The sequence below is a fragment of the Nocardia crassostreae genome (genome assembly GCF_001613405.1).
In the GTDB taxonomy this organism is placed as follows: domain Bacteria; phylum Actinomycetota; class Actinomycetes; order Mycobacteriales; family Mycobacteriaceae; genus Nocardia; species Nocardia crassostreae.
This window is the reverse complement of record NZ_BDCH01000017.1, coordinates 1-115343: the sequence shown is the minus strand read 5'-3', so window position 1 is coordinate 115343 and position 115343 is coordinate 1. Positions and strand designations below refer to the sequence as shown.

The 115343-nt window shown below is 68.3% G+C and carries 92 protein-coding genes, 3 tRNA genes and 7 pseudogenes (1 of these 102 running past the window's edge); 51 read left to right on the top strand and 51 right to left on the bottom strand.

The annotated features are described in order from the left end of the window. The 7 genes in view from NC4_RS17035 to NC4_RS39110 are tightly spaced (at most 56 nt apart) and all read left to right on the top strand, a layout consistent with a single transcriptional unit that may run on beyond the window. Positions 1-528 carry the 3' portion of a branched-chain amino acid ABC transporter permease gene (locus NC4_RS17035; protein ID WP_067539059.1) on the top strand. 375 nt of this gene lie to the left of the window's left edge, so only the last 528 of its 903 coding nucleotides appear in the window; its start codon lies off the left edge, out of view; its stop codon occupies positions 526-528. After that, entirely contained in the window at positions 521-1411 is an 891-nt protein-coding gene (locus NC4_RS17030; RefSeq protein ID WP_067539057.1) for a branched-chain amino acid ABC transporter permease, read from the top strand. Before NC4_RS17035 ends, NC4_RS17030 begins: the two co-directional genes overlap by 8 nt. Further along, positions 1404-2210 carry an ABC transporter ATP-binding protein gene (locus NC4_RS17025; protein WP_067539056.1) on the top strand — a complete coding sequence of 269 codons (807 nt, stop codon included), beginning with the start codon at positions 1404-1406 and terminating at the stop codon, positions 2208-2210. The genes NC4_RS17030 and NC4_RS17025 overlap by 8 nt, the downstream gene beginning before the upstream one ends. Beyond that, positions 2207-2953, top strand: a complete 747-nt coding sequence (locus NC4_RS17020; RefSeq protein ID WP_067539055.1) for an ABC transporter ATP-binding protein — start codon at positions 2207-2209, stop codon at positions 2951-2953. The genes NC4_RS17025 and NC4_RS17020 overlap by 4 nt, the downstream gene beginning before the upstream one ends. A 16-nt stretch (positions 2954-2969) precedes the next feature. Next, positions 2970-3272, top strand: coding sequence for an ArsR/SmtB family transcription factor (locus tag NC4_RS17015; RefSeq protein ID WP_067539050.1), 303 nt, complete (start codon positions 2970-2972; stop codon positions 3270-3272). Then, positions 3262-3750 (top strand): YbaK/EbsC family protein, encoded by a 489-nt coding sequence (locus NC4_RS17010; RefSeq protein WP_067539048.1) that lies wholly within the window; start codon positions 3262-3264, stop codon positions 3748-3750. The genes NC4_RS17015 and NC4_RS17010 overlap by 11 nt, the downstream gene beginning before the upstream one ends. 56 nt (positions 3751-3806) lie before the next feature. Beyond that, a complete protein-coding gene (locus tag NC4_RS39110) occupies positions 3807-3932 on the top strand; it encodes a zinc-binding dehydrogenase (protein ID WP_281186315.1) in 126 nt (41 codons plus the stop codon). A 194-nt stretch (positions 3933-4126) separates the two neighbouring features. Here the strand turns inward: NC4_RS39110 and NC4_RS17005 are convergent, their stop codons facing one another. Beyond that, complete coding sequence (locus NC4_RS17005) at positions 4127-4771, bottom strand: NADPH-dependent F420 reductase (RefSeq protein ID WP_067539045.1); 645 nt, start codon at positions 4769-4771, stop codon at positions 4127-4129. 47 nt (positions 4772-4818) lie between these two features. Continuing rightward, the gene (locus NC4_RS17000) at positions 4819-5631 is read right to left on the bottom strand and encodes an inositol monophosphatase family protein (RefSeq protein WP_067539042.1); all 813 of its coding nucleotides are present in this window, start codon (positions 5629-5631) and stop codon (positions 4819-4821) included. A 115-nt stretch (positions 5632-5746) separates the two neighbouring features. On the opposite strand from NC4_RS17000, the gene NC4_RS16995 reads away from it, so the two are divergent. The 3 genes from NC4_RS16995 (at position 5747) to NC4_RS16990 (ending at position 8100) form a co-directional block, all read left to right on the top strand. Further along, positions 5747-6661 carry a LysR family transcriptional regulator gene (locus NC4_RS16995; RefSeq protein WP_067539041.1) on the top strand — a complete coding sequence of 305 codons (915 nt, stop codon included), beginning with the start codon at positions 5747-5749 and terminating at the stop codon, positions 6659-6661. An 86-nt stretch (positions 6662-6747) separates the two neighbouring features. Then, on the top strand, positions 6748-7185 hold the full coding sequence (locus tag NC4_RS39100) for a cytochrome P450 family protein (RefSeq protein WP_157554818.1): 438 nt from the start codon (positions 6748-6750) through the stop codon (positions 7183-7185). 27 nt (positions 7186-7212) lie between these two features. Beyond that, a complete protein-coding gene (locus tag NC4_RS16990; RefSeq protein WP_084529242.1) occupies positions 7213-8100 on the top strand; it encodes a cytochrome P450 in 888 nt (295 codons plus the stop codon). Here NC4_RS16990 and NC4_RS16985 read toward each other — a convergent pair. From NC4_RS16985 to NC4_RS16975, 3 genes and pseudogenes are all read right to left on the bottom strand, one after another. After that, positions 8090-8893 carry a helix-turn-helix domain-containing protein gene (locus NC4_RS16985; RefSeq protein WP_084529240.1) on the bottom strand — a complete coding sequence of 268 codons (804 nt, stop codon included), beginning with the start codon at positions 8891-8893 and terminating at the stop codon, positions 8090-8092. The genes NC4_RS16990 and NC4_RS16985 overlap by 11 nt on opposite strands. A 77-nt stretch (positions 8894-8970) precedes the next feature. Beyond that, a pseudogene (locus NC4_RS45295) lies at positions 8971-10149 on the bottom strand (glycosyltransferase family 4 protein). A gap of 56 nt (positions 10150-10205) precedes the next feature. Continuing rightward, entirely contained in the window at positions 10206-11501 is a 1296-nt protein-coding gene (locus NC4_RS16975) for a glycosyltransferase (RefSeq protein WP_067539037.1), read from the bottom strand. A gap of 38 nt (positions 11502-11539) precedes the next feature. On the opposite strand from NC4_RS16975, the gene NC4_RS16970 reads away from it, so the two are divergent. Next, entirely contained in the window at positions 11540-12541 is a 1002-nt protein-coding gene (locus NC4_RS16970) for a Gfo/Idh/MocA family protein (RefSeq protein WP_067539034.1), read from the top strand. Here NC4_RS16970 and NC4_RS16965 read toward each other — a convergent pair. The 4 genes from NC4_RS16965 to NC4_RS16950 are packed head-to-tail and all read right to left on the bottom strand — an operon-like array spanning position 12489 to position 26052. Further along, the gene (locus NC4_RS16965; protein WP_245721738.1) at positions 12489-13601 is read right to left on the bottom strand and encodes an alpha/beta hydrolase; all 1113 of its coding nucleotides are present in this window, start codon (positions 13599-13601) and stop codon (positions 12489-12491) included. The two genes, NC4_RS16970 and NC4_RS16965, sit on opposite strands and share 53 nt — an antisense overlap. Then, a complete protein-coding gene (locus tag NC4_RS16960; RefSeq protein ID WP_067539032.1) occupies positions 13598-15859 on the bottom strand; it encodes a thioester reductase domain-containing protein in 2262 nt (753 codons plus the stop codon). The genes NC4_RS16965 and NC4_RS16960 overlap by 4 nt, the downstream gene beginning before the upstream one ends. Beyond that, positions 15856-16635 carry a GNAT family N-acetyltransferase gene (locus NC4_RS16955; RefSeq protein ID WP_084529239.1) on the bottom strand — a complete coding sequence of 260 codons (780 nt, stop codon included), beginning with the start codon at positions 16633-16635 and terminating at the stop codon, positions 15856-15858. The genes NC4_RS16960 and NC4_RS16955 overlap by 4 nt, the downstream gene beginning before the upstream one ends. 18 nt (positions 16636-16653) lie before the next feature. After that, positions 16654-26052, bottom strand: coding sequence for a type I polyketide synthase (locus NC4_RS16950; RefSeq protein ID WP_067539030.1), 9399 nt, complete (start codon positions 26050-26052; stop codon positions 16654-16656). Between the two features lie 257 nt (positions 26053-26309). Here NC4_RS16950 and NC4_RS39095 point away from each other — a divergent pair, with 257 nt between their 5' ends. The 3 genes from NC4_RS39095 (at position 26310) to NC4_RS16930 (ending at position 30172) form a co-directional block, all read left to right on the top strand. Continuing rightward, a complete protein-coding gene (locus NC4_RS39095) occupies positions 26310-27896 on the top strand; it encodes a cytochrome P450 (RefSeq protein WP_245721737.1) in 1587 nt (528 codons plus the stop codon). A 576-nt stretch (positions 27897-28472) separates the two neighbouring features. Then, the gene (locus NC4_RS16935; protein WP_281186314.1) at positions 28473-29048 is read left to right on the top strand and encodes a response regulator; all 576 of its coding nucleotides are present in this window, start codon (positions 28473-28475) and stop codon (positions 29046-29048) included. After that, positions 29045-30172: a sensor histidine kinase gene (locus tag NC4_RS16930; protein ID WP_067539019.1), complete on the top strand. Its 1128-nt coding sequence runs from the start codon at positions 29045-29047 to the stop codon at positions 30170-30172. The genes NC4_RS16935 and NC4_RS16930 overlap by 4 nt, the downstream gene beginning before the upstream one ends. A gap of 20 nt (positions 30173-30192) precedes the next feature. Here the strand turns inward: NC4_RS16930 and NC4_RS16925 are convergent, their stop codons facing one another. From NC4_RS16925 to NC4_RS16915, 3 genes are all read right to left on the bottom strand, one after another. Continuing rightward, a complete protein-coding gene (locus tag NC4_RS16925; RefSeq protein WP_245721736.1) occupies positions 30193-31323 on the bottom strand; it encodes a serine hydrolase domain-containing protein in 1131 nt (376 codons plus the stop codon). 76 nt (positions 31324-31399) lie between these two features. Then, positions 31400-31993 carry a hypothetical protein gene (locus tag NC4_RS16920; RefSeq protein WP_157554814.1) on the bottom strand — a complete coding sequence of 198 codons (594 nt, stop codon included), beginning with the start codon at positions 31991-31993 and terminating at the stop codon, positions 31400-31402. Between the two features lie 548 nt (positions 31994-32541). Further along, positions 32542-32615: transfer RNA gene (locus NC4_RS16915), tRNA-Arg, on the bottom strand. Between the two features lie 204 nt (positions 32616-32819). Here NC4_RS16915 and NC4_RS16910 point away from each other — a divergent pair. The 8 genes from NC4_RS16910 to NC4_RS16875 all read left to right on the top strand — a co-directional run bounded on the left by NC4_RS16910 (position 32820) and on the right by NC4_RS16875 (position 45396). Further along, positions 32820-34862: a bifunctional copper resistance protein CopD/cytochrome c oxidase assembly protein gene (locus NC4_RS16910; protein ID WP_067539011.1), complete on the top strand. Its 2043-nt coding sequence runs from the start codon at positions 32820-32822 to the stop codon at positions 34860-34862. Further along, positions 34859-35815 (top strand): threonine/serine dehydratase, encoded by a 957-nt coding sequence (locus tag NC4_RS16905; protein ID WP_067539009.1) that lies wholly within the window; start codon positions 34859-34861, stop codon positions 35813-35815. Before NC4_RS16910 ends, NC4_RS16905 begins: the two co-directional genes overlap by 4 nt. A 142-nt stretch (positions 35816-35957) precedes the next feature. Further along, a complete protein-coding gene (locus NC4_RS16900; RefSeq protein WP_067539007.1) occupies positions 35958-36404 on the top strand; it encodes a single-stranded DNA-binding protein in 447 nt (148 codons plus the stop codon). Between the two features lie 10 nt (positions 36405-36414). Beyond that, positions 36415-38091: an energy-dependent translational throttle protein EttA gene (gene ettA, locus NC4_RS16895; RefSeq protein ID WP_067539005.1), complete on the top strand. Its 1677-nt coding sequence runs from the start codon at positions 36415-36417 to the stop codon at positions 38089-38091. A 398-nt stretch (positions 38092-38489) separates the two neighbouring features. Further along, complete coding sequence (locus tag NC4_RS16890; RefSeq protein WP_067539003.1) at positions 38490-43391, top strand: NAD-glutamate dehydrogenase; 4902 nt, start codon at positions 38490-38492, stop codon at positions 43389-43391. A gap of 83 nt (positions 43392-43474) precedes the next feature. Continuing rightward, entirely contained in the window at positions 43475-43894 is a 420-nt protein-coding gene (locus NC4_RS16885; protein WP_067539849.1) for an acyl-CoA thioesterase, read from the top strand. A gap of 10 nt (positions 43895-43904) precedes the next feature. Further along, positions 43905-44585, top strand: coding sequence for a DUF8185 domain-containing protein (locus NC4_RS16880; protein ID WP_439957514.1), 681 nt, complete (start codon positions 43905-43907; stop codon positions 44583-44585). Between the two features lie 82 nt (positions 44586-44667). Continuing rightward, positions 44668-45396: a dienelactone hydrolase family protein gene (locus NC4_RS16875; RefSeq protein WP_067538996.1), complete on the top strand. Its 729-nt coding sequence runs from the start codon at positions 44668-44670 to the stop codon at positions 45394-45396. A 55-nt stretch (positions 45397-45451) separates the two neighbouring features. Here the strand turns inward: NC4_RS16875 and NC4_RS16870 are convergent, their stop codons facing one another. Beyond that, positions 45452-45769, bottom strand: coding sequence for an AzlD domain-containing protein (locus tag NC4_RS16870; protein WP_067538994.1), 318 nt, complete (start codon positions 45767-45769; stop codon positions 45452-45454). A gap of 59 nt (positions 45770-45828) precedes the next feature. After that, positions 45829-46542, bottom strand: a complete 714-nt coding sequence (locus NC4_RS16865) for an AzlC family ABC transporter permease (protein WP_067538990.1) — start codon at positions 46540-46542, stop codon at positions 45829-45831. 75 nt (positions 46543-46617) lie between these two features. On the opposite strand from NC4_RS16865, the gene NC4_RS16860 reads away from it, so the two are divergent. Further along, entirely contained in the window at positions 46618-47190 is a 573-nt protein-coding gene (locus NC4_RS16860) for a helix-turn-helix domain-containing protein (protein WP_067538989.1), read from the top strand. A 10-nt stretch (positions 47191-47200) separates the two neighbouring features. Here the strand turns inward: NC4_RS16860 and NC4_RS16855 are convergent, their stop codons facing one another. After that, complete coding sequence (locus tag NC4_RS16855; RefSeq protein ID WP_174566861.1) at positions 47201-47893, bottom strand: HNH endonuclease; 693 nt, start codon at positions 47891-47893, stop codon at positions 47201-47203. Between the two features lie 227 nt (positions 47894-48120). Between NC4_RS16855 and NC4_RS16850 the strand changes: the two genes are divergently transcribed. From NC4_RS16850 to NC4_RS16830, 5 genes are all read left to right on the top strand, one after another. Next, positions 48121-48534, top strand: a complete 414-nt coding sequence (locus NC4_RS16850) for a globin (protein ID WP_067538986.1) — start codon at positions 48121-48123, stop codon at positions 48532-48534. Positions 48535-48712: 178 nt separating this feature from the next. Then, positions 48713-50269 carry a glycoside hydrolase family 13 protein gene (locus tag NC4_RS16845; protein WP_067538984.1) on the top strand — a complete coding sequence of 519 codons (1557 nt, stop codon included), beginning with the start codon at positions 48713-48715 and terminating at the stop codon, positions 50267-50269. Positions 50270-50346: 77 nt separating this feature from the next. Then, a complete protein-coding gene (gene ctaJ / locus NC4_RS16840; RefSeq protein ID WP_067538982.1) occupies positions 50347-50628 on the top strand; it encodes an aa3-type cytochrome oxidase subunit CtaJ in 282 nt (93 codons plus the stop codon). Next, entirely contained in the window at positions 50615-51082 is a 468-nt protein-coding gene (locus NC4_RS16835; RefSeq protein WP_067538979.1) for a DUF5130 domain-containing protein, read from the top strand. Before ctaJ ends, NC4_RS16835 begins: the two co-directional genes overlap by 14 nt. A 251-nt stretch (positions 51083-51333) precedes the next feature. After that, entirely contained in the window at positions 51334-51735 is a 402-nt protein-coding gene (locus tag NC4_RS16830; protein WP_084529238.1) for a helix-turn-helix domain-containing protein, read from the top strand. 75 nt (positions 51736-51810) lie between these two features. Here the strand turns inward: NC4_RS16830 and NC4_RS16825 are convergent, their stop codons facing one another. The 6 genes from NC4_RS16825 to pepN form a co-directional block, all read right to left on the bottom strand. After that, positions 51811-52398, bottom strand: coding sequence for a ClpP family protease (locus NC4_RS16825; RefSeq protein ID WP_067538976.1), 588 nt, complete (start codon positions 52396-52398; stop codon positions 51811-51813). After that, a complete protein-coding gene (locus tag NC4_RS16820; protein WP_067538973.1) occupies positions 52398-52994 on the bottom strand; it encodes a ClpP family protease in 597 nt (198 codons plus the stop codon). The genes NC4_RS16825 and NC4_RS16820 overlap by 1 nt, the downstream gene beginning before the upstream one ends. Before the next feature lie 88 nt (positions 52995-53082). Next, positions 53083-53844: an alpha/beta hydrolase gene (locus tag NC4_RS16815; RefSeq protein WP_084529237.1), complete on the bottom strand. Its 762-nt coding sequence runs from the start codon at positions 53842-53844 to the stop codon at positions 53083-53085. Beyond that, a complete protein-coding gene (locus tag NC4_RS16810; protein WP_067538962.1) occupies positions 53810-54340 on the bottom strand; it encodes an enterochelin esterase domain-containing protein in 531 nt (176 codons plus the stop codon). The genes NC4_RS16815 and NC4_RS16810 overlap by 35 nt, the downstream gene beginning before the upstream one ends. After that, positions 54340-54477, bottom strand: coding sequence for a hypothetical protein (locus NC4_RS40265; protein ID WP_157554812.1), 138 nt, complete (start codon positions 54475-54477; stop codon positions 54340-54342). Before NC4_RS40265 ends, NC4_RS16810 begins: the two co-directional genes overlap by 1 nt. A 173-nt stretch (positions 54478-54650) precedes the next feature. After that, the gene (gene pepN, locus NC4_RS16805) at positions 54651-57242 is read right to left on the bottom strand and encodes an aminopeptidase N (protein ID WP_067538959.1); all 2592 of its coding nucleotides are present in this window, start codon (positions 57240-57242) and stop codon (positions 54651-54653) included. Between the two features lie 263 nt (positions 57243-57505). Here pepN and NC4_RS16800 point away from each other — a divergent pair, with 263 nt between their 5' ends. Then, positions 57506-58333, top strand: a complete 828-nt coding sequence (locus tag NC4_RS16800; RefSeq protein ID WP_067538956.1) for a phosphoribosylaminoimidazolesuccinocarboxamide synthase — start codon at positions 57506-57508, stop codon at positions 58331-58333. A 58-nt stretch (positions 58334-58391) separates the two neighbouring features. Here the strand turns inward: NC4_RS16800 and NC4_RS16795 are convergent, their stop codons facing one another. Beyond that, entirely contained in the window at positions 58392-59066 is a 675-nt protein-coding gene (locus NC4_RS16795; protein WP_067538952.1) for an NAD(P)H oxidoreductase, read from the bottom strand. 113 nt (positions 59067-59179) lie between these two features. Here NC4_RS16795 and NC4_RS42720 point away from each other — a divergent pair. Then, positions 59180-59737, top strand: a pseudogene (locus tag NC4_RS42720) (cupin domain-containing protein); the annotation flags it as partial. Between the two features lie 48 nt (positions 59738-59785). Next, entirely contained in the window at positions 59786-60115 is a 330-nt protein-coding gene (locus tag NC4_RS43985) for a helix-turn-helix transcriptional regulator (protein WP_281186313.1), read from the top strand. Between the two features lie 2 nt (positions 60116-60117). Here the strand turns inward: NC4_RS43985 and NC4_RS16785 are convergent, their stop codons facing one another. The 3 genes from NC4_RS16785 to NC4_RS16775 form a co-directional block, all read right to left on the bottom strand. Continuing rightward, positions 60118-61365 (bottom strand): RNA polymerase sigma factor, encoded by a 1248-nt coding sequence (locus NC4_RS16785; protein ID WP_067538950.1) that lies wholly within the window; start codon positions 61363-61365, stop codon positions 60118-60120. A gap of 15 nt (positions 61366-61380) precedes the next feature. After that, the gene (locus tag NC4_RS16780) at positions 61381-61782 is read right to left on the bottom strand and encodes a YciI family protein (RefSeq protein ID WP_067538948.1); all 402 of its coding nucleotides are present in this window, start codon (positions 61780-61782) and stop codon (positions 61381-61383) included. 118 nt (positions 61783-61900) lie between these two features. Then, positions 61901-63121 carry an NAD(P)/FAD-dependent oxidoreductase gene (locus tag NC4_RS16775; protein WP_067538945.1) on the bottom strand — a complete coding sequence of 407 codons (1221 nt, stop codon included), beginning with the start codon at positions 63119-63121 and terminating at the stop codon, positions 61901-61903. A 169-nt stretch (positions 63122-63290) separates the two neighbouring features. Between NC4_RS16775 and NC4_RS16770 the strand changes: the two genes are divergently transcribed. Further along, positions 63291-63926, top strand: coding sequence for a mycothiol-dependent nitroreductase Rv2466c family protein (locus NC4_RS16770; protein WP_067538938.1), 636 nt, complete (start codon positions 63291-63293; stop codon positions 63924-63926). Between the two features lie 337 nt (positions 63927-64263). On the opposite strand, the pseudogene NC4_RS16765 reads toward NC4_RS16770, so the two are convergent. After that, positions 64264-65157 (bottom strand): annotated as a pseudogene (locus tag NC4_RS16765) (M48 family metallopeptidase); the annotation flags it as partial. Between the two features lie 375 nt (positions 65158-65532). Between NC4_RS16765 and NC4_RS16760 the strand changes: the two are divergent. Further along, positions 65533-66006 (top strand): ribose-5-phosphate isomerase, encoded by a 474-nt coding sequence (locus tag NC4_RS16760; protein ID WP_067538931.1) that lies wholly within the window; start codon positions 65533-65535, stop codon positions 66004-66006. A 3-nt stretch (positions 66007-66009) separates the two neighbouring features. After that, positions 66010-66822, top strand: a complete 813-nt coding sequence (locus NC4_RS16755; protein WP_067538929.1) for an Fpg/Nei family DNA glycosylase — start codon at positions 66010-66012, stop codon at positions 66820-66822. Positions 66823-66988: 166 nt separating this feature from the next. Here the strand turns inward: NC4_RS16755 and NC4_RS16750 are convergent, their stop codons facing one another. Together NC4_RS16750 and NC4_RS39085 are read right to left on the bottom strand one after the other, a co-directional pair. Further along, complete coding sequence (locus NC4_RS16750) at positions 66989-67339, bottom strand: hypothetical protein (RefSeq protein ID WP_067538927.1); 351 nt, start codon at positions 67337-67339, stop codon at positions 66989-66991. 748 nt (positions 67340-68087) lie between these two features. After that, a pseudogene (locus NC4_RS39085) lies at positions 68088-68275 on the bottom strand (cold-shock protein). A gap of 240 nt (positions 68276-68515) precedes the next feature. Here NC4_RS39085 and NC4_RS16745 point away from each other — a divergent pair. Continuing rightward, a pseudogene (locus NC4_RS16745) lies at positions 68516-69514 on the top strand (RNA polymerase sigma factor); the annotation flags it as partial. 192 nt (positions 69515-69706) lie between these two features. On the opposite strand, the gene NC4_RS16740 reads toward NC4_RS16745, so the two are convergent. Next, positions 69707-70144, bottom strand: coding sequence for a hypothetical protein (locus tag NC4_RS16740; protein WP_067538926.1), 438 nt, complete (start codon positions 70142-70144; stop codon positions 69707-69709). Between the two features lie 212 nt (positions 70145-70356). Here NC4_RS16740 and NC4_RS39080 point away from each other — a divergent pair. Beyond that, positions 70357-70689, top strand: a pseudogene (locus tag NC4_RS39080) (zinc finger domain-containing protein); the annotation flags it as partial. Positions 70690-70693: 4 nt separating this feature from the next. Here NC4_RS39080 and NC4_RS16735 read toward each other — a convergent pair. The 7 genes from NC4_RS16735 to NC4_RS16705 form a co-directional block, all read right to left on the bottom strand. Next, positions 70694-71188: a nucleoside deaminase gene (locus tag NC4_RS16735; RefSeq protein WP_067538924.1), complete on the bottom strand. Its 495-nt coding sequence runs from the start codon at positions 71186-71188 to the stop codon at positions 70694-70696. 14 nt (positions 71189-71202) lie between these two features. Next, positions 71203-72873, bottom strand: coding sequence for a WD40 repeat domain-containing protein (locus tag NC4_RS16730; protein ID WP_067538922.1), 1671 nt, complete (start codon positions 72871-72873; stop codon positions 71203-71205). A 60-nt stretch (positions 72874-72933) separates the two neighbouring features. Beyond that, entirely contained in the window at positions 72934-75018 is a 2085-nt protein-coding gene (locus tag NC4_RS16725) for an ATP-binding protein (RefSeq protein ID WP_157554810.1), read from the bottom strand. 176 nt (positions 75019-75194) lie between these two features. After that, positions 75195-76055: a hypothetical protein gene (locus tag NC4_RS16720; RefSeq protein WP_067538917.1), complete on the bottom strand. Its 861-nt coding sequence runs from the start codon at positions 76053-76055 to the stop codon at positions 75195-75197. A gap of 238 nt (positions 76056-76293) precedes the next feature. Continuing rightward, on the bottom strand, positions 76294-76668 hold the full coding sequence (locus NC4_RS16715) for a hypothetical protein (protein WP_067538914.1): 375 nt from the start codon (positions 76666-76668) through the stop codon (positions 76294-76296). Between the two features lie 229 nt (positions 76669-76897). Next, positions 76898-77719, bottom strand: a complete 822-nt coding sequence (locus tag NC4_RS16710; RefSeq protein ID WP_439957527.1) for a DUF1542 domain-containing protein — start codon at positions 77717-77719, stop codon at positions 76898-76900. Positions 77720-77800: 81 nt separating this feature from the next. Further along, entirely contained in the window at positions 77801-78802 is a 1002-nt protein-coding gene (locus tag NC4_RS16705) for a GGDEF domain-containing protein (RefSeq protein WP_084529330.1), read from the bottom strand. Positions 78803-79198: 396 nt separating this feature from the next. Between NC4_RS16705 and NC4_RS16700 the strand changes: the two genes are divergently transcribed. Together NC4_RS16700 and NC4_RS16695 are read left to right on the top strand one after the other, a co-directional pair. Next, a tRNA-Gly gene (locus tag NC4_RS16700) sits at positions 79199-79269 on the top strand. 21 nt (positions 79270-79290) lie between these two features. Continuing rightward, positions 79291-79367: transfer RNA gene (locus NC4_RS16695), tRNA-Pro, on the top strand. Positions 79368-79512: 145 nt separating this feature from the next. On the opposite strand, the gene NC4_RS16690 is transcribed toward NC4_RS16695, so the two are convergent. After that, positions 79513-80295, bottom strand: coding sequence for a DUF8020 domain-containing protein (locus NC4_RS16690; RefSeq protein ID WP_067538906.1), 783 nt, complete (start codon positions 80293-80295; stop codon positions 79513-79515). A gap of 229 nt (positions 80296-80524) precedes the next feature. Here NC4_RS16690 and NC4_RS16685 point away from each other — a divergent pair, with 229 nt between their 5' ends. Further along, positions 80525-81022 (top strand): NUDIX hydrolase, encoded by a 498-nt coding sequence (locus NC4_RS16685; RefSeq protein ID WP_067538904.1) that lies wholly within the window; start codon positions 80525-80527, stop codon positions 81020-81022. Positions 81023-81248: 226 nt separating this feature from the next. On the opposite strand, the gene NC4_RS16680 is transcribed toward NC4_RS16685, so the two are convergent. Next, positions 81249-83807: a polynucleotide kinase-phosphatase gene (locus tag NC4_RS16680; protein WP_067538901.1), complete on the bottom strand. Its 2559-nt coding sequence runs from the start codon at positions 83805-83807 to the stop codon at positions 81249-81251. Further along, positions 83807-85423: a 3' terminal RNA ribose 2'-O-methyltransferase Hen1 gene (locus NC4_RS16675; RefSeq protein WP_067538898.1), complete on the bottom strand. Its 1617-nt coding sequence runs from the start codon at positions 85421-85423 to the stop codon at positions 83807-83809. The genes NC4_RS16680 and NC4_RS16675 overlap by 1 nt, the downstream gene beginning before the upstream one ends. A 122-nt stretch (positions 85424-85545) precedes the next feature. Between NC4_RS16675 and NC4_RS16670 the strand changes: the two genes are divergently transcribed. The 5 genes from NC4_RS16670 (at position 85546) to clpX (ending at position 90729) form a co-directional block, all read left to right on the top strand. Next, the gene (locus NC4_RS16670) at positions 85546-86094 is read left to right on the top strand and encodes an FKBP-type peptidyl-prolyl cis-trans isomerase (protein WP_067538895.1); all 549 of its coding nucleotides are present in this window, start codon (positions 85546-85548) and stop codon (positions 86092-86094) included. 187 nt (positions 86095-86281) lie between these two features. Continuing rightward, a complete protein-coding gene (gene tig, locus NC4_RS16665) occupies positions 86282-87691 on the top strand; it encodes a trigger factor (protein WP_067539836.1) in 1410 nt (469 codons plus the stop codon). Positions 87692-87842: 151 nt separating this feature from the next. Next, positions 87843-88427, top strand: a complete 585-nt coding sequence (locus NC4_RS16660; protein WP_067538893.1) for an ATP-dependent Clp protease proteolytic subunit — start codon at positions 87843-87845, stop codon at positions 88425-88427. 100 nt (positions 88428-88527) lie between these two features. Beyond that, positions 88528-89145: an ATP-dependent Clp protease proteolytic subunit gene (locus tag NC4_RS16655; protein WP_174566860.1), complete on the top strand. Its 618-nt coding sequence runs from the start codon at positions 88528-88530 to the stop codon at positions 89143-89145. A gap of 300 nt (positions 89146-89445) precedes the next feature. Beyond that, on the top strand, positions 89446-90729 hold the full coding sequence (clpX, locus tag NC4_RS16650) for an ATP-dependent Clp protease ATP-binding subunit ClpX (protein WP_067539833.1): 1284 nt from the start codon (positions 89446-89448) through the stop codon (positions 90727-90729). Positions 90730-90884: 155 nt separating this feature from the next. Here the strand turns inward: clpX and NC4_RS16645 are convergent, their stop codons facing one another. Both NC4_RS16645 and NC4_RS16640 read right to left on the bottom strand, forming a co-directional pair. Further along, on the bottom strand, positions 90885-93725 hold the full coding sequence (locus tag NC4_RS16645; protein WP_067538889.1) for a helix-turn-helix transcriptional regulator: 2841 nt from the start codon (positions 93723-93725) through the stop codon (positions 90885-90887). 89 nt (positions 93726-93814) lie between these two features. Next, entirely contained in the window at positions 93815-94384 is a 570-nt protein-coding gene (locus tag NC4_RS16640; protein ID WP_067539830.1) for an NADPH-dependent FMN reductase, read from the bottom strand. Between the two features lie 55 nt (positions 94385-94439). Here NC4_RS16640 and NC4_RS16635 point away from each other — a divergent pair, with 55 nt between their 5' ends. Next, positions 94440-95897 carry a DHA2 family efflux MFS transporter permease subunit gene (locus tag NC4_RS16635; protein WP_067538884.1) on the top strand — a complete coding sequence of 486 codons (1458 nt, stop codon included), beginning with the start codon at positions 94440-94442 and terminating at the stop codon, positions 95895-95897. Positions 95898-95977: 80 nt separating this feature from the next. Here the strand turns inward: NC4_RS16635 and NC4_RS16630 are convergent, their stop codons facing one another. The 7 genes and pseudogenes from NC4_RS16630 to NC4_RS16605 form a co-directional block, all read right to left on the bottom strand. Beyond that, the gene (locus NC4_RS16630) at positions 95978-96550 is read right to left on the bottom strand and encodes a carboxymuconolactone decarboxylase family protein (protein ID WP_067538881.1); all 573 of its coding nucleotides are present in this window, start codon (positions 96548-96550) and stop codon (positions 95978-95980) included. A 113-nt stretch (positions 96551-96663) separates the two neighbouring features. Beyond that, positions 96664-97035: a dihydrofolate reductase family protein gene (locus NC4_RS16625; RefSeq protein WP_245721735.1), complete on the bottom strand. Its 372-nt coding sequence runs from the start codon at positions 97033-97035 to the stop codon at positions 96664-96666. After that, the gene (locus NC4_RS43980) at positions 97016-97150 is read right to left on the bottom strand and encodes a hypothetical protein (RefSeq protein ID WP_281186302.1); all 135 of its coding nucleotides are present in this window, start codon (positions 97148-97150) and stop codon (positions 97016-97018) included. The genes NC4_RS16625 and NC4_RS43980 overlap by 20 nt, the downstream gene beginning before the upstream one ends. Before the next feature lie 246 nt (positions 97151-97396). Next, positions 97397-97963 carry a hypothetical protein gene (locus NC4_RS16620; protein WP_067538878.1) on the bottom strand — a complete coding sequence of 189 codons (567 nt, stop codon included), beginning with the start codon at positions 97961-97963 and terminating at the stop codon, positions 97397-97399. Positions 97964-98036: 73 nt separating this feature from the next. Next, positions 98037-98408: a nuclear transport factor 2 family protein gene (locus tag NC4_RS16615; protein WP_067538874.1), complete on the bottom strand. Its 372-nt coding sequence runs from the start codon at positions 98406-98408 to the stop codon at positions 98037-98039. A gap of 173 nt (positions 98409-98581) precedes the next feature. Continuing rightward, positions 98582-99394, bottom strand: a pseudogene (gene fdhD / locus NC4_RS16610) (formate dehydrogenase accessory sulfurtransferase FdhD). Further along, positions 99391-101691 (bottom strand): FdhF/YdeP family oxidoreductase, encoded by a 2301-nt coding sequence (locus tag NC4_RS16605; RefSeq protein ID WP_067539826.1) that lies wholly within the window; start codon positions 101689-101691, stop codon positions 99391-99393. Before NC4_RS16605 ends, fdhD begins: the two are co-directional and overlap by 4 nt. 255 nt (positions 101692-101946) lie before the next feature. Here NC4_RS16605 and NC4_RS40260 point away from each other — a divergent pair, with 255 nt between their 5' ends. Genes NC4_RS40260 through NC4_RS16580 form a run of 3 tightly spaced genes read left to right on the top strand, consistent with a single transcriptional unit; the run spans position 101947 to position 107050 of the window. Then, a complete protein-coding gene (locus NC4_RS40260) occupies positions 101947-103524 on the top strand; it encodes a hypothetical protein (protein WP_157554808.1) in 1578 nt (525 codons plus the stop codon). A gap of 29 nt (positions 103525-103553) precedes the next feature. Continuing rightward, positions 103554-104684 carry a hypothetical protein gene (locus NC4_RS16585; protein WP_157554806.1) on the top strand — a complete coding sequence of 377 codons (1131 nt, stop codon included), beginning with the start codon at positions 103554-103556 and terminating at the stop codon, positions 104682-104684. Further along, positions 104681-107050: a serine/threonine-protein kinase gene (locus tag NC4_RS16580; RefSeq protein WP_084529231.1), complete on the top strand. Its 2370-nt coding sequence runs from the start codon at positions 104681-104683 to the stop codon at positions 107048-107050. The genes NC4_RS16585 and NC4_RS16580 overlap by 4 nt, the downstream gene beginning before the upstream one ends. A 70-nt stretch (positions 107051-107120) precedes the next feature. On the opposite strand, the gene NC4_RS43975 is transcribed toward NC4_RS16580, so the two are convergent. After that, positions 107121-109613, bottom strand: coding sequence for an FHA domain-containing protein (locus tag NC4_RS43975; RefSeq protein ID WP_067538864.1), 2493 nt, complete (start codon positions 109611-109613; stop codon positions 107121-107123). 340 nt (positions 109614-109953) lie between these two features. Here NC4_RS43975 and NC4_RS16570 point away from each other — a divergent pair, with 340 nt between their 5' ends. Next, positions 109954-110391, top strand: coding sequence for a hypothetical protein (locus NC4_RS16570; RefSeq protein WP_067538861.1), 438 nt, complete (start codon positions 109954-109956; stop codon positions 110389-110391). A gap of 18 nt (positions 110392-110409) precedes the next feature. Here NC4_RS16570 and NC4_RS16565 read toward each other — a convergent pair whose 3' ends face one another. Continuing rightward, the gene (locus tag NC4_RS16565) at positions 110410-111954 is read right to left on the bottom strand and encodes a glycerol-3-phosphate dehydrogenase/oxidase (protein ID WP_067538859.1); all 1545 of its coding nucleotides are present in this window, start codon (positions 111952-111954) and stop codon (positions 110410-110412) included. 38 nt (positions 111955-111992) lie between these two features. After that, on the bottom strand, positions 111993-112574 hold the full coding sequence (locus tag NC4_RS16560; RefSeq protein ID WP_067539821.1) for a TetR/AcrR family transcriptional regulator: 582 nt from the start codon (positions 112572-112574) through the stop codon (positions 111993-111995). 147 nt (positions 112575-112721) lie between these two features. Between NC4_RS16560 and NC4_RS16555 the strand changes: the two genes are divergently transcribed. Continuing rightward, on the top strand, positions 112722-114299 hold the full coding sequence (locus NC4_RS16555; RefSeq protein ID WP_067538856.1) for an FAD-binding oxidoreductase: 1578 nt from the start codon (positions 112722-112724) through the stop codon (positions 114297-114299). Then, positions 114296-115222 carry a diacylglycerol kinase family protein gene (locus NC4_RS16550; RefSeq protein ID WP_067538854.1) on the top strand — a complete coding sequence of 309 codons (927 nt, stop codon included), beginning with the start codon at positions 114296-114298 and terminating at the stop codon, positions 115220-115222. The genes NC4_RS16555 and NC4_RS16550 overlap by 4 nt, the downstream gene beginning before the upstream one ends. The last annotated feature ends 121 nt before the right edge of the window (positions 115223-115343 follow it).

Genomic DNA, 115343 nt, shown 5'->3' with positions numbered 1-115343 from the left:
GAGCGGGCGGCAACGATTCTGGGCGCCACCATCACACCCGGACAGGTGCGGCTGGTGACGCTGAGCCTGGCCGCGCTGGCCTTGACCGGGGCCGTGCTGTGCTGGACCTCATTGGGCAAGCAGGTCCGCGCGGTGGCCGCCGATCCGGTGCTGGCGCGCATCTCCGGCGTCGATCACCGGCGGGTGGTGGCCACGGTGTGGGTGCTCAGCGGCGGGCTCGCGGCGCTCAGCGGTATCGGGCTGGCGCTACAGTCCGCGGCCGGTCCCACACTGGGTTTCGCCCTGTTGCTGCCGGTGTTCTCGGCCGCCATCGTGGGCGGTCTCGGCAGTGTGCTGGGCGCGGTGCTGGCCTCCTACGGGGTGGCGCTGCTCGAATCCCTGGCGCTGGCCCTCGATTTCGGCGCCGGTGCGGTTCCGGTCGAATCCATTCCGGTGAGCTACCGGCCCGCCATCGGATTCGTCTTCCTGATCCTGGCGCTGATCTTCCGCCCGCAGGGGCTGCTCGGGACGAGGTCGCGGCATGTTTGAGTACCTCGGCTGGATCGCGATCCTGGTGTGCGTCAACGCCATTGCCGGGATCAGCCTGAATCTGCAATCCGGGACCGCCGGACTCGTGAACTTCGGACAGGTGGCCTTCGTCGGCCTCGGCGGCTACGCCGTCGCCATCGTCGGCCACGCGGGCTACAACGTCTGGCTCGGACTGCTGCTCGGTATGGCCCTCGCGGCGGCCGCCGGATATCTGCTCGGCCGCCTCGGGCGCACGCTCGGCGGCGTGTACTGGGCCATCGTGACGCTGGCCGTGGCCGAACTGCTGCGCCTGGTCATCTCGAACACCGACGGCCTCACCGGCGGCATGTGGGGCATCGGCAATGTGGCACCGCTGTGGGGCGAGCTGCACGGCACCGCCGAAACCCTCGCCACCCTGGGCCTGGCCCTGCTGTTCCTGGGCGCGACGGTGCTGGTGGCCCGGCATGTCGACCGGTCGGACCTGGGCCGGTCGCTGCGGCTGATCCGGGACAACGAGCCCATGGCCGCCGCGGTGGGCATCGATGTGGTGTCGGCCAAGAGCCGGGCGCTGGCCCTGGCCGGGGCCATGGCGGCGGCCGCGGGCGGTTTCTATGCCGCCGACATCTCCTTCGTCGGACCGGATCAGCTGCTGCCGTTCGAGACCTTCCTGGTGCTGACCATGATCGTGGTCGGCGGGCTGGGACGGATCGGCGGCGCCATCGCGGGCGCGGTGGTGGTGGAGACCGTTTACAACGGCACCCGCTATTTCGACATCTTCCTGGGGCTGGCCGACGACCAGTTCGCGGCGCTGCGCATTCTGCTGGTCGGGGCGATTCTGCTGGGGTTCCTGCTGGTGCGGCCGCAGGGTTTGGTGGCCGATCGGCCGAGGAGGGTTCATGTCTGAGCACATCATCTTCGAGACATCCGATATCTCTTGCTCGTTCGGGAAGCTGAAGGCTCTCGACGCGGTGAGCCTGCGGGTCGAGGCGGGCGCGGCGGTGGCCGTCGTCGGGCCCAACGGATCCGGTAAGAGCACGCTGCTCAATGTGGCGTCCGGATTCGTCGCCCCCGATGCCGGGACAGTATCGGTCGGCGGGGTCCGCGTCGAGGGATCGGCGCCGTGGCGGATCGCGCGCCACGGCGTGCGGCGCACCTTCCAGCACGCGCGGCTGCCGGTCGGCATGACGGTGCTGGAACTGCTTGTCGCCAGTGCGTCACTGCCGCAAGACAATTCGGTTCTGCGCTCGGCGCTGCGCCACCGCACGGCCCTGCAGGAGCGGCGGGCGGCGGTGGCGCACGCCCGCGAGCTGCTGGGCTGGCTGGAGCTGCCGGATTTCGAGGACCATCGCGCCGGGGACCTGTCCGGCGGTCAGCAGAAGCTCATAGGACTCGGCGCGGCCCTCATGGGGCGGCCGCGGCTGCTTCTGCTCGACGAACCCATGGCCGGTGTGAACCCCACGCTGCGCACCAAGCTCGCCGACCGCCTGCGGGAATTGCAAGCTCGCGGCACCACCGTCGTCTTCGTCGAGCACGATATGAAATTCGTGGCCCACGCGGCGGATTCGGTGTATGTCCTCGATCGTGGCGCGGTCGTGGCCCATTCCAGCCCGCGCGAACTGGCGGCCAACGAGGCGGTCCGCCGCGCCTATCTCGGTTCGGCCGCCGAGCATCTCGCACCGGCTGTGGAGGTGGTGTCGGCATGACCGCCGTGACGCTGTCGAACATCACCGCGGGATACGGCAAATCCGCGTTCCTGCACGATATCTCGCTCACCGCGCCCGCCGCGTCCATCACCACCGTGATCGGCCCCAACGGATCCGGTAAGAGCACACTGCTGAAGGTCGTCGCCGGTACCGCCCGCTGCACCTCCGGGTCCTTGCTCGTCGCGGGCGCGGATCTGACCACCGTCTCCGAACGAGCCCGCGTCCTCGACCATCGCATCGCCTACGTCCCACAGCTCTCGAATGTCTTCGCCCCCATGACAATCCTCGAGAACCTGGAAATCGGTGGCATCACCCTGCCGCGCCGCACCCGGCGCCGCCGCATGACCGAAATCCTCGGCATGTACCCGGATCTGGCCCGCCGCCCGCACGCTCGCGCCGACTCCCTCTCCGGCGGTCAGCGCCAGCTCCTGGCCATGGCCCGCGCCCTCATGCCCGAGCCCGCCGTGCTCCTGCTCGACGAACTCTCCGCGGGCCTCTCGCCCCGCCTGCTGGACGAGCTCTTCGAATCCGTCCGCGACCTGTGCCACGACACCGCCGTCACGGTCCTGCTGGTCGAACAGAACGCCCATGCCGCCCTGCGCATCTCGGATCGCGGCGTGGTCCTCGTCGCCGGTCAGATCGCCCGCGCGGGCGCCGCCTGCGAGATAGCCGACGATCCCACCATCGGCGACCTGTACCTCGGCACCGGTCCGGCGCCCGAGGCTGGACAATTAATTAGCTAATTGCCATAATGCCTAAATGCTGGAGGTGGACCTGGTCAAGGCGCTGGCCAATGACAAGCGATTGCAGATCCTGGACTGGCTGCGCGACCCCGAGGCGCACTTCCCGAAGCAGCGGGACGGGGATCTCGTACTGGACGGCGTCTGCTCCATGCTCATCGCCCAGAAGCTCGGCGTGAGCCAGCCGACCTGCGGTGAGCATTTGAAGGTGCTCGCCCAGGCGGGCCTGGTCACCGGCACGAAGATCAAACAGTGGGTGTTCTACCAGCGCAACGAGAATCGTATTGCCGAGGCGAAGGAGATGCTGAGCGGTGAGTGGTGAGCTGTACGACCGGTTGATCTCGGATCTGGACGCGGCGGGGGCCCGCTATCGGCTCATCGACCACGCGCCGGAGGGTCGCACCGAACTGGTGAGCGCCCTTCGGGGCCATGATGTTTCGCAGGCCGCCAAATGCCTGATCGTCATGGTCAAGATCGGCAAGAAGCAGACCCGCCATGTTCTCGCCGTCGTGCCCGGCCATGCGCGCGTCGACCTCCAGGCCGTCAAGGCCCTGCACGAGGGCACCTACGTCGCCTTCGCGAGTCAGGACAAGGCCGAGGCCCTGGCGGGCAGCGTCAGCGGCACCGTCCTGCCGGTCAGCTACCACCCCGACCTGGAACTCGTCGCCGACCCGGCCCTGCTGGACCTCCCCGAGCTCTACTTCAACGCCGCCCGCCTGGACCGCTCCATCGCACTGGCCACGGAGGACTACGTTCGCCTGGCCACCCCGCGCATCGCGGCCATCACTGCCGCGGAATGAACAGAGATGCGGATCGGTGAGCTGTCCGAGCGCAGCGTCACTATTCCGATGCCGAGCTGGCCCTCGACGGAGTCCTCGCACCCGTGATCACCGCGGTCTATCCGCTCTCCGACGCCCCGGCCGCCCTCGCCACCGTCGAGAACGGTCACTCTTCGGGCAAGGTTGTCATCAAGGTGGCGTGAGAAGCGCCCGGCCTGGGCAGGACCGCCAGTGCGGTGTTCGCGATGTTCCGCAGCGCGTCCGGGTCCATGCCAGCCTTGCCTACCGCCTCGATACCTCGGACCACCGTCAGTAGCAGTGCCGCCAACAACTCCGGATCCGCGGCGCCATCGATGTCGCCGTGGCGCTGGGCGGCGCTGATCCGGTTTCCTCGAGGTCAGCGGGCGAGGGAGATGGCGAAGGGCTCGAAGCCGTGTCGGCGCAGGATGTGGGGCACGGCCAGGATCATGGCCTCGGTGGCGCGGGCCGTGGTGATGTCGCCGAGGTTCTCGATCCATGCGGGCTGCCAGCCCAGGTCGCCGAGCAGGCCGGTGACGGTCCGCTTCGCCTTCTCGTCGTCGCCCGAGACATAGATGGTGGGTGGGGTGGCCAGGGCTTCGGGAGCGGTCATGACCATGAAAAGCATGGTGTTGAGGGTCTTGACCACATGGGTGTCGGGGAGTGCGGCCTGGAGCTTTTCGGCGAGGCTGCTGCCGGGATAGCACAGGTCGCCGGGCAGGCCGTCCGCGGCGTCGCGGGTGGCGTTGGAGACATCGACGAGGATTCTTCCGGAGAGCTCGGTCCGCAGGTCGGTCAGGCGGTCCAGGGAGCTGTCGCCGGGCGTCGCGTTGATCACGATGTTCGCGGTGCGGGCGGTGGTGCGCTGGTCGGCGAAGGCAATCCGCGGGGTGAGCCCGGCGGCGCGGGCGGCGGCGTCTTCCGGGCTGCGGCTGCCGAGGGTGACGTGGTGTCCGGCTGCGGAGAGCTTGCGGGCGAGGTTGGCGCCGACGCGGCCGGTGCCCAGGATGCCGATGCTGGTCATGACGTGATACTCCTTGCGGTATCGGGTGGGAATGCCGAGGCGTCCGGCTAGGCGATCGGTGCGAGGACCTCGAGGGCGGCGGAGTGGATGCCGGGGGCGGCGGCCAGGAAGTCGCGGCTGCCCGTGTTCCAGGGTTCGCCCGCCAGGTCGGTGACGGCGCCTCCGGCCTCGGCGACCAGCAGGGCGCCGGCGACCAGGCCGGAGCGGACGTCGGAGAACTGCCAGAACGCGTCCATGCGTCCGGCGGCGACCTGGATGAGCTGCATCGTGGCGGGCACGGACACGCGCACGACCAGGCCGTTGATGAGCATGGCGGTCACGGAGTCACCGATCCGCCGGAAGGTGCGCTCGTCCTCGCCGGGCTTGGCCTGGCCGGTGCCGGTGAGCGCGGCGCCCAGATCGGTCTTGGCGGACACCGTCAGCGGCCGGTCGTTGAGGCGGGCGCCGCCGCCGGCGACTGCGGTGTACGTGTCGCCGGTCAGCGGCAGGTGGACGACGGTGAGCACCGGCCTGTTGTCGCGGACCAGGGTGGCGGTGACGGCCCAGTCCTCCATGCCGTGGACGTGGTTGATATTGCCCTCGGCGGGGTCGACGACCCACCACTCCCCGGGCGGGAGCTCGCCACCGGCCAGCTCGTCCTCGGCCCACTGCGATCCCCGTCGAGCCCTCAGCAGCGGCTCCCGCAGCACGTCCAGCACCGCGTCGTCGTTGGCGTGAATCTCATCGACGACCTCGTCCAGACTCACGCCTCGGGCGTGCGTGGTGTAGCGGCCGCGCAGCGTGCGGCCAGCGGTCTTCACCGCCGTGGTCACATCGGCCATGAGCGTCGTGTCGGCGTCGAAAGGCATGACTGTGCTCATCGTGGGCTCCCTGGAGTTCGTGAATGTGGGGCGGTTCGTTCGAACCCGCACTTCGACGGTAGGCCGCCCGACAATTAACAACAAGTGCATGCTTGTCACTTATAGAGTTACTGTCATGCAATTGGATTTGAACCTGCTCACAGCCCTGGACGCGCTGCTGGAAGAGGGCAGTGTTGCTGGCGCGGCGGCCCGGCTCCACGTCACCGCACCGGCGATGAGCCGCTCCCTGGGCCGCATCCGCAAGGCCACAGGCGACCAGATCCTGGTCCGCACCGGCCGCAGCATGGTTCCCACCACCCGCGCGCTGGCCATGCGCGCCCAGGTCCATGCCCTCGTGCAGCAGGCTCACCAACTCCTGTCCGCGCAGCAAGAACTCGACTTGGCGGCTCTGGAGCGGGTGTTCACCGTGCGCTTGCACGACGCTCTGACCGCTGCTTGCGGCACCGCGCTGACCACGGCCGTCCACCGTCGAGCGCCCGGCGTCCAGCTGCGCCTGCCCGCGGAACCCGGCACGGACACCCCCGAGTTGCGCCGGGGTGAGGTCGACCTCGAATCCAGCTCCAGTCAGCCGACGCTCCCCGACATCCGCCACCGCCTCGTCGGCACGGACCGGCTGGTCGTCGCCGTCCGACCGGGCCACCCGCTCACCGAAGGCCCGCTGAGCCTCGAGCGGTACGCAGCCGCCGAACACGTCACCGTTTCGCGGCGCGGACGCTTGCGCGACCCGATCGACGACGCCCTGGCCCCGCGTGACCTCACACGACGCGTCGTCGCCGCCGGGCCCACCGCCGCCTTCGCGCTGCAACTTGCCGCCGACGCCGACCTGGTGGTCACCGTCCCCGACGCGGTCACCCGCTCGTCCCGGAACCGACTCGGCCTCTTCACACTGCCGCTGCCACTCAGGCTGCCCGATGTCTCGCTGTACCTGCTGTGGCACCAGCGCTATGACGAAGACCGCGCCCACATCTGGCTGCGCGACCTGGCCACCGAAACCCTCCAGGCACTGCTTGCACCATCTAATATGTACTGACTGGTGTATGTCGGCCGAATGCCTTCGGTGCCATGATGATTTCGAGCGTCCGAGAGGGGGCACGCTCGAATCGTCGAGGGGGAAGTGTGAAAACGCCCATATCCACCGGTATTTCCGCTGCGGGAAACCATCCGCCATTGTTGTCGGGCGGGCTGCCGCTACTAGGTCACGTTCGTGAGCTGGCCGCCTATCCCGAAGGGCTGGTGGCGCGCGGCTATGCCGAACGCGGACTGGTCTTCCGGATCAAACTGCCCGGGAACCCGGATCCGGTGGTGGTGCTCGGAAACGAGAACTGCCAGCGGTTCTTTCACGATGAAAACCTCTCCACCGAAGCGGCGTATCCATTCTTTCGCACCATGTTCGCGCCCGACTTCTTCAGCCTGGCGAGCAAAGAGGAGTACCGCGAGCAGAAGAACATCATCCTGCCCCGGTTCACCGGGCGGCAGCACGAGGTGTACGCCGCGGTCATGGACGCGCAGGCGCGGGCCTTCGTCGAAAGGCTCGGAGCGCGTGGGGAATTCTAACTCGCGCACGAGCTCGGCATTCTGGTCATGAATATCGCGGCGCTCTCGTTTCTCGGTGATCGGTTCACCGCCGAGATGGGCGATGACGTCTTCGGCCGGTTCCGGTGGTTCTCCAAGCAGATGACCTTCGTGCCCCGGTTCGTGCCCACCGTCGGCAAGATTCTCGGGGCGCGGGCCGGGGCCAGTCTGAAGGCGGATCTCACCGCGATGATCACGCGTCGCCGCGAGCAACCGTTCGACGAGCCGGATTTTCTGCAAACACTGGCCGCCGCAACCTATTCCGATGGTTCCGCGGTGCCGGACGAGGTGCTCGTCAATCTGGTGCTGCTGTTGTTGTGGGCCGGGCACGAATCCACCACGGGGCATCTGTCCTGGGCGGTGATCGAGGTGTTGCGGCATCCGGAACTGTTCGAGCGCGCCCGCGCCGAAGCTGATGAACTGGGTGACGGGCCCCTGGATCTGGAGGCGGTGAAGCGGCTGCGGTTCATCGACGCGTGCATTCACGAATCCGAGCGGCTGTATCCGATCGCGCCGGTGCTGCTGCGCAAGGCCACCGCCGATGTCGACCTCGACGGCTACACCATTCGCGCGGGCACCCAGGTGCTCACCTCGCCCAGGGTGAATCACCTACTGCCGGAGGAACATGACGCCCCGGAGGTCTTCGATCCCGGCCGCTACCTCGGGCCGGACGCCAAACACGAACGCGCGAAACTGATGGGCTTCGGCGGCGGCGTCCACAAATGCCTGGGCACGCGGTTCGCCAAACTCGAGATGGCCATCATTCTGGCGCGGTTGCTGCGGAGTTACGACCTGGAGCTGACCACCGGCACGCCGAAACCCGATATCGGCAACAAGTCGCGCTGGCCCGCCGCGCCCTGCCGGGTGGCATATCGGGCGCGGCGGCTCAGCGAGTGACCTCGGAGGTGGTGCCGAAGCCCGCCACGAAAAGAATCCGGTCGCGATAGTCGACGGAATCGAATTGGAATACTCGCAAATCGAGGTGGTACGGCTCGCCGGATTCCGGATGGCGCAGCGCCATCCAGGCCGGATCGCGGCCGTATCCGGCCTCGACGGCATTCCAGATGCGCAGGAATTCGGGACTGTCGGCGAGGTCTTCGATGGTTTCGGCCCACCACTCCGGGTACTCGGATCTGCCCATGAAACCCTGGACCAGCGCCACGGTCAGCATGGCCTCGTGCTCCCATTCGACCAGCACCTCATGCGAGCGCGGATCGCGGAACAGCCAGCGCAGAATGCTGCCGTTGTCGAGGATTCCGGCAAAGGTGCGACCGTAGGACTCGTTGCAGGACAATACATTCGAGCGAGTATCCAGGTAGACCGCGGGCCAGGGCTCGTGCCGGTGCAGGGCGTCCAGGGCGCTGGGCGACAGGGCCGCGCGCAAATCGTCGAGCGAGGGCTGCGGTGCGGCGTCCAGCCGGGCCAGATCGAACAGGTGCCTGCGTTCGGCATTGCTGAGCGGCTGGACGGCGTGCAGATATCCGCTCAGCGCGTCGACGACCGAATGGGTGGGCCGATCGCGTTGACCGTTCTCCAGGTGGGTGATGTAACTCGCGCTGACATTCGTCGCCGCGGCCAGTTTCTCCCGGCTCACCCCGCGCTCGTCGCGTAAACGGCGCAATGCCGATCCGAAGGTGGGCTGCTGGATTTTTCCCGCGTCGACCGGCCGGAATTGATTGTGCAAACGCATTTCCTAAGCACGTCGAGCCTGATAACTACCGGACCATTATCAGCCCGCCCGCACCGTGCAGACCACCCGGTCTCCGATCAGGTGATCTGCCGTTCCGCACCGGCCGCCGCGAGCGCGTCGGAATACACCTCCAGGATTCGGGTCAGGTGCCGGGACTGCCGTGGTTCGTCGGCGTGGTCGGCGAGCGCGGCGCGCAGGGCGGGGAGCCGGGTGCGGTCCAGCGCCAGCGACCGCAGCTCGTCGGCGAGCGCGGCAACCGACGAATCCGGGGCGAGGACGCCGCCCTGGGCGGGCACGGTCTCGGCGAGTTCCGGATCGCAGTACAGGATCGGCAGCCCCATGGCCACTGCCTCGAGCAGCACCATGCCCTGGGTGTCGCAGTCGGAGGTGAGCAGCAGGACATCGTGGCGGCGCATGGCGGCCAGGCAGTCGGACTGGGTGACCTCGCCGTGCAGGCGCACGCGGTCGGTCATGGCCGCGGCCGTGCGGACCTGATCGGCGAGCGGTCCGCTGCCGTAGAGGTCGAGGGTGCAGCCGTCGATGCGGCGCACGATCTCGATGGCTTCGAGCGGGCGCTTCTCCGCCGACAGCCGTCCACACCACAGGGCGCGCAGCGGCCCGTCGGTGGTCGCCGTCGTCGCGGCCGCGGTGCGGATGCGGTCGATCAGCACATCGTCGATGCCGTTCGACACCACGTGGATCGGGCGGTCGACGCCGCGCTCGGCCAGGCGGCGGGCGAAGTGCTGTGTAGGGACGACGACGCGGTCGGCGGCCTGCGCCTGGGCGATGAGGGGCCGCCAGGCCAACCGCGTGGTCCGGCTGTCACCGGGATGCGGCGGCCGGTGGCGCAGTGGCACGAACGCGCCGTGCAGCAGCCGCATGGTCAGCGCGGCCGGATACGGTGACGGCGAATACTTCTCGATGACGGTGTCGTCGCGGCTCTGCATGGTCTGCACGACCGGGATCGCGTGCCTGCGGGCGGCGCGAATGCCCGCGATGCCGCAGCCTTAGGTGGTCAGGGTGTGGACCAGGTCGACGGGCCCGCGGTCGTCGAACGCGGCATCGATCAGCTTCCGGTTGGCCCGGGTCGGGAGCACCACCGGCCCGCCGCTGGACAGCCGCAGGCCCGGTACCGGCCGCAGCGCGATCGTCTCGGGATCGGCGGGCGTGGATTCCGGTGCGGGCGGGCAGAATACGGTCACGCGATGGCCGAGTCCGAGCAGGCCGTCGCACAGCGAGCGCATGGCCGTCTGCACCCCGCCCAGGGGCGCCGGGTGGAAGTCGGTGAAGAGCGCGATGTGCAGGGGATCGGTCACGGGCGGGCCGGGGTCGTCACGGCCAGCTTCTCCACCGCGTCCGCCGCGGCCCGGATGCCGTTCTCGGCGGCGACCTGTTCGCCGAGCTCCGCGGCCCGGACGCGCGCGCCCGGGGTCAGGGTCGTGGCCAGGGCGTCGTGCAGCCGATCCGCGGTGAGCGACGGATACGGGAAATCGGCGCCGATGCCCAGCGCCGACATGCGCCAGCCGTAGAAGAACTGGTCGCTGTGCACGCCGATCACCACCGCGGGCAGACCCGCGCGCAGCACATCGTGGGAGTTCCCGCTGCCGCCGTGATGGACCACTGCGGCGCAGCGCGGCAGCACGCGGTCGTAGTCGAAGGAATCCAGCACGTAGAGCCCGCGGTCGTAGCCGATACCGCGCGGATAGCCCTCGCCCTTCACCGTCACCAGGGCGCGCACGCCCAGGCGGCGGCACACCGCGGCGATCATGTCGCAGAATCCGGCCGGATCGAGAATCGGCATACTGGTGAGGCAGAAGTAGACCGGCGCCTCACCTTCGTCGAGCCATTCGTCCAGCGCCGGATCGACCTCGGCCTCGCCCCAGGCCCCGCGCATATGCTGCGGCAGGATCGGCGCGCCGACGACCGTCGAGCGCTCGGGCCAGTCGGCGGGTTTGGGCAGCAGCACCGGACTCACCATGTGCACCAGCGGAATTCCGTCCTCGCGAATGCGGCGGAACGGATTGCGGGGCTTACCGGGCAGGCCCATCATCTCGCGCACGCGCCGGTCCATCTTGCGGTACGCGACGCCGTAGGCGAGCTCGAAGGCCGAGTAGCTGGCCAGCCGCAGTCGGCGCGACGAGATCATGTGCTTGACCATGAACGAGGACGGGAACTCCGCGGTGCGCTCGAGTGGATAGGGCAGCCCGCCGATCACCAGCTGCCCGGTCTTCTCCCGGCGCTCCATGGCCCACGGCAGGGTCGAGGCGCAGGAGACGGTCAAATCGGCGGATTCGCAAGCGCCGCTGAGCATCTCGTGCATGCGCTGCCCGCGCTCACCCGCCATGATCTTCACCGTGTCCAGCATGATCTGCAGGAACGGCAGCGGATTGCCGGAGGACAGCCCGCGTTTGGCCGCGGGCGATTCCAGCAGTTCCGCGGAGTTGAACGGGATGACATGCGGTTCGAAACCCGAACGCCGCACCACATCGGCGTAGTTCTCGGTGGCGGTCATCTCGACATGGTGTCCGCGGGAACGGAATTCGTCGGCCAGGGCGAGATACGGCTGATGATCGCCCCGGGTGCCCGCCGTCAACAATGCGATGCGCATACTCTCGACTCCGTTCGTAATCTTGTTAATGTCGGCTGATGACCGAAGACATGTGCGCCGGGCTTCGTATCGGGATTCTCGGTGCGGCCCGCATCGCGCCCGCCGCCGTGATTCAACCGGCCGGGCGGAATCCGGGAGTTACCGTGGCGGCGGTCGCGGCCCGGGATGGGGTGCGGGCCGGGCGGTTCGCGCACAAGCACGGTATCGCGCGGGTGCACGGCAGCTATGCGGCGCTGATCGACGATCCGGATCTCGACGCGGTGTACATCCCGCTGCCCAATGGGCTGCACGGCCGCTGGACCGCCGCCGCCGTGCGGGTCGGGAAGCATGTGCTGTGCGAGAAGCCGTTCACCGCCAATGCCGAGGAGGCGCGCGAGATCGCCGCGCTGGCGGGCGATTCCGATCGGGTGGTGATGGAGGCGTTCCACTACCGCTACCACCCGCTCATGGCGGCGGCCGAGAAGGTCGTCGCCTCGGGCGAGTTGGGGAAGCTGCTGCGCGTGGAGGCCGCCTTCTGCTTCCCGCTGCCCAAGTTCTCCGATATCCGCTACGACTACGACCTCGCGGGCGGCGCGCTCATGGATGCGGGCTGCTATGCCGTGCACCTGGCCCGCACGCTCGGCGGCGAGACGCCGGAAGTGGTTGCGGCGCAGGCGAAGCTGCGTGATCCGAGCATCGATCGCGCCATGACGGCGGAATTGCGGTTCCCCGCCGGGCACACCGGCGGCATTCGATGCTCCATGTGGTCGTCAGATGTGCTGCGCGTGAGCGCCACCGTGATCGGCGAACGCGGCCGGATGCGCCTGTTCAATCCGGTGCTGCCGCATCTGGGGCACGCCCTGCGAGTCCGCACCGACCGTGGCACACGGACGGAGCGGTTCGGCAAGCGGCCGTCCTACGACTATCAACTCGATGCCTTCGCCGGTGCGGTGCTGCACGGTGAGCCGGTGGCCACCGGGCCGGAGGACGCCGTGCACACCATGACCGTCATCGATGCCGTCTACCACGCCGCGGGCCTGCCCCTACGCCTGCCGAGCTGACAGCTCGCCTAGGAAATCGACGATGTGGCCGAAGACGTCCAGCGCCGCGCCGCGGCCGATGAATGTGTCGAGGTGGCCGTAGGACGGGATTTCGGTGTAGCGCACATCGATTCCCCGGATTGCGCGCCGACAGCACCTCGTGGCACAGCCGGTTGGAATCCAGCCACGCCTCGTTGCGGCTGCCGGACAGCAGCAGTACCGGGCAGTCGATGCGATCGGCCTGGTCGAGGGCGTTCTCGGGGAGTGCGTGATAGCGCTCGTCGTCGACATTCCAGCGCAGGACGGCGTGCGCCAGTTCCATCTGGCGCAGATGCGGCAGCACCGACAGCGGGATGGGGCCGAACAGTTCGGCCAGCCGGTCGTGGGTGCGGGTGTCCAGGTGATCGTGTTCGAAGAGCTTGGCGCCCATGCCCCAGCCGTGGTGGACCATGCGGCAGGTTGGGTCCGGGCAGTCGCCCTTGCGGGACAGCGCGGCGTAGAGCAGGGTCCGTTTGGACCACAGGCTGACCTTGCGGAAGTCGGATTCGATATGGGTGACGCGGGAGCCCATGAGTTCGCTGCCCACCAACACCCGTAGGCGCGCGGCGGTGCTCACCTTCGGGGTGAGGAAGATGCCCTGCGCGACCACGCCCGCCACGCCGGGGAGCAGTCCACCCGTCAGGCTCAGCGACAGGGCCAGCGCGCCGATGCAGTGTGCCACGACGAACAGCGGTTGCTCCCCGATCCGCGCCCGGATCTCGGCAACGGCCGCGGGCAGGTCGTAGAGGGCGACATCGTCGAAGGTGTAGGGCCGCCCGGACTCGTTGTGCGGCAGCCGGGAACTGCCGCGCCAGTCGAGCAGCCACGACTGATAGCCCGCATCGGCCAGCACCTCGGTCACATTGCGAATCTCGGGGAGCGCGAACATTTCCGAGGACACCCCGTGCCCGTGCACCAGCAGCACCGCGGGGGCGTCGGCCGGGCCGACGCGGCGTAGCAGCAGGTCGACGCCGTCGGCGGTGCGGAAGGACATCGCCTCTCCGGCCGCGAGTTCGGCGTTGTTCGAACGGATGTCGGTCACCGGCGGTGCTCCTTACGCATGGCACGGCGCAGATCCAGCAGATCGGTGCCCACCCGCAGCATGGGCTCCAGCAGGCTCTTGCCGAGCTGGCCGCCGAACCAGCTGAGCCACAGCAGTTTCGCCAGCCGCCGCTGCCGTTCGGGCAGGTGCGGATCGATCTCGATGCCGTCGATCTGGTCGGGCAGATAGGTGTGCAGGGGGACCGCGACCTCGCCGCGGAATGCCGCGGGCTCCCCGGTGCGCCCGATCTCGATCACCTGGGTGCCGAGCTGGCGCACCAGCCGCCGCTGTGCCGCCGCGAACTTGTAGCCCTCCAGCCACCAGGCGCCGCCGGACGAATCACGCAGTGTCAGTTGGTAATGCATGATCGGATGCCGCAGTTCGTGGCGCAGCGGAATACCGTCGTGAGGTCGCACGATCGCCGTGCCCTCGACGGTGAGCGGTTCGTCGTGCAATCGGGCGCACACGAGTTCGCCGCTCACGTCCAGCGTCCGTGCGCCGAATACCTGGGCGGAGCTCGCGACCGAGAGAGCCAGCCGCAGATCGCAGGGGACATCGGCCGCTTCGCCGACCGGACCCACTGTGCCGCTGAGCGTTTCGTAGAACCGCAGATAGGGATCCTGCCCTGCCCGAGATCCCGTCCCCGCCAGGGTCGCGATCATCTTCCCGCGTGCCGCCACCCCGGACGCCGTGGGCGCGGGCAGCCCCCGCGCGGCCACGAAGGCATCCGTGCGCGCGGAGGTCGCGGGCGGCGCGGTCACCATGGCCGCCAGCTGCCGCCGCGCCACCGGGCTCTGCAAGACCTGCGCCAGCGATTCCAGTTCCGGCACCGGACCGTCCTTGATCGCCCGCACCACGTCCTCGCACCACTGTTCCCAGTGCTGCACCCGAATCCCCAGCCCGCCCAGCGTGGTTTCGGCGACGATCTGCTCGAGCGAGGTCGGCGCTCCCGTGAGGTGATAGGTGTGCCCCCACGCACTCGGCGTCCCGACGATCTCCGCCGCCACCCGGCTCACCCAATCGACCGGCGCCGCATTGAGATACCGGAACCCCGGCACGGTCCGAAATCGCATGAGCGCCGCCGTGATTCCGGCATTGAGATCCCGCGGATTGTGCGCCCCGGTCTCCGGATGACCCCCGATCCCGCCCGCCCGCAGCACGGTCACCACCACCCCGTGCTCACCGGCCCGCCGCAGCACCGCCTCCGCGGCCCACTTGGACCGGTCGTACCCGATGGGCAGCGCCGCGACATTGGCCGTCGGCTCGTCCTCACCCAGCACCTCCGCATCCGACCCGTTGAGCACCGCCAGCGACGAAATATGATGCACCGGTTTGGTTCTGCCGGTGCACGCCAACTCCGCCAACGTCAACGGCCCCAGCACATTCGTCTTCCGCAGTGACGGATAACCACGCAGAAAATCCACCGCGGCACCCGAATTGACGATCGAATCAACCTCGGCCGCCAGCGCCTCCCACCGCTCCTCCGACAGCCCGAGCCGCGGCAGTCGCAGATCCCCCGCCAGCGGCGTCACCCGCCGCAACACCTCCCGAGACCACGGCTGCCCGTACCCTCGGACAGCGCTCTCCAGCCGTCGCGCCGCATCCTGATAATCCTCGGCGCGCACCAGGCACACCACATGAGCCCGACTGTGCCGCAACAGATCCAGCAACAAATGACTCCCCAGAAACCCCGTCGCCCCGGTCAGTAGAATCCGCTGCGGCGCAACCCACTCCGCCCCCGCCACAATCGGCAGCCGATCCGCACCCGCGAGATCGGCGAACATCTGCGCGAGATCATCGGTGTCGGATTGCCCGTCGGTCCGCGATCGCGCGAGCTCGGGATGGTCGGCCAGCCACCGACCGGCCAACCGCCGCGGCCGCGCATCGAAGAACACCGTGTCGAGATCGGGTTCGACACCGAGCTCACGCCCCAGCGTCGCGAGCAATTCCACCGCCGCCAGCGAGGTCCCGCCCGCATCGAAGAAGTCCGTATCGGCATCCATCGGCGTCACACTGAACCGATTCGCCACCTCGGTGATCGCCGCGGCCAACATTTCGATGTCCCAGCTCTGTCCCATTTGTGTTGTGGGCCGGGGCTCTTCGGCGGGCGGGATGGATTTCACCGGGGCTGTGGGGCCGGTGCGTGCAAGGAGAGCGGCGACATCCATTGCCGCGGAGCCGCGTTCGAGGTTCTCTGCGCGTGTGCGGCGGTCGATGGCCGGGTTGCGGACCGGTGGGCGTTCGTCCTGGGCGGTCATTCGGCGGCCTCCGCGCGGTCGGGGTGGGTTTCCCAGGAGCGGAACTGCCGTGGGCGATCCGGTGTCACCGTGACGTCCAGGGGCTGGTCGGTGGTGGGTGTGCCGAGGAGGCGGGCGGCCAGCTTGCGGGCCGGTTCGTTGCGGGCGGTGTGATCGACCGATATGCGGATTGTCGTGCAGCCGAGGCTGTCGGCTCGATCCGCCGCCCAGGTGAGCAGGTGTTCCTCGATGCCGCGGCCGAGGGCGCGGCAGCTGAGTTGCCAGCCTTGGATCCACAGGGTGTGGTTGTCGGGGCGCAGGGCGAGGACCGAGATCAGGCCGTAGTCGCCGAAGCGGTCGCGGGCGGTCGCGGTCCAGACCTCGCCATCCTCGCGCCAGCGATCGAGATCGTCGGTGGTGACGGCGGCGAGGGTGAACTGATTGGTTCTGCGGACGAGTTGTGCGGCGCGCTCGAGGGTGGCGTCGGCCAGTGGGGCGATGTCGACCTCGAGGTTCAGCTGGGCCAGGAAATCGGTGAATTCGGCGGTGGCGCGGGCCTGGTCGCGCAGGTTTTCCTGCTGGTAGAAGTCGGCTCGCGTGCGGTCCTCGGCCGTCGCCGCCCTCGGCGTCATGGGCCACAGGCGAGTGAGGAAGGATTCCAGCTCCGGGGCTGGGGGACAGGTCACCGACAGCACTTCGGGTAGTTGTGCGCGCATGCGCGCCACTTCGACGGGGTTGTCGTCGAGATAGCAGAAGGAGTCGAGGCCGAGCCGCAGGGTCTGTGCGATATCTTCCAGCCGCTGTGGCTTGTTGCCTCAGCCCGCGGAGACGGCGGCGAAATCAGCTCGGTGCAGCGGGCTTTCGGGTCGATCCAGGATGGCTTCGACAATGTCAGCGTCATTGTTGGTCACCAGAACCAGCAACGTGCCCGCCGCTCGCCACTGCGCGAGCCGCGCGGCCAGCGCCAGCCGCGGCCCATCGAATGTCACGGCGGCGGATCCGATCTCACCCGCCGTGCCGCTCCACAGGGTGTCGTCGCCGTCGACGGCGATCACCTTGGGCGCGGGTTCGGTGACGGCCGCGACGATGTCGACCAGGGTCAATGCCACGGCGGCTTGGAATTCGGGGGAGAAGGGCAGGTGTGCCAGGATCTCGGTCCGGTCGTCGAAGGGAGTGCTGACCGGGTGATCTCGCAGCCACTCGTTCGAATCCACGACCGCGACACCGGGAATCTCGTGCAGCTGTGCGATGACGAGCCGCTCCCAGGCGAGCAGCCGTTCCTGCGGTTCGGCCGAGGGCAGGATGCCGACGATGACGCGCTTTCGGGTCCGCTCGGCGAGATCGCGCACGGCAGCGGAGTATTCGGTGCCGAACTCCGTGAGCTGGTCGTCGGTGATCGGGCCGAACCGTTCCAGATCCGCCGCCCGCAGCAGCACGATGCCGAGCGTTGTCGAGGACTGCGCGAAGACGCCGGAAGGATCGCGCAGTCCGGCCAGGACGTGGTGGTAGGGCGCTTCCGCGACGGTGATAGCGGTGGTGTCCGCCGACGCCGCCACCAGCAGCTCGGGCAATCTGCCCAGGGCGAAGGTCGCACCCAGTGCGGCCCGGACCCCCGAAACGGACTGCTGCACAGCAGGGATAGCCGCAGGCTGCTCGACAGCGCGTGCCTGCCCGCCGATTTCCGGCCGAGCCGGTGCGCTCGGATCCCCGATGACCGCCGCGACCGTATCCAGGTACTCCGCACCGAATTCGGCGCAGGTCCGCGCGTCGATGATGTCGCTGTTGTAGGTGAACCACACCTGGCCGGTATCCGGCAGCACCGCCACCATGAGGTCGAGATCGGAGTAGCCCGTGCTCACCGGAACGATTTCGGCCGCCGCGACGGCGGAGTTGGCGCGCAGGTAGTTGAAGTACACCTCGATCAACGGCGCGTTGTCGCGGCGCAGGTCCGCGGTGGCCAGCGCGGCCAGCACATCTGCGAAGCCCGCGCCCGGGGCGAGCAGATTTCGCAGCCGCTCGCCGGTGCGGCGGAGCACGTCGGTGACGAGATCATCGGCGGTGACCGTCGCCGGGAACGGCACGGGCACACAGAAATAGCCGACCGCATCGGTCGCATCGGCATGCATGCGGGTGTCCACCGGAACCGCCACCGCGAAGCGATCGACCTGCTGCCTGCGTGCCAGATGCAGTCTCAGAGCGCCGAGGAAGATGGCGGCCGGGGTGAGGCCGAGTTCGCGGCCACGGTCGGCGACCCGATCGTGCAGTCCGGCGGGCATATCGAGGGCAATCGCTCCCGCACCGTAGCTGCGATGCGCCGGACGCGGTCGCGCCAAGGTCAATTCGAGCCTGCGGGCCCCCGCGAAGCTCTCACGCCACTGCGCGACCACGCTATCGGCATTGTCGCGCTTGCTCTGCTGCGCGGCCAGCAACTGGTGCATATCCCGGTTGCTCACGACATCGCCGAGCCGCACCCCGGACAGCTCCGCCGCGAGCTCACCCGCCACGAGCAGCATGGACTGCACATCGCTCATGCTGTGATGCGCGCCGAAAAGCAGTACCGGATCGGCGGATTCGGCAAGCAGGAGCTCGAATCGCCACAGCGGCCCGGTCTCCAGGTCGAACGGCCGCGCCATCAGTTCGCGGAAGCGCTCCTGCACCACCGCGTCATCGAGGCGCTCCAGTTCGCGCCACCCGGCCAACTCGCCGGGCTCGCGATGCACCTCCAACTGCCGCCCGTGTTCCTCGCTGGGTCGAATGGTGGTGCGCAGCGCCGCATGTCGCCCCGCCAGCCGAGCCAGCGCCTGCGCCAGCTGCGGCCGAGTGACCGGCGCGGTCAGCCGCACCGCGACGCCGCCGGTCTGCGCGGCGCTGGGTATGCCGAGCTGTTCGGTCCGCAACAGCCGCATCATGTCCCGGGTGACCGGCAGCACCTCGATCTCGGGCACCTCGGCGACCTCGACCGTCCGATCACCGGATGCGTTCTGCTGCAGGACTTCTCCGACCAGGTAGTCGGCGAGTTCGGCCAGATTCCGCTCGGCCAGGATGGTGCCCAGCGGCACCGAGATACCCGTGTGCTCGCGCACCTTGTTGCGCAGTTCGATCGCCATCAGCGAGTCCAGGCCTAGACTCTGGAAAGTCTCCTCCGCCGAGACCTTTTCGGCCCCGCCGTGCCCGAGCACCTGCCCGGTCCAGTCGGCCACGGCCGCTATCGCCAAGGCGACCGCCTCCGCCCGCGGCACCCGCCGAAGCTGTTCGGCGAACCGCGATCCCGCCGCCGCATCGACGGTCGCCGCATCCGCCACCGCACGACGATGCGCCCGCCGCACCAGCCCGCGCAAGAGCGGCGGAATCCCCGCCGACCGCCGCAGCACCTCGGTATCCAGCAGCAGCGGAACAATAATCGGATCCCCGACCCGCAGCGCCGCATCGAAACATGCCATACCCTGCGGCACCGAGAACGTCCGGACACCCGCCCGCTCGATCCGCCGAATATCGGCCAGTGCGTAGTGATCGTGCATATCGACTTCCCACGCACCCCAGGCCAGCGCCTGGGCAGGCAACCCCATCGCCCGCCGCCGCAATGCCAGCGCACCGAGATAGGCATTCGCCGCCGCGTAATTGGCCTGCCCCGGCGTCCCGAACAACCCGCCCGCCGCCGAGAACATCACGAAGAACGACAGCTCCCGATCCACCGTCAGCTCGTGCAGATACCGCGCCGCATCAACCTTCGGCCGCAGCACCCGCTCCAGCTGTCCCGGCGTCATGGCCCCCAGGGTGCTGTCTTCGAGCACGGTCGCCGCATGCACCACACCCGCCAGCGGCAACCCCTCGAGCAACTTCGCCAGCGCCGCCCGATCGGTGATATCGCAGGCCGCGAACCGCACCCGCACTCCCTGGCTCTCCAGTTCCTCGCGCAGCGCGACCCCACCCGGGCCGTCGATCCCACGCCGACTGACCAGCACCAGATCCCGCACGCCATACGCCCCGGCCATATGCCGAGCCAGCGCCGATCCCAACCGTCCCGGCGCACCGGTAATCAGCACCGCGCCGTCCCCGAGCGACACCCGTCCTTCGAGCGGCCGCTCCGTGGCCTCCATCAGCCGAGTCAGCCGCGGCACGAACGCCACCCCGTCCCGGACGGCCACCTGCCGCTCCCCACCGGCGAGCAGCGTGGCGACATCCACGCCCTCATCGGCCGTGTCGATCAACACGATCCGCCCCGGATTCTCCGACTGCGCCGACCGCACCAGTCCCCACACAACCGCACCCACCGGATCGGGAACCTCCGCATGGGCCATGACGGCTACCGCGTGACGCGTGCGGACGACCAGTTGCTTTGTGTCGAATCGGCTGTCGCCGAGGATCGTTTGCAGCGCCGACAGGACGTGCTGGGCGGCCGTGTGCACCTGGTCCGGCGAATCGCCTTGGGGCACGGTCAGAATGAGCGTGTCGGCGGTGGCCGCGTCGGGGGAGTCCCAGTCGCGCACGGTGAGCGTTCGATCCGGTGCGGTGAGCGCGAGCCGCGACCACTCCATCCGGAACAGGCGGCGATAGGCGGGCGCGAGGGCGGCCGCATCCCACTGAGCGGCGGCGACCGGTCGCAGCAGGACCGAACCCACCGAGACGACCGGGCGGCCGGTTCGGTCGGTGGCGGACATGGTGACGGTGTCCGCGCCGGACTTGGTGAGACGGACGCGCAATGCGGTGGCGCCGGAGGCCCACAGTGCCACATCGGTCCACACGAACGGCAGCAGAGCGTGCGCACCGTTGTCCGCGAACAGAGCGGTGGCATGCAGGGCGGCATCCAGCAAAGCCGGATGGATGCCGAACTGTGCGGCCTCGGCCTGTGCGGATTCGGGGAGCTCGACTTCGGCGAAGATGTCCTCATCGCGTCGCCACGCCGAACGCATCGCGCGGAAGATCGGGCCGTACTGGTGGCCGCGTGCGAACAGTTCGGCGTACAAGGCATCGACGTCGACTCGGGCCGCATCCGCGGGCGGCCATGGCGCATCGGCTGGTGGCCACGGAGCGGGTTCGGTCTGTGCAACTTCGTGCGAATCGAGCTGTGGCAGAGGAGCTTCGGATTCCTCGGCCAGAACGCCGTCGGCGTGCAGGGTCCAGCGGGCGTCCGGGTCGTTCTCATCGCGGGCGTGGATCCGGACCGTGCGGCGGCTATCCGGATCGGCGCCACCGACCACGGTCTGGATCTGGACCGCTCCGCGCGGAGGGACGACCAGTGGGGCGCGCAATACCAACTCCCGCAGCACGGGACTGTCCACTTCGTCACCGGCGCGGACGGCCATCTCGACCAGTGCCGAGCCGGGGAGCAGGACCGTGGCGGGTCCCGCGTGATCAGCCAGCCAGGGTTGCAGCCGGTGCGATATCCGGCCGGTCAGGGTGACGCCATCGGAATCCGGCTGCGGTACAACCGCACCCAGGATGGGGTGGGTTGCATCGTCGAGTCCGAGGGCGGTGGTGTCGCGGTTGAGGCGTTCGGTCCAGAAGCGGCGTTCGTCGAAGGCGTAGGTGGGCAGGTCGACGCGGCCGGATTCGGGGACCAGGGCGGTCCAGTCGAGGTCGTGGCCCGCGACATGGAGTTCGGCTCGCGCCCTGGCCAGGCTGGTCGGGCCGTCCTGGTCGCGCACCAGCGAGCCGACGGCGACGACCTCGCGGGAGAGCTCCTCCGACACGGTCTTGACGGCGGCGGTCAGGGAGGGGTGTGCGCCCATTTCGACGAAGTACCGGAAGCCGTCCGCGATCATGCGCTCGATGGTGGCGGCGAATCGCACGGGTTCGCGTGCGTTCCGGTACCAGTAGGCGGGGTCGATCAGCGCGCCGGTCACCGGCTCGCCCGTCACGGTCGAATACCACTGTGTGGCAGGAGAACCCGCTGTCAGATCGGCCAGCTCGGCGAGCAGCGGCTCGCGGATGGGGTCGATCAATCGGGAGTGACCGCCGTACCCGGCGCCCGCCGCGCCGAGGCGGGTGTAGATCCCCGAACGGTCCAGTTCGGCCAGCAGTTCTTCCACCGCGGCCTGCTCGCCCGTGACGACGGTCGACCGCCGCACATTGACCGCCGCGATCGACACGCGGCCGTCGAAGCCCGCCAATCGCTCGGTCACCTCGGCCTCGGGCAGGCCGACGATGGCCATCGCTCCGGGTTCGGTAACGCCTTGCATGAGCCGACTGCGGGTCACGACAATCCGTGCCGCGTCACTCAATTCGATGGCTCCGGCGCAGTACGCCGCGGCGACCTCGCCCTGGCTGTGGACGATCACCGCATCCGGGACCACGCCCGCCGCGCGCCAGGTGGCCGCCAGCGCGGCCATGGTGGCGAACAGCAATGGCTGGACGACGGGAAAATCGCCGAGATCGGCGGCGGTCATGGTGTTCAACCGGTCCATCAGCGACCAGCCGGTGTGCGCGCCGAAAGCCTTGTCGCACTGCTCGAATTCGGCGCGGAACTTCTCGGAGGCGGCGAGCAGATCGCGCCCCATGCCGACCCATTGCATGCCCTGGCCGGGGAAGACGAACGTGGTCTTGGCATTGGTGAGCACCGCGCCCGCACCGGCGACGACATTCTCCGAGGACCTGCCGTCCACCAGATCACGCAGGGCGGAGACCATTTCGTCCCGGTCGGCAGCCACCACGACGGTACGGTGCTCGAACTGGTTGCGCTGCAACGCCAGTGCCCGCGATACCGGTCCCGGCTCCAAGGCCGGGTCGGCGGTCACCAGGTCCAGCAGCCGCTCGGCCTGGCCGTGCAGAGATACCTGACTGCGCACCGAAAGCGGCAGCAGCGCAACAGTATCCGAATCCGACGGAGTTGTCGGCAGCGCGTCGGACTCGATCGGCGCTTCTTCGAGGATCAGATGCGCATTGGTGCCGCTGAGCCCGAAGGCGCTCACCCCGGCGCGCCGCGGCCGGGAACCCCGCCGCCAGGGCAGCGGTTCGGCCGCCACCGCCATGCCGCTGCGCTCCCAATCGACCTGAGACGACGGCACACTCGCATTCAAGGTCGCCGGAATGCGCTCGTGCTGCACGGCGAGAACGAGTTTGATGACACTGCCCACGCCCGCGGCCGCCTGCGTATGCCCGACATTGGATTTCAGCGATCCGATGCCGAGCGGCCGAGCCGGATCCCGATCCGGTCCGAAGACCCGCGCCAAGGCTCGCGCCTCGATCGGATCGCCGAGCGCGGTGCCGGTGCCGTGCGCCTCGACATAGTCGATATCGTGCGGCGCCAGCCCGGAGACCCGCAGCGCCGAGCGCAGCACCTGTTCCTGGGCAGCGCCATTGGGCGCACTCAACCCCTGGCTGCGGCCGTCCTGATTGACCGCGGACCCGCGAATGATCGCGAGCACCCGATCCCCGTTGCGCCGGGCGTCGCCGAGCCGCTTCAGCAGCACCAGCCCGGCCCCTTCGGCCCACACCGTCCCGTCCGCATCGGCCGAAAACGGCGCGCAGCGTCCCGTCGGCGACAGCACGCCCAGCTTGCGCAGTTCGATATGCGCGATCGGCGACATGAGCAGCGTGGCCCCACCGGCCAGTGCGAGATCGCATTCGCCCGCCCGCAGTGCGGCCATGGCCGAGTGCATGGCGACGATCGACGAGGAGCACGCGGTATCCAGGGTGACCGCCGGGCCGTGCAGCCCGAGCGTGTAGCTGATCCGGCCGGACGCCACACTCGGCGAAAGTCCCGTCCCGACTTGACCGTTCAGCTGCTCCGGCGCGGGAGCGGCCAGATAGCCGGTGCCGTAGACGCCGAGGTACACGCCGGTCGCACTGCCGTGCAGGGTCCGTGGATCGCGCCCCGACCGCTCGATGGCCTCCCAAGCGAGTTGCAGCATCATGCGCTGCTGCGGATCCATGACGGCGGCCTCGCGCGGTCCGATGCCGAAGAACGCGGCGTCGAAATGGTCTATGCCGTCGACGTATCCGCCGCGGAAGGTGTACGCCTTACCGGTCGCGGTGGTATCCGGGTCGTAGAGTCCGTCGATATCCCAGCGACCGGCGGGAACCTCGCCGAGCGCGTCGTCATTGCCGTCCAGCAGTCGCCACAGCGCCTCGGGGGAGTCCGCGGCGCCCGGGAAGCGGCAGGACATCGACAGGATGGCGATCGCGTCGTCATCGGCATTGTCGCCGAGGGGATTCGCGGTATCGCCGCTCTCCGCTGGCTCCGCTGCCTCCGCTGCCGGAGGCTCGGCCTGCGGCGCGATCGGCTCGGCGGGCGCGAGCGCTGCGGCCACACCGGCGATCGTCGGATGGTCGAAGAACATATTGGTATCGACGTAACTGCCGACGAAGTCCGACAGCTCGATGACCAAATCGACCAGATCGTGTGAACCCAAACCGAATTCGACCAGCGGCAGGTTCACGTCGATGCGTTCCGGATCCAGCGCGGCCTGTCGCGCGATCTCCAGCACCAGCCAGGATCGGATCGCCTCCGCCGACGGCCCGGTCTCGGCGAGTTCCGCACCTGCGGTGTCCGTTTCGACGTCGAACAGCTCGTCCTCCTGCGACCGCAGCGGACCCGCCGTCAATGCGAGCAGCTCACCGGACTGATATGCCGCCCGGCACGCCGAACGCTGGATCTTCCCGCTACTGGTCTTGAATATGGTGCCCGGCCGGATGAGCAGCACCGTCGCGAGCGTGAGCCCGTGCTCGGTCGAGACCGCGCCCCGCACCGCGGCCTCGATATCGGCGAGTTCAGCCGGATCCTCACCGCGCACCTCGGCCACCACCACAGGTTGCTCACCGGCGGAGCCGATCTCGACGGAAAAGGCCGCGATACACCCGGGCCGGACAGCGGCGTGCGCGGCCTCGACGGTCGCCTCGATATCCTGCGGGTAGTGATTGCGGCCGTCCACGATCAACAGGTCCTTATGCCTGCCGGTAATGAAAAGCTCACCGGCGGAGCGGATTCCGAGATCACCCGTGCGCAGGAACCGGCGCTCGTCGCCGGGCAGCGTGGCGCCGAACACCTCGGCGGTGGCCTCCTCGTCCCGGAAATACCCGGCGGCGACACTCTTTCCGGCGACCCAGATTTCGCCTTCCTCCCCGTCGGTGCGTGCGATGCCGCGCTCCGGATCGACGATTTCGAACGAGATGCCCTCGACCGCCCTGCCGACGCCCACCAGTTCGCGGCGGGTATCCGTCCCGGCGATCTCGCGGATGGTGGGCGTCGTCGCCGTGTCGGAGGCGCTCACGATCAGGGTGGCCTCGGCCAGGCCGTACACCGGCTGCTGGGTCTTGGCGCGGAATCCGGCCGGGGCGAAGGTATCCGCGAACTTGCGCACCGTCGCGGCGCGCACCGGCTCGGAGCCGTTGAACGCCACCCGCCACCGGCTCAGATCGAGCCGGTCGAGCTGCTCCGGGGTGATCTTGCGCGCGCACAGCTCATAGGCGAAGTTGGGGCCGCCGCTGGTGTGGGCGCGGAAGGTCGAGATCGCCCGCAACCAGCGCTCCGGGCGCTGCAGGAAGTGCAGCGGCGACATGAGTACGGAATTGGCGCCGAGATAGATGGTGTGCAGCAGCGGGGCGATGAGTCCCATATCGTGGTACATCGGCAGCCAGCTGGCGAACAGCGCGCCGTCCCAGGAGTCCGCGAACGCGCGATCGTGCCCGAGCCCGTCGGCAATGGCGGCCTGATTGTGCAGCAGATTCTCGTGGGTGAGCAGGACGCCGCGCGGGGCGCTGGTGGAACCGGAGGTGTACTGGATGAACGCCACCGCATCCGGGCCGAGATCCGGTTCCCGCCAGCGCGATCCCTCGGCATCGGCAATGCGGTCGGTGGCCAGCCACGGCACGGCCGCCAATTCGGGAATCTCCGCGCACAATGCGGCCGCATCCGCCACCACCCGCTGGGGTGCGAGCACGACCTCGACCTCGCCGTGCGCCACCATCCGCCGCAATCGGCGCAATGAGCGATTGTCCCATTCGGGCAGGGGAGCGGGCACGGCGATCACGCCCGCCGCGAGACAGCCCAGGAATGCCTCGGCGAACTCCGGGCCCGCAGGGTACAGCAGCAGCGCCCGCTGCGGCTGGGAATCCTGCAATGCGGCGGCCACGGCCCGCACTCGAATTCCCAGATCGGCGTAGGACAGTTCGCGCACGACACCATCGACGTCACCGCTGTCCAGGAAGCGGTACACCAGATCGGTGGGCCGGTTGTCGACCTGGGAGAACAGCGTTGCGACGAAAGTATTGAGCACGAACTACATCCTCTACCAGTGAAATTCGAGATTCGGCCGGTCCTCGCTACCCTGCCGGGCGAGGAAGTACAGACGGCGTGTTGTGATCGAGCGGCGACCACAACATAGCCATCTTTACCACCTCGCGCACGGCGTCCGCGAGCCCGTGACCACCACTTCGAGCCCCGAAAACTGGGGGCACCGGCGGCTGTGACAGATGTTGCCGCCGAAGCGATTTCGCGTTTGCCTGTCGACGATCTTGCAGTGAGGATGGCTACGTGTCAGACAACCCGGTATCGCTGCGACAACTGCCCCGGCTACCCCTGCGTGAGCTGGGACAACTCGGGACGCTCCTGCGTCCGGGGACCCACCGCTCGCCGCTGCTGGACCTGGGGAAACGGTTCGTCGTCTCCGCGCCCGGCCTGCCGAAAATGCTCATCACCCACGATATGGACGATGTGCGTGAGGTTTTCACCAACCACGACGACTTCTCCGTCGGCCAGGTGCTCAGCCGCCTGTCCAGCCACGACCGCATGTTCGGCAAACAGGTCCTGATCTTCCTCGACGGCGACGCCCACCGCCGCGAGCGCAAACTGTTCTCGCCACCGTTCCAGAGCAAGGCGCTCAAATCCTATGAAGAGCTCATGGTCGAGGTGGTGCGCCGCGAAGTGCCCACCTGGCCCCTCGACGAACCATTCGAATTCCTGAAGGTCGGCTACGACCTGGCCATCGGCGTCCTGCTCGGCGTGGTCTTCGGCGATGTCGCCCCCGAACGCCGCGATCGACTGAAGGACGCCATCGCCGCCTGGTTCGGCGAGATCGAGAGCCGCGGCTTCCTGGCCGTCACCCTGCTCACCCCGCTGTTCGGCGGCTACACCCCGCCCTATCCGCCGCTGAACCGCCGCCGCGACGAGGTCGACGTCGTGATTCTCGAGGAGATCGCCGCCCGTCGTGCCGCGCCCGCCGAAGCGGGCCGCCGCGATGTCCTGTCCCGCTACATCAATACCGACCTGGACCAGCACGACGACCCGGCCCTGGCCCGCAATATGCGCGGAGTCCTGCTGGGCGCCTACGAAACCACCGCCATCACCCTCGGCTGGATCGCCGCCATGCTGGCCGGGCACCCCGAAGCCATGGCCGAAGTCGACGCCGCCGACGACGCTGACGACCAACCCCGCCTGGACGCCTACCTCGATGCCGTGGTGGCCGAAACCATGCGCCTGCGCCCGGTTTCCCCCTTCACCGGCCGCCGCGCCCTCCGCGACACCGTCGTGAACGGTGTCCGGATCCCCAAGGGCGCCATAGTCATCGTCCCCATCCTCCTCATCCACGAATCGGAAGAGCACTACAAGGACCCCCTGACCTTCCGCCCTGAACGCTTCCTCGACGAGCGCCCCAACGGCCACACCTGGCTCACCTTCGGCGCGGGCCCCCACCGCTGCCTGGGCGCCCAATTCGCCCTGGCCGAAGCCCGCATCCTCTTCCGCACCGTCCTCGAACAACGCCGCATAGTCCCCACCCCCGGCACCCTGGAACCCCCACGCCGCTACCACACGGCCTCAGTCCCGCCGACAACGCCCGCATCACCCTGCTGCCGCGTGAACGGGGCGCGAATGCCGAGGCCAGATCAGGAAGCCGGTCGGAGCCAGGCCCGGGTGAGGTCGTCGAGGCAGGCTAGCCAGCGTTCACGAAGGGTCTACGGCAGCAGGTTGAATGCGGACTGCACGACCGGGCGGAGAGCCTGTTCGGCGGGCGGGGGCAGCTGGCGGAGGAACTGCTCAACCGGTTCGGGGAGCGGTTTCGGGGCGGCGGGCGGCGGCGTGCCCGGTCGATCGGCGCCCTTGCGGTTGCCGTGGCGGTCATAGCCGTACTTGTTGTAGCCGAGGCGGTTGTAGCCGTATTTGTCGTAGCCGTAGGAGTCGAAGCCCTCGCGGTTGAAGCCCTGACGGTCATAGCCCATGCGGTCGCGGCCCAAGCGGTCGAAACCACGGCGGTCGTAGCCGGAGCTGTCGTAGCCGTCGACGCCGTACTTGCTCGGTTTGTTGTAGGGGGCCGAGGTGGTGTCGGCGGCCCGATCGGTGGTGGTCGTGGTGCCGGTGGCGGGTTCCGCGAAGGCCGGAGCGGCGACCGCGGCGGTGGGAACCACGGCCAGGGCGAGGACCGCGGCGGACAGCGCGGTTTTATGTTTCCAGTTGCGGACAGCGATTTTCTCGGACACGGGATAACCTCTCGGATAGTCGTTTTTCTTTCCGTGATCACGGTATTTGCGTGCACCCGTCGGCCGCATCGCCGATTAGGTTCGATTCCGGCCGCCACCCGGCTGGACGGACAATAGCCAGGTGGCTGCCGTATCGTCGAAAACTATGATCCGAGTCATGGTGATCGACGACGAAGCGCTGGTGCGCTCCGGATTCGCGCTGATCCTCGGGTAGGATTCGGGTATCGAGGTCGTTGCCACCGCGGATGGCGAATCGGCGATCGAGGAAATCGACCGGCATCACCCCGATGTGGTGTTGCTCGATATTCGAATGCCGCAGGTGGATGGGCTGACAATTCTTCGCGAAGTGCTCGGACGGAAGAATCCACCGGTGGTGGCGATGCTGACCACTTTCGATGCCGACGAATATGTCCTGAAAGCGCTCGAACTCGGCGCGTCCGGCTTCCTGCTCAAGGACACCGATCCGCGACAGCTGTCGATGCTGGTGAAGACCTTGGCCGCCGGGGGAGTGGTGCTGTCGCCCACCGTCACCCGGTCGGTGATCCGCGGCTTCTCGGACTCCGCGGCGGTGGCCGCCGCCGCCACCGCGACGAGCAAGCTCTCCGACCGTGAGCGCACGGTATTGCGGCATGTCGCCGCGGGTCTGTCCAATCGGGAGATCGCGGAGTTGATCCAGCACAGCACCGGGACGGTGAAGGACGATATGGGCGCGATCCTGGTCAAGCTCGGTGTCGGCACCCGAGTGGAGGCCGCGCTCATCGCCCAGCGGGCGGGTCTGATCGACGGATCGGCGCAATGAACGCCCGAATACCGGAACGCTACGCGACCGCGTTGTATCTCGCGCCCATCGTGGTCGCGATACTGGATCTGCTACTCGTCCATCAGGATCTGAGTGCACGGGACAGTGTCGCCGCGCTGATCGGTTTGGCGGCGCTGTTCGCGCGCCGACGATATCCGTTGGCGGCCTTCGTAATCGCGTTCCCGGCGGGATTCGCCTCGCTGATCATTCCGGGAATCGCGCTGTACAGCGTCGGCCGATACGGCAGAAGCGGCATTACGGTAGTGTTCTGCACACTGGTATTCTCCGGAATTCTGCTGGCCGCCCATTACCCCATCGATTGGGAGCGACCCGTCGGCTGGCAAGCCGAAACCCGGTGGTTTATCAGCGATTTCCTTTTCAATGCCATTCTCGCCTCGGCCCCGGCCGCATTCGGTCGGCTCATCAGTTCGCGAATAGCCTTGCAAGACAACATCGTCGAATTGACCCGGGCTCATGAAGAGGGCGATGCACCGCGCATCCAGACCGCCCTCGCCCGCGATCGCGCGGAACTCTCCTCGGAGATGCACGATGTGGTGTCACATCAGGTGAGCCTGATCGCGGTGCGCGCGGGCGTGCTCGAAATGACGAGCGCCGACCCGGAGGCCGCCGACGCGGCGGCGACGATCCGCCAACTGAGTGTCAAGACCCTCGACGAACTCCGGCACATGGTCACGGTCCTGCGCGCCTCGGGAACCACCGCGACAGCCTTGGCGCCGCAACCGACCGTCGCGGACCTGCCGCAACTGCTGCGCGACAGCGACCTACCCGTCACCACCGCCGGGGCCTTGCCGGGTGGCCTGGACGCGGCCACGCAACGCGCGATCTACCGCACCGTCCAAGAGGCGCTCACCAATATCCGCAAGCACGCGCCCGGCGCCGAGGTGACCGTCGAACTGGGCGCCGACGCCGCCGATGTCATTGTCACCGTGCTCAACACCCCCGCCAGCCGTCCCCGGATGGCGCTGCCCAGCGCCGGTCACGGCCTGCGCGGCCTGACCGAACGCGCCGAACTTCTCAACGGCTCCCTGATCGCCCGTCCCGAACCCGACGGTGGTTTCAGAGTTGAACTCCGCCTGCCCATCGCGGCCGACCCGCTCACCTAGCCGACCGGGCACGTCTCCGGTTACTCGCACAGTGCGTGGGTGAGCATGCCGCCGATGTCGACGGCCGTGGGCGAGCCAGTATAGGAGATGGTTACAGCGCGTCCGGCCGCGGTGGCGCCGGAGATGGCGTCGAACCCGCGCACGCCGCCGACATTGCCGACATACTGTGCGCCGCACGGCAGTTGCGTGTATCCGATGCCGAGCCCATAGAACATGCCGTCGCCCGCGCCCATATCGCTCCCGTCGAGCATCTCCCGCAACTGAGCGTCGGGCACAACCTGTCCGGCCACCAGCGCGGAGAAGAATCGGTTCAGATCGCCGCCGGTACTGATCAGCGCCCCCGATGCCCACGGCAGGGAGGGTTCCATCCGCGTCTGGTCGGTCACGACACCGTCGACGGTGGCGTAGCCGCTCGGATGTGGTTCGCGCAAACCGGTTTCGCCGGTGGCGGGCAAGTAGGTGCCCGCAAGGTTCAGCGGGGTGAGAATGCGGTGGCGTAGCTCATCGGCGTAGCGGCGTCCGGTCACCGCCTCGATCAACATCCCGGCGACGATGTAGTTGACGTTGGAGTACTCGAATCGCGTTCCGGGAGCGAACCGTGCCGGGTACCGCAAGGCGAGCGCGATCTCCTGCGCCGGGGTGTAGGTGCGGCCGTCGAGTGCGGCCGCGTGCTCGTCCGTCTCCCGGGATGCCGCGGGCGCGGGCAGTCCGCTGCGATGGCTGAGAAGATGACGCACGGTGATGGCGCGCCCGTCCACACCGTCGCCGACGAGCAGACCGGGCAAGTACGTGTCGACGGACCGATCGAGGTCGATCCGATGTTCGGCCACCAGTTGCAGCACGATCGCGGCTGTGAAGGTCTTGGTTATGCTGCCGACCCGTACGTATTCGGAAGCATTGGCGGGCATCGCCTTTCCCTCGGGCACTTCGGCGAGTCCGGCGGCCGCGGTAGCGGTGGAGTCACGGTCGGTGAGCGTGGCGATGGCCCCCACCGCGCCCGCCCGCACCAATGCGTCGAGATCAGCGCGCGCCGCGTCGGCGCGCTCGGAGGAGCCCGACGGCGCGGACCCGGACTCACCCGCGCTCGTCGTGCAGGCGGACAACGCCACCGTGGCAGTGCAGATCGTGAGTGCGAAGGCTCGCATACGCATGGACCGACGCTAGAAACCGCAGGCCCGCAAGCACATTGGACCGCTGTATCACACCATCTAGCACCGCAGTACGAGTCTAACGCGAGCAGGCGTCGTACTCGGCGCGAACTCGCTCCTGGAGGGCCTGGTCGACACCGTAAAAGAAGCCGTCCGGCGAAGGTATGCCGATCCCGTAACCGCCCCGGCACCCGCCGATATCCGCACTGCCCTGAAAACCCGTGCCCGTAGCACCGAATCCGCCGCCTCCGGTCCAGTACAACAGCAGCGGGCGATCCGGATCGAGAGCCAGCGCTTCGATTGCCGCGGCGATCTCGCGATAGGGATCCTCGACACCGACCTCGATCGCGAGCTCGGTGAGGTGGTCACCCTGTGCACCGACGAGCCAGGCCGCCGAGCGGGCAGGCAACCGGTCCACCTGCTCGAGGACCCGTCGCTGGTCCTCGGCAGTGAAGGGAAAATCAACCCGCCAGTTCGACGGCCGCCCATCCGCGAAAACCTCCACCCGCGCGGCCTCCCCCGACAGCGCCTCGCGCGCCGCGGCCACCGCCACCGCGGCATCCCCAACCTCACGGATCGTCAACCCCAGCAAACCTTCTCGATCCCGCGTCGCCTCGACATCCCCTTCGCCCACCGCAGCCCCGATCGCCCGAACCCGCCCCGCATCCGCCACGATCTCCCCAACATCCAGCGCCCCCCCGCGCCAGAACCGTCCCGCCGCCCACCCGGAACCAGGCATACTGCGGAACCCCCTCGAACCGATCCCCCTTCACCTCATTGATCCGCGTAACCAACGACGCAATCTCCTCCGCACTGGCACCCCCCACATCCGCCGACACATTCAGATTCGCGCCATACCCGAATTCAGCGACGTACTCGACCCTGAACGACGCAACCCCCGCCATCCCGGCAACCCCACGCTCCAACTCCTCAGCCGCCCCCCGCCGATCCGGCGAACTACACCCGGCCGCACCCCCAACCCCCCACAACAACAACGACCAGCCACCGCCCCCACCAGCCCAGCCACCGCCACCCTCGCCCCATCAACCCACCCCCCAGGACGCCACGAAGCCGTCTCCGAGAGACAGTAGGCCGCAACCGACCCAAGCCGGAGGCCATATAAAAGGAATAGGAGCGCCACCACAACCCGACCGGTTTGAGAGCCGATCGGTATGGGTACCTGTGAACCTGTCGTGTTGTGCGCACGGCAGGGTGGAGAAGCGCCCCCGGCAGGAATCGAACCTGCGACCTAGGGATTAGAAGGCCCTTGCTCTATCCAACTGAGCTACGGAGGCAGTGCGGGGCATCGGCGTTGATGCGGGCACCAAACACCTTGACCGAAATCGGTCTTGGTGTCCAGCGCGTTAAGTATAGCGAGCGTCCAGATCGGGAATGGGTGGTCGCCTAGCAACTGATCGGCGCGTCGGTGCGGGAGTGCAGACCGAGGGACGGGAAACCCCAGGGGAGTTGGGACGGGTGGTTCGAACTACCCTGGGCGTATGTCGTCACCGCAGGACCCGCCCGCAGCTGTGGATGTTCGAGCTACCCGGTCGGGGTCGGGGGTGACCTTCGCGGCGATCGCCGCTGTGGGCGGAGCCGTGGCCGCCATGACCGCGGCGCTGGTGGTGGCGTTGTCGGCGGCGCAGGCACTGACGTTGCTGGGGATTCCGGATCCGGGGCCGCTCACCACGTACGGGCTGCCCGCGGTGCGGGCGGTCGCGGATCTGGCGGCCGCGGTGACGGTGGGATCGCTGCTGTTCGCGGCGTTCTTCGTGCCGCCGCAGGGCGACGGGGTGCTCGATGTGGGCGGGTATCGGGCGTTGCGGCGCGCCGGGAATGCGGCGGTGGTGTGGGCGACCGCGGCGGTGTTGCTGGTGCCGCTGACACTGTCGGACACCACCGGGCAACCGGTGCTGGACAATCTGCGGCCGGAGTCGGTGTGGCGCGCGGCGAATCAGGTCGATGTGGCGTCGTCGTGGCGGTTGACCATTTTCTTCGTGCTGGCGCTCGCGATCGGATGTCGGCTCGCGCTGCGCTGGGGTTGGACTCCGGTGCTGCTGTGGCTGTCGATCATCTGCTTGCTACCGGTGGCGCTGACCGGGCATTCGTCCTCCGGTGGCGCGCACGATCTGGCGACCAACAGTCTGATCCTGCACCTGGTGGCGGCGTGTTTCTGGGTGGGCGGACTGTTCGCGGTGCTCGCCTACGCGCTGCGCGACGGTAAGTACACGGCGCTGGCAACCCGGCGGTTCTCGCTCATCGCGACTGTCTCGTTCGTGGTCATCGCGGCCAGCGGCGTGATCAACTCCTGGGTGCGGCTGCCCGAGTTCGGCGATCTGTTCAGTACTACTTATGGCCAGCTGATTCTGGCCAAGACCGCGGCGCTGCTGGTGCTCGGGCTCATCGGCTATCTGCAACGGAAGCGGGCGCTGCCCGACCTGGAGAAGGACCCGACCGACCGCGCGGCTTTGATCCGCTTCGCGGGCGTCGAGGCGCTGGTCTTCGCGGCCACCATGGGCCTGGCCGTCGGGCTCGGCCGCACCCCGCCCCCGCCCCTGCTCACCGTGCCCACTCCGGCGGAGGTGGAGATCGGCTACAACCTGGCCGGTCCGCCGACCGTCGCGCGCATCATGTTCGACTGGCGCTTCGATCTGATCTACGGAACGCTCTCGATTGTGCTGGCCGTTCTGTACCTGCGGGGTGTGGCGAGGCTGCGGGCCCGCGGCGACGCCTGGCCGGTGGGACGGACCATCGCGTGGATCGCGGGCTGTGTGACGCTGTTGATCGCGACGAGCTCCGGCGTCGGCCGCTATGCCCCGGCCATGTTCAGCGTGCACATGGCGCAGCACATGCTGTTGTCCATGCTCGCGCCCATCCTGTTCGCGCTGGGCGGCCCGGTCCTGCTGGCGCTGCGGGCAATCCAGCCCGCCGGTCGCGATCAGCCGCCGGGTCTGCGCGAATGGATCCTGGCCGCCGTGCACAATCCGGTATCGCGCTTCCTGACCCAGCCCGTGGTCGCCTCGGTCTTCTTCGTGGGCGGTTTCTACGCGCTCTACCTGGGTGGCATCTTCGACAAGGTGCTCGACTCGCACGGCGCGCACCTGCTCATGAACGCGCACTTCCTGCTCAGCGGATACCTCTTCTACTGGGTCGTCATCGGCATCGATCCCAAACCGCGGCAGGTCGAGCCACTCACCAAGCTGGGCATGGTGTTCGGATCCCTGCCCTTCCACGCCTTCTTCGGCATCGCGCTCATGAGCATGCAGACGGTCATGGGCGGCTGGTTCTATCGCAGCCTCGGCCTGGGCTGGAACCACGACCTGTTCGACGATCAGAAGACCGGCGCCGGTCTCGCCTGGGCGAGCGGCGAGATCCCGCTCGTGGTGGTGATGCTCGCACTGCTCATCCAGTGGTCACGCAGCGACGACCGCATGGCCAAACGCCTGGATCGCCAGGCCGACCGGGACGACGACGCGGCCCTGGCCGCGCACAACGCCATGTTCGCCGAGTTAGCCCGGCGTGATCGAGAGGTACCCAAGTGAGTGATGTCGCCTTGACGCGGAAAGTCAAGCGGCTCTATCGATCCGACGTTCGGCGGGCACGGCGCCTGCTGCGCGGGCACACCCGCAAGACACCGGTTTTCCATACCGACATCCAGGGCCCGAACGGCCCGGTGCCGGTCACCTTGAAGCTCGAGCATCTGCAGCACGGCGGCACCTTCAAGGTGCGCGGCTGCCTCAATGCGCTGCTACAGGCCCGTGAGGACAACACCAGCGTGGTGCTGGCCTCCGGCGGCAATGCCGGGATCGCCGCCGCCCTGGCCAGCGCCCTGCGCGGTAAGTCCTGCACCGTGGTGGTGCCGGAATCGGCGCCGCACACCAAGGTCGCCGCCATGTGGTCGCACGGCGCCGAAGTGCTGTGGCACGGAACCACTTACGCCGAGGCGCACCGGTACGCCCGGGAGCTCGCCGCGGAACGCGGCGCCATGCAGTTGCACGCCTACGATCAGCCCGCCATCGTGACCGGGGCAGGTGTGGTCGGCCTGGAGATCGAGGAGCAGGTGCGCGGCCGTCCGCCGGTGCTGGTGGCCGTGGGCGGCGGGGGCCTGGTCGCCGGTATCGCCGTCGCGCTGGGCCTGCGCGGCCGGGTGATCGGCGTGGAACCGCAGGGCGCGCCGACCCTGCACGCCGCGCTCGCGGCCGGTCGGCCGGTGGAGGTCGACGTCTCGAGTGTGGCCTCGGATGCCTTGGGAGCCAGCCGGATCGGCGATATCGCCATGGAGGTCGCGCAGCGCTACCAGGTACGGTCCCTGCTGGTCAGCGATGACGCCATCGTCATGGCGCGCGAATACCTGTGGCGCGAGTTCCGGATCGTGGTCGAACCGGCCGGGGCCACCGCCGTGGCCGCCATCCAGAGCGGTGCGTATGTGCCCGCCGCGGGGGAGCGGCCGGTCATCGTGCTGTGCGGAGCCAATACGGATCTCGCCACGCTGTAACCGGATTCACGCCGCTGACCTGGCGGTTGTTCACATCTCGGAAGTTATCCACAATCCCCGGATTGGGGCTGTCGCGCGGGCTCGGCACGGGCAAAGCTGGAGGCACGAACGAAGCAGAGCCGAAACAGCAAGGGGGAGCGCGATGTACGAGGCGAATACCGCGGTGATCGGGCGAGTGGTCACCCATCCCACCCGGCGGGAATTGGGGAACGGGGATCAGTTGTTGTCCTTCAGGTTGGCCAGCACCTCACGGCGGTACGACCAGAACGCCGGTGACTGGGTCGACGGCGGCACGCTGTATCTGACGGTCACCTGCTGGCGCAGACTCGTCGAGGGTGTCGAGGCCTCCCTGCAGCGCGGCGACCCGATCATCGCCTACGGTCAACTGCGCTCCAACGAATACACCACCCGGGACGGCGCCGAGCGCAGCGATCTCGAGATGCGAGCCCTCGCCCTCGGCCCCGACCTGGCCCGCTGCACCGCCCGGGTGCAGCGGAAACACTTCGCCCCCACCGCTCCACCGGAGCCGGTGCCCGGGCCACCCGACGATGCGGATACTGCCGGAGAACCGGCAACTCAACACAGATAGGCTTGCCGATATGGCTGAGTTCATTTACCAGATGACGAAGGTTCGAAAGGCGCATGGCGACAAGGTCGTGCTCGACAATGTGACCTTGAACTTCCTTCCCGGCGCCAAGATCGGTGTCGTCGGCCCGAACGGCGTCGGCAAGTCGAGCGTGCTGAAGATCATGGCGGGACTGGACCAGCCGAACAACGGAGATGCCTGGTTGGCGCCGGGCGCGACCGTCGGCATCCTCATGCAGGAGCCGGAGCTCAATGAGGAGAAGACGGTTCGCGGGAATGTCGAGGAGGGGCTCGGCGAGATCAAGGTGAAGCTGGATCGCTTCAATGAGATCGCCGAGCTCATGGCCACCGACTACTCCGATGAGCTGATGGAGGAGATGGGCAAGCTCCAGGAGGAGCTGGATCACGCGGACGCGTGGGATGTCGACTCCCAGCTCGAGCAGGCCATGGACGCGCTGCGCTGCCCGCCGCCGGACGAGCCGGTCACCAACCTCTCCGGTGGTGAGCGCCGCCGCGTGGCGCTGTGCAAGCTGCTGCTGAGCAAGCCCGATCTGCTGCTGCTCGACGAGCCCACCAACCACCTCGACGCCGAGTCGGTGCTGTGGCTGGAGCAGTTCCTGGCCTCCTACCCGGGCGCCGTGCTGGCCGTCACCCACGACCGCTACTTCCTCGACAATGTCGCGGGCTGGATTCTCGAGCTCGACCGCGGCCGCACCTTCCCGTACGAGGGCAACTACTCCACCTACCTGGAGAAGAAGGCCGAGCGGCTCGAGGTCCAGGGCAAGAAGGACCAGAAGCTGCAGAAGCGCCTCAAGGACGAGCTGGCGTGGGTCCGCTCCGGCGCCAAGGCCCGTCAGGCCAAGAACAAGGCGCGCCTGGGTCGCTACGAGGAGATGGCGGCCGAGGCCGAGAAGATGCGGAAGTTGGATTTCGAGGAGATCCAGATCCCGGCCGGTCCGCGCCTGGGCAGCATTGTGGTCGAGGTCGGCAACCTGGACAAGGGCTTCGGCGACCGCCAGCTCATCAAGGATCTGTCGTTCACCCTGCCGCGCAACGGCATTGTCGGCGTCATCGGCCCCAACGGTGTCGGTAAGTCGACCCTGTTCAAGACCATCGTGGGTCTCGAGCAGCCCGACAGCGGCAATGTGAAGGTCGGCGAGACGGTCAAGCTGAGCTATGTCGACCAGAACCGCGCCGGTATCGACCCGAACAAGACGGTGTGGCAGGTGGTTTCCGACGGTCTGGACTTCATCCAGGTCGGCAATCAGGAAATGCCTTCCCGCGCTTATGTTTCCGCCTTCGGGTTCAAGGGCCCGGATCAGCAGAAGCCCGCCGGTGTGCTCTCCGGTGGTGAGCGCAACCGCCTGAACCTGGCGCTCACCCTCAAGCAGGGCGGCAACCTGATCCTGCTCGACGAGCCCACCAACGACCTTGACGTCGAAACCCTGTCCTCGCTGGAGAACGCCCTCGAGAACTTCGCGGGCTGCTCGGTGGTCATCTCCCACGACCGCTGGTTCCTGGACCGCACCTGCACCCACATCCTGGCCTGGGAGGGTGACAGCGACAACGAGGCCAAGTGGTTCTGGTTCGAGGGCAACTTCGAGGCCTACGAGGCGAACAAGATCGAGCGGCTGGGTCCGGAAGCGGCGCGTCCGCACCGGGTCACCCACCGCAAGCTCACCCGCGGATAGCTCGACCCGTTATCCGCTCCGGGCCCACGGGCCCGGACCACGCCCCGGCTCGCGCGGGGATGACGAGCGTCATCCCCGCGTCGGCCGGGAGTCGACAGCCGGACAGCTCGGCGTTTGCCAGGGGGCTCTTCCATGTCTCCAGAGTGAACGGCTATCAAAGAGCGAACTCATCGATTTCGCGTATGCATTTGTGCGTGAAATCCCTTTTGGTGCAAGGTTTGTCGTACTCCACCTGGCGATTCCGCGCGGCACGGTAATCCGCCGAACCGTCCGGTTTGTCCGGAGTGTGCGACGCGGGCGCGGCATTGCCAAGAACTCAGCCCGGCACATCCGCCGCTCAGCTACTCTCGGACCCGGCGTCACTTTGTTACGGAACCGAATCCCAGGAGTTGGCGAAAATGACGGTCTCGTCCGAATTGTCCAGCGCGGCGTGGGCTGCGAGTTTGCCCGCCTCACTGCGCGGCAATCTGGTTGCTCCCGAGGAGGCGTACTTCCGTCACGTCGACGCCGGGGACGCGGACTGCGCCATCCCCGCGATCTCGACCCAGATCTTCCGCTGCCACGTCGATCTCGCCATGCACCGCACTCCCGGCATTGCGAACGTCCGAGTGCATCATCCCGAGGACGAGTCCGGCCTGGGCGCCGCCGTGCAAATGGTCACCGACGATATGCCGCTGCTGGTGGAGTCGGTCACCTCCTCGCTGAGCCGCATGGGCGTCAGCGTGAGCGAGGTGGTGCACCCCATCTTCGAGGTGACCCGCGACGGCGAGGGCACACTCGAGACCGCCGTCCCGCACGAGGTGGACGGCAACGGCGCCACCGGATTACGCGAATCCTGGATGCACGTGCAACTGCATCCCTCCACCAGTCGCGAACTGCTGGAGCGGGTGGGTAGCACCCTCACCGACGTGCTCACCGACGTCCGCCGCGTCATCGAGGACACCGAGGCCATGCGCGCGGCCCAGCAGCACGTGGCCGAACAGCTCGACGCCGCCGTGAAGCACGGCGCATCTCCTTTCAGCGCAACCGATCTCGGCGATTGCGCCAATCTGCTGCGCTGGCTGGCCGACGGGAACTTCACCGTCCTCGGCTACGCCCGCTACGAACGCACCACCGTGGACGGGCAGGCGAAATCGGTCATCCTGCCGGAAACCAGCCTCGGCGTCCTGCAGCCCCGGGTCGGCACCGATTTCCGAGTCCCCGACAACAGCGGTGACCAGCCGCTGCTCATGCTCACCCAGGGCCTGGTCCCGGCCACCGTGCACCGGGCGGTGTACCCCTACTTCGTCGGCGTGGCCGAGATCGACGATTCCGGCGCCCTGCGCGGCGAGCACCTGTTCATCGGCGTCTTCACCGTCAATGCCCTGCACGAGAACGTGCTCGACATTCCGGTCATCGCCCGCCGGGTGCGTTCCATCATCGAGGCCAGCGGTTTCGATATGGACTCCTTCTCCGGTCAGGAGATGCTCGAGGTCATCCAGTCCTTCCCGCGCACCGAATTGTTCTCCTCCGACGGAGAAACCCTGCGCCGCACCGCCAGCGCGGTCCTGAATGTCGGTATGCGCCGCCAGGTTCGGCTGTTCATGCGCATGGACGGCTACGGCCGCTTCGTGGCCTGCATGGTCTACCTGCCGCGCGACCGCTACACCACTCGCGTGCGCCTGGAGATGCAGGACATCCTGGTGCGCGAACTGGGCGGCGTCTCGATCGACTACTCGGCACGCGTCTCCGAAAGCGACCTCGCCAGTGTGTATTTCACGGTGCGCCTGCCCGACGAGGCCGCCGTCGCCGATACCGCCGAGCCCAACCGGCTGCGCATCCAGCATCTGCTCGCCGAGGCCAGCCGCACCTGGGAAGACCATCTGCGCGATGAGACGCAGACCTCCACCGTGCTCGAGCCCTCCGTCGTCGAGCGTTATGCCGACGCCTTCCCGGAGAGCTACAAGGAGGATTTCCCGGCCGGGCGCGGCCTGGCCGATATCGTCCGGCTGCAGCGGCTGCGGGATGGCGGCATCGATCAGTACCTGTACCGCGATGCCGACTCCGAGCCCGGCTCTTGGCGTTTCACCCTCTACATCGGTGGCAAGGGCATCTCGCTGAGCCAGGTGCTGCCGGTTCTGCAGAGCCTGGGCGTGGAGGTCATCGACGAACGCCCGCACCAGCTCGAGCTGGAGGGCGGGCCGGAACAGTGGATCTACGACTTCGGTCTGCTCGCCCGCCCGGAACTGCTGCGCAGCGCCCTGGACCAGAGCATGGACGCCCAGCTGGTGGAGTCCTCGGCCCGCCTGGACGTGCTCGACGACCAGGTGCGCGGTTTGCGCGAGGGTTTCACCGAGGCGTTCGAAGCGCTGTGGTACGGCCGTGCCGAGGCCGACGGTCTCAATGAGCTGGTGCTGCGCGCCGGGCTGCACTGGCGTTCGGTATCGATCCTGCGCGCCTACGCCAGATATCTGCAGCAGGCGGATTTCCCCTATTCCCAGGCGAATATCGGCCGTGTGCTGCTCGCCTACCCGGATGTGGCGCGGCTGTTCGTGGACCTGTTCACCGCCGTATTCGATCCCGATTCCGCCGACGAGAGCCATGCTGCGGATCTGGAAGCCGCGGTGCGCCGCCGCATCGACGATGTGGTGAGCCTGGATGCCGACCGCATCCTGCGCGCCATCCTGAGCCTGATCAAGGCCACACTGCGCACCAACTACTACGTCACCGATGCCGAGGGCCGGTCGCGGGATTACCTGTCGTTCAAGGTGGAGCCGCATCAGATCGCCGAATTGCCCAAGCCGCGGCCGCAATTCGAGATCTTCGTGTACTCCCCGCGGGTCGAGGGCGTGCACCTGCGCTTCGGCCCGGTCGCGCGCGGCGGGCTGCGCTGGAGCGACCGCCTGGAGGATTTCCGCACCGAGATCCTGGACCTGGTCAAGGCGCAGGCGGTGAAGAACGCGGTCATCGTGCCGGTCGGCGCCAAGGGCGGGTTCGTGGTCAAACAGCCACCGGCGGCCAGCGGGGATCCGGTCACCGATCGGCAGTCCTTCCAGGCCGAGGGCGTGGCCTGCTATCGCACCTTCATCTCCGGTCTGCTCGATGTCACCGACAATGTGGACCGCGCGACCGGTCAGGTCATCCCGCCCGCGCGAGTGCGCCGCCGCGACGGCGACGACACCTATCTGGTGGTCGCCGCCGACAAGGGCACCGCCACCTTCTCCGATATCGCCAATGATGTTGCCCAGCAGTACGGTTTCTGGCTCGGCGATGCCTTCGCCTCCGGCGGTTCGGCGGGCTACGACCACAAGGCCATGGGCATTACCGCCCGCGGCGCGTGGGAGAGCGTCAAGCGGCACTTCGCCGAAATGGATATCGACACCCAGGGCGAGGATTTCACCGTCGTCGGCATCGGCGATATGAGCGGTGACGTGTTCGGCAACGGCATGCTGCTCTCGCGGCACATTCGCCTGGTGGCGGCCTTCGACCACCGGCACATCTTCCTGGATCCGAATCCGGACGCGGTGAGCTCCTTCGCCGAACGCGAGCGCATGTTCGCGCTGCCGCGCTCGTCCTGGGCCGATTACGATCGCTCGCTCATCAGCGAGGGCGGCGGCGTGTGGGACCGCACCGTGAAGTCGGTCCCCATCAGCGAGCAGGCGCGCGAGGCGCTCGGGCTGGCCGCCGACGTGTCGGCGCTCTCGCCGCCGGAGCTCATGCGCGCCATTCTGAAATCGCCGGTGCAACTGCTGTGGAACGGCGGTATCGGCACCTACATCAAGGCCAGTACCGAGACCAATGCCGAGGTCGGCGACAAGTCCAATGACGCGGTGCGGGTGAACGCGAACGACCTGCGGGTCAAGGTCATCGGCGAGGGCGGCAATCTGGGCGCCACCGCGCTGGGCCGCATCGAGTTCTGCCGCCACGGCGGCAAGATGAACACCGACGCCCTCGACAATTCGGCGGGCGTGGACTGCTCCGACCACGAGGTCAATATCAAGGTCCTGCTGGACGGTGTGGTCTCCAGCGGTGAGCTCTCGGAGAACGAGCGCAATCCGCTGCTGGCGTCCATGACCGACGAGGTCGCCGCACTCGTGCTGCGCGACAATGTGTCCCAGAACTATCTGATGGGCATGTCGCGGGCCGAAGCGCCGCGCATGCTCAATGTGCACCAGCGCGTCATCGACGATCTGGTGGACCGCCGCGGCCTGGACCGCGACCTCGAGGCGCTGCCCAGCGATATCGAGATGAAGCGCCGCCTGGAGGAGGGCGCCGGGCTCACCTCGCCGGAGCTGTCGAACCTCATGGCGCACGTGAAGCTTTCGCTCAAGGCCGACCTGCTCACCAGCGATCTGCCCGATAGCGCGTACTTCTCGGCGCGGCTGGTGCAGTACTTCCCGACACCGCTGCGCAATCGGTTCGGCGCCGCCATCAAGCGGCATCGGCTGCGGCGCGAGATCACCACCACCATGCTGGTGAACGAGGTGGTGGATCTGGGTGGCATCACCTACGCGCACCGGCTCAACGAGGAGATCGGGGCCACGGCCTCCGATGCGGTGCGGGCCTTCACCGCCGCGACGCAGATCTTCGGGCTGCACACCATCTGGGATCGCATTCGCGCCGCGGAGATCTCCACCGGGATGAAGGACGCCCTCGAGCTGGAGACCAAGCGCACCCTGGACCGGGCCTCGCGCTGGCTGCTCAACAACCGGCCGCAGCCCGTCGCGGTGGGCGCCGAGATCCACCGCTATGCCACCGAGGTGCACCGGCTGGCGCCCAAGGTGCCGGGCTGGCTGCGCGGGCATCACATCGACACCTTGAACGAGCAGTCGCAGGCCATTATCGGTAAGGGCGCGCCCACCGAGCTGGCGACCGAGGTGTTCGGGCTGCTGAACCTCTTCCCCTTGCTCGATGTGATCGATATCGCCGATATCACCGATCGCCGCGGTGAGGAGGTGGGTGCGCTGTACTACGCGCTCAACGACCACCTCAAGATCGACTGGCTCTTGCAGGCGGTCAGCCACCTGGAACGCGGCGATCGCTGGCGCGCACTGGCCCGGCTCGCGCTGCGCGACGATATGTACGGGTCACTGCGTTCGCTGACCCTCGATGTGCTCTCCGCCGGTGACCCGGAGGAGACGGCCGAGGAGAAGATTGCATACTGGGAGTCGAAAAATCAGTCCCGGCTGGGCCGCGCGCGTAGCGCCCTCTCGGAACTGTTCGAGTCCGGAACCCACGACCTGGCCACGCTGTCGGTTGCGGCGCGGCAGGTGCGCAGCATGGTGAGCGGGGTGGGTGCGCAATCGGAGGTACCGCGTTGACCAGTGTCGGTTCGCTGAACGGGCATAGCAAGTCCCTGGACGGGCAGATTTCGGCCCTCGAATCGGAGGAGCAGGCGTCCGGCATGCCCAAGCGCTTCCACACCAAGGTCGAGGTGCGCTGGTCGGATATGGACGCCTTCCAGCACATCAACCACGCTCGCATGGTGACCCTGCTGGAGGAGGCCCGGATTCCGTGGCTGTTCCTCGACGACCGGCCCACCGTGGGCCTCAAGACCGGTTGTGTGCTGGCCGATCTGCGCGTGCAGTACAAAGGCCAGCTGCGGCACGAGGATTCGCCGCTCGATATCTCACTGTGGGTCGAGCGGCTGCGGGCCGTGGACTTCACGGTGGCCTACGAGGTGCGCGCCGCCGCGGCCGATCCCGCCTCGCCGCCCGCGGTGATCGCCTCCACCCAGCTGGCCGCCTTCGATATCGAGACCCAGCGCCTGCGCCGCCTCACCACCGAGGAACGCGATTACCTGTCGCTGTGGCTGAACGACTGAACCGAGTCCCGTGACAGTGACGTCCGAACTCACCCTGCACATCCCGGATCCGGCGGAACGGGAGAACCTGGCCACCTTCGTCTCACACGCGGTGCGCCTGGATCCCGCCGCCGTCATTCGGCTGCGCCGCCGCGGTGACCGCTACGTATCCGCCTGGGCCGCCACCGGTTTCGAGGCCCTCGCGGTGCGCACGGTTGTCGGCGCGCTCGGCACCGACGATGTGACCGTCGGCGGCGATATCGTGCTGTCCGGCTTGCACGGCCCCGAACCCGGTACACCGCTGGAGCTCGGCTACCGCATGGACTCCGCCTGGCGTTCGGCGCTGCCGCCCGAATCCGGATTCGTCCACGTCGACGATGTCCCGGCGCGCATGCTGGTCGAATTGGCCGAGCGCGGAGCGGAATTGGCCCAGGAGCACTCCTCCGGCCACGGCCCGCCCGCCTCCCTGCTGGACCAGACCGTTCTCACCGTCTCCAATGCCGGTGAGAACGTCGAAGTCCCCATGCGAGTCGTCTTCGCCCTCGCCGCAATGGATTTCATCCCGCACGGCGGCGAGAAGACCGATTCCCGTCGCATCTCGGTGGACGAGATCGTCCGAGTCCGAGCCGCCCGCACCTGGCTGCGCCTCGACGCCCGCTACGGCTCCGTCGCACGCCGCCGCGGCCAGGCGCTTCCGCTCCTGACGAGCTGACCCGTACCGGCCATCGAGATTCCGATGGCCGGTATCGCACCGCCTATTGGTCGCGCCATCGGCGTCCAACTACCTTGGCGGCATGAGCGATACCGCGATCGTGAGCGAATGGATAGAGCTCAAGGTCGGCGATACGGTGCTGACCGCGTACCTCGCCCGGCCCGAAACCCCGGGTGATTACCCGGGAGTCGTTGTCGGACACGAGATCTACGGCCGGCACGAATCCGTCGTCGCGGCGACTGAGCGCCTGGCGGCCCTGGGCGCGATCGCCATTCTCCCCGATCTCTTCCATCGCGTCGCACCGCGCGCGGAACTCGAATTCAGCGTCGATCGCGACCGCGGCCTGGAACTCCTGCGCACCCTGCGCCGCCCCGAGGTCCTGGCCGACATCTCCGCCTGCCTCACCGAACTGCACCGGCACGGCGCCACCTCGTCCAGCATGGTCGGCTTCAGCGCGGGTGGCCACGTAGCCTATTACGCCGCAACCCAACTCCCGCTCGCCGCAACGGCCGCCATCTACCCGGGCTGGCTCACGAACACCGACATCCCTTTGTCGACACCCGAACCAACCGTCCGATCCACCTCCGGCATCACCGGCCGGATGCTGCTCCTGTTCGGCGGCGACGACCCGCTCATTCCCGCAGATGCCCGGGAGTCACTCGCGAATACGCTGCGCGCCAACGCTATCGACCATGAAATCGTCGTATACGACCGCGCACCGCACGGCTTCCTCTTCCCCGGCCGCGACTCCTACCGCGCGGACATCGCCGAAGACGCCTGGAAGCGCCTGGCGAACCTGCTGAACCGCTAGATCCTCTGGCCCGACAATCGCGTCGACCTGCCGGTCGGCGGGGTGGCCGAGTTGGTCAGTGCAGGCCGAGCAGCCGCAGTCCCGCGGTGGTGACGGCGGCGGCCAGGATGACGGCGAGCAGTGGGGCTTTTCGCCAGGCCAGGACGGCGGCCACGAGAACGCCTGCGGGGAGGGCGATTCCGACCTGGCTGTCGCCGGAGGGGATGAGGGTGGTGACGGCCAGGGCGGTGAGCAGGACTACCGAGGCGATCTCGAGGAGTTTGACGGTGCGGGCGGAGACCTTGACCCGGCTGCGGAGTACGGGGCCCGCGAAGCGGAAGGCGTAGGTGCCGACGGCCAGGGCGCACACGCCGAGCAGCAGGGCCTTGGTCATGCGGAAAACCTTCTTCCAGTAGGTGGTTGGACTGCGCGGTGATCAGGGGGCCGGATAGATTACGCCGGTTCCGCGGTTGCGGGTTCCGGCGCGGCGGCCGGTTCGGGGTCGGCGCGGCGGGCCACCAGGAGGACGGCGGTCAGGGCCAGCAGGACCGGAAGGCCCGCGCCGAGGAATGGCGTGGTCACCGCGGCGACCGCGGCGCCCGCGAGGGCCGCGATGCGCGTCTGCGAATCGCTGAGCGCGGGAATGACCAGGGTGATCAGCACCGCGGGGAAGACGGCATCCAGGCCGAAGGCATTGGGGCCGGGGACGATCGAGCCGAGCAGGGCTCCGATCGCGGCGCTCAATGGCCAGGCGGCGAGCACGGACAGGCCGCAGAGCCAGTACGCGGCGCGACGACGGCCGCGATCGGGCTGAGCCAGCGCCATGGCGACGGATTCGTCGTTCATGATCTGCGTACCGACCAGGCGACGCCATCCGGTGCCGACGACATCGGGGACCGACAGGCCGTAGGGCAGGTGGCGGGCATTGACGAGCAAACCCGCCAGCACCGCGGTGATGAGCCCGCCGCCCGCGGTGACAATCCCGATGAACACGAACTCCGACCTGCCCGCCACCACGGCCAGGCTGAGCAGAATCGGCAGCCACGCGGGCAACCCCGCCGTGACGGCCGTGGCCCCGTAGGAAATGCCGATCATGGCGACTGCCAGGCAGATCGCCGCGATACCGGTCAATACACCCCGATCCAGTGTTCGCCATATCGAACGCATGTTGCCTATAATGAACGCATCGAGTCCGAATAGTCAAAGGGGTACGGCAGCGAGCCGGTACTGTGTGAAGCCATAATGATCCAGCACGAGAGCTCGGCGACTGCCTCGCCGCAGGAGGCGATCGCGGCCGCCTTGCGTCGGGAGCGTGCCCGTTCGGGGCTGTCGCTCACCGAGGTGGCCAAACGCGCGGGTATTGCCAAATCCACGCTGTCCCAACTGGAATCGGGGTCCGGTAATCCCAGTATCGAGACGCTGTGGGCGCTGTGCCTGGCGCTCGGTATCCAGTTCTCGCAATTGCTGGATCCGCCGCGGCCGCAGGTGCAGGTGATCCGGGCCGGTGAGGGCGCGCAGTTGGCTTCGGCGCAGGCCGAGTACCGCATCACACTGCTGTCGGCCGCGCCGTCGAATGTCCGGCGCGACATCTACCGCATGACCGCCGAGCCCGGGCAGCCCCGTCGATCCGATCCGCATGCGCGGGGCGTCATGGAGCATGTGATGCTGTGCGCGGGCCATGCCAGGGCGGGGCTCATGGATGCGCCGGTCGAGCTGCGCCCGGGGGATTACATCTGCTATCCGGGCGATATGCCGCATCTCTTCGACGCGCTCGAGCCCGGCACCTGGGCCATGCTCGTCAGCGAATACAGCTGACGCCGCCCCGTCAGGCCGCGCCCTCGCCGAGGTACTGCAACCAGGTCGGGTCCAGCTCCGAGCTGGAGGACAGCAGTCGCCAATGCGGGCCCTTGGGCGATTCCAGGGCGTGCACCAGGGTCCAGCCCAGTTCGCTCAGCAACTTGTCCGCCTTGCGGTGGTTGCAGGGCGCGCAGGAGGCGACGCAGTTCTCCCAGGTGTGAGGCCCGCCGCGGCTGCGCGGAATCACATGGTCGATGGTTTCCGCCTTGCCGCCGCAATAGGCGCAGCGATATCGATCGCGATGCATGAGCGCGGCGCGGGTCATCGGGACGCGGGCGCGGTAGGGGACACGCACGTAGTTGCGTAATCGGATGACCGAGGGCAATGCGACCGAGGTGCCGGCGGAATGCACGACCGGGCCCTCGGGATTGTCATGGACGGTATCGGCCTTGTCGCAGATCAGCAGCACGATGGCGCGGCGCGCGGACAGGGCGGTGAGAGGTTCGTACGTTGCGTTCAACAGCAGGACGCGGCGTTTGGCCCAGCTGGAACCGGTGGAGACTTCGGGCGGGCGATGCGCGTGATGATCATGATGCGCACCCGGATGATGATCGGACAAAACATGCAGCGGAATGGCCCCCGACCCACGATTGTGGACGTCGGCGGGCTGGAGTTGTCGATGTGTCCGCGCCTCATGCCTGGCGCTGTGCCGCTGCTTCATGGGCATACCCCGAATCCGTATTCGTCCGATGGGTGCTTCGTCTCGGCAGACTGCCACCCAGTTGACCATGGAAGTCCCCAGAATGCACGGTGATTTTGCAGATTCTCGGGCACAAACGGGTGAACAGGACGTAACCGGGCCCGCCGCGACCGCGCCGGTCCCGATGCGGGGGTATACCGGGGACGAAGTGGGGACGCGATGAGCCGCATACGCGAGATGTGGGCACAATGGTTGGCGTGACTTCCGGTGAGCAGACGACGACCTCCTTCTATGACGCGGTGGGGGGCGCCGCGACGTTCGGTCGGATCGTCGCGGCCTTCTACCGGGAGGTCGCGGCCGACGAGGTTTTGCGGCCGCTGTACCCCGAGGAGGATCTGGGTCCTGCCGAGCGGCGGCTGCGCATGTTCCTGGAGCAGTACTGGGGCGGGCCGCGGACCTACGGCGAGGAGCGGGGGCACCCGCGGTTGCGGATGCGGCACCATCCGTTCAAGGTGGGGCCCATCGAACGGGACGCCTGGCTGCGGGCCATGCACATCGCGGTGGCCGAGATCGAGCCGGAGGTGCTCGACGACCAGCATCGGAAGCAGTTGCTCGACTACTTCGAGATGGCCGCCAATTCGCTCATGAACTCGCCCTTCTGAATTCGTAGGGCAGAAGCTCAAGCCGCCCAGACGGTTTCCGGTTCAACTTCGGCACAGCTGACGATTTGCTGAATCTGGACAAGTGTCGTCTTTGCGGCCTCGAGCGACGGTGTGCTTTGGCACCATTACGGCTGTGACCGAAACATCCGCCGGGCCGGGGGCCGCGGCTGCGCAGGCAATGCCGTGGTGGCGATCGGCCGTCTTCTATCAGGTGTACCCCCGTTCGTTCGCGGATTCCGACGGCGACGGCGTCGGCGATCTGGGCGGGCTGCGCGAAAAGCTCGGGTACCTGGAGCTATTGGGGGTGGACGCGCTGTGGATCTGCCCGGTCATGCGCTCGCCCATGGCCGATGGCGGTTACGACGTCTCCGATCCGCGCGATATCGACCCGCTGTTCGGCGGGATCGCGGCCCTCGACGCGGTGATTTCCGAGGCGCACGACCGGGGCATGCGGGTCACCATGGACCTGGTGCCCAACCACAGCAGCGACCGGCATCCGTGGTTCCGGGCAGCGCTGCGGGCGGGACCGGGCAGTCCGGAACGCGCCCGCTACCACTTCCGTGACGGGCGCGGCCCCGATGGCGCTGCGCCGCCGAACAATTGGCCCAGCATTTTCGGCGGACCCGCCTGGACCCGCGTCATCGAGCCGGACGGGCGGCCGGGGCAGTGGTACCTGCACATCTTCGCCGCCGAGCAGCCCGATCTGAACTGGGACAATCCCGAGGTCGCCGCCGATTTCGAGCAGACCATGCGGTTCTGGCTGGATCGCGGGGTGGACGGGTTCCGCATCGATGTCGCCCACGGCATGGCCAAGCCCGAGGGCCTGCCCGATATGGCGCACCCCAACTCCAAGATGTTCGGGCACGACGATGACGACCCGCGCTTCAACAATCCCGGCGTGCACGAACTGCATCGCCGACTGCGCAAGGTCATGGACGAATACCCGCACGCCGTCGCGATCGGCGAGGTGTGGGTGGACGACAACACCCGCTTCGGCGAATACGTCCGCCCCGACGAGCTACATCTGGCATTCAATTTCCGATTAGCCGAAACGGCCTTCCATCCGGACAAGATTCGCGCGGCGGTCGACAATTCGCTACGCGCGGTCGCGGGGGTCGGCGCCAGTCCCACCTGGACGCTGTCCAATCACGATATCGAGCGCGAGGTCACCCGCTACGGCGGCGGCCCCGTCGGGCTGGCGCGGGCGCGGGCCATGGCCCTGCTCGAACTGGCCCTGCCCGGCAGCGTATTCATCTACAACGGCGCGGAATTGGGCCTGCCCAATGTCGACGACCTGCCCGAGGCGGCGCTGCGGGATCCGGTGTGGGAGCGGTCCGGGCACACCGAACGCGGTCGCGACGGCTGCCGGGTGCCGCTGCCCTGGGAGGGCAACCGGCCGCCCCTCGGTTTCACCGCCGGTCGCCCGTGGCTGCCGATGCCGCCGTACTGGGCCCAGCTGACCGTGGAGCGGCAATTGGAACGCCTGGACTCCATGCTGTCGCTGTACCGCATGGCCATCGAATTGCGGGCCGTGCGTCCGGGATTCGGCGTTCCGGGCCTGGAGTGGTACGGCAGCCCGCCCGGCTGCCTGGCCTTCCGGCGCGGCGGCGGACTGCTGTGTGTGCTGAACACCACCGACGCCCCCGTCCTGCTGCCCGCCGGTGATGTATTGCTGGCGAGCGCCCCGATTACCGCTAGAAAACTTCCGGCAAACTCTGCGGCCTGGCTGATCTGACCAGCGACGCGACGACACGAGCGTGGGCTCGCTCACCGGTCTACGATGAGGATCCGGGCATCGATTACCGTTGTGCCGTGAGCATTCTCCAGACAGTGCTGATCTACGTCGGCATCCCGGTTGCGATCTATCTGGTGATCGCTGGATTGTCGTATCTCGGCAAGCCGCTGCCGGGCAAGAAGCCGGATCACTATGAGCTCGGACAGCAGTGGACCCAGCCGCCGGTGCTGTGGAGCGCAACCGACGAGGTGACCGGCGCCGGTCATCACGATGTTGCTGAGTCGTCGCATGGCAATCATGCGGCTATTGAATCCGCCGAGGCGGACCTGATCGGAGGCCGGGCAAGTGGCAAGTTCTAATTGGCCCGCGGTGAACGCGGCCGACCTACCGCACGGCTACGCCATCACCACCAGCGGGCGCGTGTCCGGCGTGCACGAGGCAGGCGACGTCTTCAACGAGGTCCCCTTCACCGACCACGAGCGCCTGCTCATGGACAACGCCCTCACCGACGCCACCCGCGCCACCAAGGTCCGCTTCAACGTCTTCATCGGCGACCTCGGCCAGGACTCCGCCACCGGCGCCGACGCCCTCTTCCCCGGCACCCCCGAGGCCACCCGCTCCGTCCTGCTGGCCGTCGACCCCAACACCGGTTCCATCGAGGTCCGTTCCGGCCGCGACGTAGCCGAACGCGCCAACGACCGCGTCTGCCAACTCGGCGCCACCGCCGCCCTGAGCTCCATCCGCCAAGGCGACCTCATCGACGGCCTGGTCTCCGCCGTCCGCGTAATGGCAGCCGCCATCGGCCGCATCTGACCGGCCAACTCTCGTGGGATACCCCAACTCTCGTGGTCTTTCAGGGGCTACGCCCCTGAAACCCCGGGAGAAGAGGTGATTTCAGGGGTTCCACCCCTGAACCCCGGGGGCCGCGGCCCGCACCCGAACACCAGGGTGGCGGGCTGATTCCGTTGAGCCCACACCCGGTAGCGGGTGTGAGCGCACGGTTTGCTTGTACGCCCAGAGCGTAATGGCGGGTGCGGGGGTTGCTGTCGCCTTAGGCTCGGGCTATGTCCGAGCCTGCTGTTCCGGCCGCGCCGGAGTTTCCGCGTCTGCGTTCGATTCCCGGGGGACGGGAGGAGCGGCCGCGGGAGGAGGCCGGGCGGGAGCCGTTGTGGCGGGAGGTGCTGGGGGAGCAGTTGCGGGCGTTGCGGCAGGAGCAGGGGGAGAAGCTCATTGAAACTGCTGGGCGGGCCGGGATTTCGCCGCAGCATCTGTCGGAGGTGGAGCGCGGGCGGAAGGACCCCTCCAGTGAGATGATCTCGAATCTTGCGGGGGCGTTGGGGACTACGCTGGGCGATCTCACCGGGCAGGTCGCCGACGAGTTGCGCTGTCAACGGCTGGCGTCCATCACGCGGCCGCCCGCCGGATACCGGCCAACTGGTCCTGTTCTCATGGCGCTCGCCGCTTAGCTCATCGACCGGGAAATGGTGGCGGCGTTTGCCGAGAAGGTCCCGCCACCAGTTCCCGGTCGATGGTGTTTCAGATCAGCGCGGACCCAGGATCTGGTCGACCAGGCCGTAGGCGAGGGCTGCTTCGGCGGTGAAGACGCGGTCGCGGTCGGTGTCGCGGCGGAGGGCTTCCGCGGACTGGCCGCTGTGTTTGGACAGGATCTGTTCGATGGCGGCTCGCATGCGGACGATTTCGTCGGCCTGGATGATGAGGTCCGGGATGGTGCCGCGGCCACTGGCGGAGGGTTGGTGCAGGACGACGCGGGCGTGCGGGAGCATGGTGCGGCGGCCCGGGGCGCCACCTGCCAGCAACACGGCTCCGACGGCAATGGCCTGGCCCACGCAGGTGGTGACCACGGGGGAGTTGATGTGCTGCATGGTGTCGTAGACGGCGAGCATGGCGGACAAGTCGCCGCCCTCGCAGTTGATGTAGAGGTTGATGTCCTGGCCCGGGCTGTCGGCGTCCAGGTGCAGGAGTTGGGCGATGAGGGCATTGGCTACGCCCGCGTCGATCGGGGTGCCCAGGTAGACGATGCGTTCGGTGAGCAGGTGCGAATAGACGTCCATGATGCGCTCGCCGCGCGGGCGCTGGGCGATGACATTGGGGATGGTGCAGCTGGTCATCAGGAGATACCTACCTTGTGGCGTTGCGGGACGACCTGCCAGAAGGAGTCGACGATGCCGTCGATGAATCCGTACTCGCGGGCCTGGGTGGCGGTGAACCAGCGATCGTGCAGCGAATCGTCGTAGATCTGGTCGAAGGGCTGGCCGGTGTCCTCGGCGATGAGGCCGAGCACGGTCTGCACGGTGTAGCGCAGATCGTCGGCCTGGACCTCGACCTCCACCGCGCTGCCGCCGATGCCCGCGGAACCCTGATGCATCAGGATGCGCGCGTGCGGCAGGGCGAAACGCTTGCCCGGGGTTCCGGCGGAAAGCAGGAATTGCCCGGCGCTGCACGCCAATCCGAGCGCCAGCGTGGACACGTCGCACGGCACCAGGCGCATGACGTCGCGGATGGCGAGCATGGCCGGAACCGATCCGCCGGGCGAATGGATCCACAGCGAGATCCCCGCCTCCGGATCCTCGGTCGCCAGGGTGAGCAACTGCGTCATGAGCAGCGCCCCGTTGTCGTCGTCCAGCGCCCCGTCGAGCACCAGAATCCTTCGGCTGAACAGTTGTTCGTGTGTGCACCAGTTGAACATCGGCTTGTTGTCTCCCATGAATCCACCGTGCCGCAGCGGCGCCCCGGATTTCGCCCCACGCTGCTGTGAGCAGATCCGCTCACGGCAGCGTGGACGAAAGAGCAGGTCAGAGTGCTGACCGATGATCGCGCATTACACCGCACACCTCGGCCAAGTCGCCCATCATCGCGGCAGCCCAGCAGGCGTAATCATGACCGCCTGTGTAGACCTGCAACCGGTTCCGAAAACCCCTGTCCGACAGCAGATCCTGGAGCCGGTACAGGTGCTCGGTTAGCAACCCCTCGTTCGAACCGGCAGCGATCTGGAGGCGCACCGGCCCTACCGTCGCTTCCTGAAACTGCTCGAACAGCCAGGAGGTCGAACTGTCGGAGTAGGTATTCGGATTCACGCTCCCATCCGGCCGCCACCACACCGACGGCGACTGAGCCAGCACGGTCCCATATGCCTCCGGTGTCCACAACGCGGCCGCCAGCGCGGTGTGCCCCCCAAGACTCTGCCCACACAGAATTCGCCGTTCGCGCCCCGCCCACTCCGCCCCGCGAGATTCGACGAACGGAATGAGCTCCTCCGCCAGCATTCGAACGAACTGCTGATCAGCCCCCAACTGCCGCATTCGATCCTGTGGCGCAGCAGGCGATTCCACGCCGACGACACCGATCGGCGCGCACCGCCCGGAACCGACTGCCGCGTCGATGGCCGCAGGCAGATTGAAATCATCGAACCAGCGCTGCGCATCGAGCAGCACCAGCATCGGCAGTCCGCCCTCCGGAATGGGCGCAGCCGGAAGGTATTGCCGAATGCGATAGGCGTGATCGCCAGCAGTCGTGGAGAATTCAAAATGCGGATTGTGTCCCGGCCGCGACCGCATCCATGTTCGCCCACTCGGCAAGCGATGGCGCCGAAGGCAACTCGAGCACCGACCCGAACCCTCGCCCGCTGGAACTCTCAGACCCCGGATTGTGTGGATCGGCCACCGTCCGAGCCATGAGCGCCTTGGCATCGAGATGAGCGGGAACCCCATTGCCGAAGAACCGATCCCACTCGCCGTACGGATAGAACCGATAACTGCTGCGCAGCGCGGCCGGGAGTTCGAAAGTGACGAACCAAATATCGGTATCCGGTATCCGCCGCATCATCCCCGCTGCCACGCGCCCCTTGTCGGTCAGCCGATTGACCAGTGCATACACCCCCGCGATCGGCTCCCGTTCCCGCCACAGCAGCGTCACCAGCCGACGATCCGCCTCCCGCCTCGGCTCGATGAGCGGCGTTCCACCCCTGCCGATCTCGTCCCAGAACTCATCGACAGCCGCACCGCGCCGCCCCCGCACCGCATGCAGCAGTCCCCGCAGCCGAGGGCTATCCATCAAGGCGCCACCTTCCCACGGACCGTGTGCCGCTGCCCGCGCGGTGTGCCTGTTCGGCGTCCGGTGGTGTCGGCGAACCGGGTGTCGGCGGCCAGCAGCGCGCCCTCCAGCGAGATCACCGGGAACGGCATGGCCACAGAGACTTCCGTCGTGTCTCGACCCAGCTCGCGGAGCGCGGGGTGGTTGGCGGGTGATATCGCTGTGGTTCGGCCCGACCGTGAGCGGGGTTGGGGGCTGTTCATGGGCTGATCCTGGCGCGGGAAATGGGTACGCCCCCTGCGGGTTTCGCAGGGGGCGTGACCGGGGTTTGCTACTGCTGGTCGAAGGCGCGGGCGCGGAGGGAGCGTTCGATTCCGGCCTTGCCTTCCACTACCAGGCGGCGCAGGGCCGGGGGGTGGTCGGCGGAGAGGAATTTGTCGGCGATGGCGACTGATTCCTCGGTGATGGACCAGTGGGGGTAGAGGCCGACTACGACGGTTTGGGCTACTTCGCTGGAGCGGCGTTCCCAGACGCCGGGGATTTCGGCGAAGTAGCGTTCGGTGAAGCCGGACAGCAGGTGCGACTGGCCGACGGGGGCGAAGCCGCTGACGATGGCGCGGGCGGTGATGTTGGGGACCGCGTCGTCGTGCATGACGGTGGCCCAGGCCGATTCCTTGACGCCGAGCTGGGGGCGGGCGGTGCGGGCCGCGGCGGCCTGGCGGCGGCCCGCGGCGGTGGGGTCACGTTCCAGTTCGGCGTCGATGACGGGGGATTGGGGTCCGTCGGCGTCGATGTCACCTGCCGCGGCGAGGGCCTGGATGATGCGCCAGCGCAGGTCGGTGTCGACCGTGATACCGGGCAGGTTGGCGGCGGTGAGATCGCCTTCGAGGATCTGACGCAGCGCCTCGACGTGGCGGACGGCCAGCTTGGCGCCGGTGAGGGCGTTCACGAAGGCCAGCTGGTAGTCCGAACCGGGTGCGGCGGCGCGGGCCAGGTCCAGGAGGCGGTCGGCGAATTCAGGCCAGCCGGTGGTGTCGGCCCAGGCCGGGTCGGCGTAGCTGGACAGGGCGGTGTGGGCCTGCATGAGAAGGCGCTGCACCACGCCGATCTCGGTTTCCTCGCCGACGCCGCGCTGCACCAGGGCCACGAAGTCGCGGGCGCGCATCTCGGCCTGGCGGGTCATCTCCCAGGCGGCCGACCAGGCCAGCGTGCGGGGGAGCGGTTCGGCGATATCGGCGATGCGGGCCACCACCGTCTCCAGCGAGGCCGGGTCCAGGCGGACCGAGCAGTAGGTGAGGTCGTCATCGTTGACCAGCACCAGCTTGCCCTGGGCGACGCCGACCAGCTCGGGCACCGCGGTGCGCTCGGCCGGATCGATATCGAGCTCGACGCGCTTGGTGCGCACCAGCTTTCCGTCCTGCTCGTCGTACACGCCGATGGCCAGGCGGTGCACGCGGCGCTCACCGGCGCCGGGGGCCGCGCCCTCCTGGATGACGCTGAAGGTGTCGTAGTTGCCCTCGGCGTCCACGGTGAACTCGGGCCGCAGGATGTTCAGGCCGGTGGTCTTGAGCCACTGCGCGCCCCAGTCCGACAGATCGCGCCCCGACGCCTTCTCCAGCGCGCCCACCAGATCATCGAAAGTGGCGTTGCCGTAGGCATGTTCGGCGAAGTAGTCGCGCAGACCCGCCAGGAACGGCTCCTCACCCACATAGGCCACGAGCTGCTTGAGCACCGAAGCGCCCTTGGCGTAGGTGATTCCGTCGAAGTTCACCTCGACCGCCGCCAGATCCGGGATGTCCGCCGCGATGGGATGGGTGGAGGGCAGCTGATCCTGTCGGTACGCCCAGGACTTCTCCACATTGGCGAAAGTGGTCCAGGCATTGGTGTATTCGGTCGCGCTCACCTGGCACAGCACCGAGGCGAAGGTGGCGAAGGACTCGTTCAGCCACAGGTCGTCCCACCACTTCATGGTGACCAGATCGCCGAACCACATGTGCGCCATCTCGTGCAGCACGGTCTGGCAGCGGCGCTCGTAGGACGCGCGAGTCACCTTGGAGCGGAACACATAATCCTCGAGGAAGGTGACCGCGCCCGCGTTCTCCATGGCGCCCGCATTGAATTCGGGCACGAACAGCTGGTCGTACTTGCCGAAGGCGTACGGCACACCGAAATTCGCGTGATAGAAGCCGAAACCCTGCTTGGTTTCGGTGAAAAGCCTTTCGTGGTCCATGAATTCGGCCAGCGACGCACGGCAGTAGATGCCCAGCGGGATATCGCCGTGCTCATCGACGTAGGTGTCGGTCCACTTGGCGTACGGACCCGCGATCAGCGCCACCAGATAGGTGCTCATGCGCGGCGTGGTGTCGAAGGTGTGCTCCACCACCGTGCCGATGGTGCGCGTCGAGGTGGTCGCGCCATTGGAGATGACCTCCCAGTCCTGCGGCGCGGTGACGATCACGTCGTACGTGGCCTTGAGGTCCGGCTGATCGAAGCAGGCGAACATCCGCTTGGCGTCGGCGGTTTCGAACTGCGAGTACAGGTAGACCTTGTTGTCGGTGGGATCGACGAACCGGTGCAGGCCCTCACCGGTGTGCGAGTACTCGCAGTCGGCCTCGACCACCAGCTCGTTGCGCTCGGCCAGTCCGGTCAGGGCCAGGCCCTCGGACTCGTCGTAGCCGCTCACGTCCAGCGGCGTCCCGTTCAGGATGGCCGACCGCACGCCCGCGCCCACGATATCGATGAAGGTCCGCGCACCCGCGGTGGCCGTGAACTTCACCGTCGAGCGCGAGAAGAAGGTTTCACTGCGCGTGGCCTCGGCGCTGGTGGGCTGCCCGGTCAGATCCAGTTCGACGCGATAGTTCTCCACCTGGACCGTCGCGGAGCGTTCGATCGCCTGCTCGCGGGTGAGATTCGGTGCGGACAAGGGGGCTCCTTCGCTCTCGGAGAACTGTGCCGTGCGTTCACGCAGCGGTGCGGGCGACGCTGCCCACCGTCATGCGGTGCGCCCACCCGGACCCGGAACGCGGTGTTCACGCGATGCCGCGGGCGCGACGTTGCCCAGCTTGCCACGTCGCCGGAGCCCATGGCTGCGTTGTGGTCGCCGATGGCCGATGCGCGCCAGGTACCGGCACCACACGTCGGTAGGCTGTGCGGCGGCAGCGCCAGCATCCAGTTCGAGGAGGACCGTTGAAACACATCCACGCCGGTAAGGTGCGCGACCTGTACGAGGACGGCGACGAGCTGATCCTGGTCGCCTCCGATCGGGTGTCGGTGTACGACGTGGTGCTGCCCACCCCGATCCCGGACAAGGGATCGATGCTCACCCAGCTGTCGAACTGGTGGTTCGAGTTCCTCGCGGACGTGCCCAATCACCTGATCTCCACCACCGATGTGCCCGCCGAGTTCGGCGCCCGCGCCGTGCGCGCCAAGAAGCTGACCATGGTGAAGGTCGAGTGCATCGCCCGCGGCTACCTGACCGGCTCCGGCCTGGCCGAGTACAACCGCACCGGCGAGGTCTCCGGTATCGCGCTGCCGCCGGGCCTGCGGGAGGGCGACAAGCTGCCCGAGCCCATCTTCACCCCGACCACCAAGGCCGAGGTCGGCACCCACGACGAGTTCATCACCTTCGACGATGTGGTGAACCAGGAGGGCAAGGAGGTCGCGGAGAAACTGCGCGACCTGACCATCGAGGTGTACTCGCGCGGCGCCGAGCACGCCGCCGCCCGCGGCGTCATCATTGCCGACACCAAGCTCGAATGGGGCTGGGACGGTGACGTTCTCACCCTGGCCGACGAGGTCCTGACCTCCGACTCCTCCCGCTTCTGGCCCGCCGACTCCTACGAGCCCGGCCGCCCGCAGGCCTCCTTCGACAAGCAGTTCGTGCGCGACTGGTCCACCTCGACCGGCTGGAACAAGGAGGCCCCCGGCCCGGAGATTCCGGCCGAGATCGTCGAGGCGACCCGCCGGAAGTACATGCAGGCCTACGAACTCATCACCGGTCGCAGCTGGAGCTGACCGGCGGTTCCCGAAGCCACGGCCGCGCATCCCCACGGGCATGCGCGGCCGGTGTCGTTCAGGCCGGAACCCGCTCCAGCGCAACGAATTCGTCGACGTAACCGAGCGCCCGCAGTTCGAGCGCGGCGAAGTGGGCGTCACGCGCGGCGCCCGCCACCGCCTCGCCGATCGACAGATTGCCCTCGGCGTCGAGGCGCTGCGGCCGCTCCTCGGCGTCGGGCAGGATGGCGACGGTGGATCGGGTGAACCCACAGTAGTAGGCGATACCCGCGCTGAGCTGGTTCTCCAGCACCTCCCGCATGGCCGGAATGATGGCGTCGTCCTCGGTCGCGCCCGCCAATCCCAGCCACAGCATGCGCTTTCCGGCCAGTCGCGGCTTGCTGCGACCGTAGGCGAAGCCGTAGCTCCAGACCCGGTCGATCCAGCCCTTGAGGATGGCCGGAACGTTCTGCCAGTAGATCGGGAACACCGCGACGACGATATCGGCGGCGAGAACGCGGCGCATATGCGCTTCGGTCTCCTCGGAGTAGACCTTCTCGCGATTGCCCCAATCGGGCTGATCGGCGACGGTCATGCGCGGGTCGAAGCCCTCTTCGTGCAGGTTGAGCAGGTCGACCGTATAACCCTGCGCCTCGAGCCGCCGTGCGGTGCGGCCCGCGAGATACGCCGTGAGCGAATCGCTGCGATGGTGTGCGACGACCACGAGGGCGGTGCGGGTTTCGGACTGCGACATGGGCTTTCCTCCTGCGATGCGATCTTGTTCGGTAGATCCAGTACATCGGGAAATCCATGGACGTTCCATGGGTGAAAAGCTCCGATCGATAGGAGATCGTCTACGCTCGAGGTGTGGACCCCTTGAGTTGCTTGCTGAGCGGCATTCGCGCCGAAGGCTCGGTCGTGACCTCCGCGGTGCTGGACGGCCCGTGGACCATTCACTTCGCCGACCGTGCCCCGCTCACCATGATCAGCGTCTTCCGCGGCGGCGGCACCCTGATTCTCGCAGACGGCACCCGCACCCGGATCAGCCTGGGAGACACCGCGATCGTGCAGGGTCCCGAACCCTCCCGCCTGGTCGACGATCAGGCCTCGCTCACCGGACCGAACACCGACTACGAAATCTCCTGCTTCACTCCGGATTCCGACTGCGCCGGTGAGTAGCTGCGCGGAATCCACTGGGGCACTGCACAACCGGATGCGACCGCCTTGATCGTGGGCGCGTATCAGGCCCCCGCCCGCCGCCACGACCGGCTGCTGCGCGCGCTGCCCAAGGTCCTGGTGATCAGCGAGGAAACCGAGGTCTGCCCCTGGCTGGAGGCCGCCGCCACCGATGCCACCGCCCGCAGCGCCGGATCGCAGGCCATGATGGACCGCCTGCTGGACTGGGGCCTGGTCTGTACCCTGCGCACCTGGTTCGAGCAGGCGGGCGCGGATGCCCCGCACTGGTACCGCGGTATGGCCGACGAGATCGTCGCCCCCGCCCTGCAAGCCATCCACACCTACACCGGCAAGGGTTGGACGGTGGCCGCCCTGGCGGCCGAATCCGGTGTCTCCCGGGCGCTTTTCGCCAAACGCTTCGCCGCGGTCATGGGGCAGCCGCCGCTGAACTACCTCACCGAATGCCGGATGGACGAAGCCGAGGAACTCCTCGCCGATTCCGATCTCACCGTCGCCCAGGTCGCCAAGAAGGTCGGCTACGCGGACGCTTTCGGTTTCAGCGCCGCGTTCAAGCGTCATCGCGGCATGATCCCCAAGGCTTTTCGCAGCGCGGCGGTCGCGGCCTGAGTTCAGGCGTCCCGCAGGTGCGCCGCGCGCAGGGTGAGGCAATTGCGTTCGGGCGTGCTGTGCGTGCGGTTCGCGGCGGCCAGGTAGTGCGCCACGGCTTGTTCGCGGTCACCGGCCATTTCGTGGAGATGGCCGCGGACCGCGTCGAGACGGTGTGAGCCGGACAGGGTTTCGGCGACGCTGGCGGCCAGATCCAGTCCGGCCTGCGGACCGTGCACCATGGCGGTGGCGACGGCGCGATTCAGCGTCACCATCGGATTGGGTGCGAGGGCTTCGAGTTTGTCGTACAGCACCAGGATTCGAGTCCAGTCGGTCTCCTCGGCACGCCGCGCCTGAGCGTGCAGCACGGCAATGGCCGCCTGGATCTGATACGGCCCGGTGAGGCCGGTGGACAGTGTGGCGGTCACCAGCTTGACGCCCTCGACGGTGGCGGTGCTGTTCCAGCGGCTCCGGTCCTGTTCGGCCAGCGGAATGAGTTCACCGTGCGGTCCGGTGCGGGCGGCGCGGCGGGCATCGGTGAGCAGGAGCAGCGCGAGCAGGCCGGTGACCTCGGTGTCGCCCGGCAGCAGCCGGTGCAGGGCGCGGGTCAGGCGGATCGCCTCGGCGGAGAGGTCGGTGCGGTGCAGGTGCGCGCCGGTGGTCGTGTGGCCCTCGGTGAAGATCAGATAGAGCACATGCAGCACGGCCCCGACCCGGTCGCGCCATTCGTTCGGATACTCGCCCTCCCCACCGGATCCGGCGAAGGGCCGATCCACTCCGGCGAGCCGCTTCTTGGCGCGCGAGATGCGTTGCGCCATGGTCGCCTCCGGGATCAGGAAGGCGCGGGCGATCTCCTCGGTGGTGAGCCCGCCCACCGCCCGCAAGGTCAGCGGAATGGAACTCGCCGGGGTCAGCACCGGATGGCAGCACAGGAAGAACAGGGTCAGGCTGTCGTCCCGCTCGGCATCGCCGTCGGACAGCACATCGGCGGGCATCGGGACCTCGCGCAGCGCATCGGCGGCCTCCCGATTGCGCCGAGCCACCTCGGCGCGGATCGTATCGACGAGCCTGCGCTGGGCCACCGAGATCAGCCAGGCGCGCGGATTCTCCGGCAGCCCGCCCTCGGGCCACTGCGCCGCCGCCGCGAGCATGGCCTCCTGCAGGGCGTCCTCGGCGGCGTCGAAATCACCACTGCGGCGCACGAGTACGCCGAGGACCTGCGGCGCGAGTTCACGCAGCAGGTCCTCGATTTCGTAGGTAGCGGCAGACATCTACGGTGCGAACGGCTACAGCTCGGTGGCCGGTGCGCCCATGATCGCCCGCACCTCGATGTACTCACCGATCGGCTTACCACCTGGACCGGGGCCCGAGGAGGCTTTGGCCGCGATCTCGATCGCCCGCTCCGGGCTGTCCACATCCACGATCCAGTAGCCCGCCAGGAATTCCTTGGTCTCGGGGAACGGGCCGTCGGTGATCACCGGTGCGGACCGCCCGTCCGAGCTGACCAGCCGGGCCTCGTCCGGACCCGCGAGACCCTGGGCGTCGACCAGTTCGCCCGACTTGGCGAGCTCCTCGCCGAGCACGCGCTGGAAGTCGATGTGCGCCTGGATCTCCTCCATCGACCACTCGTTCATCGGGGTATCGCAGTGGGCGGCGGGGGCGTAGGTCTTGATCAGCATGTACTTCATGGTGGGGCTCCTATGGTGCGGTGCGCCGCGGTGGCGCTCTCACGGACAGGTCGGAACCCCACCCGCGTCTTCGACGTACTTTCGGATTCGATCGATGTGACGGTCATCACGTCGGTGGCTATAGCGGCGCGCTCGTATCGGCCAATCGTTCCGGATCGACCGGTTCGCCGCTCAGGATCAGCTCCTTGATCCGCTCGGTCACGTCCCAGACATTAACGTTCATGCCCGCCAGCACCCGATTGCCCGAATCCAGCCAGAACGCCACGAACTCCCGCTTACCGAGATCGCCGCGGACCACCACGCGGGCGTCCTGACCGGGCGCCACATATCCGGTGTACTCCATCCCGAGGTCGTACTGATCGGTGAAGAAGTAGGGCAGCCGGTCGTAGACGGCCTGCTTGCCCATCATGGTGGCGGCCGCGACCGCGGGCTGATTGAGGGCATTCGCCCAGTGCTCCACCCGGATCCGCTGCCCCAGCAGCGGATGCTGCTGATCGGCGATATCCCCGATGGCGACAATATCCGGATCGCTGGTGGCCAGGCTCTCGTCCACCAGCACGCCGCCGTCGGTGGCCAGGCCGCTGTCGGCGGCGAGCTCGATATTCGGCCGCGCGCCCACCGCCACCAGCACCGCATCGGCATCGATGACGGTGTCGTCGGCCAGTTTGACGCCGGTGGCGCGCCCGTCGGCGGTCACGATCTCGGCCACCCGGGTTTCGCAGCGCAGATCCACGCCGTGATCGCGGTGCAGCTGGGCGAAGACCGCGCCCATCTCCGGGCCCAGGGCGTTCTGCAGCGGTACGGCCAAGGACTCCAGCACGGTGACCTCGAGTCCGGCATTGCGGTCCGCGGCCGTCACCTCCAGGCCGATCCACCCGGCGCCGATCACCACCAATCGCCGTGCGGCGCGGAACATCTCCAGCAGCGCCTCGGTGTCCTCGGCATTGCGCAGCGTGTACACCCCGGTCGCGTCGGAGCCGGGAATCGGCAGCTTGCGCGGCCGGGATCCGGTGGCCAGCGCCAGTTTGTCGTAGTTGAGGGTCGTACCGTCCGGCAGCGCAACGGTATTGGCGGCGCGATCGATGGCGGTGACGGTGGTGCCCAGCAGCACCTCGATATGGTGGTCGCGATACCACTGCGCCGGATCCACGATGGCGTCCTCGGGCGTCTTCTTGCCCAGCAGACAGTCCTTGGACAGCGGCGGCCGCTCGTAGGGCAGCCGCTCCTCCGCGCAGATCAGATGGACGGTGCCGTCGAAATCATTGGCCCGCAAGGCCTCCGCGAGCTTGGCCGCCGCGAGCCCGCCGCCCGCGATCACGAACCTGGAATGTGTGGTCATGGCCGAACCTCCCTGCGCCGCGCGCGGCGGCCGCCGACGATGAGGCTTGATATCCGACCCTAACGCGAGATTGCGGGGGCCCGGCGGAAATACCGGGAAGAATGTCTGTTGTTGCGCATGGGGAACGGCCGTTCCCCACCGGCCGGATTCCCTGCGAAAGGAAGCTCCCGTGAGCGACGCCAAGAAGGATCGGGTCGATTTCTGGTTCGATCCGCTGTGCCCGTGGTGCTGGATCACCTCCCGCTGGATTCTCGAGGTCGAGCAGGTGCGCGATATCGAGGTCCAGTTCCATGTGATGAGCCTGTCGGTCCTGAACGAGGACCGCGAGGGCCTGCCCGAGCAGTACCAGGAGCTCATGCGGACCGGCTGGGGTCCGGTGCGCGTCGCCATCGCCGCCGCGCAGGCGCACGGCGACAAGGTGCTGCCGCCGCTCTACGCCGCGCTCGGCACCCGCCTGCACAATCGCCGCGCCGAGTACGAGGGCCGCGAGGACCTGCTGAAGGCCGTAATCGCCGAGGCGCTCGCCGAGACCGGTCTGCCCGCGGAACTGATCGAGGCCGCCGACAGCACCGACCACGACGAGGCCCTGCGCGCCTCGCATCACGCCGGAATGGACAAGGTCGGCAAGGATGTCGGCACGCCGACCATCCACGTCAACGATGTGGCCTTCTTCGGGCCGGTGCTCTCCCGCATTCCGCGCGGTGAGGAGGCGGGCAAGGTGTGGGACGGCGTCGTCGCCCTCGCCTCCTACCCGCACTTCTTCGAGCTCAAGCGCACCCGCACCGAGGATCCGGAATTCGACTGAAGCGGATTCCGGCGGGGTCCGGACTTGCCGGACCCCGCCGGTTGACCACGGCGCTCTAGCCCGACGAGCTCGACGAGCCTGAATCCGAGGAACCCGACGAGCCGCCCGAGTCGGAGGAGCTCGACGAGCTGCCCGAATCGGACGAGCTCGGTGATCCCGACCCGGGTTCGGACTGTGTCGGCGAACTGGTGTACCCGCCGGAATCGGCCGGGCTGCCGTATCCGCCCGGACCGGCCCAGCCGCTGTCGCCATAGCCGCCGGGGGAGTAGGGCGGCGGGCCGCCGTACCCGCCGGGGTTGGGGTACGGCATGGGTCCGCCGCCGGGTCCGCCGACGCTGTACTGCGTCGGGGTGTCGCCGTATCCACCCTGCGGATACGGGTACGGCTGACCTTGTGGCCCTTGCGGATACGGCGGATAGCCGTACGGCGGCGGGGTCGGCGGCTGCATGGGCGCGCTCGGGCGCAGGAACAGCCGCCCGTGCCGACTGCGGTCGCGCAGCGCCCACATGCGCCAGGTCAGCACCGGATGGCTGGACATGGCATTCACGAACCAGATGAAGCCGCCCTTCTCGACGGCGGCGCGATCGGCCATCTCGTCGAAGCTCACCAGGCTGTTGAGGTACTTGCCCCCGGCCAGGGTCTGCATGGCGGCGGGAGCCCCGGTGTGCCGGTTGCAGTAGCCGTAGTTGTCGGCCGTGTACTCCTGCGAGCGGATCAGCGAACTGCCCAGGCCCGGCAGGAACGGCACCAGGAACATGCCGAACTGCCGCCAGTAGGAGACGTGCCCGGCCGCGATGTGCCCGACCTCGTGGCCGATGATGAATGCCAGCGCATCGGGCTGCCGTGCGGCGCCGCCGATTTCGAACAGATCGCTGTTGACGGCCACGAATCGCCGGAACCCGTGCCCGGAGGCGAAGGCATTGATGGCGCCGTTGCCGAGCACCACGTAGGCGTCCGGCGCTTCCTTCATACCGAGGCGCGCCGCCGCCTCCTGCACCATCCGATAGCCCTCGGGGAACTGCGTCGGCGATATCCTCACGCCGTTCACGCGCAGGGTCGCGTAGTTCATACCGCGCCCGATCCACAGCAGTACCGGCGCGAACACCATGATCAGCACATAGTCGTTCAGCGTGCCGGTGACCAGCATCAGCACGGCGAACAGATACACGAGGGCGGTCATCACCACCACGACCACCAGCAGCGGGATCTCCCAGCTGTGCCGCGCGGGCATCCCGAACGGCGACAGGCCGCGAGTGTGCTGATGTGGCGGAATCTGCGGCGGCGAATAAGCCTGCTGCGGAGCCCACCCCGGCGGCCCCACGTGCGGATTCCACCCGGACATACCGGTCACCGGATTCCAGCCCGGCTGCCCGGTGGCCGGAGGTCCCCCCGCATGCGCGGTCGGCGGCAATGGTCGATCGTCGGACGTCATGACCTGCACTCTATTCAGTTCTCGACGCGCCCGCCGGTGCGCTGGTGGTTTGGGTGCGGAGCCCGCGGGAGTTGCCTGGGGGTTCGGGGGGCGGAGCCCGCGGGAGTTGCCTGGGGGTTCGGGGGCGGAGCCCCCTGAGAGTCCCGAGAGTTGGCTCCTGACAGAATCGCTGCCATGCGCGTATACCTGGGTGCCGACCATGCCGGCTTCGAACTGAAGAACCACGTCAAGGCTCACCTGGAGGGGCAGGGCCACGAGGTCGTCGACTGCGGCGCTCTCGAATACGACGCCCTCGACGACTACCCGGCCTTCTGCATCGAGGCGGCCCGCCGCACCGTCGCCGACCCGGGCTCGCTGGGCCTGGTCTTCGGCGGCTCCGGCAATGGCGAGCAGATCGCCGCCAACAAGGTCCCCGGCGCCCGCTGTGCCCTGACCTGGAGCGTGGAAACCGCCCAGCTGGCCCGCCAGCACAATAATGCCCAGCTCGCCGGCATCGGCGGCCGCATGCACACGCTGTCCGAGGCGCTCGCCATCGTCGACGCCTTCATCACCACCCCCTGGTCCGGTGAGGAGCGCCACCAGCGCCGCATCGACATCCTCGCCGAGTACGAGAAGACCGGCGTCGCCCCCGCCGTCCCCGCGTACTGACCTGTGCCGGAAGGCCATACGCTGCACCGCCTGGCGAAACTGCACCACAAGCGTTTCGCCGACGGTCAGGTTCGAGTGTCGAGCCCCCAGGGCCGTTTCGCCGATGACGCGGCCCGCCTCGACGGCCGGGTCCTGACCCGCGCCGAAGCCTGGGGCAAACACCTGCTGCACCACTACGATTCGGGCCTGATCGTGCACGTCCACCTGGGCCTGTACGGCGCCTTCACCGAATCCCCCTATCCCCTCGGCGAACCCGTCGGCCAGGTCCGCATGCGCCTCATCGGCGGCGGCCGCACCGGCGAGGTCTACGGCACCGACCTGCGCGGCCCCGCCGCCTGCGAAATCCTCCTCGAACCCGAGGTCGCCGCCCTCATCGACCGCCTCGGCCCCGACCCGCTGCGCAAGGACGCCGAACCGGATCGCGCCTGGGCCCGTATCCACCGCTCCCAGCGTCCCATCGGCGCCCTGCTCATGGACCAGAAGATCCTGGCCGGGGTCGGCAATGTCTATCGAGCCGAAGTTCTTTTCCGCCACGGCATCTCGCCGGACCGCCCCGGTGCCGAACTCGCTTACGAAGAATGGCAAGCGATGTGGGCCGACCTGGTCGACCTCATGAAGGTCGGCGTTCGCAGCGGTAAGATCGTCGTCGTCCGCCCCGAGGATGATCACGGTGCACCGGCCTACGCCAAGGACAAGCCGCGCACCTACGTCTACCGCCGAGCCGGAAACCCCTGCCGCCTATGCGGTACCACGGTTCTGCACTCGGTTCTGGATGCCCGAAACCTGTTCTGGTGCCCGACCTGCCAGCCCCATTGAACACCGATCAGGGCTGGATCGACTTCTCTCACCATGTGACGAAGCTCCGGCGGGTCAGCGCCCCAGCCGGGGGCGTCGTCAACCTGCGTGTCCAGGCGCGGAACCTCGCCCCGAGATAACCGGACCCGCCTCTCCGATCGGGCGTGTTTCGGGCTCGTGCAGGACTTCAGCGGGGTGAGCGGATGGTGAGGGGTCCTTGACGCTCGGGCAAGGACATCAGCCAGTTGCCGGTGATGGCGAGCATCGCGGTGTTCGCGCTACGTAGGTCGGTCTCCAGTCGCGCGATCAGATCGCGTAGGTCGATGCTGGCCGAACCCACCTGTAGCAGTGTGGATTTGGTGTCCTCGACGACGCCGCGGATCCGGTCCAGGCGCTGCAGCACATCCAGCAGGTTGCGTACGACATCGTCACCGAGGGTCAGAAACGCTGCGACCCCGGCGTCGTCGTCGGTGAGCTCGCCGGCGTTGTCGTTCCACGCCGCCTGCCGGTCGCCTGCCGTTTCATCGTGGGTGCTCATCGACCGCACCTGGTCCGGTCCGGGGTTGTTCGATCATGAAAACCTTTGTGGAGCAGCGTCATCGAGGCGCTCCTGTCTGGCCATCGACCGGCCGGGTAAGAGGTGAGGACACCGCCGGGACGGCGATGTACGAGCGGTCACCATCAGTTCACGTTATACCCATCGAGCCCGGCCGACACTATTACCCGGTACGGCGAACTTCGTCCATGACCGACATGCGTCCGACGATTGCGCCTATCGTTGACTGCAGGGGCTTTCACCGCTGCCGAGCCTGTCCATTCGCTACGGACCTCTTCCTCAGTGGGTGTAGCGAAAGGCGGGTCCGGCAATGCGTCTAGACTGGCACAGCACCGACGCTGTGATCGTGAGCGTGGCAGCCGCTGCCCCAGCGGTCGTCGGACTGGATTGGGCACACGCGGTCATCCCTCTGCCCAGTATCGACTCACCGGACATGCACGCCTGGATCGGACGTCAGCACACCACAACCGACCGGCCACGCCGCACAGTAGTCACTCCCAGCGACCGGTTCCCTGTCGCGCTCGACCAGCTACCACACCGGCGAATCTGTGTTCCTCCAGGAGAATTCGCCACCTTTACCGCACTGCTCGGTAACATGCGGTAGCACCCGTCCAGGCTCATCGAAGAGCCGAATCCCGGCCCCTGATCGTGTCCCGGTCCAGACCGCCCGATGTAGAAGAGCTTCGCACCGACCTCGATGCGAAACTCTCCAGGAGTCGATCGCGCGGAATCAGACGGCGCGGACGTCCGTGGCGTGGGGCCCTTCTGGCCCTGCTCCACCGAGAACTCGACGCGCTGACCCTCGTCGAGGGATTTGTAACCCGCGCCGCTCAGGGCCGAGTAGTGCACGAAGACGTCCGGGCCACCGCCGTCCTGGGCGATGAAGCCGAAGCCTTTTTCAGCGTTGAACCATTTCACACTGCGCGGTGACGAGGGCCGTGCCGGGCGTGGCCTGAGGTACGCCGCGTGCGGTAGTCGCTTGGACTGGTCTGTTGCCAGTAGGCTGGTCAGTGGTTCCGGTGATTGCCGAACCGCTCGAGGCCTCTCTGCGGTCCAGTTTCTCGAATCGCGATGCCACCCGAATCTCTCGGAGAGGCGAATGTGGCAAAGACCGCGGGCGAAACGAACGACCGAGACTCCACGGCCGCCGTGGCGGAGCATGATGGCGTCTGGGATGAGGAGAAGTCCCCGGCGCTGCTACGGGCGCGCAAGGAGGCCGAGCTCACCGCCGCGGGGGATTCGACCCGTGCGTATCTGAAGCAGATCGGGCGAGTTCCCTTGCTCTCCGCGGCCGAAGAGGTCGATCTCGCGGTCCGCATCGAGGTCGGGTTGTACGCGGCGGAGAAGCTGTGTGCCGAGTCTTGCGATCCCTCGGGTCTCACGGTCGCGCGCCGCCGGGACCTGACCTGGGTCGTGCGCGACGGCATCGCAGCCAAAGATCATCTGCTCGAGGCGAATCTGCGCCTGGTTGTATCGATCGCCAAGCGCTACACCGGACGCGGTATGGCTTTCCTCGACCTGATCCAGGAGGGCAATCTGGGTCTGGTGCGGGCGGTCGAAAAGTTCGACTACAGCAAAGGATTCAAGTTCTCGACCTATGCCACCTGGTGGATCCGCCAGGCGATTTCTCGCGCCATGGCCGACCAGTCCCGCACCATTCGGATACCGGTGCACATGGTGGAGATCATCAACAAGCTCGGACGTGTTGAGCGCGAACTGTTTCAGCAGCTGGGGCGTGAGGTCACCGTCGACGAGCTTGCCGACGAATTGGAGATTACCCCCGCGCGGGTTCTCGAAATTCGGCAGATCGCACGGGAACCGATCTCATTGGATCAGACCCTCGGTGACGATGGCACAACCCAGTTCGGTGATCTCATCGAAGACTCCGAGGCCGTCGAGGCCGTCGAGGCTGTCGAGGCGGTGGCGTTCACCCTGCTGCAGGAGCAGTTGCGGGCAGTACTCGACACACTCAGCGAGCGTGAATCCAGCATCATGCGCCTGCGCTACGGCCTGGACGATGGGCGGCCCCGGACCCTCGACGACATCGGGACGATCTACGGTGTCACCCGCGAGCGGATCCGCCAGATCGAGTCGAAGACGATGTCGAAGCTCCGCCACCCATCACGCTCGCGGTTGCTCCATGACTACCTCGAATAGCGGCGAGCGCAGTCGACCGCGGGCTACCGGCCCTTCTTACTCTTGTTCTCGAAGCCCTCGACTCCGGGTTGCGAGTCAGCCGATTTGGCTTTCTTCTCCGCTCGTTTCGCCTTCAGGGATTTGCCCTGAGCCTTGGACATTTTGCTGCGCGGAGATTTGTCGGACAACTGGTTGGTCCTTTGTTTGGAAGGCCTACACGGCCTCGATGTCCCCGACCCTACGCCACCACGGCACGTCGAGGTTCCGGTTCGGGCCGGTGCGAGCCGCAGGCGGGTTGATCGACGGCGATCTCGCCCATCGTGTGTAGCCGCCGTCGGGTCGCGGGGCCTGTCCCCAGGCGGTGGTGAGACGCGTCATGATGGCGGGGATGTCGACGACGTCGGTTGGCGGCACGAGCGGGGGTGCGGGCACTGCGCGCGGGGTGTGGACACAGACGAGCAGGTGTGGACCGCGCAGTTCGAGCCCGACGGTCAAGGCGTCACCGGGATCGGTGTGCGCGAGCATTTGTTCGACCAGCTCGGTCGCCACCAGGCGCGTCAGTAGTGCTACTTGTGCGATGAACCAGCCGTTGCAGACCTCCTCGACCATGCAGCGGACCTGATATCCGGCCTCGACGCCGTGGCCCAGCACAAGGTCCTGCGAGTGGCCACCCGAGCCCCGTGCGTGGACCGCGTGCTCGATGCCTGCGGCGAAGACCGAAGGCTCCCGCTGGCCTCGAGCCTTGCCGTCGCGTGCAGCGCACGGGCCGCTGCGACTGAGCGATCCGCAATCGTACGCCGCCAGCAGATGCGATCGCTGGATCTGGATGGATATCGTCGGCTCAGCTAGGGTGAACTAATTGGATACTGACCGGGGTCGGCAATGTCTATCGGGCGGAAGTTCTCTTCCGGCACGGCATCTCGCCGCATCGTCCCGGAAAGTCGTTGTCCCGCACCGAATGGGATGCGATGTGGCTGGACCTCGTGGAGTTGATGAAGGTCGGTGTCCGCCGCGGGCGGATGCACGTCGTGCGTCCCGAACACGACCATGGCGCACCGTCTTACGCCACCGATCGCCCTCGCACCTACGTCTACCGGCGTGCGGGGGAGCCTTGCCGACTGTGCGGAAGTCCTGTTCTCCACACGGTGATGGAGGGCCGAAACCTGTTCTGGTGCCCCACCTGTCAGCCCAGCTAGGTCGTTACCTGGTCCAGAAGCCGTCGTGGACGGTGGCTGCTTCCGGGATGTCGATCGGCCCGATGACGGGCAGATCGCGCTGTCCGGCGGCGAAGACCTCGCGGCAGGGCAGGGCCATGGTGGGGTTCTCCGGGTCGGCGCCGGTCAGGGCGAGCAATTGGTCCTCGCCGAGGGCGTAGACCACGCGGCCGATATTGCCCCAGTAGATGGCTCCCGCGCACATGGCGCACGGTTCGGTGCTGGTGACGAGGGTGCAGGTGCGCAGGAATTCGGCGTCGTATTTCGCGGTGGCGAGCCGGACCAGGTTGGTCTCGGCGTGACCGGTCGCATCGCGGTTGGTGGTGACGGTGTTCTCCGCTTCGAGCAGCACCTCGCCGCCGGGTCCGGCCAGCAGCGCGCCGAAGGGGTGGTTGCCGTGTTCGCGCGCGCGTCGCGCGATGGCGATCGCGGTGTGCAGGTTCGCGCGGTCCCGGTCGGTCAAAACAGTGGCGGTGCTCATGCGGCGACCTCCTGTCACGAAGGTTCGGGGCAGAGCGTAATTCCCTCGAGGAGTTCGCTGTGCCCGACATCGTCGCCGGTGGCGCCGACGCCGCGGCGGCAGAGGTCCGCGGCCACCTCCGCCGGATCGGTCACCCAGAGCTCCGAGACCGAGTCGCCGATGCCGAAGACGCGATTGTCCGCCTTCCGGTCGAAGCGGGTGAACCAGCGCCAGCCGAATTCGGCGGACAAGCTGCTGCCGATCGGATCGATGGCGGTGGGATCGGTGACATCCCACAGCCGGACGGTCTGATCGACACCGGCGGACACCAGGCGGCGACCGGTTTGGTCCAGTGAGAGATCCGTGACCGGCGACGTGTGGGCGGGCGTTCGGCCGGACGGTCGCGGATCGGTCGGATCGCTGATGTCCCAGGAGCGAATCGACTCGTCGTCGCCACCGCTGAAGAGGTAGCGGCCGTTCGGGGCGAAGGCGAGTGCGGCCACCGGACCGGAATGGCCGGTCAGGCGGGCCCGCAATTCCGGATGATTGCGATCGCTGATGTCCCAGAGGTAGATGATCGCATCACCGGCTCCCGTCGCGGCGAGCTTGCTGTCCGAGGAAATGGCCAGCGACCGAAAGGACCTCGTGGTGTCCGCGGCGGCCGATCCGAGCGGAACCGGGCGCGCCGGATCGCGGACGTCCCACAGGCGCAGCGAGGTGTCGTCATCACCGGTGACCAGGAAGCTGCCGTCCGGGCCGAAGACGGCGGCGGTGAAATAGCGCGTGCGCAGTCGTTGCGGCGATCCGAGCGGGGTGGGGTGACTCGGGTCGGCCACATCCCAGAGCTGGAATCCGCCGCCACCGGAGTCGGCGGCCACCAGCGTGCGGCCGTCGGGTCGAATCCCCACCCACACACCGCTGTTCGGCGCCACCGCGGCATGCGCCGCACCGGCGAAGGTCACCCGGTGGGCATCGTCGATGGACCACAACTGGAAGTCGCCATCGTCCTCGCCGGTGATCAGGAGATCGCCCGTGGCGTCCACATCGACCGAGGTGAACGGTGAATCGGTGAGGACCGGGATATCGGCGGGCGGGAGCGACCAGACCCGGATCCGCCCGTCGCCACCGGCGGAGATCAGATTGTTGTCCTGGGTCAGCCCCAGGGCGGGCACCGCGCCCCGGTTGCCGCGGACCGGATGCCCCACGGGCTGGAATCCGGACGGCGTGAGCTGCCACAGGGCCACCGCGCCATCGGCGCCGCCCGAGGTGAGCTGACCCGGGCCGAAGACCAGCGCGTCCACCGCGCCGCCGTGCCGGGTTTGCTGAATACCGAACTCCCGGGGCGCATTCCGGTCCGCGAGCGACCACAGCCGCACCGAGCCGTCCGCGAAACCGGCGGCCAGCAAGTCGTCCGGGCTGATGGCGAGTCCGCGCACACCGTCGCGCTCGGCGGCGAGCGGTGCGCCGACCGGCGCCGGGCGATCCGGATCGGTGATATCCCACAGCCGCACCGTGCGATCGTCACTGCCGCTGGCGAGCAGCGTCCCGTCCGCGCTCAGCGCCAGCGCCGAGGTCGGACCGGTATGCGCGGCAACGGTTTTCCGCAGGCGGGGCGCCGTCGGATCGGTGACATCCAGCAGCGAGAGCGCGCCGCTGTCGTCCGCGGTGATCAGCGACCTGCCGTCCGCGGTGAACAGGAGCGCCAATACCGCCGAGCCGATCTCCGAAACACCCAGCGCGCGAGGTTCTTTCGGATCGCGAATATCTCAGAACCGCACGGTGCGGTCGTACCCGGCGCTGGCCAGCACCGTACCGCCGGGTGCGAAGGCGACCGAGCTCACCGCCTTGGAATGACCGCGCAATCCGGCGTGCACGGCCATCGGCCGCTGGCCGCCGTGGGTGGTCCACAGGCGGACCAGGGTGTCGTCGCCCGCGCTGGCGAGCAGGCGGGTGCCGGGATGATAGGCCAGCCCGTTCACCCGTCCGGCATGGCGATCGGAGGACGCGTTGATGACCGAGGTGGACTGGGTGGCCAGCAGCCGGGCCTGGGCCTCGGGATCGCCCGGGCGAAGTCGATAGGCGGCCAAGGCCATCCGGGTCGCGTCCGCCGGATCGAAGTCCACCGCCCGCCGCGACTCCGCGACCAGGGCGGCGATCCGCGCATCGCTCTGCTCCCGGGCCAGGGCCCGGCGCTGCGTGCCCACGAGTGCGGTCGCGACCAGCACGCCCACCACGAGCAGCGCCGCGGCGGCGCGCAACAGCCTTCGCCGCCTGAGGATTTCGCGCTGCCGCCGCCGCGAGCGCGTGATGAACTCCCGGGCGACGCGATTGATCGAACCGCCGCCGAGCGCCGATTCGGCGGGCTCCAGTCGCTTTGCTCCGTACAGCATCGCATCCGGTTTCCCAGCGGCGTACCAGCCGCGGGCGTCCTCCTCGATGCGGTGCCGGGCCGGAGCGAGTTCCCTTTCCGCCGACACCCATTCGGCCATGCGCGGCCAGGCCCGGGGGATCGCGTCGTGCAGCAGCTCGATCTCGTCGTCGTGCACGATCGCCAGCCGGGCGGCGACCAGCCGATCGATCACCGCCTCGGTTGCCGCCGCGTCCTCGGACTCGATGATAATGACCTTGCGGGACAAGCGATTCCGCGAGACCGAACGCGGCCCGATAATGGTCAGCGCCAGCAGGACCGAACGGGCGGTGTCCTGCTGCGCGGGCGTGAGCGAGGACCACATGCGCTCGGCCGCCGCCGCGACCGACCCCGCCATCTCACCCGCCCCGCGATAGGCGTCCAGGGTCAGGGTGCGACCGCTGCGATTGGCCCAGGTCGTCTCCAGCACATGCGAAAGCAGTGGCAGCAGTGCGGCTTTGCCGTCCTCGGAGGTGGCGGTCGCGAGATCGCGCAGGATGAGATCGACGAGCGCGGGTTCCACCTTCAGGCCACAGGCCAGGGCGGGTCCGGTAATGACCCGGCGTAGATCGTCCTCGCTCATGGCGCCGACGATCACCGAACTCTGGTGCATCGCGTGCGCCAGCATCGGGAATTGAATGACGTCGTTGAAGAAGTCGGACCGGATGGCCATGACCGCGGTGAGCGGGCGCTCGGCCGCCGGATTGGTCGCCCGCGCGAGTTCGGCGATGAATTCCCGGCGTTCTGTCTCGTCCGTACAGAGGGTGAACAGTTCCTCGCCCTGGTCGATGAGCAGCAGTACATCGCCGGTCTCGGGTAGACCAGTCAATACTTCGCGTAGCGCGGCGGCCGGATGCGCACCGGGGGTGAACAATACGGGCGCATGGTCTTCGGGCCGGGCTTGCAGGCCCGCCGCGAGCAGGGAGGACTTTCCGGCGCCGGACACGCCGACCAGCAGCACCAGCCGGGGGAGGCCGTCGTCCTCCTCGAACACCCCGATCGCGTCGAAGACGGCTTCCCGGTCGTTCTCGCGGCCGAAGTACAGGTCCGCATCGGCCGCGCCGTAGGGCGAAAGGCCGCGATAGGGCGGATATCCGGGCTCGCGCACCCGCAGGGCCAGATCGCCCTGATCATCCTTGGCCTGCTGCCAGGCAACCCGCCAGCGATGCAGCTCCAGCAGGGTGGGATCGAGGGTTTCGGGCAGCTCGCGGGCCTTGGCGTCGCCGATCAGCACGGCCAGCACCGGAAGGACGGACTCCCAGGTGGCGGGCACCCGATTGCCCCGGCGCCAATCGCTCACCCGCTGCACCGTGACCGGGGAACTGCCCGGCACGCCACGCGCATTCGCCCGTCGCACAATGGACTTAATGGTCGGCGATCCGGCTGTCTCGAACAGCTCGGTCAATCTCTCGGCGAAGCGCCTGCGCGCACCGGCTGCTACCACCCGCTGGCTCCTCGGAAAGTCTTGTGACTCGCTGTGAACACCGGGGCAATTCCGTGCGACTGACGCTAGCAGGCCGCAGGTGCTAACCAGCTACTTTTCAGACAACGATCGGATGTCCGAAAACGACGCGAAGCGGGTCCGGCTGGCATGAGCCGGACCCGCCGCATCCAGGTGGATCAGAACACCGGCAGCTGCACGCCGAACGACGCGGCGAGCGCGGTGCCCGCATCGGTGATCTGCTGGATACCGGCCGCGATCGGATCGGCCTGAATCGGGGCGGGATCCGCCGCGACCGGGGCCGCGGCCGGGATCACCGGCGCGGAGACGGGGCTCGTGACCGGCCCCGGGGTCATTTCGTCGATGGCGAAGAAGTCGGCCGCGCCCAGTCCGGCACCCGCCAGCGCGCCCACACCCGCGCCGACCAACGCGCCGACGGCCGCACCCATCGGGAAGGCGATGGGTGCGGTGGCGGCCGCACCGGTCGCCGCGCCGAGCACAGCGCCGGTGGTGCCGCCGATAGCCAGGCCGACCGGGAAGCCCAGCGCGGCGCCGATGGGCGCGCCGACAATACAGCCCACCAGGAAGTACGGCAGGCCGACCAGACAGCCGACGCCCGCACCGATAGCGGCGCCCGCCAGACCACCGGCGGCCATACCCGCCAGGCCGACCGCACCGGCGCCGACGATCGCGCCGGGCAGTGTGCCGGACGCGCCGCCGACCACCGCGCCGACGACGCCGCCGACGGCCGCGCCGCGCGCCGCACCGGCGGTGGCGGCATTGCCGATGGTCACCGGACCGGTCTTGACCTCGTTCCGCAGCGCGCGGGTCGGGTCGGCCGGAGTCGCCTCCCAGGAGGCGGCGCTGTCCGACGGCGCCAGGATGACGGGCGGCGCGGAGATGGCGCTGGGCGCCGAGCCGACCTGTTGCACGGAAGCCGGAGCCAGGGGCGTAGCCGAGGCGGTGGCGGCGCAGACCGCGACCGGTACGGCGGCGGCGAAGGCAGTCACGATGGCCAGTTTCGACTTGGTGATGCTCATGGTCGTTTCCTTCCGGTGTGTGCACCATCGGGCAGGTTGGGAACCCTCCGTCGGTTCGAGGTGAACCGAGATGCTTGCCCGTCGGGGCGGAGACCAGAGTGCGGATCGGCGCACCGGGCGAACAACGCCGCTGCGCCGAATCAGTGGAAAATCCGCAGGTCAGAGTGGTCGGCCGGGAATTCCGCTGCGGATCGCGCCATCGTGAAACCCGTGCGCTGGGTCTCCTCGAAATACCGCGTTAAGTGGCCATCGCGTAGAGCAGCCACACCGCGCCCGCAATGACGCCCAAGGTCACCGGCACCGCGCCCAGGCCGCCGAGGAACACCATGGCCGCCGGGCTGCCGCCGGTGCGGCGCCAGAGTGGAATCAGGATCGCGACGATGGCCAGCCACAACAGCAGCGCTATGACCGGGCCCACATAAATGGAGGCGACCCACAGCGCCGAGGCGAAAAGCCATATGCAGACGGCGAAGCAAAAGAAGGTCATGATCGCGCCGCTGACGAGACCGCCGATGAAAGTCGCGGTGCAGCCGATCCAGCCGAGGTCGCCCGCGTGCGAGTACTGCGCCGGTTCGTAGCCGGTCCGGCTGTGGTTCGTCTGCCCGTAGTTCATCGCGCTCCAACTTCCCCGAGACGAACCGGTTCGGCAACCGGATCGGGGCCAGCAGTCACCACCGCCGTTGAATCCACCGAAGTCGACGCCCCCGAGATCGGTTGCCGGAGCCGTGTGGACGGGATCGTATCCGGCCGCGGCGCAGCCGGGATCGTTGCCGCCCGCCGTGGCGCCGCCGGTGTCGCAGCCGGGGTTATTGCTCGTGGCGAGGCCGAACCGAATCGATGCCTCAGAATCCGCCGCCGAAGTCGCCGCCGCCGTCGAATCCGCCGAAATCGCTGCCGCCGAAGTCGGTTCCCGAATCGGTGTAGCCGGGATCGTATCCGGCGTCGGCGTAGCCGGGATCGTTGCCGCCCGCGTCGGAGCCGGGGTCGTAGCCCGGATCCGTACCGTCGTAGCCGCCGCTACCGGCGTCGAGGCCCGCCTGGAAGCCGTCGCCGTAACCGTTCTCGAAAGCGGCGGCGTCGTAGCCGACTCCGGCCATACCGCTGAAGAGCGCGTCGAACAGCAGGACCGAGCCGACGCCCCAGGCGCCCGCGACGAGTGCCGTCTTCCACCAGGGTTCGGAGTACCAACCGGCCGGTACAGGGCGTCCGGCCACCCGGCCGCCCGGATAGTAGTTGGGCGTGCGCGAGGTCGGCGTCGGCGAGGCTTCGATGCTGCGCCCGTCGTAGTTCACGACGCGATCCTCGGTCACCCGGCCCGCGCCGCGTTGCCCGTCGAGTTCGGGAACGGCGGGACCCGGGTCCATGCGCATGGCGGTGCGGGCCGCCCGCACGTAGTAGAGGCCCTCCAGCGCAGTCTCTTTGGCCAGTCGCGCCTGCGCGGGGGTCTGCGCCTGTTCGATCTGCGACCCCGCGGCGGTGAAGCGCTCGGCGGCATCGGCGAGGGCTTGTTTGGACGGATCGTCGGTGCCGGTCAGGTTGTAGACCTGCCCGCCGAGGCGCTCGATCACCCGCCGCGCATCGGCTTTCGCATCCGCGAGCCGCGTATCGGCGCGCGAGCGCTGCACCCGGCCGACGGCCAGCACCGCCACCGCCACGACCACCATCACAATGAGCAGAACGACTACCGTAGCCACGCCGACCAGCCTACGCGGCGTAGTTTGCTGACGAATTGCTCTATGCTGCCCTCATCCGGCGACCGCCGCGAAGCGGGAATCTCGCCCCCGCGCATCGACCTCCTCGGCATCGAACTCCGACACCGCGAACTGTCGTTTGCCCGCCGATTTCGCCGAGTACATGGCGCGATCGGCGCTGCGCAGCAGATCCGAGAAATCGCAATCCCGGCCGGGCGGGCAGAAGGCGGTGCCGACGCTGGCCGAGGCAGGCACCGGACCGGCCGCCGTCGGCACCGGTTCGCACAGCGCCGCCAGTACGCGCATGGCCAGTTCGCCGAGCATATTGCGCCGGGCGGGTAGCGCGACCACGAACTCGTCGCCGCCGTAGCGGGAGATCACCGTCTCCGGCGGGCAGGTCGAGCGCAGCCGCTGGGCAATGGTGACCAGCACTTCATCGCCGACCGAATGGCCGTAGCCGTCATTGATCGCCTTGAAATCGTCGAGATCGATGAGCATCAGCCCCACCCCGCGCGCGGGATCGGTCGACATCATCCGCACCCGCTCCTGCAGCAGCGACCGGTTCGCCAGATCGGTGAGCGCGTCATGGGTGGCCTCGTGCCGCAGCCGGGTCTGCAGCGCCGCAATCTCCTGCACCCGCACCGAGACCGCCTCGGACAGGCTACGCTCCTGCTGCGCCAGGGCCCGCTGCTGCAGCGCCTCGGCGTAGCTGTCGATGGCCTGACTGGCGACGAACGGCCAGCGGGTGGCGATGAGCGAGCCCGGATCGCCGGGCGCCAGGCCCAGCAGCGCGCGGCTGGCGGGGGCCAGCATGCGGGTCCGGTCGAACGGTGATTCGGCCAGCTTGCGGCCGACGGCGCGGGCGGCGGGCACCGGGAACGGTTCGTTCCCAGCCAATTCCAGCAGCTCGTCGATAATGTGATTGAAGATGGTTTCGAGCTCGTCGGGAGTCAGTTCGGGTCCGTCGCCGTTCCAGGCCGGATGCACCGCGCGCACCCACTCCCGGACGGTGGCCGCGACCACGGCCGAGGTTCGGATATCCAGTCGCACCGGCATGCCGATCACCCCGCGCACGTGGTGTCGGTGCCGGCAGCGCCGGTCGCGCCCTTCGGCTGGAACTCACTGCCTCGCGGTCGGCTACACCACTGGTGCATGCTCACCGCCCCCTTTCCAGATACCCCCGTCCGGACAAAAAGGATCCTAGCAAGCCACCCGGCTTCGAAAACCCCTGATTCAGAACAGGTTCCCGTAACCTCGCGAATGGCGATCGGATGGTTGGTCGCTGAGATCTCGGCGGTGTTACAACCAATTTCCGCGCGTCCCCCACGCCGCGCCGCCGCGCCCGCCTGACCGGCACCGACATGGGAGAACAGGGCCCGATTGGCATTCCGCGAGTGAGGTTCGGTACAGTGCTCAACGCATGCGGCATCGGCAGCGTCCGATGTGCGGCCTGCGGGTGTAGTTCAATGGTAGAACCTCAGCCTTCCAAGCTGATGGTGCGGGTTCGATTCCCGTCACCCGCTCTTGTCCCTCGGGATGTCTGACGGGGTGTAGCGCAGCTTGGTAGCGCATCCGCTTTGGGAGCGGAGGGTCGCAGGTTCAAATCCTGTCACCCCGACCATCTTTCGATTCTTGTCCGTATCGCGCGTCAGCGCCCGAGTGGGCGGTCGCCGGAATGCCTCGGCGACAATGTGATCGCCGAGGCTCTCGGGTATCCAGAAGTCACCGCCGCCCCGTTGGGCGGCGGTTCTCGTGTGGGGTGGGCGCTACTTCGGCTGTTCGGGCTGGGGGGCCTGGGTGGTGACCTTCGGCTTGTCGGCCCACTTGGTGGTGCCGTCGGCGGCGTTCATGGTGGTGAGCAGGTCGATACCGGAGGCGATGAGGGTGGGGCCGCCCACGGCGATGGTGCCGATGATGCCGCCCGCGGTGGCGCCGGTGGTGAGGCCGGGGATGCAGCCCGCCACCAGGGTGGCGATACAGCCGATGGTGGCGCCAATAGCGGTGCCGACGAAACCGCCGATGCTGGTGGCCAGGCCGAACTGGGTGGTGAAGTCGTTGAGGGCGCGCTGGTTCTCCAGCTGCGAGGCAACGGGTTTCACGGCCAGGGGCTGAGTGAGATCGACCCCGGCGGGCTTGTCGGGGGTGAGGGACAGGACGGTGGCGTCCTTGTCGACCTCGGACTTGACCGGGATGGCGATGGGGCCCAGACGGAAATCCAGGGGGAGGGTGAGCAGGATATTGCCCTCGCCGTCCTTGACATCGACCACGTCCACCACGGCGGCCGGATCGGCGGGGGTGCCGTCCGGGGCGAGCAGGACGCCGTCCTTTTCGACGAGCCGTTCGCCGCCCCCGGCCTCCAGCTGGCTGTCGAGGGCCCGCGAGAGTGCGAAGGTGCCGCCCTCGAGGGTGGTGACGACCGCCTTGTCCACCAGCTTGGTCGAATAGGTGATGTGCTCTTGCGGTGTGGGCTCGGCGTTTGCCGAACCGGTTGCCACGGTGAGCGCGCCGATCACCAACGCTGCGGCCGCGGTGGCGCTGCGGAACTCCATGCGTTATCCAATCCGTCATCAGGTGTGGAAACGTCCCCAACCCCTCGGAGGGTCCAACCTGGCAGCCTAGTGGAAGACGCAGATAGCGAAAGAGTTTCGGGCGCGCGAAAACGGACGAAAATTATTCGGTCGTGATCGATAACTTATCCGGCCGACCGGTTCGCCGCGCTGCCGCTCACTCTAACGCCCCGACCACACCCGTGCGTCCCGAACACGGCAGACTGCGTCCATGAGTCTCAGGTACAGCGCGGGAGTCCTGCTCTATCGCCGCACATCCGGCCTGGAAGTCCTCCTCGGCCATATGGGCGGTCCACTCTGGGCGAAGAAGGACGCCGCCGCCTGGTCCATCCCCAAGGGTGAATACGAACCCGCCGAAGAGGATCCGCGGGCCGCCGCCGCCCGCGAGTTCACCGAGGAACTCGGCCTCCCGGTCCCCGACGGCGACTGGACTCCCCTCGGCGATGTCGAATACGGCAGCGGCCGCGGCAAGAAGCAGGTCACCGTCTGGGCCGTCGAGGGCGACCTCGACCCGACCCAGGTCGTTCCCGGCCACTTCGACATGGAATGGCCACCCCTCTCCGGCCGCATCCAGCAGTTCCCCGAAATCGACCGCGCCGACTGGTTCGCCCCGGACCTCGCCTACGAGAAGCTCGGCAAAGGCCAGCGCGCCTTCCTGGACCGGCTGACCGACCACCTCACGGGAACAACACTCACGCCGCGGGAATAGCTGGCCCAATCCGAGCGCCGCCGCGCCCAGTCCACCTCCGCGCCGACTGGACCCGCGGACTTTCGTGCCACTGTGCCCAGCGCTCTTTCGTGTCGCTGGACTCGGCGCTCTTTCGTGACCGTCGCACAGGCTGATGAGGGTATGGCGGGCGGCAGCTGCACGGAGCGGTGACCGGGCCTGGGGCCGCGGTCACCGCTCGTCGGTCCGGTCCGCTGACCAGACCGAATCACAGGCGGGGGTCGACGGGCTCGGTTTCCAGGGCCAGGACGGCGAAGACGGCTTCGTGGACGCGCCAGAGGGGCTCGCCGGTGGTGAAGCGGTCCAAGGCTTCCAGGCCCAGGGCGTATTCACGCAGAGCCAGGGAGCGTTTGGCGCCCAGGCCGCGCTGGCGGAGGCGGTGCAGGTTGGCCGGGCGTAGGTATTCCGGGCCGTAGATGATCCGGAGGTATTCCGGGCCACGGCATTTCACGCCCGGCTGGACCGGGCGGGCGCTGCGGGTGGCGGCGCCCGCGACCAGGGAGTCGAGGGGTTTCACGACCATACCCTCGCCGCCCGCGGCGGTCATATCGGTCCACCAGGTGGTCGCCGCGGCCTCGCTGTCCGGATCGGTGAGGTCGACCAGGCGGCGGTCGGTGCGGGTGAACAGGTCCGGGTCGGAGGTGACCAGGCGGTCGATGCGTTCCAGGTGCCAGTTGTGTTCGCGGACGGCGTAGTTCGCGCCCTGGGCGGCCAGCAGTTGGAACGGGGCCAGGCGGATGCCGTCCAGGCCGTCGGTGGGCCAGCAGTAGCGGCCGTAGGCGGCGGTGAAGGCCGCGGCGTCGGCGTGGCGGGCCGCGGTGTGGTCGGCGAGTTCGGTGACGTCCAGGCCGCGTTCGGCTACGGCGGCCAGTACCTGCGAGGTGGCGTCGAGCGAGGCGCGGGCGGCCGCGCCGACAGCGGCGTACTGGTTGCGCAGCAGGCCCATGGCCTTGGCCGACCAGGGCATGAGCTCGGTGTCGAACAGCAGCCAGTCGGTGCCGAGTTCCTCGAAGAGACCGGCCTTTTCGGCGGCGGCGCGGACGCGGGACAGCAAGGTCTCGGTCTGGGCGGTGTCGTCGAAGAAGGGGCGGCCGGTGCGGGTGTAGAGCGCGCCGGTGCTGCCGTCCTCGATGCCGAAGCGGGTGCGCGCGGCCTCGGCCGAGCGGGCGAGCACCACGATGGCGCGCGAGCCCATGTGCTTCTCCTCGCACACCACGGTCGTCACCCCCTCGGCGCGGTAGTACTCGAAGGCCTGCGCGGGGTGCTCGAGATAGCCGTCCAGTGCCGAGGTGGCACACGGCGACATGGTGGGCGGCAGGTAGATCAGCCAGCGCGGGTCGGTGGCGAAGCGACTCATGACCTCGAGCGCCGCGGCGGCCGAATCCTCCTGGACGCCGACCCGGCCGAGATGGCGGGTTTCCACCACGCGGCGGCCGATGACATCCTCGAGGTCGAGGACGCCCGGATCGCGCTGCGGTGCGGCGGACTGCAACGGGCGCGCGGGCTCGTACCAGACCTGTTCGGCCGGAACGGAAACCGGTTCCTTCTCCGGATAGCGCAGGGCGGTGAGCTTGCCGCCGAACACCACGCCGGTGTCCAGGCACAGCGTGTTGTTCACCCAGGACAGCTCGGCCATGGGCGTGTGGCCGTAGAGCACCAGGGCGCGGCCGCGATAGTCGTCGGCCCAGGGGTAGCGCACCGGCAGGCCGTATTCGTCGGTCTCCCCGGTGGTTTCGCCGTACATGGCGAAGGACCGCACCCGCCCGGAGGCGCGCCCGTGGTACTCCTCCTTGAGACCGGCGTGCGCGACCACGAGCTTGCCGCCGTCGAGCACGTAGTGGCTGACCAGGCCGCGCATGAACTCGTGGGCGGTCTTGCGGAAGTCGGCGTCTTCGAGTTCCAGCTGCGCGAGGGATTCGGCCAGCCCGTGGGCCACCTTCACCTTGCGGCCGTCCAGGGCGCGCACCAGCTTGAACTCGTGATTTCCGGTGACGCACAAGGTGTTTCCGGATGCCACCATGCCCATGACCAGACGCAGCACGCCCGGGGTGTCGGGACCGCGATCGACCAGATCGCCGACGAACACCGCGGTCCGGCCATCCGGATGCCGGGCGTCCACCGGCCGCCCCGCACCGTCGCGGCTGAGCGCGTACCCGAGTTCACCCAGCAGCGTCTCCAGTTCGGACCGGCAGCCGTGCACATCGCCGATCACATCGAACGGCCCGGTGAGCTCGCGCTTGTCGTTCCACAGCCGCTCGTCCACGATGGTCGCCGCATCGATCTCCTCGACCCCGCGCAGCACGTGTACCTTCCGGAAACCCTCGCGCTCCAGGAATTTCAGACTGCGCCGCAAATCCCGCTGCTGCCGGGGGATCACGTGCGGACCCAGATCGGCCCGATCGGGACGATTCGCATTGCGCTCCACACACACCCGGTCCGGCACATCCAGCACGATGGCCACCGGCAGCACGTCATGGTCGCGCGTCAGCTCGATGAGCGCCTGCCGCGCCTTCGGCTGCACATTGGTGGCATCCACGACCGTGCGCAGCCCGCGCCGCAATCGCACCCCCGCAATGTGATGCAGCAGCGCGAACGCCTCCGGCGTCGCCGCCTGATCGTTCTCGTCATCGCTCACGATCCCGCGGCACGCATCCGAGGACACGATGGCCGTCGACCGGAAATGCTTGCGCGCGAACGTCGACTTCCCCGACCCGGTGCTGTCGACCAGCACCACCAGCGACAACTCCGGAACCAACAACTCGGCCATTACGCCACCCCCTTCTCCGCGCCGCTCACCGTCTTGGTGAACACGGCCATCTGCGTGGACGCCCCGAGCTCGGCATGCACCGGCCCGACCGGCTCGAAGCGCACCGCGTACCCGAACTTCTCACAGACCGATTCCGCCCACCGGGTGAACTCCGCACGGCTCCACTCGAACCGGTGATCCGCATGCCGGAACGCACCCGGCGTCATGCCCTCGTAGAGCGAGTTGTACTCCCCGTTCGGCGTCGTCACGATCACCGCTCCGGGGGCCGCCGCCCCGAACACCGCATGCCCGAGCGCCCGCAATCGCGGCTCGTCCACGTGCTCGATCACCTCCACGAGCACCGCCGCGTCATACCAGCGCAGCGACGCATCGGTATACGTCAGCGCCCCCTGCCGGACGGTGACCCGCCGCGCCTGCCACTCCGGCAATCGCCGCAGTCGCCGTTTCGCGATATGCAGCGACCGCATCGACACATCAACGCCCACGATCTCGGTAAAGCTGCTCTCCGCCACCAACTCCCGCAGCAGCGCTCCTTCGCCACACCCGAGGTCCAGCACCCGGTTCGCACCCACCTCACGCAGCGCCCGCAGCACAGCCGCACGGCGCAGCACCGCCAGCGACGGCGCGCGCTCACCCGACCCGGGCTCGGCGCCAGCCGGTGCGCCATGTGTCTCCGAGTCGAGGCCGCTGCCCATCGCCTCACCGCCGGTCCGCCGCCCGGCCTCCTCGCCCTGTACCGGAGTGGCAACGGCTGCGGGCTGTTTCGCGTCGGTGGCCAGCAGTGCCGCGTCGGAGGCGCTCGGCAGGTCATCGGTCTGCTCCAGGGCGTCGTCGTCGACGATGCCCAATTCCTCCGGCTCCGCGTCATCCAGCTCGGCCAGCCGGGCCAGGGCGGCCTGGACCAGGGAATGGCGGCGCGCCAGGTAGCGGCGTGCGATCCAGGCGCGCTCGGGGTGTACGGCGAGCCAGCCTTCGCCGAAGCGCAGGAGTTTGTCGATCTCGGCGGTGTCGAGCCAATAGTGTTTGCTGCCGTCGAGGACGGGGAGCAGCACGTAGAGGTGCGAGAGGGCCTCGGACAGGCGCATGACGCCCGTGAGTTCCAAACGGACGTAATGGGATTCGCCCCAGTCGGGGAATGCCGGATCCAGGGGCAGGGGAGTGGCGGTGACCGTCCAGCCGAGCGGTTCGAAGATCTTCACCACCTGTTCCGGCCCGCCCTTGCACGGCACGGCGGGCAGTTCGATGCGCAGCGGCAAGGCGGTTTCGGCGAGTTCCGGGCGCGCGTTGCAACGCCCGTGCAGCGCGGTGCCGAAGACGGTCGAGATGGCCACCGACAGCAGCGACGAGGCGGCGTAGGGACGGTCGTTCACATACTGGCCGAGGCTGAATTCCGGTGCGCTCTTGGGCTTTCCGCGCACCAGCCGGACCGGGTCGATCGCCAGCAGCAGGGCCGCGGTGCAGCGCTCGTCCCCGGCCTCGGGGTAGAGCACCCGCGCCGTGCCGTAGGACTGCTCGAATCCCTGTATCCGCGCGGGGTTCTTGTGCAGCAGAAACCCCAGATCGGAGGCCACCCAGGCGGCCCCCTCCGGACGGGTACAGGTGATCGTCAACAGCATCAGCCCAGATTCACGGCATCGGCCCAGCACCGCAACCCAATTCCCAACCTCGCACCCCGACACGTGTAGGTTCGGCGCGGTGCCGCACCCTGCGGCAGTCCGGGACTCGGTGAGGAGCGGGAATGCGCTTGGCAGGCACAATCGGCACGATCGCGGCGGCAGCGCTGGTACTGGCGGGCTGCGGCGGCGGTGACGACACCTCGGCGTCGGACACCACCACCTCGGCCAGGACCACGACCTCGGCCGCCGCCCAGAGCAAGGGCCGCGAGTGCACCGCCGAGGACATCAAGGTCGACGGCGGCTTCGGCGAGAACCCGAAGATCACCATTCCGGACGACTGCGATCCGCCCAAGCAGCTCATCGTCAAGGATCTGGTCGCGGGCAGCGGGCCGGGCGCGGCGGCCGGGCAGCAGCTGACCATGAACTACAGCCTGGTCACCTGGTCGGACAAGAAGAAGCTGGACAGCTCGTTCGACCGCGGTAAGCCCTTCCCGCTGAAGCTGGGCGCGGGCCAGGTCATCGAGGGCTGGGATCAGGGCCTGATCGGCGTCCAGGAGGGTGCGCGGCGACTGCTGATCGTGCCGCCGGACCTCGGCTACGGCGCGGGCGGCAATGGCATCAAGCCGAACGAGACGCTGGTCTTCGTCACCGACGCCGTCAAGGTCGGTTAGCTGGATCTCCGGACCGTCCGGCCGGATCCGTAAGCGCTGTACCAGGGCGGCTGAGCAGTGCGTCAGCCGCCGCGTTCCCCACTGCCATGACCGGTTACCGGTGTCCGCAACCCGTCAACTAACCTGGTCGGGATGCGTTAGGGGGGAACTAGCCGTCAACCATGAACTACGAACAAGGAGCATGTCCGTGAAGAGCACCGTCGAGCAGCTGAGCCCGACCCGGGTCCGGATTAACGTCGAGGTGCCCTTCGAGGAGCTGAAGCCGGACTTCGACAAGGCCTACAAGGCGCTTGCGCAGCAGGTTCGGATTCCGGGCTTCCGTCCGGGCAAGGCCCCGGCCAAGCTCCTCGAGGCCCGCCTGGGTCGCGGCGCCGTGCTGGAGCAGGTCGTCAACGACGTGCTGCCCAAGCGCTACAGCGAGGCCGTCATCGCCACCGAGGTGAAGGTCCTGGGCCAGCCGGAGATCGAGATCACCAAGATCGAGGACGGCCAGGAGCTGGCCTTCACCGCCGAGGTCGACATCCGCCCCGACGTCACCCTGCCCGCCTTCGGCGATATCAAGGTGACCGTCGACCCGATCGAGATCACCGATGCCGATATCGAGGAGCAGCTGACCTCGCTGCGGCAGCGCTTCGGCACCCTGACCGCCGTCGAGCGCGCCATCGAGAACGGCGACTTCGTCTCCATCGACCTGTCGGCCACCGTCGACGGCGTCGAGGTCGAAGAGGCCTCCACCACCGGCCTGTCCCACGAGGTCGGCTCCGGCCAGCTCATCGAGGGCCTGGACGAGACCCTGATCGGCCTGAAGGCGGAGGAGTCCAAGGACTTCACCTCCAAGCTGGTCGCGGGCGAGCACGCGGGCAAGGAAGCCGTCATCACCGTGACCGTGCAGTCGGTCAAGGAGCGCGAGCTGCCCGAGGCCGATGACGAGTTCGCCCAGCTGGCAAGCGAATTCGACACTATCGACGAGCTGAAGACCGATCTGAAGTCGCGCGTCGAGCGCGTCAAGAAGGTCGAGCAGGCCGGTCAGATCCGCGACAAGGTGCTCGAGGCCCTGCTCGAGACCGTCGAGATCCCGCTGCCGGAGAAGGTCGTGCAGGCCGAGGTCGACGCCGTCAAGCACGACGCCGTCAAGCACGACGCCGTCCACGGTTTCGATCACGACGAGGCCAAGCTGGCCGAGGCTCTCGAGGCCCAGGGCTCCTCGCTGGAGGAGTTCAACAAGGACACCCAGGAGTCGGCCGAGAAGTTGGTCAAGACCCAGCTGCTGCTCGACGCCGTCGCCGAGCAGGAGAACACTCAGGTCGGCCAGGACGAGCTGTACGAGCGGATCATCTTCCAGGCGCAGCGCTACGGCATGTCGCCCGATCAGTTCATCCAGCAGATCCAGCAGGCCGGTCAGTTGGGCGCCGTCTTCGCCGATGTGCGTCGCGGTAAGGCCCTCGCCGGTGTGGTCGTCCAGGCCGCCGTCACCGACACCGCGGGCAATGCCGTCGACACCGCGGAAATGTTCGGCAACCCGGCCGCGGAGGCCGAAGAGGTTTCCGCCGAGGAGCTCGCCGAGGTCGCCGATACCGCCGAGGCCGAGGCCAAGTAAGTTTGCGCTGTGAGCGAAGCAGGGCGGTACCGGGAGTTCGGTGCCGCCCTGTTTCGTTAGGGTTTGTGTCAGCGAATCAGTAGGGGCTTGGTGGGACCGAGCCGGTGAGAGAGGGCAGGTATCCGTGACAATCAATCAGGCAGGGGTGCGCATGGCATCCGAGACTGCTGGTCTGAACCTCGGTGACTCGGTCTACGAGCGCCTGTTGCGCAACCGGATCATCTTCCTGGGCAGCCAGGTCGACGACGACATCGCCAATAAGCTGTGCGCGCAGATTCTCCTGCTGACGGCCGAGGATCCGACCAAGGACATCGCGCTCTACATCAACTCCCCGGGCGGTTCGGTGACCGCGGGCATGGCCATCTACGACACCATGCAGTTCGCCGAGTGCGATATCGCGACCTACGGCATGGGCCTGGCCGCGTCCATGGGTCAGTTCCTGCTCGCCGCGGGTACCAAGGGCAAGCGCTACGCGCTGCCGCACTCGCGGATCATGATGCACCAGCCGTCCGCCGGTATCGGCGGCTCCGCGGCCGATATCGCCATCCAGGCCGAGCAGTTCGCCTACACCAAGCGCGAACTGAACGAACTCCAGGCGCTGCACACCGGCCAGTCCGTGGAGCAGGTCACCCAGGACGCCGACCGCGACCGCTGGTTCACCCCGACGGAAGCGCTCGAGTACGGGTTCATCGACCACGTGATCACGCACGCGCGCCAGGCCAACGGCGCCAACTGATCACGCCCATCCACCAGACTTTTTGGAGACGCACATGTCGAACCTGATCGACCCGCGGTCCGCGGGCATCACCTTCGCCGCAGCCGGGTCGGCCGCCCAGATGCCGCAGTCGCGGTACATCCTGCCCTCGTTCATCGAGCACTCCAGCTTCGGTGTCAAGGAGTCCAACCCGTACAACAAGCTGTTCGAGGAGCGCATCATCTTCCTCGGCGCGACGGTGGACGACACCTCGGCCAATGACATCATGGCGCAGCTGCTGGTGCTGGAGTCGCTTGATCCCGACCGTGACATCACCATGTACATCAACTCGCCCGGTGGCTCGTTCACCGCGCTGATGGCCATCTACGACACCATGCAGTACGTGCGCGCCGATGTCGCGACCGTCTGCCTGGGTCAGGCCGCTTCCGCCGCCGCCGTGCTGCTGGCCGCGGGCGCCCCCGGCAAGCGCGCCTGCCTGCCCAACGCCCGCGTGCTGATCCATCAGCCGTCCACCTCGGGTGGTATCCAGGGCCAGGTCTCCGACCTCGAGATCCAGGCCGCGGAAATCGAGCGCATGCGTCGTCTCATGGAGACCACGCTGGCTCGCCACACCGGTAAAGATGCGGACACGATCCGCAAGGACACCGATCGCGACAAGATCCTCACCGCCGATGAGGCGAAGGAATACGGGATCATCGATACGGTATTCGAGTACCGCAAGCTCAGCGCCCAGAAGTGAGGGCTACGGGTGGCGGGGCGGGTCCGTCCTCGCCACCCGGGCAGGGGTGAGGCCACACACATGTCCGGTGAGAAACGTGCCCAAGTTGTCGACCTCGGTCGCGGGAAGCGGGTACGGTCACTCTAGGGACCTTTGCTCGTGGTTGTCGGCTCTGCCTTTTGGAAACACAGCCCTGTGGTGAAAATTGGCCACATCGCCGGATCCGCTCACAGGGGGTCACGGCTTACGCTCGAAGAAGGCACTTCGCCGACAACCGGGGACAGACGGTTGCACGCGGACAAGGAAGTAGGGACCCAGGAGATGGCGCGCATCGGTGATGGCGGCGATCTGCTCAAGTGCTCGTTCTGCGGAAAGAGCCAGAAGCAGGTCAAGAAGCTCATTGCGGGACCGGGGGTGTACATCTGCGACGAGTGCATCGATCTGTGCAACGAGATCATCGAGGAGGAGCTCGCCGAATCGAGCGAGGTCAAACTCGACGAGTTGCCCAAGCCCGCGGAAATCCGCGATTTTCTCGAGCAGTACGTGATCGGGCAGGATGCCGCGAAGCGCACGCTCGCCGTGGCTGTGTACAACCACTACAAGCGAATTCAGGCCGGTGACAAGGGCCGCGATTCCCGTGGCGAAGCCGTCGAGTTGATGAAGTCCAACATCCTCATGCTCGGCCCCACCGGTTGCGGTAAGACCTATCTGGCGCAGACGCTGGCCAAGATGCTGAACGTGCCGTTCGCCATTGCCGACGCCACCGCGCTCACCGAGGCCGGATATGTCGGCGAGGATGTCGAGAACATTCTGCTGAAGCTCATCCAGGCCGCCGATTACGACGTCAAGCGCGCCGAGACCGGCATCATCTACATCGACGAGGTCGACAAGATCGCCCGCAAGTCGGAGAACCCGTCCATCACCAGAGACGTCTCCGGTGAGGGCGTGCAGCAGGCGCTGCTGAAGATCCTGGAAGGCACGCAGGCGTCGGTGCCCCCGCAGGGCGGCCGCAAGCATCCGCATCAGGAATTCATCCAGATCGATACGACGAACGTCCTGTTCATCGTCGCCGGTGCGTTCGCCGGGCTGGAGAAGATCGTGCAGGATCGAGTCGGCAAGCGCGGCATCGGTTTCGGCGCGGAGGTCCGCTCCAAGGTCGAGATCGACACCGCCGATCACTTCGCCGATGTCATGCCCGAGGATCTGATCAAGTTCGGTCTGATTCCGGAGTTCATCGGCCGCCTCCCCATCGTCGCCTCGGTCACCAACCTGGACAAGGAATCCCTGGTCCGCATTCTGGCCGAGCCGAAGAACGCGCTGGTGAAGCAGTACGTGCGCCTGTTCGAAATGGACGGCGTGGATCTGGAATTCACCCAGGACGCCCTGGAAGCCGTTGCCGATCAGGCCATCCTGCGCGGTACCGGAGCCCGCGGCCTGCGCGCCATCATGGAGGAGGTCCTCCTCCCGGTCATGTACGACATCCCCAGCCGCGATGACGTGGCCAAGGTCGTCGTCACCGAGGACACGGTCAATAACAACGTCCTCCCGACCATCGTGCCGCGCAAGCGCCAGTCCGGCCCGGAGCGTCGCGAGAAGTCGGCGTAGTCCACAAGCCTCACGAACAACGGCCCCGCGAGAAATCGCGGGGCCGTTGCCGTTTCGGCCTGCGCCGGACGGTGTGTCGCCGCCCGGGCGTCGGCGAGGGAGCAGTGCCACGCCCGGCTGCCCGTCAAGGATGTCCGCGCGCGACGGCTGTCGCCTCACTGGCGCTGGAACAGGGTGACCAGTTCGCGGCGTGAGGTGATGCCGAGTTTGGGGTAGGCATTCGACAGGTGGTAGCCGACGGTGCGAGGGCTCAGGAACAGCTGTGCGCCGATGTCCTTGTTGGACAGGCCGGTTGCCGCCAACTGGGCGGTCTGTAGTTCCTTTGGGGTGAGGCGGCTCAGGACGTCCACGGGGGCGGCGGTGGCGCGGGTTTCGCCGGTGGCGCGGAGTTCGCCCTCGGCGCGTTCGGCCCAGGGTGTCGCGCCCAGGCGGGCGAAGGTTTCCGCGGCGGTGCGCAGATGCGGGCGGGCCTCGGCGCGGCGCTGGTGGCGGCGCAGCCATTCGCCGTAGAGGAGTTCGGTGCGGGCGCGGTCGAAAACGAAGTCGGCTTCGGTGTTGTGCAGGCGCAGAGCCTCGGCGAAATATGTTTCGGCGCTGTCGTCCTGGCTCAGGAGGGCACGGCAGCGGTGTGAGACGGCCTGCACCCACGGCCGGTCGATATGGGCGGCCCAGATGCGATACCACTCGAAGGGCTCGCGCGCCTCGGCGAGCCGATCGGTGCGGTGGGCAGCCTCGACCAGGTCCGGGATGCTCACCATGGCGCCGCTGCGATTGGCTCCGGACAGGACGGCGGTGACCCGGTCCACGGTGGCGTCCGGGCGGCCGACACCCAGATCCAGCAGGCTCAGGGCGTTTCTGGCGTGCACATTGCCCGGAGCGATATCGCGGGCGAGGGGTTCGGCGGTGAATTCCAGGCACGCCGCTTCGTCGCCCTGGATCGCGGCCAGGAGCGCGAGGGTGGTGGATTGGTAGATGTGGGTGGCCCGGTAGCCGGTATCGGCGGCGAGCCGGAGGCCCTCCGTGGCGGCCGTACGGGCCGCGGTGAGTAGGCCCAGCAGCAGATCCGTGCGGGCCTGGATCATGAGGGCGCGGGTGAGCACCCCGATCGCTCCGGTGCTCCGGCAGTCCTCGGCGAGCGCGGCCGAAAGATCCCGGGCTGCGGGAATATCGGCGATCAGCAGATGCCAGAACGCCACGGTCGCCCGCTCCCGCAACTGATCGGGCGCGATATCGCTCATGAAGAATTGGAGCGCCGCGATCGACCGCCGGAAGTCGGCGTCCGCCCCGGGGTTGAGCCCCGCCACCAGATCCGCCATGGCCTGCAACCGATCGGCCCCGGGCAGCCCCGTCCGCTCGGCGCGGGCCGCGAGCTGCGCCACGGCGGTCAGGTCGCCCGCACTCCATGCCGCGTCCGCCGCATCGAACAACAGTCGACCCGCCAGCCCCGGATCGGCCGCCGCGACGAAAGTGGCCGCGGTACTGAGCATCTGGTAAGCGGCCTGCGGCCGATCCTGCTCCACCGCGATATCGGCCTGCAACCGCGACAGCTCCGCCAGCGCAACCGGCGCCGCGATCAGCGCCGCCGCCCATTCCGCGAGTTCGGTTGCGGCGCCGAGATTCCCGGCATCGACCGCGGCCCGCGCGGCCGCCGCCAGCCGCCGCCCCCGCGCCGCCGCATCCGGCGTGAGATCGGCCGCCCGCCGATACGCGGCCGTCACCTCGGCAAACCCGCCCCGCGCCGCGGCCCTCCGCCCCGCCTCCTCCAGTTCGGCAGCCACCACCTCATCGGGCGCATCCGCCGCAGCAGCCAAATGCCAAGCCCGCCGATCCACATGCTCGGCCGCCACCAATCGCGCCGCCAGCACCCCATGCGCCTCCCGCCGCCGCCCAGCCCCGGCACTTTCGTAAGCCGCAGCCCGAATCAACGGATGCGAGAACACGATCCGCCCATCCCGCACCCGAACCAACTCCGCGTGCTCAGCGGTCTCCATCGCCGCGCGAGCCGCCGTCCAATCCAGCGCCGCACCCTCGTCCTCGCCGCGCGCCACCGACAATGCGGCGTCTCCGGCACTCGTCCGGAGCACGCCGGAGTGGGCAGCGTCCTCGGCAGCAGCGGCGACATGTTCTGCGTGCGGCGCACCGAGCTGGGCGGTGGCGGAGAGGATCACCGTGGGGTCGGCGGTGTCGTCGGCGGCGGCGATGAGCAGGAAATCCTGTGTGGCGCTGGGTAAAGCGCGGATGCGGTCGGTGAAGGCGCGCTGGATGCGGTGTGGCGTAGGCGTGGCGCGGCTGAACGGGGAGGCGTACATCTGTTCGGCGCGACGCAGGGTGGGGAGTACTTGGAGCGCAAGGGGATTGCCGTTGGATTCGTGCAGCAGCCAGTGGGCGGTGGCGGGTGGCAGTGCGCCGCCCTGCTCGCCGAGCAGGGCCGCGGCGGCCTGGTCGTCGAGGCCGCGCAGCACCAGTTGGGTGCCGGGCAGGTCGTGCAGTTCGGGCAGATGGTCGCCGCGGATGGCGAAGACGAGCGCGATGGGCTCGGCGTCGAGACGGCGCGCCACGAACAGCAGGGTGTCGAGAGTGGCGCGGTCGAGCCACTGGGCATCGTCGATCAGGCACAGCAGCGGAGCTTGTTCGGCCACTTGGGCGAGCAGCGTCAGTGCGGCCACGCCCACCAGGAACGGGTTGGGTAGTTCGGTTCCGCCCGAGTCGAGTGCGGCGCGTAAGGCAACGGCCTGCTGCTCGGGCAGGACCTCCATCCCATCACGGGCTCGGGACAGCAGCGCATGCAATCCGGCGAAAGGCAGTGCGCTCTCGGCTTCGGTTCCGGTGACCCGCAGCAGCCGGTGCCCGGTCGCCGTCTCGGCCGCATGCTCCAGCAGCCTGGACTTCCCGATCCCCGCCTCACCCCGGATGACCAGCGTGGCCGCCTGTCCCGCGACGGACCGCCCTAGCAACTCTGCGACGAGGGCGGTCTCGTCGCCACGACCGAACAACACGGTTAGCGACTTTAATCAAACCCCGGGCGCGGCGGTCAGCCGCCCGAATCCGGGGGCCCGGCCGAATCGGGGAGCGAGGTAGGCGGGACTCAGTGGGTGTATTGGCGGGCGGCGCGGCCTTCGCGGAGGGTGTGGGCCCACCAGGTGAGTTGGTCCAGCATGGTTTTGGCGGCGATGGCGCTGTCCGGGTCGGTGGCGTTGCCGTCGGTGTCGAAGCGGTCCCAGTCGATGTGGAAGCTGACGGTGTCGCGGACGGTGACGGCGTGGAGTTCGGCGAAGACCTGGCGGAGGTGTTCGACGGCGCGCAGGCCGCCCGCCATGCCGCCGTAGGAGACGAAGCCGATGGGCTTGAGACGCCATTCCTCGTAGTGCCAGTCGATGAGGGTTTTGAGGGAGGCCGGGTAGCTGTGGTTGTACTCGGGGGTGACCACGACAACGGCGTCGGCGGCGGCCAGGCGCTCGCGCAGGGGGTGCAGGGCGGGGTCCGGATCGGAGCCGAGCACGGCGGGCAGGGGGTGGTCGGCCACATCGATGACGTCGAGGTCGAAGCCGTCGTGTTCGGTGGCGCGGGCGGTGAACCAGTTGGCGACGGTCGGGCCGAAGCGTCCTTCGCGGGTGCTGGCGACAATGACGGCCAGGCGCAGCGGGGTGGTGGACATCGGGATCTCCTCGGTACGGCGGAACTCTTGCTGCCCGATTCCTAGCATCTAGCTCATGAAAACGACCTACGCTCCGGTCCCGGCGGTGACGAAGACCGCCCGCCCCGCGCCCTCCGCCAATGCCATCGCGGGTGTCGTGATCGCGGCGGGGCTCATGTCCGTGCTCGACACCACCGTGGTCAATGTGGCGCTGAACCAGTTGGCGACCAGCTTCGGCGTGCCGCTGTCCACCATTGCCTGGGTGTCCACCGCCTATCTGCTGGCCCTGGCCACCGTCATTCCACTCACCGCCTGGGCCATGGGGCGATTCGGGGCCAAGCGCACCTTCCTGACCGCGATCATCCTGTTCACGCTCGGCTCGCTGCTGGCCGGGCTGGCCTGGAATGCGCCGTCGCTCATTGCCTTCCGCGTGCTGCAGGGTCTCGGCGGCGGCCTGCTCATGCCCGTCGGCATGAGTATGGTGATGCGCGCCGCCGACCCGAAGCACATGGGTCGCACCACCGCGCTGCTCGGCATCCCGGTGCTCGTCGGCCCGCTGGCCGGACCCATTCTGGGTGGCTGGCTGGTCGACAATGCCGGTTGGCGCTGGGCCTTCTTCATCAATCTGCCGGTCGCCGTGGTCGCCCTGGTCGGTGCGGTGCGGGTGCTGGCCGATGAACCGCCGCAGCCCGGCCGCCGCCTGGACCTGCCCGGCCTGCTCATGCTGTCCCCGGGTTTGGCCCTGCTCATCTACGGTGTCGCCACCGGCGGCGAACACGCCGACTTCACCCGGCCGTCCATCCTGCTGCCCACCCTGGCGGGCTTGGCGCTGGTGATCGCCTTCGTGCTGCGCGCGCTGCGCACCGAGAACCCGCTGCTCGATCTGAACCTGTTCCGCCACAGTGCCTTCCGTTCGGCCGCCGTCACCCTGACGCTGTTCAACGGCGCGTACTTCGGCTCCATGCTGCTGGGTCCGCTGTACTGGCAGCTGGTCCGCGGCACCACCGCCACCGAGGCCGGTCTGCTGGGCATCCCGCAGGTGCTGGCCACAGGGATCACCATGCAGGTCGCGGGCCGATTGATCGACAAGATCCCGCCCGGCCGGATCGTGCTCGGCGGAATCTCGCTGGCGGCCCTCGGTTTCGGCTTGCTGACCACGCAGATCCATGCGGACAGCCCCTACTGGGCGGTCTCGCTGGCGGGCGCGGTCATGGGTGTGGGCGTCGGCTCGACCATCATGCCGACCATGACCACCGCGGCGCGAAACCTGCCCAAGGACGAGATGCCCGCCGCCAATACCACCCTCAGCATTGTCTCGCAGGTCGCCAGCTCGGTGGACGTCGCGACCTTCTCGGTCCTGCTGACCACCGCCATGACCCGTGAGATCCCCGGCGCGACACTGGGTTCGGTGGCCCGCACCGTCGAGCGCTCCGCCATTGCCGAACCTCTCGCGGATGCCTTCCGCGGCACCTACGGCTGGGCCGTGCTGGCTCTCGTCCCGGCGCTGTTCCTGCCCCGCAAGGCCGTCGGCTGAGCGCCGCCCGCGCCGCCACGACGGGCGCGAGCAGCACCGACAGCACCGCGAGATATCGCGGGGCTGTCGGTATTCGGTCGCTACTGCGCCCAGGGCACGCGGCACGCGTCCTGGCTGAACCCCTGATCGGTGATGCCGAGCGCGTGGTAGCCGCGAGCGCGCGAATTCTCCAGGGCGATCTGGTAGGTCAACTCCAGCGCCCCTTGGGTGCCGAACCGCTTCTTCACATCGGTGACCTGCTCGTCGGTGACCGTCGGCGGAGTGGCGGTCATGGCCTCGGCGAAGGCGATGGCGGCGCGTTCGTCCTCGCTGTAGTGCGGGGACGTCCGATACTCGTCGATGTGTTGCAGCCGTTCGATATCCAGCTCGGACAGCCGCATGAGCATGGATCCGAAGTCGACGCACCACGAACAGCCGACCGTACGAGCCACGTAATACACGGCGATCTCACGAATATGGTGGGGGAGCGTGGTGGACGCACGCTCCACCAGCGTCTCGTGAACCCCCGCCGCCCGCATGAGCTTCGGATGATTGGCCAGCACGGCGAACGGCTCGGGCACCTCACCGAATTGACGCTTGCTGTACCAGTAGGTGATTCGCGTCAGCAGGCCAGCCTGCTTCGGGTTGACGGCGGGAATGCGAGTGACGCCCATTGCGGTCTCCTTCGATCCGAGGGTGTGCTGCTACCCCTTGGACGTGACACTGCCGCCGGACGTGACGGCCGATGGATATTCCCTGCGTCACACTCACGTCCGCCGATACGCCATCAGGCGCCGAAATCGCCGTAAACCGGCGCGCCCTGCTTGCGGTACGTCCCGATCACGACACCCGTCGACGTCGTACGGGATTCGGTGAGCGCGAAACCGGTCGGCTGAGCACCCTCGGCGAAAAACCGCTTACCCGTACCCGGCACAACCGGAAAAGTCAGGATGTTCAGCGTGTCGACCAGGCCGTTCGCAAGCAACGTCTGCGCGAGATTGCCGCTACCGTGCACCTGCAGTTCGCGCCCGGGCCGAGCCTCGAGCTCGGTGACCTCTTTCACCAGATCCCCGTGCAGCAGCTCGGTATTCGCCCAGTCGCCCCGCTCGAGGGTGCGAGTGGCGACATACTTCGGCAGGTCAATGAGCCGGTTCGTCATCAAAGGGCGCCGACCAGCCCCCGTGTGTGAATCCCCCGGTGGTGTCTTCCTCCGGCCCGCCCGGCGCCTGATAAACACCGTCGAGCGTGACGAACTGGGTGACCGAGCGTTCCATGACGTGCTCCTGTGACTGCTCACCCGCCTGATGCGGGCGGTCTCACCTGCTCTGACGAGGGGCGCGCCGTGAACTCATCGGTATCCGGTTGTCGGTCGCGGAGTTGGTGACGGTCGGTGTGGCCGATCGTGCCCATTGCCGGGGATCGACGCTGATCCCCCGTGGTTCGCCATTGAACCTTCACTCCGATATTTCGAGAATCGGCGCGGCGGCTTCAGCTGTTACGACGGTGCGAGAGGGGAGAATTCAGCGGTTCGAGGGGCCGCGGCGGCGGGTGGTGTCGGTGGTCCGGCGGCGGGGGAAGCGGATGTTCATCGGGGCGGGTTCGGGGACGGGGTGGCGTTCGCGGGGTGCGACGAGCAGGCAGGCCAGGCCCAGGGCGGTCGGAATCAGGGTGCTGATCAGGCTGAATACATAACTGCCGGTGCTCATGGCCTCGGGCCGGTGCGCCACGTGATAGATGAAATGCGGCACCCCGAACACCAGCCAGCCGAGCCCGGCCGCGCGTCCGATCATGCTGTCCCGGTAGTACAGCGCGAACGCGGAGATTGCCCCGAGGGCCAGGAAGAACGCCCCGACATCGCCGACCAGATGATGGTTGAACGGCCCGTCCGGGCTCACCCAGTGCAGGCCGAAGCCCGGGAAATCTTCATAGAACGAGCGGGGCGCGAGTACCGCCCACAAGCCGATGAGGATGCCCTGCGCCGCCAGTATGCCCAGCATGATGAGCAGGGCCAGCCAGCGCCGCCGGTTCACCTCCAGCCGCATGCGCACATTGATGCCGTCCCCGGTGCCGCGAAACGAGATCCGCATCGGCCCTGCTCCCATCGCCGAATCGCTCTGTGCTCAAGGTAATTCGCGCGACGGGCGGTAACAAGCACCCGCGCTAGATCTGCTCCATCTTCAGATCCTCGGGTCCCCAGTAGGCGCGCATGAGCACGATCTTGCCGTTCTCGTCGAACTCCATCACGTCGATGGGCGACAGCGTCATCTTCTGCCCGTTGAACGTCGTGACCAGCGTGAACGACACCGCGGCATGCTTGCCGTTCACCTTGACGGTGTGCAACTCGGTCTCGCGCTCCAGATTCTCCAGCGCCGTGTACAGCTCCCGGATCTTCTCGTGCCCGTGCCGCCGCTCGCTGCCGATCGGATCCTCCACCACCGCATCGGCGGCATACAACGCCACGATCTCCTCGGTAGGCCCCGTGGCCACCAACTTCACGTACTGTTCGACCACATCATGAGGCTGCACTGCCACGACGACTCCCACTCGATTGAAACGTGTTCTAGTCCGCAGCCTAGCAAGGACCTCGTGCCCACCACACACCGTGAGCTACTCCGTGGGATTCCTGGACGTGCGATCACCGGGAACTGGTGGCGGTATCGCGCGAGAAGCCCCCGCCACCAGTTCCCGGTCGTGGATGTTTCGGATTAGAGGGCGAGGCGTTCGGCGCCGGAGTACGCGTTCATGGTGTCGCCGCGGAGGAAGCCCACGAGGGTGAGGCCCGCGTCGATGGCCAGGTCCACGGCCAGGGAACTGGGGGCGGAGACGGCTCCCAGGACGGGAATGCCCGCCATGACCGCCTTCTGGACCAGTTCGAACGATGCGCGGCCGCTGACCATGAGGACGAGATCGTGTGCCGGGAGCCGGTTTTCGGGCAGGGCCCAGCCGATGACCTTGTCCACGGCATTGTGGCGGCCGACGTCCTCGCGCACGACCAGGGCGGCGCCGTCGGCGGTGAAGAGCCCGGCCGCGTGCAGGCCGCCGGTGGCGTCGAAAACCTGTTGGCGGGAACGGAGTTCGGTGGGCAGTTCGGCGAGGGTGTCGACCTCGAGAACGGGGGAGTCGGCGGGGAGGGGGTAGCGGGTGCGGGTGCGGACCTCGTCCAGGGCCGTCTTGCCGCAGAGGCCACAGGCGCTGTTGGTCAGGAAATTGCGCGGGGTGATCGGGACCGGGGTGTGGAGCTGGACGTCGAGCACGTTGTAGGTGTTCCGGCCGTTCTCGTCGGTACCGGCGCATTAGCGGGCGGTCACGATGTCCTCGGCGGAGGCGATGATGCCCTCGCTGAAGAGGAAACCGTGGATCAGGTAGATATCCGCGCCGGGCGTGCGCATGGTGACCGCCAGGGATTCTCCGCGCGTGCGGATCTCCAGCGGCTCCTCGACGGCCAGGGTGTCGGGACGCTGAATCGTTCCCTCGGGTGAGATGCGCAGCGTGGGGCGGCGGGCGGTGACTCGGCTCATGCGGTGTTGACGTGCCGTTCCATTCGAATGGTGACTGCTTTGGAGACCGGGGTATTCGACCGCAGCGCAACATGATCCAGCGGTACGAGCGGGTTGGTCTCGGGATAGTAGGCGGCGGCATTGCCGCGCGGGGTGGAGTAGGCGACCACGCGGAAGCCGGTCACCCGGCGCTCGCTGCCATCGGTCCATTCCGAGATCAGGTCCACCAGTTCGTCTTCCACGAAACCGAGGGCGGCGATGTCTTCGGGATGGACCAACACCACGCGGCGGCCGTTGTGAATGCCGCGGTAGCGGTCATCGAGGCCGTAGATGGTGGTGTTGTACTGGTCGTGGCTGCGCAGGGTCTGCAGGATGAGGCGGCCCGCGGGGACCGGGAGCCAGTGCAGATCGTTGACCGCGAAATTGGCTTTGCCGGTGGCCGTGCGGAATTCGCGGGCGTCGCGGGGCGGATGCGGGAGCTCGAAGCCATTGCGGCCGCGCACCTTGTCGTTGTATCCGGCGCAGCCGGGCACGACATTGGCGATGGCATCGCGGATCTTGTCGTAGTCGCGGCGGAAGTCGCTCCACGGCACCGGATGTCCGGGACCGAAGAGTTCGGCCGCCAGCTCGCACACAATGGCGACCTCACTGCGCAGGTGCTCGCTGACCGGCTTCAGGCGGCCGGTGGACAGATGCACCATGGACATCGAATCCTCGACCGAAACCTGTTGGCGCACACCGTCCTGGAGATCCTCGTCGGTGCGGCCGAGGGTGGGCAGGATCAGTGCGGTCCGGCCGTGCACCACATGGCTGCGGTTGAGTTTGGTGGAGACGTGCACGGTGCGCTCGCAGCCGCGCAGGGCCGCCTCGGTCACCTCGGTATCGGGGGTGGCGGCGGCGAAATTGCCGCCCATGCCGAAGAAGACCTTGGCGCGGCCGTCGCGCATGGCGCGAATGGCATCGACGGTGTCCCAGCCGTGTTCACGCGGGCTCCGGATGCCGAACTCGTCGTCGAGGGCCGCCAGGAAGGTCTCGGGCATCTTCTCCCAGATGCCCATGGTGCGGTCGCCCTGCACATTGGAGTGGCCGCGCACCGGGCAGACGCCCGCGCCGGGCTTGCCGATCATGCCGCGCAGGAGCAGCAGATTGGTGGCCTCCTCGATGGTGGCGACGCCGTGCAGCTGCTGGGTGAGGCCCATGGCCCAGCAGATGATGATGTTGCCCGATTCGGCGATGAGCGCGGCGGTGCGGTCGAGATCCGCGCGGGTGAGGCCGGTCGCCTCCTCGACGACGCCGAGATCGACCGCGCGCATGTGCTTTTCGTACTCGTCGAAACCCGCGGTATGGGTGTCCACGAAGACGCGGTCCACGACCGCGCCGGGCTTGCGGTCCTCGGCCTCGAACAGCAGCTTGGCCAGGCCCTGGAACAGCGCCATATCGCCGCCGAGGCGGATCTGCAGGAAGTCGTCGGCAATGGTGATGCCGGTGGTGAAGCCCTTGACGGTCTGCGGATCGCGGAAGCCGATGAGCCCGGTCTCGGGCAGCGGATTCACCGCGATCACCGTGGCGCCGTGCGCCTTCGCCTCACCCAGCGCGGAGAGCATGCGCGGGTGGTTGGTGCCCGGGTTCTGCCCGGCCACGATAATGAGATCGGCCTTCTTGAAGTCGTCGATGGTCACCGAGCCCTTGCCGATGCCGATGGAGCTGGTGAGCGCGGCGCCCGAGGACTCGTGGCACATGTTCGAGCAGTCCGGCAGATTGTTGGTGCCGAAAGAGCGCACCAGCAGCTGATAGAGGAACGCCGTCTCGTTGGCGGTGCGGCCGGAGGTGTAGAAGACCGCCTCGTCGGGTGTGCTCAGGCCGCGCAGGGTCTCGGCGATGAGGCGGTAGGCCTCGGTCCAGGCAATGGGGGAGTAGTGGTCGGCGCCGGGGCGCAGCACCATCGGATGGGTGATGCGGCCCTGCTGCCCTAGCCAGTATCCGGACTTCTCGGACAGCTCCCGGAGTGAGTGCTCGGCGAAGAACTCCGGGGTGACCGTGCGCAGTGTGGCCTCCTCGGCCACGGCCTTGTCGCCGTTCTCGCAGAATTCGGCGGGCCTGCGCATACCGGTCGGTTCCGGCCAGGCGCAGCCGGGGCAGTCGAAGCCGTGCCGCTGATTGACCCTGGTCAGCGTGCGCGCCGTGCGCACCACACCCATCTCCTCGACGGCGCGCTCCAAGGCGACGGTGACCGCCTTGACGCCCGCTGCCTCGGTCTTCGGTGCGGAAACCGTCAGCGCTGACTCGTCGATATCGGCTTTCGGCGCGGCACGATGCATGACGACCATTGTCCTCTCGGTGGAAGCGGCTGTCTCAGTCGGTACCCCGGTCGATGGTATGCCGTGGCCTTCGGATTCTGCCGAACGCATGAACATTGCGCCCCGCGTCCGCGATATAGGGGGCGACGGTTTCACGTAGTCGCCCAATCGGCCAGGGGGTCCAATGCGGTTGGCGTCCAGCAGGTAAAGGCTGGGTGAGAAGTCTCCGCAGCGGGGGTTCCGGGTCGTACCATCGAACGAGCGAGGTCACGCCGGATGATGACACGTGCACAATACGGTCGGCGTGCCGGGGCTCGTCACCGGCAGGCGAAACCGCCACGCGGCGAGCGGTATTCGAACCGCACCGCCCGGATTCTCGCGCTCTTGGCCGCCCTGTTCACCATTGCCGTACCCGCCGCCATGGGCGCGGCCGGGCCCGGAATCGCCATTCCCGCCATACCGTTCACCACACCGGCCGACCAACCGCAGGCCCAGCTGCCGGTGAATCCGCCTCCCGCCACGATGATTTCACCGGTCGCCACCAGCGCCCCGGTGACCACCGTCCCGGCGCAACCCGAGGACGGCGGCGGAACCCAGGACGGCGGCAGCTATCCCGGCACCACCGGCGGGGACTGTAGTGGCGGCGGCTGTGATTCGAACCAGTACCCGGACGACGGTTCCGGCACCTCGGACGGCCCCGGCCAGCAGCAACCGTGCGGAACCTCCTGCGGAAACCCGGACGGGGAATACCCGGACGGCTCCGGATCGACACCCCAGTGCGGTGACTGGGGACAGCCGTCCTGCGGGGGAGTCACACCGGAATACTGCTCCGACGGCAGCCTGAAACCCTCGTACGGAGAATGCCCCGCCCCGATCGAGTACTGCTGGGACGGCAGCGTCAAACCGTCGAACGGGGTATGCCCGAAGCCGATCGAGTACTGCTCGGACGGGAGCGTGAAGCCGTCACACGGGGAGTGCCCCAAGCCGGTGGAGTATTGCTCGGATGGCAGTGTGAAGCCGTCGAATGGGCAGTGCCCGAAACCGGTGGAGTATTGCTCGGATGGCAGTGCGAAGCCGTCCAACGGGGAGTGCCCGAAGCCGGTGGAGTACTGCTCGGACGGGAGTGTGAAGCCCGCGAACGGCCAGTGCCCGACGGTGCCGGAAAAGTGCTCGGATGGCAGTGACAAGCCGTCGAACGGGCAGTGCCTGACGAAGCCGGTGGAGTATTGCGCAGACGGGAGCGTGAAGCCCGCGAACGGGCAGTGCCCGACGGTGCCGGAGAAGTGCCCGGACGGGAGCGTGAAACCGTCCAATGGACAGTGCGGCGGCGGGACCAACCCCGGCACCGATCCCGGGACGAATCCGGGCTCCGGAAACCCCGGCGACATCACGAATCCCGGCGGCCAACCGGCGCAGCCGGATCCGAATACCGGTCAGCCGGAGCCCACGAATCCGGGCTCCAATGACGTCTTCCCGAACCCGGCCGTGACCACCGGGCTCGAATTGGATCCGCCCGCCGCGATACCCGGCACCGAGGTCACCGCCACCGGGCGCGGCTGCGATCCCGGTGCGCAGGTGCAGCTTTCGATCGGCGACACCAAGGTCGCCGACACCCGCGCCGGATCGGACGGCGTCTTCGACGCGACGCTGCCGACCGGAGCCACCGAGATCGGCCATCACCAGGTGACCGCCGAATGCGGTGTCAAGCTCGCCGCGGCCCTGGACGTCGTGCTCGTCAGCCGGGTCGGCGGCGGCGTGGCGACCGCGACCGTCCTGCTGTTCTTCCTGCTCATCGGCGGCTGGTTCTACGGCCACCGCCTGGTATCCCACCTGCCCGCCCGGAGGCCCCGATGATCAGCCGTCACCCGCTCCGGAAAGCCGTCGTGACACTTCTCGCCGTACTTGGATTGTGGGGTGCGGCAACATTGTTCGGGTCCGGACCGGCGGTGGCCGAGGGTTCGGTGAGCGCCACCGCCACCATGGACGGGCGCGCCATTGCCGGAGCGAACGCGCAGAATCCGGTGCGTCTGGATCCCGCCAAGGTCACCGAGGTCACCGTCGAGATCACCAATGGCTCCGCGAATCCGGTGACGATCCGGCGCGTGGATCTCGCCGGGCATGTGCTCGGGCTGAACTTCTTCTCCTACTCGACCTCGGTCGAATTGACCGTGGCGGCGGGCAAAACCGAGAAGCTCACCTACCGCCTCGATCCGGCCGGGCTCGACGGGCAGGCCACCGGGCTGATCGGCTCCGATCTGACGCTCATCGGCTCGAACGGCGATCCGATCACCAGCGTGGCGACCGTCATCGATGTGCGCGGTTCACTGCTGTCGGTGTACGGGCTGTTCGGCATCATCCTGGCGGTGCTCACCGCGCTCGCCATCACCGATGCCGCTCTGACGGTGGCGCGGCACCGGCTTGCCGCCAACCGCTGGCAGCGCGGGCTACGGCTGCTGGCTCCCGGCGTCGGGATCGGGCTGATGGCGGGCTTCACCGCTTCGATCATCCGCTGGTGGGTGCCCGGCACCGGGCTGTGGCTGGCCCTGGCGGGCGTCACCGCCACCGTGTTCTTCCTCGCCGGTTACCTCTCACCCACCCCGCGCGACGAGGACGATCTCGGCTTGGACGCCGATGAACTCGCCGCCGCCCGCGAACTCGATGCCGCGCAAGGCTATCCGGCGGGCGCCGAGGACTTGACCGTCGCCTGGAACCTGGGCGCGCAGGGCTATCCGGTCGGCGGCCACCCCGATCCGGGCGCGCCGCGTCACCACGGACCCGGATATCCCGGCGGCGCACCCGATCCGGCCGCGGCGCCTGGCGCGGGGCCGCCCCGGTATCCCGTCGGGCGTTCGGGCACCGCGGTCTTCGGGCCCGCGGTGGGCGGTCCCGACGATGTGACCATCGGGCGAGATGCTCAGCCGCACAAAGTAATCGGTGACCCCTCCGAGGAGCCGACGATCCGCACCGGGCCGGGTGGGACGCACAGACTGCGACCGGGGGGCGCGGTCGGATGAGCGTGAAGGATCTGAACAGCACCGATATCGGGCGGGTGCGCGCGGCGCTGCCCGGATACGACATCGACGGGCAGGTCGGGCGCGGTGGGTGCGGGGTCGTGCTGGCCGGAACGCATCGCGGCCTGCACCGCCGGGTCGCCATCAAACAGATTCCGCCGCAGTTCGCCGACGATATGCAGGTGCGGCGGCGGTTCGTGGACGAAGCGCGGGTCATGGCGGCGCTCGACCATCCGCACGTGGTGCCGGTGTACGACTACATCGAGCACGAGGATCTGTGCCTGCTGGTGCTGGAGTACCTGCCCGGCGGAACCGTCGAGAGCCGGTTCATCACAGCCGGATTCGAGGCGACGGCGGCCGTCGCGGTGGCGCTGTCCTGCGCTGCCGGACTGGATGCGGCGCACCGGCACGGGGTACTGCACCGCGATGTGAAGCCGTCCAATCTCATGTTCGCCGCCAATGGGACGCTCAAGCTCACCGACTTCGGCATCGCCAAGATCGTCGGCGGCGACGAGACGTTGGTGACCCGCGCCGGGGAGATCGTCGGCACACCGTCCTACATCGCCCCGGAACAGGTTCGCGGCCAGCAGCTTTCGCCCTCCACGGATGTCTACGCGCTGGCCACCATGCTCTACCAGCTGCTCTCCGGCACGCTGCCCTTCCCGCCCGGCGCCGATGCCCTGGCGGTCCTGTTCGCGCACGCCTACGGCGAACCCGTACCCCTCGACGAGGTCGCCCCCACGGTGCCCCAGGCCATTGCCGAGGTCGTCATGCACGGCCTCGCCCCCGACCCGGTCAACCGTTTCGACTCCGCCGAATCCTTCGGCATAGCCCTCGGCGAACCCGCCGTCTCCTGCTGGGGCGCGGATTGGCTCACGCCCGTAGGCATCCCAGTGATCGGCGCCGACACCATCGTCGCCGCCGCAACGGGCGGCACCCGCTCGGTCCTCACCCCCCGGCCGATGCCCCGCCCACCCCACACCCCCCGCCCCCTCCCCGACCCCTACGCCACCACCGCCCCCTCCTCGATCCCCCCATCCGGCGACACCTCCAACCCGAACCTGACACCACCACCCGGCGCACCGGTTCAGGAACACGGCCCATCCACCCCCACCCCGCCCTATCCCGCGAGGGAACCCGACCGGCGGACCGGCCCCGGAGTGGCCCGACCGGGCGCAGCCCCAGGACAACACGGTGGCGGGCCCGCCGCCCACCGGGCGGGTGAGCCCGCCGCACATCAGGGTTCTGGTCGGGCGGGGTCCCAGGGTGCCGCGCCCGCGGCCCACAGGGCGGGTGAGCCCGTCGCACCGCACAGCGAGATGATCCGGCCCCAGCCCGCGCGGCCGGATCATCTGCGGCCAGGGCGGCCGCCGCCGGGGCGGGACAGGGTAAATGGACCGCCGCGGCAGGCGGCTCCCGGCGGGTATCGGGCGCAGCAGGGGACGCCGCCGGGCGGGTACCCCATGCAGCAACCGCCGGGCAGCGGCTGGGGGCAGCCGGGTGCCGGATTCCGCACCGTGCCGACCGCGCGGGTGCGCCCCTTGCAGCCGATGCAGCACAACGGGATTCGGCTCGTCGACGTGGATCGCGGTGATCTGGTGCCGATCCAGCGGGTGGTCACGCTGCCCTCACCGCGGGTGCCGTTCCTGGCGGCGGCCGTCCTTACGGTCGTGGCCGGTGGGGTCGCCGTGCTCGGGGTCGGTGCCGCTCCCGAGTCGAATACGCCGCCCGCCGGTGTGGTTCGCATCGCGGGCGTTGACCCGGCCGTGAGCAGTGTCGAGCTCGACCTGTCCAAACCGGTGCCGATCGAGATCTCCGGGGGTGACGCCGATTCGGTGAAACTCGGCCTGAGCGTGCTGGGCAATGGTGTCGGCGGCGCGGTCACGCCGCTGCAACCGGGTAATCCGGCCGTCGCCGAACTACCCGCCCCGGTGAACCAGTACGTCCTCGCCGGTGACCTCACCGCACATCTGACCCTGTCACGAGGCGGAACCACCACCGCCACGTACGAATTCGACGTCGACACCACCCAGCGCGCCACCACCACGGCCACCGCCATCGCGCTGGCCCTGCTCCTGCTCTTCGCCGTCGCGTACGCGGAATCCAATGCCCGCACGCTCCGCCGCGGCAGCGCCCGCTTCGCCGCCACCTTCGGCCTGACGGTCTCGGCGGGCCTGCTGGGCATCGCGGCGGCGGGCGCATCCTGGATCCTGCTCGGCCACGAACCCACCGTGGCCTCCGTAATCGCGTGCGCCGCAACGGGCTCCGCCGCAGGCCTGGCCCTGGCCATCGCCTGCCGCCGCGTCGGCAAACGCTTCCGCTATGTCCGCCTGCACCGTGATCGCGACCGTGACCGGGTGCGCGCCTGATCCGAAACATCCTCGACCGGGAACTGGTGGCGGCCGCTACTCGCGAAATGCTGCCACCAGTTCCCGGTGATCAGCCGTCCAGATAGCGGCGGCCGGGGTCTGCCCGGTAGGTGAGGATGCGCTGGCCTATGCGGACGCTCCAGCCGGGTTTCAGTTCGATCGGGCGCTGGCCCACGCGGATCCAGTCGGCGGCGCCGGGCGCCGCGACGAACGTTCCGCCGGGGGTTGCCGCGTCGCGGACGAAGACCGTGCCGCCTTCGACGTAGACGTAGGCATGCACCCGCGAGACATGACGGTTGCGCGGAATCACGATGGGCGCCGCCATTGCTCGCCGGACGGCATCGTCGATCATGGGATCGCGGCCGACCACATACGGCCGATCCAATGGGTACACCGACCCGTCCGACGTGGTCAGCGCTCCCGTAACCGGTTGCGCCGCAGGACCGGCCGCCCGCTGTGGGCCGGACGCCACATCCTCGAAGGCCGCCGCCTCCGCGTCGAAGGCGGCCGTCGGCGGTTGCGCATCCGGGTCCGGGCGATCCTGCCCAGCGGGGGAACCGGCCTCGCCCGGTGTGGATTTCGCGGGTTTCCAGCCGAACGATTGCGGCGCATCCGGTTCCGGCGCCGACGTGCGCGCGGCCCGGCCGCCCGCCCGTTCCGCACCGGCGGCACCGCCACCCTGACTCGGCGCACCGGCCTTGCGTGTCGCCTCGTCCGCCCCGGCCGCACCGCCACCGGCGGCGCCCTCCCCTCGAGGCGTGTCCTTGAGCGTCTCCTGGTTCATCAGTGCCGTATCCGGAGAACTCTCGCCCGAGCCCGAGCCCGAGCCCGAGCCGGTGCGCGGCACGTCTGGCGACCCACTGACCCGCGTCTCGTCGAGACCGCGAGGCGGCGTGGAGCCGCGCCCCGCCGCCGGAATGGTCTTCCGCACACCGAGTGGGTCGTTCGCCGGATCGGCGGGAGATCCGGAATCGCCTGCGGAGGACCCGCTTCGGCGCTGTGGAGCACCGGTGTCCGGCTGGCTCGCCGGATGGCCTGGCATGCGCGTCTCCGTGGTGGCCTCCCGCGGCGGCTTCCCCGCTTTCTTACCGGGTGACGGATACGGCGGAGGATCGGACAAGACCGGCCCGGACCACGCCTGCGCTGACGGCACCGGCCGATCGACGGTCGGAATGAGCGCCTGCGGATCCGATGCCGGTTCCGGCGTATCCGGCGTCTGCGGTCGCGGAGTCCGGGTCACGGTCGGCACCTCGGACTGCGGATCGCGCGGGCGAACGGCCCCGGCCGATGCCGCCAGGTCCTCGGCGTGCCCGCCCGCCGCGGACTCGAAAGCCTCGGCATCGGCCGCAGCCATTGCCTGCGTCTCCACCGGCGCCGCAGCGGGTCCGCCGCGCCCCGCCGCCGAACCTGCCGAGCGCCCCTCCGAGCCCGCCTCCGCCGTTCCGGCTGCCGCCCCCTTGGAAAGGATGGGTCCCGACCCACTCGCGGGCGTTTCCGAACGCGCGGCTTGCCGTCCGGCCGCTGGGGTTTCGAAGCGAGCGGGTCCTGGTCTGCCCGCCGGTGTTTCCGGGCGCGCGGGTTGCCATGCGGCTGATGGGTTTTCGGCGCGAGCGGGTGCTGATCCAGGGGTGGAGGTTGCCGGTCTGCCCGGTGTCGATCCGGGCGCGGGGGATTCTGGGCGGGTGGGAGGCCATCCGGTTGCCGGTGTCTGTGGGCGGCTGGGCTCGACGGGTTGGGCGTCGGCGGCTGTGGTCTGGGTTTCGGCTTGTGCGGTGGAGGGGGTGGGGGGTGCGTTCGGACCGGTCGGGCGGGTTTGGGGGCGGGCAGGGGGTGTCGAGTGGGGTTGCGGGTGGGGGGATGGTTGTGGGCCCGAGGGGGATTCGGGTGGGTCGGGGAGGCGGGATTCGGGGCGGGTGACGGCGGGTTCGGGGGGTGGGGTTTCCGAGGTGGGTGGGGTGAAGCGGGTGTGGGAGGGGGTGGGGATGGGGGCGCGGCGGGTCATGTCGGGGGTGGGGACGGCCGGATCTGTTGGTGGGGGAACGGGTTTGGGGATGGAGCTGCTGGTGGTGCGGGAGTGGACGGTGACGCCGGTGGGCGGGGCGTGCAGGATGAAACCGCCGGCGGCGGCCACACCGGCGCGTAGGTCGGTGTGCGGGATTTCGGTGGTCGCGCGGGTGTCGGCGGCAATCGTCAGGCGGCGCACCGGATCTCGCAGGATCTCGTCCGCCCAGGTCATGGCGCGGACGCCGGATAGCTGGCGGGTGCCCTCCGGGCCGTCGACAATGGCGCGGACCGGGCCGCGCAGCAGCACCAGAATGCCGCCGGAGGTGGGCGCCACCACGCCGAAGGCAGGCGGGTGCGCGGAACCGCTGCTGAAGACCGCCGCGGCCAGGCGCTGGGCAATGGCCACGCCCGGGTCGCCCGCGCTGGACGCCGTCTCCGCCGCGCCGAGAACCCTTTCGGTGGAAGGACTTTCACCCGCCAGGAAGATCACCACATTGCCGAAGCGCGCGACCAGACCGTCGCCGCGCGCCAATCCCACCGTGGTTGAAATCCGCCCCATCCGCGCCTCCTCAGCCGGGCGCTCACAACATCGCAGTCAGCATAAGTCCCACAACCCGCCCCGGCAGCGGCTGTCGAACAACGTGACCGGTATCCACCGGGCCGCCCGCCGCGGTGGCGGGAATCCGCTCACCCCATCGAATATGCCCCGGTCGTGCTCGGACCGCATCCGGCGCCGCTGCCGGTGCGCTATCCAGGACATACGCGGCGAGCGCGCGGGCCGTTCGGTGCGACACGTTTCGCCAACTTGACCAATATGCCGCGCGGCGGCGACTCGGACGCGAGGATCGAGTGATCGTGCCGGAGCACCCGGCTCCGGCACCGCGATGAGGACTCAACCCATGGGCACGATCGACAGGAACCGGCGCGCCGCCACTCCCCGCGGCGTGCTCTCGACCTTCGCGGCCGCGACGCTCGCCGCCTCCGCCATCACCCTGCTGTGCGCACCCGCCGGTGCGACGGCCACCCAGGTGGGCGTGGATCCGGGCATAAGCTTCGGATCCGCCACCAACTACGGCACCAGCTGCACCTACATGGTGAACGGCTACGTCGACGACCCGACCACCCCGGTCGTCTTCTACGACAATGGAGTCCCCTTCGCCTGGGCCCGCCCCTCCGGCCGCCTCGCCGAAGTGAAATGGACTCCCCAATACCAGGGCGCCCACCGCCTCCAAGCCGTCCAGCACAGCGGCCCCGGCGAGGACGTCTTCCCCTATGTCGACATCCACGTAGCCCAGGGCCTCAACGCGGGCTCCGGCTGCAACGTCTTCGGCGGCTGATCCCCGCGACCGATGAAGTCAGGCCCGGTCGAAAGCGGCTTCGGCGGCCGGGGCGGCGGCTTCGCGGTCGGCGGCGACCAGGCCGATGCGGGTGCGGCGATCGAGGATGTCGTCGCTGTCCAGGGCGCCCTCGTGGGTTGTGGCGAAGGCGAATTCGGCGCCGATCACATCGATGCCCGGGGCCACGGGGGCGGCCATGAACGGATGCTGGCGGGTGAGTTCGAGGATGGTGGCGGCCTCGCTGCCGTAGCGCTCCACCAGTCGGGTGGGTGCGGCGATGCCGTCGCGGAAGGCGCCGGTGACCGCGCCGATGAGCGGGAGGTCGCGGGTGCGGCACGGCGCGGCAGGAAGTGCGGCGTGGGCGACGGCGGCGTCCACGGCGTCTTCGGCCATCTTGCGGTAGGTGGTGAGCTTGCCGCCCACGACGGTGATCACGCCGGTGGGGGAGGTGAGGATGGCGTGCTCGCGGGAGATGTCGGCGGTGCTGTCGCCGCCGGTGCGCAGCAGCGGGCGCAGGCCCGCGAAGGTGCCGCGAATATCCTTGCGGGTCAGGGGTTCCCGGAGCACCGTATTGACGGTGTCGAGCAGGAAATCGATTTCGGATTCGGTGGCGTGCGGCACGTCCGGCACCGGGCCGGGGGCTTCCTCATCGGTCAGGCCCAGGTAGACGCGATTGTGCGCGGCGGGGAAGGCGAAGACGAAACGGCTGGTGCTGCCCGGAATCGGCACGGTCAGCGAGGCTGTCAGCCCGCCGAACGCGGCGGCGTCGAACATCAGGTGGGTGCCGCGCGAAGGGCGCAGTTCGATGCTGGGGTCGACCTGATCGGCCCACACGCCGGTGGCATTGACCACACAGCGAGCGGTGACGGTGAGGGTCTCACCGGTCATCCGATCCGTCAGCGTGGCCGACGTCCCGGTGACATCGGTGGCCTCGACCCGGGTGAGAACGGACGCCCCTTCCAAGGCCGCCGTGCGTGCGATGGCCACCACGAGCCGCGCGTCGTCCACCAACTGCCCGTCCCACGCGATCAGCCCGCCGCGCAGCCCGGCTCGCTTCACCGTGGGCGCGAACCGCAAGGCCTCGGCCGCCGCCACCCGCCGCGACCGCGGCAGCACCGCCGCCGAGGTCCCGGCCGTGCGGTGCAGCACGTCACCGGCCGCGAACCCGATGCGCACCAAGGCCTTCTGCGCCGCCCCGATATTCGGCAGCAGCGGCACCACCTGCGGCAGCGCGCGGGTCAGATGCGGTGCGGTGCGGGTGAGCAGGATGTCGCGCTCGACCGTGCTCTCGTGCGCGATACCCACGCCGCCACTGGCCAGATACCGCAGCCCGCCGTGCACCAGCTTGGAACTCCAGCGGCTGGTCCCGAACGCCAGATCCCGCTTCTCCACCAGCACGGTCCGCAGCCCGCGCGCCGCGGCGTCCAGGGCCACACCGACACTGGTGATGCCGCCGCCGATGACCAGCAGGTCGATGGTCCCGCCGTCGCCGAGCGCCAGCAGCTCACGCTGCCGCCGGGCGGCATTGAGCGCCGAACTGGGCTGGGCCGAATTACCGGTCATAGCGGGGCCTTTCGATGCGGTACAGGTGGAGGGAGAGGTCAGCGGGGCGCCAGATAGCCGTCGATCGCGTGGCTGAGCTCGATATCGAGATGTTCGGAGTCGAGCAGTGCCGCGACGGTCCCCGCCGACTGCACCGCCGACTGCGCGATGAGCAGCAGCATGGTGGCCATCCGCTCGGGATCCCCGTCGCGAATCGACCCGTCGCCCTGGCCTTCTCGAATACCGTCGGCGAACAGTCCGATCAGCGCCCGCTGATTGCGGCCCAGCCGTTCGAACACATAGGTCAGCATCACCTCGGCGTCGGTGCGGAAGATCTTGGCGAACAATGGGTTCCGCCGGATCAGCGCGCCGCCGCCGACAATCGCCGCCACCAGCCGGTCGCGCGCGGCGCCGCCGGAAGGCACTGCCGCCGCGATGATCTCGCGCAGCTCCCGCACCAGCAAGTCCGCCACCAGCGATCCGGTATCCGGCCAGCGCCGGTATACGGTCGGGCGGCTGACACCCGCGCGCTTGGCCACCTCGGTGAGGGTGGTGCGCCGGACGCCGAATTCGGCCACGCAGGCCCGGGCCGCGTCGAGGATCGCTCGATCGACGGCGGAGGACGGTTCGGTCGATGTCATGGATGCCACCATGGAGAGGCTAGAGGGTCTTTTCGGGTCGGGTTTCGTTACTGCTTGACATTCTATGTCAGACTGTAACGCATGGTCGACACGCGAGCATCGTCCGCTTCGACGGAAAACCCGGGCGTGGCGCAATCGCGCCCGAGTATGGTGTGGGACGCCTGGGGCTCCCCGTCCGGACACAAACCGCTGTCCGAGCAGATTCGGGGACTGCTCGCGCAGGTATTCGGAGTGTCCGGTGACCCGGTGACCCGTCGCGATGAGGGCGACGTGCCGCTGCGTGATTCGGCGCTCACGCCGGAAAAGCACGCCGGGCTCGTCGCGGTGGTCGGCACGGAGAACGTGTCGGTCGGCCACCGCGATCGGCTGCAGCATGCGGGCGGTAAGAGCACCCCGGATCTATTGCGCCGCCGCGCCGATGGGCCGCAGGACGCCCCCGATGCCGTCGTGTTCCCCGGCGATCACGCCGAAGTGCTTGCGCTGCTGGACTACTGCGCGGCCACGGGAATCGCCGTCGTGCCGTTCGGCGGCGGCACCAGCGTCGTCGGCGGATTGGATCCGGCGCGAGGCGCTTTCGACACCGTCATCGCCTTGGACCTGCGCCGCTTGGACGGGGTCACCGACGTCGACGCCATCAGCGGCACCGCTACCCTCGGCGCTGGGCTGACCGGTCCGCAGGCCGAGGAACTGCTTGGTAAACAAGGTCTTTCGCTCGGCCATTTCCCACAGAGCTTCGAATACGCCACTATCGGCGGCTTCGCCGCCACCCGATCCTCGGGGCAGGCGTCGGCGGGGTACGGGCGCTTCGACGACATGATCCAGAAACTGCGAATCGCCACGCCCAGCGGCACTCTCGACCTCGGGCGCGCGCCCGCCTCCGCTGCCGGACCCGATCTGCGGGAGCTGTTCTCCGGGTCGGAAGGCACACTCGGCATCATTACCGAGGTCACGGTGCGCGTGCATCCGATCCCGGAAACCACCGCGTATCAAGCCTGGTCGTTCCCGGACTTCGCCACCGGCGCCGCCGCACTGCGCACCGTGATCCAGGCCGGGGCGGCCCCCACCGTCATGCGGATGTCCGACGAAGCCGAGACCGGGCTCAACATGGCGCGCGCCGGGGATATCGGCGGCGCGAGCGTCGGCGGCTGCCTCGCCGTCACGACATACGAAGGCACCGAAGCGCATGTCGCGGCTCGTAGCGCGGAAGCCAATGCGCTGCTCGCGGCCGCCGGTGGCACCGCGCTGGGCGAAAACCCGGCCCGCGAATGGGAGCATGGTCGCTTCTCGGCGCCTTATATGCGCGACTCGCTGCTGGACGTCGGAATCCTCTGCGAAACCCTGGAAACCGCCACGAGCTGGTCGAATCTCGCCAACTTGAAGGCGAAAGTCACCGGCGCGCTGGTGGATTCGCTCACCGCCGGGGGTGCGCCCGCGTTGGTTATGTGCCATATCTCGCACACCTATCCGACCGGCGCCTCGCTGTACTTCACCGTCGTCGCGAAGCAAGCCGACGATCCGCTCGCGCAGTGGGCCGAGGCCAAGCGCGCTGCCGGTGACGCCATTGTCGCGGCGGGAGGCACCATCACTCATCACCACGCCATCGGGGCCGACCACAGGCCGTGGATGACCGATGAGATCGGCGACCTCGGCGTTCAGGTTCTGCGCGCTGTGAAACAGGCAGTTGACCCCACCGGAATCCTCAACCCGGGAAAGCTGATTCCGTGAAGACGATTAGCTCCATCGCGCTGGTGACCGACCCGCTCTCCGGGCAGGGCAAAGGCGAACAGGTCGGGCAGGCCGCGGCCCGGCTGTTCGGGCAGCGCGGTATCAAGGTCACCGAGATCCGCGGTGACTCCGCGGCGCACACCGAAGCACTGCTCCGGGAAGCCCTGGCTGATCCCGGTGCCCGTCCCGACGCGGTGGTCTCCGCGGGTGGCGACGGACTGACCTGTGTGGCATTGCAAGCCCTGGTGGGTGCCGGGACGCCCTTGGGTCTGGTGCCTGGCGGCACCGGGAACGACCTCGCTCGCGAGGTCGGCGTTCCGGAGGACGCCGCCGCGGCGGTTGACGTGGTGCTCGGGGGCAAGACCCGCACGATCGACCTCGGAACGGTCGAGACCGACGGGGCGAAGGACCCGATGTGGTTTGCGACCGTGACCGGTACCGGGCTGGATGCGCGAGTCACGCTGCGGGCCAACCGGTTGACGTGGCCGAAGGGGCCTATGCGCTACACGGTGGCGGCGCTGATCGAGTTGATGGGCAGGCTGGCGGTTCCATACCGGATCGAACTGCACGGGTCGCCGGATCACTCGGATGGGACTGTTATAGAGCAGGCTGCGGTGATGGTCGCGGTGGGGAACACCCGCACCTACGGGGGCGGCATGCTGATCACGCCCGACGCTGTGATCGATGACGGGTTGCTGGATCTTACTGTGGTCAGCGCCATGTCCCGTCTGGACATGCTGCGGCTGCTGCCCGCGCTCTCGTCCGGAAAGCGAATCGATCACCCGGCCACCACTCAGTACCGTGCGGCCATGATCACGTTGTCCGCCCCGGGGGCACCTGCAACGGCCTACGGTGACCCGGCGGGCACGCTCCCCGTAACCTTCAAGGCACACGCTGGAGCCCTGGAAGTCCTGGTGCCGTGACCGGCTGTGTCCAACAAGTCTGTGCCCTGCACCAATAGGTGTGGGGCACAGACGGTTCGGGGACAAACTGCATTGCAGAAGGCTGGTGCCGCAAGACTGTGGATGCGCGAACGGTATCAAC

What these genes read in the sequence shown, in the direction of transcription:
- NC4_RS16815 (WP_084529237.1), bottom strand. Translation starts at nt 53,844, where the DNA reads ATGCGGTCGCGGCCGGGACACAATCCGCATTTTGAATTCTCCACGACT.
- NC4_RS16785 (WP_067538950.1), bottom strand. Translation starts at nt 61,365, where the DNA reads ATGTCTGCCGCTACCTACGAAATCGAGGACCTGCTGCGTGAACTCGCG.
- NC4_RS16680 (WP_067538901.1), bottom strand. Translation starts at nt 83,807, where the DNA reads ATGGCCGAGTTGTTGGTTCCGGAGTTGTCGCTGGTGGTGCTGGTCGAC.
- NC4_RS16870 (WP_067538994.1), bottom strand. Translation starts at nt 45,769, where the DNA reads ATGACCAAGGCCCTGCTGCTCGGCGTGTGCGCCCTGGCCGTCGGCACC.
- NC4_RS17025 (WP_067539056.1), top strand. Translation starts at nt 1,404, where the DNA reads ATGTCTGAGCACATCATCTTCGAGACATCCGATATCTCTTGCTCGTTC.
- NC4_RS17020 (WP_067539055.1), top strand. Translation starts at nt 2,207, where the DNA reads ATGACCGCCGTGACGCTGTCGAACATCACCGCGGGATACGGCAAATCC.
- NC4_RS16640 (WP_067539830.1), bottom strand. Translation starts at nt 94,384, where the DNA reads ATGTCCACCACCCCGCTGCGCCTGGCCGTCATTGTCGCCAGCACCCGC.
- NC4_RS16705 (WP_084529330.1), bottom strand. Translation starts at nt 78,802, where the DNA reads ATGCCGGTGCGACTGGATATCCGAACCTCGGCCGTGGTCGCGGCCACC.
- NC4_RS16810 (WP_067538962.1), bottom strand. Translation starts at nt 54,340, where the DNA reads ATGGATAGCCCTCGGCTGCGGGGACTGCTGCATGCGGTGCGGGGGCGG.
- NC4_RS16685 (WP_067538904.1), top strand. Translation starts at nt 80,525, where the DNA reads ATGAGTCTCAGGTACAGCGCGGGAGTCCTGCTCTATCGCCGCACATCC.
- NC4_RS17015 (WP_067539050.1), top strand. Translation starts at nt 2,970, where the DNA reads ATGCTGGAGGTGGACCTGGTCAAGGCGCTGGCCAATGACAAGCGATTG.
- NC4_RS16605 (WP_067539826.1), bottom strand. Translation starts at nt 101,691, where the DNA reads ATGCATCGTGCCGCGCCGAAAGCCGATATCGACGAGTCAGCGCTGACG.
- NC4_RS16825 (WP_067538976.1), bottom strand. Translation starts at nt 52,398, where the DNA reads ATGACCAGCTGCACCATCCCCAATGTCATCGCCCAGCGCCCGCGCGGC.
- NC4_RS16775 (WP_067538945.1), bottom strand. Translation starts at nt 63,121, where the DNA reads ATGACCACACATTCCAGGTTCGTGATCGCGGGCGGCGGGCTCGCGGCG.
- NC4_RS16975 (WP_067539037.1), bottom strand. Translation starts at nt 11,501, where the DNA reads ATGCGCATCGCATTGTTGACGGCGGGCACCCGGGGCGATCATCAGCCG.
- NC4_RS16655 (WP_174566860.1), top strand. Translation starts at nt 88,528, where the DNA reads ATGCCGCAGTCGCGGTACATCCTGCCCTCGTTCATCGAGCACTCCAGC.
- NC4_RS16990 (WP_084529242.1), top strand. Translation starts at nt 7,213, where the DNA reads ATGAATATCGCGGCGCTCTCGTTTCTCGGTGATCGGTTCACCGCCGAG.
- NC4_RS16865 (WP_067538990.1), bottom strand. Translation starts at nt 46,542, where the DNA reads ATGCGTTCGATATGGCGAACACTGGATCGGGGTGTATTGACCGGTATC.
- NC4_RS16855 (WP_174566861.1), bottom strand. Translation starts at nt 47,893, where the DNA reads ATGAAGCAGCGGCACAGCGCCAGGCATGAGGCGCGGACACATCGACAA.
- NC4_RS16715 (WP_067538914.1), bottom strand. Translation starts at nt 76,668, where the DNA reads ATGAACTACGGGCAGACGAACCACAGCCGGACCGGCTACGAACCGGCG.
- NC4_RS16850 (WP_067538986.1), top strand. Translation starts at nt 48,121, where the DNA reads ATGGTTGGCGTGACTTCCGGTGAGCAGACGACGACCTCCTTCTATGAC.
- NC4_RS43975 (WP_067538864.1), bottom strand. Translation starts at nt 109,613, where the DNA reads ATGGGGCGGATTTCAACCACGGTGGGATTGGCGCGCGGCGACGGTCTG.
- NC4_RS16820 (WP_067538973.1), bottom strand. Translation starts at nt 52,994, where the DNA reads ATGGGAGACAACAAGCCGATGTTCAACTGGTGCACACACGAACAACTG.
- NC4_RS17030 (WP_067539057.1), top strand. Translation starts at nt 521, where the DNA reads ATGTTTGAGTACCTCGGCTGGATCGCGATCCTGGTGTGCGTCAACGCC.
- NC4_RS16830 (WP_084529238.1), top strand. Translation starts at nt 51,334, where the DNA reads ATGTCCGAGCCTGCTGTTCCGGCCGCGCCGGAGTTTCCGCGTCTGCGT.
- NC4_RS16795 (WP_067538952.1), bottom strand. Translation starts at nt 59,066, where the DNA reads ATGTCGCAGTCCGAAACCCGCACCGCCCTCGTGGTCGTCGCACACCAT.
- NC4_RS16985 (WP_084529240.1), bottom strand. Translation starts at nt 8,893, where the DNA reads ATGCGTTTGCACAATCAATTCCGGCCGGTCGACGCGGGAAAAATCCAG.
- NC4_RS40260 (WP_157554808.1), top strand. Translation starts at nt 101,947, where the DNA reads ATGATGACACGTGCACAATACGGTCGGCGTGCCGGGGCTCGTCACCGG.
- NC4_RS16910 (WP_067539011.1), top strand. Translation starts at nt 32,820, where the DNA reads ATGTCGTCACCGCAGGACCCGCCCGCAGCTGTGGATGTTCGAGCTACC.
- NC4_RS16925 (WP_245721736.1), bottom strand. Translation starts at nt 31,323, where the DNA reads ATGCGTATGCGAGCCTTCGCACTCACGATCTGCACTGCCACGGTGGCG.
- NC4_RS16900 (WP_067539007.1), top strand. Translation starts at nt 35,958, where the DNA reads ATGTACGAGGCGAATACCGCGGTGATCGGGCGAGTGGTCACCCATCCC.
- NC4_RS16970 (WP_067539034.1), top strand. Translation starts at nt 11,540, where the DNA reads ATGACCGAAGACATGTGCGCCGGGCTTCGTATCGGGATTCTCGGTGCG.
- NC4_RS16580 (WP_084529231.1), top strand. Translation starts at nt 104,681, where the DNA reads ATGAGCGTGAAGGATCTGAACAGCACCGATATCGGGCGGGTGCGCGCG.
- NC4_RS16960 (WP_067539032.1), bottom strand. Translation starts at nt 15,859, where the DNA reads ATGACCGCCCAGGACGAACGCCCACCGGTCCGCAACCCGGCCATCGAC.
- NC4_RS17005 (WP_067539045.1), bottom strand. Translation starts at nt 4,771, where the DNA reads ATGACCAGCATCGGCATCCTGGGCACCGGCCGCGTCGGCGCCAACCTC.
- NC4_RS43980 (WP_281186302.1), bottom strand. Translation starts at nt 97,150, where the DNA reads ATGGAACGCTCGGTCACCCAGTTCGTCACGCTCGACGGTGTTTATCAG.
- NC4_RS16735 (WP_067538924.1), bottom strand. Translation starts at nt 71,188, where the DNA reads ATGAGCACCGCCACTGTTTTGACCGACCGGGACCGCGCGAACCTGCAC.
- NC4_RS16720 (WP_067538917.1), bottom strand. Translation starts at nt 76,055, where the DNA reads ATGAGCATCACCAAGTCGAAACTGGCCATCGTGACTGCCTTCGCCGCC.
- NC4_RS16890 (WP_067539003.1), top strand. Translation starts at nt 38,490, where the DNA reads ATGACGGTCTCGTCCGAATTGTCCAGCGCGGCGTGGGCTGCGAGTTTG.
- NC4_RS16630 (WP_067538881.1), bottom strand. Translation starts at nt 96,550, where the DNA reads ATGGGCGTCACTCGCATTCCCGCCGTCAACCCGAAGCAGGCTGGCCTG.
- NC4_RS43985 (WP_281186313.1), top strand. Translation starts at nt 59,786, where the DNA reads ATGGCCGACGAGATCGTCGCCCCCGCCCTGCAAGCCATCCACACCTAC.
- NC4_RS16620 (WP_067538878.1), bottom strand. Translation starts at nt 97,963, where the DNA reads ATGCGGATCTCGTTTCGCGGCACCGGGGACGGCATCAATGTGCGCATG.
- NC4_RS16860 (WP_067538989.1), top strand. Translation starts at nt 46,618, where the DNA reads ATGATCCAGCACGAGAGCTCGGCGACTGCCTCGCCGCAGGAGGCGATC.
- NC4_RS16995 (WP_067539041.1), top strand. Translation starts at nt 5,747, where the DNA reads ATGCAATTGGATTTGAACCTGCTCACAGCCCTGGACGCGCTGCTGGAA.
- NC4_RS16750 (WP_067538927.1), bottom strand. Translation starts at nt 67,339, where the DNA reads ATGAGCACCCACGATGAAACGGCAGGCGACCGGCAGGCGGCGTGGAAC.
- NC4_RS16845 (WP_067538984.1), top strand. Translation starts at nt 48,713, where the DNA reads ATGCCGTGGTGGCGATCGGCCGTCTTCTATCAGGTGTACCCCCGTTCG.
- NC4_RS16555 (WP_067538856.1), top strand. Translation starts at nt 112,722, where the DNA reads ATGGTGTGGGACGCCTGGGGCTCCCCGTCCGGACACAAACCGCTGTCC.
- NC4_RS16565 (WP_067538859.1), bottom strand. Translation starts at nt 111,954, where the DNA reads ATGACCGGTAATTCGGCCCAGCCCAGTTCGGCGCTCAATGCCGCCCGG.
- NC4_RS16660 (WP_067538893.1), top strand. Translation starts at nt 87,843, where the DNA reads ATGGCATCCGAGACTGCTGGTCTGAACCTCGGTGACTCGGTCTACGAG.
- NC4_RS16875 (WP_067538996.1), top strand. Translation starts at nt 44,668, where the DNA reads ATGAGCGATACCGCGATCGTGAGCGAATGGATAGAGCTCAAGGTCGGC.
- NC4_RS16760 (WP_067538931.1), top strand. Translation starts at nt 65,533, where the DNA reads ATGCGCGTATACCTGGGTGCCGACCATGCCGGCTTCGAACTGAAGAAC.
- NC4_RS16690 (WP_067538906.1), bottom strand. Translation starts at nt 80,295, where the DNA reads ATGGAGTTCCGCAGCGCCACCGCGGCCGCAGCGTTGGTGATCGGCGCG.
- NC4_RS16560 (WP_067539821.1), bottom strand. Translation starts at nt 112,574, where the DNA reads ATGACATCGACCGAACCGTCCTCCGCCGTCGATCGAGCGATCCTCGAC.
- NC4_RS16885 (WP_067539849.1), top strand. Translation starts at nt 43,475, where the DNA reads ATGCCCAAGCGCTTCCACACCAAGGTCGAGGTGCGCTGGTCGGATATG.
- NC4_RS16710 (WP_439957527.1), bottom strand. Translation starts at nt 77,719, where the DNA reads ATGGTGGTCGTGGCGGTGGCGGTGCTGGCCGTCGGCCGGGTGCAGCGC.
- NC4_RS16635 (WP_067538884.1), top strand. Translation starts at nt 94,440, where the DNA reads ATGAAAACGACCTACGCTCCGGTCCCGGCGGTGACGAAGACCGCCCGC.
- NC4_RS16930 (WP_067539019.1), top strand. Translation starts at nt 29,045, where the DNA reads ATGAACGCCCGAATACCGGAACGCTACGCGACCGCGTTGTATCTCGCG.
- NC4_RS16780 (WP_067538948.1), bottom strand. Translation starts at nt 61,782, where the DNA reads ATGAAGTACATGCTGATCAAGACCTACGCCCCCGCCGCCCACTGCGAT.
- NC4_RS16570 (WP_067538861.1), top strand. Translation starts at nt 109,954, where the DNA reads ATGGGCACGATCGACAGGAACCGGCGCGCCGCCACTCCCCGCGGCGTG.
- NC4_RS17000 (WP_067539042.1), bottom strand. Translation starts at nt 5,631, where the DNA reads ATGAGCACAGTCATGCCTTTCGACGCCGACACGACGCTCATGGCCGAT.
- NC4_RS16625 (WP_245721735.1), bottom strand. Translation starts at nt 97,035, where the DNA reads ATGACGAACCGGCTCATTGACCTGCCGAAGTATGTCGCCACTCGCACC.
- clpX (WP_067539833.1), top strand. Translation starts at nt 89,446, where the DNA reads ATGGCGCGCATCGGTGATGGCGGCGATCTGCTCAAGTGCTCGTTCTGC.
- NC4_RS16675 (WP_067538898.1), bottom strand. Translation starts at nt 85,423, where the DNA reads ATGCTGTTGACGATCACCTGTACCCGTCCGGAGGGGGCCGCCTGGGTG.
- ettA (WP_067539005.1), top strand. Translation starts at nt 36,415, where the DNA reads ATGGCTGAGTTCATTTACCAGATGACGAAGGTTCGAAAGGCGCATGGC.
- NC4_RS16670 (WP_067538895.1), top strand. Translation starts at nt 85,546, where the DNA reads ATGCGCTTGGCAGGCACAATCGGCACGATCGCGGCGGCAGCGCTGGTA.